General features: G+C 64.6%; 101 protein-coding genes and 1 pseudogene (1 of these 102 only partly in view). 50 read left to right on the forward strand and 52 right to left on the reverse strand.

Annotated features, from left to right (window positions below; translation table 11 throughout):
- The first annotated feature begins 529 nt into the window (after positions 1 to 529).
- Positions 530 to 1540 carry an HWE histidine kinase domain-containing protein gene (locus F3W81_RS08635; RefSeq protein WP_193083188.1) on the forward strand — a complete coding sequence of 337 codons (1011 nt, stop codon included), beginning with the start codon at positions 530 to 532 and terminating at the stop codon, positions 1538 to 1540.
- A 200-nt stretch (positions 1541 to 1740) separates the two neighbouring features.
- Here F3W81_RS08635 and F3W81_RS08640 read toward each other — a convergent pair whose 3' ends face one another.
- Positions 1741 to 3039, reverse strand: a complete 1299-nt coding sequence (locus tag F3W81_RS08640; protein ID WP_193083189.1) for an MFS transporter — start codon at positions 3037 to 3039, stop codon at positions 1741 to 1743.
- Positions 3040 to 3331: 292 nt separating this feature from the next.
- Here F3W81_RS08640 and ppk2 point away from each other — a divergent pair, with 292 nt between their 5' ends.
- The 11 genes from ppk2 (at position 3332) to F3W81_RS08695 (ending at position 14266) form a co-directional block, all read left to right on the forward strand.
- Entirely contained in the window at positions 3332 to 4249 is a 918-nt protein-coding gene (gene ppk2 / locus F3W81_RS08645) for a polyphosphate kinase 2 (RefSeq protein WP_193083190.1), read from the forward strand.
- 87 nt (positions 4250 to 4336) lie between these two features.
- Positions 4337 to 4780, forward strand: a complete 444-nt coding sequence (locus F3W81_RS08650) for a tellurite resistance TerB family protein (protein ID WP_193083191.1) — start codon at positions 4337 to 4339, stop codon at positions 4778 to 4780.
- Positions 4781 to 4784: 4 nt separating this feature from the next.
- Positions 4785 to 5579, forward strand: a complete 795-nt coding sequence (locus F3W81_RS08655) for a phosphate/phosphite/phosphonate ABC transporter substrate-binding protein (protein ID WP_193083192.1) — start codon at positions 4785 to 4787, stop codon at positions 5577 to 5579.
- A gap of 79 nt (positions 5580 to 5658) precedes the next feature.
- Positions 5659 to 6435: an ABC transporter ATP-binding protein gene (locus F3W81_RS08660; protein ID WP_319022306.1), complete on the forward strand. Its 777-nt coding sequence runs from the start codon at positions 5659 to 5661 to the stop codon at positions 6433 to 6435.
- A 77-nt stretch (positions 6436 to 6512) separates the two neighbouring features.
- Positions 6513 to 7232, forward strand: coding sequence for a transporter substrate-binding domain-containing protein (locus F3W81_RS08665; RefSeq protein ID WP_193083193.1), 720 nt, complete (start codon positions 6513 to 6515; stop codon positions 7230 to 7232).
- A gap of 221 nt (positions 7233 to 7453) precedes the next feature.
- Complete coding sequence (locus tag F3W81_RS08670) at positions 7454 to 8329, forward strand: ABC transporter permease (RefSeq protein ID WP_193083194.1); 876 nt, start codon at positions 7454 to 7456, stop codon at positions 8327 to 8329.
- Positions 8330 to 8342: 13 nt separating this feature from the next.
- Positions 8343 to 9182, forward strand: a complete 840-nt coding sequence (locus F3W81_RS08675) for an ABC transporter permease (protein ID WP_193083195.1) — start codon at positions 8343 to 8345, stop codon at positions 9180 to 9182.
- Between the two features lie 174 nt (positions 9183 to 9356).
- Positions 9357 to 10673 carry a glutamine synthetase family protein gene (locus F3W81_RS08680; RefSeq protein WP_193083196.1) on the forward strand — a complete coding sequence of 439 codons (1317 nt, stop codon included), beginning with the start codon at positions 9357 to 9359 and terminating at the stop codon, positions 10671 to 10673.
- A 126-nt stretch (positions 10674 to 10799) separates the two neighbouring features.
- Positions 10800 to 11486, forward strand: a complete 687-nt coding sequence (locus F3W81_RS08685) for a type 1 glutamine amidotransferase (protein WP_193083197.1) — start codon at positions 10800 to 10802, stop codon at positions 11484 to 11486.
- Positions 11476 to 12837: a glutamine synthetase family protein gene (locus tag F3W81_RS08690; RefSeq protein WP_193083198.1), complete on the forward strand. Its 1362-nt coding sequence runs from the start codon at positions 11476 to 11478 to the stop codon at positions 12835 to 12837. Before F3W81_RS08685 ends, F3W81_RS08690 begins: the two co-directional genes overlap by 11 nt.
- 124 nt (positions 12838 to 12961) lie before the next feature.
- Positions 12962 to 14266, forward strand: coding sequence for an NAD(P)/FAD-dependent oxidoreductase (locus F3W81_RS08695; RefSeq protein WP_193083199.1), 1305 nt, complete (start codon positions 12962 to 12964; stop codon positions 14264 to 14266).
- A 46-nt stretch (positions 14267 to 14312) separates the two neighbouring features.
- Here the strand turns inward: F3W81_RS08695 and F3W81_RS08700 are convergent, their stop codons facing one another.
- Entirely contained in the window at positions 14313 to 14801 is a 489-nt protein-coding gene (locus F3W81_RS08700; protein ID WP_193083200.1) for a GNAT family N-acetyltransferase, read from the reverse strand.
- Positions 14802 to 14996: 195 nt separating this feature from the next.
- Here F3W81_RS08700 and F3W81_RS08705 point away from each other — a divergent pair, with 195 nt between their 5' ends.
- A complete protein-coding gene (locus F3W81_RS08705; RefSeq protein WP_193083201.1) occupies positions 14997 to 16214 on the forward strand; it encodes a DegT/DnrJ/EryC1/StrS family aminotransferase in 1218 nt (405 codons plus the stop codon).
- Between the two features lie 146 nt (positions 16215 to 16360).
- Here the strand turns inward: F3W81_RS08705 and truA are convergent, their stop codons facing one another.
- Positions 16361 to 17143, reverse strand: a complete 783-nt coding sequence (gene truA / locus F3W81_RS08710) for a tRNA pseudouridine(38-40) synthase TruA (RefSeq protein ID WP_193083202.1) — start codon at positions 17141 to 17143, stop codon at positions 16361 to 16363.
- 123 nt (positions 17144 to 17266) lie between these two features.
- Here truA and F3W81_RS08715 point away from each other — a divergent pair, with 123 nt between their 5' ends.
- From F3W81_RS08715 to ileS, 4 genes are all read left to right on the forward strand, one after another.
- Entirely contained in the window at positions 17267 to 18685 is a 1419-nt protein-coding gene (locus tag F3W81_RS08715) for a YcjX family GTP-binding protein (protein WP_226941921.1), read from the forward strand.
- The gene (locus F3W81_RS08720; RefSeq protein ID WP_193083204.1) at positions 18682 to 19179 is read left to right on the forward strand and encodes a GNAT family N-acetyltransferase; all 498 of its coding nucleotides are present in this window, start codon (positions 18682 to 18684) and stop codon (positions 19177 to 19179) included. The genes F3W81_RS08715 and F3W81_RS08720 overlap by 4 nt, the downstream gene beginning before the upstream one ends.
- On the forward strand, positions 19176 to 20222 hold the full coding sequence (locus tag F3W81_RS08725; RefSeq protein WP_193083205.1) for a YcjF family protein: 1047 nt from the start codon (positions 19176 to 19178) through the stop codon (positions 20220 to 20222). Before F3W81_RS08720 ends, F3W81_RS08725 begins: the two co-directional genes overlap by 4 nt.
- Before the next feature lie 451 nt (positions 20223 to 20673).
- Positions 20674 to 23601 carry an isoleucine--tRNA ligase gene (gene ileS / locus F3W81_RS08730; protein WP_193083206.1) on the forward strand — a complete coding sequence of 976 codons (2928 nt, stop codon included), beginning with the start codon at positions 20674 to 20676 and terminating at the stop codon, positions 23599 to 23601.
- An 84-nt stretch (positions 23602 to 23685) separates the two neighbouring features.
- On the opposite strand, the gene F3W81_RS08735 is transcribed toward ileS, so the two are convergent.
- Positions 23686 to 24135, reverse strand: a complete 450-nt coding sequence (locus F3W81_RS08735; protein ID WP_193083207.1) for a hypothetical protein — start codon at positions 24133 to 24135, stop codon at positions 23686 to 23688.
- A 317-nt stretch (positions 24136 to 24452) separates the two neighbouring features.
- Here F3W81_RS08735 and F3W81_RS08740 point away from each other — a divergent pair, with 317 nt between their 5' ends.
- Positions 24453 to 24920: a methylated-DNA--[protein]-cysteine S-methyltransferase gene (locus F3W81_RS08740; protein WP_193083208.1), complete on the forward strand. Its 468-nt coding sequence runs from the start codon at positions 24453 to 24455 to the stop codon at positions 24918 to 24920.
- Positions 24921 to 24993: 73 nt separating this feature from the next.
- Here F3W81_RS08740 and phaZ read toward each other — a convergent pair whose 3' ends face one another.
- Positions 24994 to 26265: a polyhydroxyalkanoate depolymerase gene (gene phaZ, locus F3W81_RS08745; RefSeq protein ID WP_193083209.1), complete on the reverse strand. Its 1272-nt coding sequence runs from the start codon at positions 26263 to 26265 to the stop codon at positions 24994 to 24996.
- 133 nt (positions 26266 to 26398) lie between these two features.
- On the opposite strand from phaZ, the gene F3W81_RS08750 reads away from it, so the two are divergent.
- The 4 genes from F3W81_RS08750 to F3W81_RS08765 all read left to right on the forward strand — a co-directional run bounded on the left by F3W81_RS08750 (position 26399) and on the right by F3W81_RS08765 (position 30615).
- Positions 26399 to 28207, forward strand: a complete 1809-nt coding sequence (locus F3W81_RS08750; RefSeq protein WP_193083210.1) for a PHA/PHB synthase family protein — start codon at positions 26399 to 26401, stop codon at positions 28205 to 28207.
- Between the two features lie 145 nt (positions 28208 to 28352).
- Complete coding sequence (locus F3W81_RS08755; protein WP_193083211.1) at positions 28353 to 28802, forward strand: phasin, PhaP; 450 nt, start codon at positions 28353 to 28355, stop codon at positions 28800 to 28802.
- A 264-nt stretch (positions 28803 to 29066) separates the two neighbouring features.
- The gene (gene phaR / locus F3W81_RS08760; protein ID WP_193083212.1) at positions 29067 to 29633 is read left to right on the forward strand and encodes a polyhydroxyalkanoate synthesis repressor PhaR; all 567 of its coding nucleotides are present in this window, start codon (positions 29067 to 29069) and stop codon (positions 29631 to 29633) included.
- Between the two features lie 7 nt (positions 29634 to 29640).
- On the forward strand, positions 29641 to 30615 hold the full coding sequence (locus F3W81_RS08765) for a LysR family transcriptional regulator (protein WP_193083213.1): 975 nt from the start codon (positions 29641 to 29643) through the stop codon (positions 30613 to 30615).
- Positions 30616 to 30681: 66 nt separating this feature from the next.
- Here the strand turns inward: F3W81_RS08765 and F3W81_RS08770 are convergent, their stop codons facing one another.
- The 6 genes from F3W81_RS08770 to F3W81_RS08795 form a co-directional block, all read right to left on the reverse strand.
- A complete protein-coding gene (locus tag F3W81_RS08770; protein ID WP_193083214.1) occupies positions 30682 to 31686 on the reverse strand; it encodes an ABC transporter substrate-binding protein in 1005 nt (334 codons plus the stop codon).
- 27 nt (positions 31687 to 31713) lie between these two features.
- Positions 31714 to 32559, reverse strand: a complete 846-nt coding sequence (locus F3W81_RS08775; protein ID WP_193083215.1) for an ABC transporter permease — start codon at positions 32557 to 32559, stop codon at positions 31714 to 31716.
- Positions 32556 to 33470, reverse strand: coding sequence for an ABC transporter permease (locus F3W81_RS08780; RefSeq protein WP_193083216.1), 915 nt, complete (start codon positions 33468 to 33470; stop codon positions 32556 to 32558). The genes F3W81_RS08775 and F3W81_RS08780 overlap by 4 nt, the downstream gene beginning before the upstream one ends.
- 30 nt (positions 33471 to 33500) lie before the next feature.
- Positions 33501 to 34283 (reverse strand): ABC transporter ATP-binding protein, encoded by a 783-nt coding sequence (locus F3W81_RS08785; RefSeq protein ID WP_193083217.1) that lies wholly within the window; start codon positions 34281 to 34283, stop codon positions 33501 to 33503.
- A 10-nt stretch (positions 34284 to 34293) separates the two neighbouring features.
- A complete protein-coding gene (gene hydA, locus F3W81_RS08790; protein ID WP_193083218.1) occupies positions 34294 to 35754 on the reverse strand; it encodes a dihydropyrimidinase in 1461 nt (486 codons plus the stop codon).
- A 135-nt stretch (positions 35755 to 35889) separates the two neighbouring features.
- Complete coding sequence (locus tag F3W81_RS08795; protein WP_193083219.1) at positions 35890 to 37140, reverse strand: Zn-dependent hydrolase; 1251 nt, start codon at positions 37138 to 37140, stop codon at positions 35890 to 35892.
- Positions 37141 to 37387: 247 nt separating this feature from the next.
- On the opposite strand from F3W81_RS08795, the gene F3W81_RS08800 reads away from it, so the two are divergent.
- Complete coding sequence (locus F3W81_RS08800) at positions 37388 to 38032, forward strand: TetR family transcriptional regulator C-terminal domain-containing protein (protein WP_193083220.1); 645 nt, start codon at positions 37388 to 37390, stop codon at positions 38030 to 38032.
- A gap of 176 nt (positions 38033 to 38208) precedes the next feature.
- On the opposite strand, the gene F3W81_RS08805 is transcribed toward F3W81_RS08800, so the two are convergent.
- The 8 genes from F3W81_RS08805 to F3W81_RS08840 form a co-directional block, all read right to left on the reverse strand.
- Positions 38209 to 38589, reverse strand: a complete 381-nt coding sequence (locus tag F3W81_RS08805) for a YigZ family protein (protein ID WP_226941922.1) — start codon at positions 38587 to 38589, stop codon at positions 38209 to 38211.
- Positions 38590 to 38721: 132 nt separating this feature from the next.
- Positions 38722 to 40026, reverse strand: a complete 1305-nt coding sequence (gene preA, locus F3W81_RS08810; RefSeq protein ID WP_193083221.1) for an NAD-dependent dihydropyrimidine dehydrogenase subunit PreA — start codon at positions 40024 to 40026, stop codon at positions 38722 to 38724.
- A gap of 66 nt (positions 40027 to 40092) precedes the next feature.
- The gene (locus F3W81_RS08815; protein WP_193083222.1) at positions 40093 to 41427 is read right to left on the reverse strand and encodes an NAD(P)-dependent oxidoreductase; all 1335 of its coding nucleotides are present in this window, start codon (positions 41425 to 41427) and stop codon (positions 40093 to 40095) included.
- A 267-nt stretch (positions 41428 to 41694) separates the two neighbouring features.
- Positions 41695 to 42018, reverse strand: coding sequence for an H-NS histone family protein (locus tag F3W81_RS08820; RefSeq protein ID WP_193083223.1), 324 nt, complete (start codon positions 42016 to 42018; stop codon positions 41695 to 41697).
- Between the two features lie 261 nt (positions 42019 to 42279).
- A complete protein-coding gene (locus tag F3W81_RS08825; RefSeq protein WP_193083224.1) occupies positions 42280 to 44463 on the reverse strand; it encodes an anthranilate synthase in 2184 nt (727 codons plus the stop codon).
- Between the two features lie 349 nt (positions 44464 to 44812).
- On the reverse strand, positions 44813 to 45391 hold the full coding sequence (locus F3W81_RS08830) for an amino acid synthesis family protein (protein WP_193083225.1): 579 nt from the start codon (positions 45389 to 45391) through the stop codon (positions 44813 to 44815).
- Entirely contained in the window at positions 45384 to 46253 is an 870-nt protein-coding gene (locus F3W81_RS08835; protein ID WP_226941923.1) for a UPF0280 family protein, read from the reverse strand. Before F3W81_RS08835 ends, F3W81_RS08830 begins: the two co-directional genes overlap by 8 nt.
- The gene (locus tag F3W81_RS08840; RefSeq protein WP_193083226.1) at positions 46253 to 47680 is read right to left on the reverse strand and encodes a 6-hydroxynicotinate reductase; all 1428 of its coding nucleotides are present in this window, start codon (positions 47678 to 47680) and stop codon (positions 46253 to 46255) included. Before F3W81_RS08840 ends, F3W81_RS08835 begins: the two co-directional genes overlap by 1 nt.
- Before the next feature lie 171 nt (positions 47681 to 47851).
- Here F3W81_RS08840 and F3W81_RS08845 point away from each other — a divergent pair, with 171 nt between their 5' ends.
- Positions 47852 to 48289, forward strand: coding sequence for a MarR family winged helix-turn-helix transcriptional regulator (locus tag F3W81_RS08845; protein ID WP_193083227.1), 438 nt, complete (start codon positions 47852 to 47854; stop codon positions 48287 to 48289).
- Positions 48290 to 48298: 9 nt separating this feature from the next.
- Here the strand turns inward: F3W81_RS08845 and F3W81_RS08850 are convergent, their stop codons facing one another.
- The 6 genes from F3W81_RS08850 to F3W81_RS08875 form a co-directional block, all read right to left on the reverse strand.
- The gene (locus tag F3W81_RS08850; protein WP_193083228.1) at positions 48299 to 49012 is read right to left on the reverse strand and encodes an ABC transporter ATP-binding protein; all 714 of its coding nucleotides are present in this window, start codon (positions 49010 to 49012) and stop codon (positions 48299 to 48301) included.
- Positions 48999 to 49724, reverse strand: coding sequence for an ABC transporter ATP-binding protein (locus tag F3W81_RS08855; protein WP_193083229.1), 726 nt, complete (start codon positions 49722 to 49724; stop codon positions 48999 to 49001). The genes F3W81_RS08850 and F3W81_RS08855 overlap by 14 nt, the downstream gene beginning before the upstream one ends.
- Complete coding sequence (locus F3W81_RS08860) at positions 49721 to 50671, reverse strand: branched-chain amino acid ABC transporter permease (protein WP_193083230.1); 951 nt, start codon at positions 50669 to 50671, stop codon at positions 49721 to 49723. The genes F3W81_RS08855 and F3W81_RS08860 overlap by 4 nt, the downstream gene beginning before the upstream one ends.
- Positions 50668 to 51594, reverse strand: a complete 927-nt coding sequence (locus F3W81_RS08865; RefSeq protein ID WP_193083231.1) for a branched-chain amino acid ABC transporter permease — start codon at positions 51592 to 51594, stop codon at positions 50668 to 50670. Before F3W81_RS08865 ends, F3W81_RS08860 begins: the two co-directional genes overlap by 4 nt.
- Before the next feature lie 96 nt (positions 51595 to 51690).
- Entirely contained in the window at positions 51691 to 53004 is a 1314-nt protein-coding gene (locus F3W81_RS08870) for an ABC transporter substrate-binding protein (protein ID WP_193083232.1), read from the reverse strand.
- 157 nt (positions 53005 to 53161) lie between these two features.
- Entirely contained in the window at positions 53162 to 54556 is a 1395-nt protein-coding gene (locus F3W81_RS08875) for a hypothetical protein (RefSeq protein WP_226941924.1), read from the reverse strand.
- A gap of 187 nt (positions 54557 to 54743) precedes the next feature.
- On the opposite strand from F3W81_RS08875, the gene F3W81_RS08880 reads away from it, so the two are divergent.
- The 4 genes from F3W81_RS08880 to F3W81_RS08895 all read left to right on the forward strand — a co-directional run bounded on the left by F3W81_RS08880 (position 54744) and on the right by F3W81_RS08895 (position 61071).
- A complete protein-coding gene (locus tag F3W81_RS08880; protein ID WP_319022308.1) occupies positions 54744 to 56792 on the forward strand; it encodes a hydantoinase/oxoprolinase family protein in 2049 nt (682 codons plus the stop codon).
- A 109-nt stretch (positions 56793 to 56901) separates the two neighbouring features.
- Positions 56902 to 58740, forward strand: a complete 1839-nt coding sequence (locus F3W81_RS08885; protein ID WP_193083233.1) for a hydantoinase B/oxoprolinase family protein — start codon at positions 56902 to 56904, stop codon at positions 58738 to 58740.
- 92 nt (positions 58741 to 58832) lie between these two features.
- Positions 58833 to 59816, forward strand: coding sequence for an NAD(P)H-dependent flavin oxidoreductase (locus tag F3W81_RS08890; RefSeq protein ID WP_193083234.1), 984 nt, complete (start codon positions 58833 to 58835; stop codon positions 59814 to 59816).
- A gap of 625 nt (positions 59817 to 60441) precedes the next feature.
- Positions 60442 to 61071 (forward strand): TetR/AcrR family transcriptional regulator, encoded by a 630-nt coding sequence (locus tag F3W81_RS08895; RefSeq protein WP_193083235.1) that lies wholly within the window; start codon positions 60442 to 60444, stop codon positions 61069 to 61071.
- Between the two features lie 81 nt (positions 61072 to 61152).
- Here the strand turns inward: F3W81_RS08895 and F3W81_RS08900 are convergent, their stop codons facing one another.
- The 14 genes from F3W81_RS08900 to hemP all read right to left on the reverse strand — a co-directional run bounded on the left by F3W81_RS08900 (position 61153) and on the right by hemP (position 75238).
- Positions 61153 to 62223, reverse strand: a complete 1071-nt coding sequence (locus tag F3W81_RS08900) for a DUF1513 domain-containing protein (RefSeq protein ID WP_193083236.1) — start codon at positions 62221 to 62223, stop codon at positions 61153 to 61155.
- A gap of 3 nt (positions 62224 to 62226) precedes the next feature.
- Complete coding sequence (locus F3W81_RS08905; protein WP_193083237.1) at positions 62227 to 63249, reverse strand: imelysin family protein; 1023 nt, start codon at positions 63247 to 63249, stop codon at positions 62227 to 62229.
- On the reverse strand, positions 63249 to 64808 hold the full coding sequence (locus F3W81_RS08910; RefSeq protein WP_407692466.1) for a di-heme oxidoreductase family protein: 1560 nt from the start codon (positions 64806 to 64808) through the stop codon (positions 63249 to 63251). The genes F3W81_RS08905 and F3W81_RS08910 overlap by 1 nt, the downstream gene beginning before the upstream one ends.
- A 138-nt stretch (positions 64809 to 64946) precedes the next feature.
- Positions 64947 to 65432 carry a bacterioferritin gene (gene bfr / locus F3W81_RS08915; protein WP_193083238.1) on the reverse strand — a complete coding sequence of 162 codons (486 nt, stop codon included), beginning with the start codon at positions 65430 to 65432 and terminating at the stop codon, positions 64947 to 64949.
- On the reverse strand, positions 65407 to 65673 hold the full coding sequence (locus F3W81_RS08920) for a (2Fe-2S)-binding protein (protein ID WP_193083239.1): 267 nt from the start codon (positions 65671 to 65673) through the stop codon (positions 65407 to 65409). The genes bfr and F3W81_RS08920 overlap by 26 nt, the downstream gene beginning before the upstream one ends.
- A gap of 105 nt (positions 65674 to 65778) precedes the next feature.
- Positions 65779 to 67053, reverse strand: a complete 1275-nt coding sequence (locus F3W81_RS08925) for an imelysin family protein (RefSeq protein WP_193083240.1) — start codon at positions 67051 to 67053, stop codon at positions 65779 to 65781.
- Positions 67054 to 67094: 41 nt separating this feature from the next.
- Positions 67095 to 67661 (reverse strand): hypothetical protein, encoded by a 567-nt coding sequence (locus tag F3W81_RS08930; RefSeq protein ID WP_193083241.1) that lies wholly within the window; start codon positions 67659 to 67661, stop codon positions 67095 to 67097.
- Positions 67662 to 67906: 245 nt separating this feature from the next.
- Positions 67907 to 68125 carry a formate dehydrogenase subunit delta gene (locus F3W81_RS08935; protein WP_193083242.1) on the reverse strand — a complete coding sequence of 73 codons (219 nt, stop codon included), beginning with the start codon at positions 68123 to 68125 and terminating at the stop codon, positions 67907 to 67909.
- Entirely contained in the window at positions 68115 to 68933 is an 819-nt protein-coding gene (gene fdhD / locus F3W81_RS08940; protein WP_193083243.1) for a formate dehydrogenase accessory sulfurtransferase FdhD, read from the reverse strand. The genes F3W81_RS08935 and fdhD overlap by 11 nt, the downstream gene beginning before the upstream one ends.
- Positions 68933 to 71806: a formate dehydrogenase subunit alpha gene (gene fdhF / locus F3W81_RS08945; protein ID WP_193083244.1), complete on the reverse strand. Its 2874-nt coding sequence runs from the start codon at positions 71804 to 71806 to the stop codon at positions 68933 to 68935. The genes fdhD and fdhF overlap by 1 nt, the downstream gene beginning before the upstream one ends.
- Before the next feature lie 127 nt (positions 71807 to 71933).
- Positions 71934 to 73451, reverse strand: a complete 1518-nt coding sequence (locus F3W81_RS08950) for a formate dehydrogenase beta subunit (RefSeq protein WP_193083245.1) — start codon at positions 73449 to 73451, stop codon at positions 71934 to 71936.
- Entirely contained in the window at positions 73448 to 73915 is a 468-nt protein-coding gene (locus F3W81_RS08955) for a formate dehydrogenase subunit gamma (protein ID WP_193083246.1), read from the reverse strand. The genes F3W81_RS08950 and F3W81_RS08955 overlap by 4 nt, the downstream gene beginning before the upstream one ends.
- A 92-nt stretch (positions 73916 to 74007) precedes the next feature.
- Positions 74008 to 74892: a LysR family transcriptional regulator gene (locus F3W81_RS08960; protein WP_193083247.1), complete on the reverse strand. Its 885-nt coding sequence runs from the start codon at positions 74890 to 74892 to the stop codon at positions 74008 to 74010.
- A 184-nt stretch (positions 74893 to 75076) separates the two neighbouring features.
- A complete protein-coding gene (gene hemP / locus F3W81_RS08965; protein WP_193083248.1) occupies positions 75077 to 75238 on the reverse strand; it encodes a hemin uptake protein HemP in 162 nt (53 codons plus the stop codon).
- 379 nt (positions 75239 to 75617) lie between these two features.
- Between hemP and F3W81_RS08970 the strand changes: the two genes are divergently transcribed.
- The 6 genes from F3W81_RS08970 (at position 75618) to F3W81_RS08995 (ending at position 82618) form a co-directional block, all read left to right on the forward strand.
- Positions 75618 to 76859, forward strand: coding sequence for an alpha-D-ribose 1-methylphosphonate 5-triphosphate diphosphatase (locus F3W81_RS08970; protein ID WP_193083249.1), 1242 nt, complete (start codon positions 75618 to 75620; stop codon positions 76857 to 76859).
- A gap of 338 nt (positions 76860 to 77197) precedes the next feature.
- Positions 77198 to 78319 carry an extracellular solute-binding protein gene (locus F3W81_RS08975; protein WP_193083250.1) on the forward strand — a complete coding sequence of 374 codons (1122 nt, stop codon included), beginning with the start codon at positions 77198 to 77200 and terminating at the stop codon, positions 78317 to 78319.
- A 155-nt stretch (positions 78320 to 78474) separates the two neighbouring features.
- Positions 78475 to 79590 (forward strand): ABC transporter ATP-binding protein, encoded by a 1116-nt coding sequence (locus tag F3W81_RS08980; protein ID WP_407692467.1) that lies wholly within the window; start codon positions 78475 to 78477, stop codon positions 79588 to 79590.
- Positions 79587 to 80960, forward strand: a complete 1374-nt coding sequence (locus tag F3W81_RS08985; protein ID WP_193083251.1) for an ABC transporter permease — start codon at positions 79587 to 79589, stop codon at positions 80958 to 80960. Before F3W81_RS08980 ends, F3W81_RS08985 begins: the two co-directional genes overlap by 4 nt.
- Before the next feature lie 109 nt (positions 80961 to 81069).
- Entirely contained in the window at positions 81070 to 81903 is an 834-nt protein-coding gene (locus F3W81_RS08990; RefSeq protein ID WP_193083252.1) for an ABC transporter permease, read from the forward strand.
- A 7-nt stretch (positions 81904 to 81910) separates the two neighbouring features.
- Entirely contained in the window at positions 81911 to 82618 is a 708-nt protein-coding gene (locus F3W81_RS08995; RefSeq protein WP_193083253.1) for a hypothetical protein, read from the forward strand.
- 78 nt (positions 82619 to 82696) lie between these two features.
- Here F3W81_RS08995 and F3W81_RS09000 read toward each other — a convergent pair whose 3' ends face one another.
- On the reverse strand, positions 82697 to 83248 hold the full coding sequence (locus F3W81_RS09000; protein WP_193083254.1) for a tetratricopeptide repeat protein: 552 nt from the start codon (positions 83246 to 83248) through the stop codon (positions 82697 to 82699).
- A gap of 100 nt (positions 83249 to 83348) precedes the next feature.
- On the opposite strand from F3W81_RS09000, the gene F3W81_RS09005 reads away from it, so the two are divergent.
- The gene (locus tag F3W81_RS09005) at positions 83349 to 84269 is read left to right on the forward strand and encodes a PHP domain-containing protein (RefSeq protein WP_193083255.1); all 921 of its coding nucleotides are present in this window, start codon (positions 83349 to 83351) and stop codon (positions 84267 to 84269) included.
- Between the two features lie 65 nt (positions 84270 to 84334).
- Positions 84335 to 85966, forward strand: coding sequence for an acyl-CoA dehydrogenase family protein (locus tag F3W81_RS09010; RefSeq protein ID WP_193083256.1), 1632 nt, complete (start codon positions 84335 to 84337; stop codon positions 85964 to 85966).
- A gap of 190 nt (positions 85967 to 86156) precedes the next feature.
- On the opposite strand, the gene F3W81_RS09015 is transcribed toward F3W81_RS09010, so the two are convergent.
- The 7 genes from F3W81_RS09015 to F3W81_RS09045 all read right to left on the reverse strand — a co-directional run bounded on the left by F3W81_RS09015 (position 86157) and on the right by F3W81_RS09045 (position 94760).
- Complete coding sequence (locus F3W81_RS09015) at positions 86157 to 88319, reverse strand: esterase-like activity of phytase family protein (protein WP_193083257.1); 2163 nt, start codon at positions 88317 to 88319, stop codon at positions 86157 to 86159.
- Positions 88320 to 88419: 100 nt separating this feature from the next.
- Positions 88420 to 88974: a MarR family winged helix-turn-helix transcriptional regulator gene (locus F3W81_RS09020; protein WP_193083258.1), complete on the reverse strand. Its 555-nt coding sequence runs from the start codon at positions 88972 to 88974 to the stop codon at positions 88420 to 88422.
- Between the two features lie 252 nt (positions 88975 to 89226).
- Positions 89227 to 90564, reverse strand: coding sequence for an ABC transporter permease family protein (locus tag F3W81_RS09025; protein WP_226941925.1), 1338 nt, complete (start codon positions 90562 to 90564; stop codon positions 89227 to 89229).
- Complete coding sequence (locus F3W81_RS09030) at positions 90551 to 91249, reverse strand: ABC transporter ATP-binding protein (RefSeq protein WP_193083260.1); 699 nt, start codon at positions 91247 to 91249, stop codon at positions 90551 to 90553. Before F3W81_RS09030 ends, F3W81_RS09025 begins: the two co-directional genes overlap by 14 nt.
- Entirely contained in the window at positions 91242 to 91664 is a 423-nt protein-coding gene (locus F3W81_RS09035; RefSeq protein ID WP_193083261.1) for a hypothetical protein, read from the reverse strand. The genes F3W81_RS09030 and F3W81_RS09035 overlap by 8 nt, the downstream gene beginning before the upstream one ends.
- Positions 91665 to 91740: 76 nt before the next feature.
- Positions 91741 to 93231: an alkaline phosphatase gene (locus tag F3W81_RS09040; protein ID WP_193083262.1), complete on the reverse strand. Its 1491-nt coding sequence runs from the start codon at positions 93229 to 93231 to the stop codon at positions 91741 to 91743.
- Between the two features lie 287 nt (positions 93232 to 93518).
- A complete protein-coding gene (locus F3W81_RS09045; protein ID WP_193083263.1) occupies positions 93519 to 94760 on the reverse strand; it encodes a cytosine deaminase in 1242 nt (413 codons plus the stop codon).
- Between the two features lie 182 nt (positions 94761 to 94942).
- Here F3W81_RS09045 and F3W81_RS09050 point away from each other — a divergent pair, with 182 nt between their 5' ends.
- From F3W81_RS09050 to F3W81_RS09060, 3 genes are all read left to right on the forward strand, one after another.
- Positions 94943 to 96112 carry a M24 family metallopeptidase gene (locus F3W81_RS09050; RefSeq protein ID WP_193083264.1) on the forward strand — a complete coding sequence of 390 codons (1170 nt, stop codon included), beginning with the start codon at positions 94943 to 94945 and terminating at the stop codon, positions 96110 to 96112.
- On the forward strand, positions 96109 to 96903 hold the full coding sequence (locus tag F3W81_RS09055) for a maleate cis-trans isomerase family protein (RefSeq protein ID WP_193083265.1): 795 nt from the start codon (positions 96109 to 96111) through the stop codon (positions 96901 to 96903). The genes F3W81_RS09050 and F3W81_RS09055 overlap by 4 nt, the downstream gene beginning before the upstream one ends.
- Before the next feature lie 108 nt (positions 96904 to 97011).
- Positions 97012 to 97308, forward strand: coding sequence for a hypothetical protein (locus F3W81_RS09060; protein WP_193083266.1), 297 nt, complete (start codon positions 97012 to 97014; stop codon positions 97306 to 97308).
- A 78-nt stretch (positions 97309 to 97386) separates the two neighbouring features.
- Here the strand turns inward: F3W81_RS09060 and F3W81_RS09065 are convergent, their stop codons facing one another.
- A complete protein-coding gene (locus F3W81_RS09065; RefSeq protein WP_193083267.1) occupies positions 97387 to 98397 on the reverse strand; it encodes a LacI family DNA-binding transcriptional regulator in 1011 nt (336 codons plus the stop codon).
- Between the two features lie 165 nt (positions 98398 to 98562).
- Between F3W81_RS09065 and F3W81_RS09070 the strand changes: the two genes are divergently transcribed.
- The 6 genes and pseudogenes from F3W81_RS09070 to F3W81_RS09095 all read left to right on the forward strand — a co-directional run bounded on the left by F3W81_RS09070 (position 98563) and on the right by F3W81_RS09095 (position 106648).
- Positions 98563 to 99621: a sugar phosphate isomerase/epimerase family protein gene (locus tag F3W81_RS09070; RefSeq protein ID WP_193083268.1), complete on the forward strand. Its 1059-nt coding sequence runs from the start codon at positions 98563 to 98565 to the stop codon at positions 99619 to 99621.
- Positions 99618 to 100775 carry a Gfo/Idh/MocA family protein gene (locus tag F3W81_RS09075; protein WP_193083269.1) on the forward strand — a complete coding sequence of 386 codons (1158 nt, stop codon included), beginning with the start codon at positions 99618 to 99620 and terminating at the stop codon, positions 100773 to 100775. The genes F3W81_RS09070 and F3W81_RS09075 overlap by 4 nt, the downstream gene beginning before the upstream one ends.
- A pseudogene (locus F3W81_RS09080) lies at positions 100760 to 102273 on the forward strand (sugar ABC transporter ATP-binding protein). Before F3W81_RS09075 ends, F3W81_RS09080 begins: the two are co-directional and overlap by 16 nt.
- Positions 102270 to 103271 carry an ABC transporter permease gene (locus F3W81_RS09085; RefSeq protein WP_193083270.1) on the forward strand — a complete coding sequence of 334 codons (1002 nt, stop codon included), beginning with the start codon at positions 102270 to 102272 and terminating at the stop codon, positions 103269 to 103271. Before F3W81_RS09080 ends, F3W81_RS09085 begins: the two are co-directional and overlap by 4 nt.
- Positions 103272 to 103294: 23 nt before the next feature.
- Positions 103295 to 104248 carry an ABC transporter substrate-binding protein gene (locus tag F3W81_RS09090; RefSeq protein ID WP_193083271.1) on the forward strand — a complete coding sequence of 318 codons (954 nt, stop codon included), beginning with the start codon at positions 103295 to 103297 and terminating at the stop codon, positions 104246 to 104248.
- A 333-nt stretch (positions 104249 to 104581) separates the two neighbouring features.
- The gene (locus F3W81_RS09095; RefSeq protein ID WP_193083272.1) at positions 104582 to 106648 is read left to right on the forward strand and encodes a putative bifunctional diguanylate cyclase/phosphodiesterase; all 2067 of its coding nucleotides are present in this window, start codon (positions 104582 to 104584) and stop codon (positions 106646 to 106648) included.
- On the opposite strand, the gene F3W81_RS09100 is transcribed toward F3W81_RS09095, so the two are convergent.
- The gene (locus F3W81_RS09100) at positions 106546 to 107034 is read right to left on the reverse strand and encodes a LysR family transcriptional regulator (RefSeq protein ID WP_407692468.1); all 489 of its coding nucleotides are present in this window, start codon (positions 107032 to 107034) and stop codon (positions 106546 to 106548) included. The genes F3W81_RS09095 and F3W81_RS09100 overlap by 103 nt on opposite strands.
- 47 nt (positions 107035 to 107081) lie before the next feature.
- On the opposite strand from F3W81_RS09100, the gene F3W81_RS09105 reads away from it, so the two are divergent.
- The 4 genes from F3W81_RS09105 to F3W81_RS09115 all read left to right on the forward strand — a co-directional run bounded on the left by F3W81_RS09105 (position 107082) and on the right by F3W81_RS09115 (position 110257).
- Positions 107082 to 107489 carry a TAXI family TRAP transporter solute-binding subunit gene (locus F3W81_RS09105; RefSeq protein ID WP_193083273.1) on the forward strand — a complete coding sequence of 136 codons (408 nt, stop codon included), beginning with the start codon at positions 107082 to 107084 and terminating at the stop codon, positions 107487 to 107489.
- Positions 107490 to 107570: 81 nt separating this feature from the next.
- Positions 107571 to 107981: an amidohydrolase family protein gene (locus F3W81_RS20830; protein WP_226941926.1), complete on the forward strand. Its 411-nt coding sequence runs from the start codon at positions 107571 to 107573 to the stop codon at positions 107979 to 107981.
- A gap of 126 nt (positions 107982 to 108107) precedes the next feature.
- The gene (locus F3W81_RS20835; protein WP_407692469.1) at positions 108108 to 108257 is read left to right on the forward strand and encodes a hypothetical protein; all 150 of its coding nucleotides are present in this window, start codon (positions 108108 to 108110) and stop codon (positions 108255 to 108257) included.
- Between the two features lie 152 nt (positions 108258 to 108409).
- A complete protein-coding gene (locus F3W81_RS09115; RefSeq protein WP_193083274.1) occupies positions 108410 to 110257 on the forward strand; it encodes an ABC transporter ATP-binding protein in 1848 nt (615 codons plus the stop codon).
- 36 nt (positions 110258 to 110293) lie between these two features.
- On the opposite strand, the gene F3W81_RS09120 is transcribed toward F3W81_RS09115, so the two are convergent.
- Complete coding sequence (locus F3W81_RS09120) at positions 110294 to 111127, reverse strand: helix-turn-helix domain-containing protein (protein WP_226941927.1); 834 nt, start codon at positions 111125 to 111127, stop codon at positions 110294 to 110296.
- 116 nt (positions 111128 to 111243) lie between these two features.
- On the opposite strand from F3W81_RS09120, the gene F3W81_RS09125 reads away from it, so the two are divergent.
- Entirely contained in the window at positions 111244 to 112107 is an 864-nt protein-coding gene (locus F3W81_RS09125) for a DMT family transporter (protein WP_193083276.1), read from the forward strand.
- Here F3W81_RS09125 and F3W81_RS09130 read toward each other — a convergent pair.
- Together F3W81_RS09130 and F3W81_RS09135 are read right to left on the reverse strand one after the other, a co-directional pair.
- A complete protein-coding gene (locus F3W81_RS09130; protein ID WP_193083277.1) occupies positions 112104 to 112751 on the reverse strand; it encodes a class I SAM-dependent methyltransferase in 648 nt (215 codons plus the stop codon). The genes F3W81_RS09125 and F3W81_RS09130 overlap by 4 nt on opposite strands.
- A 242-nt stretch (positions 112752 to 112993) precedes the next feature.
- Positions 112994 to 115343 carry the 3' portion of a glycoside hydrolase family 99-like domain-containing protein gene (locus F3W81_RS09135; RefSeq protein ID WP_193083278.1) on the reverse strand. 908 nt of this gene lie beyond the right edge of the window, so 2350 of the gene's 3258 nt are visible here — the last part of the coding sequence; its start codon lies beyond the right edge, outside the window — the gene reads right to left on this strand; the stop codon is at positions 112994 to 112996.

A 115343-nucleotide genomic window follows, 5' to 3' on the forward strand; every position in this document is an offset into this window, starting at 1 on the left:
GTTCGCCGGTTTTGTTGTATCCGGCTCCCCGACAGGCCCCTCCGGTTGAGGACGCAGCGTCACAAACCGCCACCGCGTTGTTTTCCCTCAGACATCGTCAAAAATCAGCTTATGATTGCAGCGACAGGCGCAGCACAGTCACAGCGCGAACCGCGATCCGACCGCCCCAGCGCCAGAGTCATACTAAAACCCGCACGACACGTCCCACCCCCGGCCCCCTCAATCAGGAAAGACCGTCATGAGTTCTGCTCTCTACCTCGCCGGTCTGATCGTTATTGTTCTGGTCATCGTGAACGTCGTCACCTGATCACCCTAGCTGCAGTGCGGCTCTGTCCCTCCGCCTCCGATCCAGCGACAGCCCACGCGCATCACGCCCCGGGACGGACCACGCGCAACTGAACAGTTCATGAACTTACCGCTGCGACACCATAGAAATAGATCGCAATAGCTACGCCAAACGTTTAACAATGTTTGCGCAAATGCCCGCAGCAGCGGGCCAGACCCCCTTTTCAGGGAAAGGCGCAAAACGGTGGCTGACATTCGTCTCTCGGACGATCTGAATTACGACATGCTGTTCAAGAACCTTCCCGCGCCCTGTCTGGTGCTGGATCGCAATATGCACATCATCACGGCCACACAGAAATACCTCGAAACCGTGCAGCGCCCCCTGGCCGAGATCGTCGGACGCTATGCCTTCGACGTCTTCCCCGAAAGCGGCGAGCGGCTGAAGCTCTTCAAGGATGCCGTGAACCTCGCGCTTGCCGGCGAGGAGAACACGCTGGTCAAGGTGCCCTACGCCGTGCCCGCCACCGCCCCCGATGGCACCCAAACCATGCGCGAGATCTGGTGGACCTGTCATCACAAGCCGGTCTTTGATGCCAACGGCAAAGTGCTCTGCGTGATCCAGAACGCGCAGGACGTGACCCAGCAGGTCAAGGCGGAAAAGCTCAAGGATGCCATCGCAGCGGAACTGCAGCACCGCGTCGGCAATATCCTCGGGCTGGTCTCCGTCATCGCGCGCCGCACCGCCGGCACGTCGGAAAACCTCACCGACTTCCTCAAGAAGTTCGACGGCCGTGTGCAGGCCCTGTCGCGCACCCATTCCTATCTGACCGGCACCAACTGGGATCGCATGACCATCGAAAAGATCGTCTCGCGTCAGCTGGCCGATTACTTTGAGCTCGACGGCGAACAGATCACCCTGGTCGGCGGCGATATCGCCCTCAACCCAGCCGAGGCGCAGATCCTCACCCTCGCCATTCACGAGCTGACGACCAACTCGGTGAAATACGGCGCGCTGAAGACGCCTCAGGGGCGGCTGAACGTGGCCTGGCGCCGCGTCGGCCCCTCGGGCTATGATCTGGAATGGCGCGAGGACGGCATCGAAGCCGTGGTGCCGAAAGGCGGCCAGAAGGGCTTCGGCTCGCTGATCCTGGACGAGATCGTGCCCGCACAGCTTCAGGCCAAATCGCAGCGCGATCTTGGGGCCTCGTCGTTCCACTATCACCTCTCGGTCCCCGAACGCGCCATTCCCGCCTGAGGCCGCGCTGCGCCGTTAACGTTTGCGTCGGGCGGCTCTGACGCACCGCCCGGATACCGTTCAGATACCGACCGAATACCGACATGCCGATTTCGCCGTTTTGCCTCGTTAACCCGGCGAAATTGTCCCCGCTGAGCGAAATGCAAAAAGGGCCGCCCCCAGCAGGGGACGGCCCTTTCGCTTGGTCAGAAACGGCGGCGTCAGACCTTGTCGCGGCCCATCGCCAGCACACAGAGCAGCGTGATCACGGCGGCGATCAGCATGTAATACCCGACATAGGCCATGCCATAACTCGCCTGCAGATAGGTCGCGATATAGGGCGCCAGCGAGGCCCCGACGATACCGGCAAAGTTGAACGCCAGCGAGGATCCGGTATAGCGCACCGCCGTCGGAAAGGGCGCCGCAAGAGCCGCCCCGATGACGCCATAGGTCACGCCCATCAGCATCATGGCGATGGTGACAAAGCCATAAACGCCCGCCAGGCTGCCCGACAGCAGCGGGTCCAGCAGGAACGAGAAGACGGCAATCGCGACCGTCACCCCCACCAACACGGTATAGCGGCTGACGCGGTCGGCGACCTTGCCGGCCAGCGGGATGAAGACACCAAAGACAATCGCACCCCAAAGCTGCACATGCAGCGCCTGCGTCAGCGACATCTGAAGGACTTTTACGTTATAGCTCAACAGGTAAGCGGTGCCGATGTAGAACAGCACGAAGGTCGCCAGCGCCACGAAAGTGCCCAGGAACAGGCTGCGTTTATGGGTGCGGAACACCTCGATGAAGGGCACCGAGACGCGCTCTTCCTTGTCCATCGCCTTCTGAAACGCGGTGGTTTCGGCCAGCGACAGACGCACCCAGAGGCCGATCACGATCAGCACGATCGAGCCGAGGAACGGGATCCGCCAGCCCCAGGCCAGCAGGTCTTCGCGGCTCATGAAGGTCAGCAGCACGGTGAACAGACCCGACGACAGGAACAGCCCGATCGGCGCGCCCAGTTGCGGGAACATGCCGTACCAGCTTTTCTTGCCCTCCGGTGCGTTCTCGGTCGCGATCAGCACCGCGCCGCCCCATTCGCCGCCAAGGCCAAAGCCCTGCCCGAACCGGCACAACGCCAGCAGCGCCGGGGCGGCCACGCCGATGCTGGCATAGGTCGGCAGCATGCCGATGATGACGGTGGAAACACCCATGGTCAGCAGCGCCGCCACCAGCGTCGCCTTGCGCCCGACCCGGTCGCCAAAGTGGCCAAACACCACCGCCCCAAGAGGGCGCGCAAAGAACGCAATCGAGAAGGTCGCGAAGCTGGCCAGCAGCGCGGTCGTGGCATCCTCACCGGGGAAAAACAGGCTCGGGAACACCAGAACGGCGGCGGTCGCATAGACGTAAAAGTCAAAGAATTCAATGGTCGTGCCAATCAGACTGGCCAGCAGCACGCGGCTTGGCTTGTTCAATGGCGTCGTGTGGTCCGCCGGGCTCGCGGCGGGTCTGGTCGTCTGTGTCATGTCATTCGTCCGGTTGATTTCGGCTGCGGTCAGGGGGGCTGGCGCAAGGGTCGAAAAGGCGCTCTGGCAAGCCCGGCCGCTGGGTTTGGCGGGCCTAACGCAACAAAGATGCGCCCGAAAGGTGATTATTGAAATTTTAGGTGATCGCATGACGGGTTTGACGAAATTGCATGGCTTTTCGCCCCGCGCCCTGTCAGGCTGACCTGGCATAAAATCGTTACATCCCGATGCCATACACCGCCGGTACGCCGCCCCCGCGCGCGCTCCCTCTCCCTGCCTCCAAGGACGCCCCATGCCTGCTGACGATTACGCCCCCTCCGAAGACTGGCTTGAGGCCGAGTTGCGCGACACCCTCGACGAGGACTTCGAGATCGAGCTGGAAGACGCCATCCTGTCGATGAAGATCCGCGAAATCTACAACAAGGCGCATCCCCCCTCGCTGCCGAGCGCGGATTACTTCCGCACCCTGCTGCGGCTGCAGGCTGAGCTGATCAAGCTGCAGGACTGGGTCGTGCACCACAAGGAAAAGGTCGTCGTGATCTTCGAGGGCCGCGACAGCGCCGGCAAGGGCGGCGTCATCAAGCGGATCGCGCAGCGCTTGAACCCACGCGTCGTACGCACCGTCGCCCTGCCCGCGCCGTCGGACCGCGAAAAGACCCAGTGGTACTTCCAGCGCTACGTCCCCCACCTGCCCGCCGGTGGCGAGATCGTGCTGTTCGACCGCTCCTGGTACAACCGCGCCGGGGTCGAGCGGGTGATGGGCTTTGCCTCCGAACCCGAGGTTGAACAGTTCTTCGATGACGTCCCGGAATTTGAACGGATGCTGGTCCGCTCCGGCATCCGCGTGGTGAAATACTGGTTCTCGATCACCGACGAGGAACAGCAGATGCGCTTTCTGATGCGCATCCATGACCCGCTGAAACAGTGGAAACTTTCGCCCATGGACCTGCAAAGCCGCGTCCGCTGGGAACAATACACCAAGGCCAAGGAAGAGATGTTCGCCCGCACCAATATCGACGAGGCGCCCTGGTACATCGTGCCCGGCAACGACAAGAAGCGCGCCCGCCTGAACTGCATGGACCACCTGCTGACGCTGTTCCCCTACACCGACGTCCCGCATGAGGAGGTCGCCCTGCCCAACCGCGTCTACAAGGGCGATTACGAACGCGCAGTGCTGCCGCCCGACCTCTACGTGCCGTCGAAATACTGACCCGCCTCCGGACCGGGCGCAAATACGTGAACGGCCGGGCATCATTCTTCATTGGCGGCGCGTCCTGCGCCGCCTATATCATTTCTTATGTTTGCAGATTTCCTCAACCGCCTCATCGCGCCGCAGCCCGATCCCCTGAACGACGGGGATGCCCGGCTGGCGCTTTCTGCCCTCATGGTGCGCGTGGCGCGCTCTGACGGCGTATATGACAAGGCGGAGCGGTCGATGATCGCGCGCCTCCTGTCGCAGCGCTACGCGCTTTCCACGCAAGAGTGCGAAGCCCTGCTGCAAGATGCTGAAACGCTTGAGACTCAGGCCCCCGACACCGTGCGCTTCACCCGCGCCATCAAGGATGCGGTCCCCTACGAGAACCGTCTCTCGGTGGTCGAATCCCTGTGGAAAGTCGTCCTCGTCGATGGCGAACGCGAGGCCGAGGAAGACGCCGTCCTGCGCCTTGTCAGCAACCTGCTGGGCATCTCCGACCCCGAAAGCGCCCGCGCCCGTCAGGCCGCCCAGAGCGACGCCGGGTGAGCTGATGGGCGCGCCTGCCAGCGCAAACGGCCCCTCCATTGCGGCCTTTCCGATGTATGACCGGCCCGAAACCGCGCCGATCTATGACAGGCTCTGGCAGGCCACCCGCGACGCCCTTGGTCACGGGCCCGCCACGCTGACGCGCGGGCCGGACCTCTGGGACATCTGGCAAAGCCCTGATCTGCTGATCGCGCAGACCTGTGGCCTGCCATTCCGGTCCCGCCTCAAGGGCCACGTGACCCTGATCGGCACCCCCGATCCCGGCCTCCCCGACCTCGCCCCCGGCCAGTATCAAAGCCTAATCGTGGTGCACCGAGACGCCCCCGCCCGCCGCTTTGCCGACCTTGCCGGCCAGCGCTTTGCCTATAACGAGGCGCTGTCGCAATCCGGCTGGGCCGCTCTGGCCGCCCATGCCGCGCAGCGCAACACCCCCCTCGGCCCGCTGCTGCAGACCGGCAGCCACACCGCCTCGGCCCGCGCCGTCGCCGAAGGCCGCGCCGCAGCCGCCTCGCTCGACCGCGTCACATGGCAGCTGCTTGCCGCGTTTGAGCCCTTCGCCAGGGACTTGCGCATCCTCGAGCAGACCGAGCCGACCCCGGCTCTGCCGTTTATCACCGCCCTCGGGCGCGATCCTGCGCCACTGCGCGCGGCCCTCTCCCGCGGGCTTGCGGCGCTCTCCCCAGACGAACGCGCCCTGATCGGCTTCACCCGCCTGATCGCGACCAAAGGCGCCGATTATTTCGCCATTCCGCTACCACCCACGCCCCCACAAGGCGGACTAACGCAAAGTCAGAGCTGAAAGCGGTTGCGAAGCTGTTGATTTCCGCCCAAATCTGCGCCCTACTGACGCGAACGCAAAACCGGAAATACCCCCTCACGTGAGCCAAAACCCACCCGTCATAGAGATCCGCGACCTGCACAAAGCCTATGGTGCGCTGGAGGTCCTCAAGGGCGTGTCGATGCGCGCCGCGCGCGGTGACGTGATTTCCCTCATCGGCTCCTCCGGATCGGGTAAATCCACCCTGCTGCGCTGCGCAAACCTGCTGGAACACAGCCAGCAGGGCGATATCCTGTTCAAGGGCGAAGCGGTGCAGTGGAAAGGCCATGGCAGCCACCGCCGCCCCGGCAATCCCAAGCAGGTGCTGCGCATCCGCACGAACCTGTCGATGGTGTTTCAGCAGTTCAACCTCTGGTCCCACATGACCATCCTGCAGAACGTCATGGAGGCCCCGATCACCGTGCTCGGCCGCCCCCGCGAAGAGGTTGAGCCGAAGGCCCGCGCCTATCTCGCCAAGGTCGGCATCGCCGACAAGGCCGATGCCTGGCCCGCCCAGCTCTCGGGCGGTCAGCAACAGCGCGCCGCCATCGCCCGCGCCCTCTGCATGGAACCCGAAGCGCTGCTGTTTGACGAACCGACCTCCGCCCTCGACCCCGAGCTGGAGCAGGAGGTCGTCAAGGTCATCAAGGCCCTCGCGGCCGAGGGGCGCACCATGCTGCTGGTCACCCACGACATGCGCCTTGCCGCCGATGTCTCGGATCACGTCGTCTTCCTGCATCAGGGCAACCTGATCGAGGAAGGCCCCCCCTCCGCGATCTTCGGCAGCCCGCAAACCGAACGCCTGCAACAATTCCTCAGCGCGACCCAAACCGCCTGACAGCCTTTCGCCCCCGACACGCGGGGCCAATCCGGGCGGGACCAACCCGCTCACACTGAAAATATGGGAGATATTACATGAACAAACTCATCCTCAGCACCGCCCTTCTGGCCCTCACCGCCGGTGGCGCCTTCGCCGCCGACACCATCCGCATGGGCACCGAGGGCGCCTACCCTCCGTACAACTTCATCGACGACAACGGCGAAGTCGCAGGCTTTGAGCGTGAGCTTGGCGATGAACTCTGCACCCGCGCCGAGCTGACCTGCACCTGGGTCACCAACGACTGGGATTCGATCATCCCCAACCTAGTGTCGGGCAACTACGACACCATCATGGCCGGAATGTCGATCACCGCAGAGCGCCGTGAAGTCATCGAGTTCACCCAGGATTACTACCCCCCCACCGCCTCGATCTACCTCGCGCCCGAAGCCGGCATCGATCTGACAGGCGCCGTCGTTGCCGCCCAGACCGGCACCATTCAGGCAGGCCACGTTGCGACCACCGGCGCCACCCTGCTGGAATTCGCCACCGGGGATGAAACCATCGCCGCCGTCAAGAACGGCGAGGCTGACGCCGTCTTCGCCGATCAGGACTTCCTGCTGCCCTACACCGAAGATGGCTCGCTGGTCGTCGTTGGCGATCCGGTGCCGCTGGGCGAAGGCATCGGCATGGGCCTGCGCAAAAGCGACGCCGAGCTGAAAGCCAAATTCGACACCGCCATCACTGCGATGAAGGAAGACGGCACGCTGAACACCCTGCTCAAGAAGTACTTCGGCGACGAAACCTCGATCTATTGATGCACCTGTGCAGGGCCGCCCGGCCCTGCACGCCCCCCTCATGCTCAGCCAGACACCCCATATTCCACACGGTACCATAGCGCCCGCATCGCTCCGGCGCCCCGTTGGCGCGCGCGTGACGCCCCCGGGTCTTCTTCTTGCCGACAATATTCCGGGGGAGCGCCGTCAGGCGCGGGGGCAGCGCCCCCTCCTGCCCCTGCCGAGCACGCCGAGGCTGCCTGATGTTTGACTTCTGCGCCGATCCGGCCCTGCTCGACACCTTCCCCTGGATGGCCTGCTACCTCACGACCGGCAAACAGATGATGTTCTACGAGAGCTTTCTCGTCGTCATCGCCCTGCTCGCCGTGACCGCCCCCATTGCGCTTGCCGTCGGCTTCGGCGGCGCTCTGGCGCGGCGCTCGGCAATTGCCCCCCTGCGCTGGTTCGGCATCGGCTATACCTCGATCGTGCGCGGCGTACCCGACATCGCCTTCTTTCTCTTCGTGCCGCTCGCCCTCGATCAGGGGCTTGAGTATGTGCGCCACAAGGTCAAATGCCCGGACTGGGACATGCCGATCCGTCAGGGCAACGATTTCGTGGTCTGCGCCGCCGCCAAACTGCCGCAATCCAGCGCCCCCGCCATGGTGCACGATCTCTACGCCATCGCCCTCGCCATCGCCGCCTATGCCTTCGTCTTCGGCGCCTTCGCGGCCTTCGTGCTCTCTGGCGCGATGAATGCCGTCCCGCGGGCACAGCTTGAAACCGCCGAGGCCTATGGCCTGTCGCGCCGCCAGATCACCTGGCGCATCCTCGTACCGCAGATGTGGGTCTATGCGCTGCCCGGCCTGTCGAACCTGTGGATGGTGCTGATCAAGGCCACGCCGCTGCTGTTCCTGCTCGGCATCACCGATATCGTCTACTGGGCGCGCGAGCTCGGCGGCATGAAGACCTCCGCCTATGCCTATGCGCATGGCGACTGGCGGCTGTGGTACTTCCTGGCGCTGCTGGTGTTCTACCTCGGCATGACCAAACTGTCCGAAATCGCGTTCGAGCGTCTCAGCCAGCGCCTGTCGCGCGGTCAGGCGACACTCGCCGGCATGTCTCAGGCCAAATCATGACGGGGGTCCGGAGATGAGCTGCATCGACGTCATCCAGACCTACGGTCTGCGCTCCATCGGCCTCGGTGAACGCCTGTTGCCGCGCAGCGACTTCACGCTCTGCGATCAGTTCGTGCTGATCGGCTCGGGGATGCTGTGGAACCTCTACTTCGGCATTGCCGCGCTGTTCTTCGGCTTTTTCGCCTCGATCGCACTGGCCTGCGCGCGCAACGTGCCCAACCGCTTCATCCGCAAGCCCGCCGACTGGTTCATCTTCGTCTTCCGGGGCTCGCCGCTGTTCATCCAGTTCTTCCTGTTTTACCAGGCCTTCACCCTGCTGCCGCGCGAAGGCCTGTCGCTGAACCTCGGGATCGTCACGCTCACTGCTGACACCAGCTGGCTGACCCGCGCCTGGGCCGGGGCGCTGATCGTGCTGTTCCTCAACACCACCGCCTACGCGGGCGAGATCTTCTATGGCGCTCTGCGCTCGGTCCCCAAGGGCGATCTTGAAGCCGCTGATGCCTATGGCTTTTCCGGCTGGAAGAAATTCCGCCACATCACCTTTCCGACCATGCTGCGCCTCGGCTGGCCCGCCTACACGAACGAGGCGATCTTCCTGTTCCACGCCACCACCCTGGTCTATTTCAGCTCGTTCCCAGCGCGCCAGCAGAACGGAGACGCGCTCTATTACGCCAAGTATTTCGCCGACAAGACCTTCAACCCCTTCATCCCCTATCCGATCCTGGCGATGTATTTCATCCTGCTGACCCTGATGGTGGTGATGATCTACGGGGCAATCTATCGCCGCCTCAACCGGCATTTACCGTCAAATGCAAGACGAAGGCTGCGCCCGCGTATCGCCATGATAAGGTAGGGCATGACTCAGGCCTATCTCTCACCGGACACCACGTCCTCTGCCTATCGCCAGGCACGCCCCCCCTGGGCTGCCTGAGCGCTTCAGATGACGCCCGCGACGCTCGCTTTTTGCTGAGCCCGCGACAAGGTTTCCAGTGTGCCAGACCACCGGCATGCGCAGACAGAGTCCTAAATGCAATTTGATCAATTCCGCACGTTCCGTGTTGCCGCCGCTGACCTCAACGGCCAGATGCGGGGCAAACGTGTGCCCCAGTCCGCCTATGCCAAGCTTGATATCGAAGGCTCGCGGATGCCGCTTTCCGTCCTCAACGTCGATATCTGGGGCGCGGACATCGAAGATTCGCCGCTGGTGTTCGCCTCGGGCGACGAAGATGGCGTGCTGAAACCGACCGAGCATGGCCCGGTGCCGATGCCCTGGCTCGACAGCCCCTCCGCCCTTGTGCCGATGTGGATGTTCCACGACGATGGCCGCCCCTTCGCCGGTGATCCGCGCCACGCCCTGCGCCGGGTGCTGGACCGCTACGCCGAGCGCGGCTGGACCGTGCAGGCCGCCGTCGAGATGGAGTTCTATCTTGTCGACGACACCGGCCACCAGCTCTCTGCGCCGCAAAACCCGATCTCGGGTCGCCCGGTGTTCGGCAACGCGATCCTGTCGATCCGCCAGCTGGATGCCTTCGATGCCTTCCTGACCGACCTCTACGAGGCCTGCGACGCCATGGATATCCCGGCGGACTCGGCCTCCTCCGAAGCGGGTCTGGGGCAGTTCGAGATCAACCTCGCGCACCGCGATGCGATGGCCGCCGCAGATGACGCCTGGCTGTTCAAAAGCCTCGTCCGTGGCATGGCGCGGCGTCACGACATGGCCGCGACCTTCATGGCCAAGCCCTTCCCCAATGACGCCGGCAACGGCATGCATGTGCACTTTTCCGTGCTGGACGAAGACGGCAACAACATCTTCGACGATGGCGGCCCCAAGGGCACCGAGCTGCTGCGCAACGCCGTCGCGGGCTGTATCGCGGGGATGCCGGGCGGCACGCTGCTCTGGGCGCCGCATGGCAATTCCTACGCCCGCTTCGCGCCCGGGGCCCACGCCCCCACCAGCGCCTGCTGGGCCTATGAGAACCGCACCGCCGCGATCCGCATTCCCTCCGGCCCGCACCGCGCGCGCCGCATCGAACACCGCGTCGCTTGTGGTGACATCAACCCCTACCTGACGCTCTCAGCCATCCTCGGCTCCGCGCTGGCAGGGATCGAGGACGGCCTGCAACCCTCCGAGCCGATCACAGGCAACGCCTATGACCTCGACCTGCCCGGCATCATGCCCGACTGGGCCAGTGCCATCGACCGGTTCGAGATCGACCCCGTCATGGCGCGCATCTTCACGCCCGAGCTGATCCAGAACCTGACCATGACGAAACGGCAGGAGGTCCGCCGACTGGCCGAACTGCCCCCGGAAGAGCACTGGATGGTCTACCTGGAAACGGTCTGAGGCGGTACCGCCCTTCTGCCATGCAGCAGGGCGGGCCGCGATCCCCGGCACAGGGCCTGACACCTCCCGGCCCTTGCCGCCTGTTCTCCGCTCCTCTACCCTCAGCACGACAAACATCGGTGTTTTATGAAAATCGGCATCCTGCAGACCGGCCACGCGCCAGACGAGATCCGCGACGCGATCGGCGACTACCCGAAACTGTTCACCCAGCTGCTCGACGGCAACGGCTTCACCTTTGAAACCTTTCCCGTCGTCGACGGCGTCTTTCCCGACAGCGCCACCACCTGCGATGGCTGGCTGATCACCGGCTCGCGCCACGGCGCCTATGAAGATCACGCATGGATCCCCCCACTTGAAGATCTGATCCGCGAGATCCGCGACACCGGTCGCCCACTGGTCGGCGTCTGCTTCGGCCACCAGATCATCGCCCAGGCCCTCGGCGGCAAGGTCGAGAAATTCTCCGGTGGCTGGTCGGTAGGTGCGACCCGCTATACGGGCGACGCTGGTGACGTGACGCTGAACGCCTGGCACCAGGATCAGGTGACGCAGGTGCCCGAGGGCGCGCGCGTCGTCGCCTCCTCGCCGTTCTGCGAAAACGCAGCGCTGCTTTATGGCGACAAGATCTACACCGTGCAGGCCCATCCCGAATTCACCGCCCCCGTCGTCGCCTCGCTGCTCGCCACCCGCGCGCCCGGTGTCGTGCCCCCCGATCTGATCGATGCCGCACACAGCGCCGTCGACACCCCCACCACGGCCCAGGCCGAGGCCGATCGCATGGCCGCCCTCTTCAAAGGATCGCAAAATGACAGCTGAATGGACCAAGCAGATCCCGCAGTCGGCCCAGGAATACCTGGAAAACCGCCGTCTGGACGAGGTTGAATGCATCATCTCCGACCTGCCCGGCATCGCCCGTGGCAAGGCCGTTCCCGCCACCAAGTTCACCCGGCAGAAATACTTCCACCTGCCGAACTCGATCTTCTTCCAGACCATCACAGGCGACTGGTCCGATGCCGCCGGGGCCGAGGGCTTCACCGAACCGGACATGATCCTCAAGCCCGACTACTCCACCGCCACCGCCGCCCCCTGGACCGGCGACTGGACGCTGCAGATCATCCACGACGCCTACGACCGCAAGGATCAGCCGATCCCCTTTTCGCCGCGCAACGTGCTGAAACGGGTCTGCAAACTCTACGAAGATCAGGGCTGGAAACCGATCGTCGCGCCGGAGATGGAGTTCTACCTCGTCGCGCGCAACATCGACCCGGCCAAGCCGATCGAGCCGATGATGGGCCGCTCGGGCCGCCCCGCCGCCGCCCGTCAGGCCTATTCGATGACCGCCGTGGATGAATTCGGCCCCGTGATCGACGACATCTACGACTTCGCCGAAGCGCAAGGGTTCGAGATCGACGGCATCACCCAGGAAGGCGGCGCCGGCCAGCTTGAGATCAACCTGCGCCACGGCAGCCCTGTCAAGCTCGCGGACGAAGTGTTCTACTTCAAGCGCCTGATCCGCGAAGCCGCCCTGCGCCACGATTGTTTCGCCACCTTCATGGCCAAACCCATCGCGGGCGAGCCCGGCTCGGCCATGCACATCCACCACTCGGTGATGGATATCGAAACCGGCAAGAACATCTTCACCGGCCCCGCAGGCGGCGAAACCGACGCCTTCTTCACCTTCATCGGCGGCCTGCAGAAACACCTCCCCGAGGCGATCCCCCTGCTGGCGCCCTACGTCAATTCCTACCGCCGCTACGTCAAGGACCATGCCGCCCCGATCAACCTCGAATGGGGTCGCGACAACCGCACCACCGGCATCCGCGTGCCGATCTCCGACACCGAGGCGCGCCGGATCGAAAACCGCGTCGCCGGCATGGATTGCAACCCCTACCTCGGCATCGCCGCCTCGCTGGCCGCCGGCTACCTCGGCCTGATGAACGAGGAACGCCCCAGCAAGCAGTTCCGCGGCGACGCCTATGAGGGCGAGGGCGACTTCCCCCGCACCCTCGGCGAAGCGCTCGACGTGATGGACGGCGCCACCGCCCTGGGCGAGGTCCTCGGCCCGGAATTCCTGCGCGTCTACTCCATCGTGAAACGCACCGAGTACGAGGAATTCCTCAACGTGATCTCCCCGTGGGAACGCGAACACCTCCTCCTCAACGCCTGACGACACCAAAGCCGCGCGCCCCCTCCTTTCGCGCGCGGCTCCCCCGTCATCTTGCCCCAAATACTTTCGCCGAAGGCCCCACCCGCCCAAAAGGCACAGGAGGCCCCAAAATCCGAAAGCCCTCATGAAGCTCCTCTACGCCAACGACACCAAGGGCGCCTACCCGCCCAGCTGGTACGCCGCCACCGCCCCCCAGCTCGCCCCCTTCCCCGCGCTCGACCGTGACATCCGCGCTGATGTCGCGATCGTCGGCGGCGGCTACACCGGCCTCTCTGCGGCCCTTCACGCTGCCGAAGCGGGCCTCTCCGTGGTCCTGCTTGAGGCACAGCGCGTCGGTTTCGGTGCCTCGGGGCGCAACGGCGGCCAGCTCGGCTCCGGCCAGCGCCCCTATCAGGACGACCTGGAAAAATGGCTCGGCCCCGAGGATGCCGCCAAACTCTGGCACCTGGGCGAAGACGCCAAGAGCCTCGTCACCTCCCTGATCGCAAAACACGATATCGAGGCCGAGCTGAAACCCGGCGTCGCCTGGGTCGGCTGCTCCGCCTCGGACGCCAAACACCTGCACGACTACGCCGACCTGCTGCAAAGCCGCTACGGCTATACCCAGATGGAGCGTCTCGACGCCACGGCCTCCAACGCCCTCTGCCCCTCACCCGCCTATGACGGCGGCATCCTCGATCACGGGGCCGCGCATCTGCACCCGCTGAAATTCGCCCTCGGCCTCGCCCGCGCCGCCCGCGACGCCGGGGCGCAGATCTTTGAGACCTCCGAGGTGCTCTACCTCACCCCCGGCCAGCCCGCGACGCTGAAAACCGCCACCGGCACCGTCACCGCCGACCATGTCCTGCTGGCTGGCAACGGCTACATGACGCCTCTGCACCGCGAACCCGCGCGCCGCGTCATGCCGATCAACAACTTCATCGCCGTCACCGAGCCGCTCGGCGACGAAGCCCTGCGCGTGCTGACCCGCGATGTCGCCATCGCCGACAGCAAGTTCGTGGTGAACTACTTCCGCCTGACCCCGGACAAGCGCCTGCTCTTCGGGGGCGGCGAAAGCTATGGCTACCGCTTCCCCGAAGACATCGCCGCCAAGGTCCGCAAACCGATGACCGAGATCTTCCCGCACCTGAAGGACATCCGCATCGACTACGCCTGGGGCGGCACCCTCGGCATCACCATGAAGCGCGCGCCCTTCTTCGCCCGGCTGGCGCCGAACATCCTGACGGCCTCGGGGTACTCCGGCCACGGCCTCGGCACGGCGACCCACGCCGGTCAGCTGATGGCCCTCGCCGTTCAAGGGCAGGCGGCGGGCTTTGACACCATGTCCCGCATGCCCGCGCCCGCCTTTCCCGGCGGCCCGGCGATGCGCGCGCCGCTGCTGGTGCTGGCGATGAGCTGGTTTGCCCTGCGTGACCGCCTCGGGGTGTGACACGCGGCCCCGATCCCACCTCCCTTGGACAGGGGCCGGGGCGCCGTCACTCTGCGCCCTCCGCAATGAACGCCTGCAAACGCGCGCCCTCCAGACGGAAATAGACCTTCTCCTCCACCCGCGCGGCCCCAATCCGGTCATAAAACGCCAGCGCCCGAGGGTTGCTCGTCTCCGCCGTCCAGTCAAAACGGATGCACCCCCGTGCTGCGGCGACCCCGCCCAGATGCGCCATCAGCCGCCGCCCCAGATTGCGCGACCGCGCGTTCCCCGACACGAACAAATCCTTCATATACAGCGTCCCGCGTCCCTCTGGCCCCGGATAGACCACCGCAAAGGTGGCAAAGCCCACGGCTTCCTCCCCGACAAAGGCGACCACGGTCTCGACCGAGCGCGCCCCCGCCCCCAGCAGCGCCTGCGCGGCCTGCGCACCCCCGGCGCCTGTGCCGAAGTAATGCTGCATGCACTCCTGCATGATCATGGTCAGGGGGCCAATGTCGCCTTGGGCCGCAGCGCGAATGGTCAACTCATCAGTCATGGCAGTCTCCAGTTGTCACGCCGCGCGCATAGCTCTGAGGCCACCCCCGCCACAAGCCCAAACAGGCCCGCAACGGACAGTCCCAGCCCTAAGCCCCAAACGCCTGCTTTCCCCGCCGTTACACAGATTTCATTTTGCATTGCCCGCCATTTCGTTTAACTTTTCCGAATGACACTTTCAGGAAAGCCGAAGACAATGACACTGCCGCCGAATGTCTATGACGCCGAACCGATCCCCGAAGCCGCCCGTGCCGAGATCGAGCGGCTGCTGACCTCCGGCGACCTCTTCCGCTACACCGCCCCCGAAAACTCTCCCGTCACCCTGCTCGAAACCGAATTTGCCGAGATGATGGGCGCGCGCTTCGCCCTCGCGGTTTCCTCCTGCTCGGCCGCGCTGTTCCTGTCGCTGAAAGCGCTGAACCTGCCGCGCGGTGCCCGCGTGATGATCCCCGGCTTCACCTTCGCCGCTGTCCCCTCCTCCATCGTGCACGCCGACTGCGTGCCCGTCCTCTGCGAAGTCGGTGACAACTACCGCATCGACATCGCCGATTTCACCGCCCGCCTCGACGATGTGCAGGCGGTGATCATCTCGCACATGCGCGGCCATACCTCTGACATGGACGCGATCATGGCGCTCTGCGATGCCCGCGATATTCCGGTGATCGAAGATGCGGCCCACTCCCTCGGCACCACCTGGGCCGGTCGCAACATCGGCACCATCGGCCGCATCGGATGTTTCTCGTTCCAGAGCTACAAGATGATCAACTCCGGCGAAGGCGGCATCCTCGTCACCGACGACGCCGAGCTGGTCGCCCGCGCCATCATCATGTCCGGCGCCTATGAGCATATGTGGAAAAAGCACAAAGCCCGCCGTGGCGAAAACTCCGACGAACTGGTCCGCGCGCTCGAACGCTGGCAAAATCAGCTGCCCCTCTACAACCTGCGCCTGTCGAACATGTCCGCGACCATAGCGCGGGCCCAACTGCCCGAAGTCGCCCGCCGCATCCGCGATGGCCGCCGCAACCACGACCACACGGCAGCCCGCATCTCGACCAGCCCCTGGATCGACGTCCCCGCGAAACTCGCTCCCGAAGAGCGCGCGCCCGACAGCCTGCAGTTCAACCTGACAGGCCTCACGGACGAAGAAACACTGGCCTTCCAGGCCGCTGCTGCCCGCTACGGTATCAAGGTCCAGGTTTTCGGCATGTCCACCGACAACGCCCGCGCCTTCTGGAACTGGCAGTTCATCGAAGACCTGCCCGAGCTGCCAAAAACCCGCGCCATGCTGATGCGTGCCTGCGACTGCCGCCTGCCCGCCCGCCTCACTCTGTCCGATTGCGACATGATCGCCGACGCCCTGATCTCGGCCGCCGCCGACGTCATGACCCCGGCCGAGGCCGCTTACGGCACCTGAGCGGCCCAAACGCCTTCGTTGCGACCCGTCAATCTCCCGCACGCCTCCGGCGGAAGTATTTTCAGCAAGATGACAGGGAGCCGTGGCTCTATATCATCTTGCGAAAAGTACTTCGGGGGAGGCCGAAGGCCGGGGGCAGCGCCCCTTCAGTCGTTGCAACTGTTTGCAAAGGGATCTTCGGGGTATCCGACACTCGCCAGATAAAGCCCATGCGGCGGGCTGACCGGCCCGCAGGCCGCGCGATCGCGCGCCGCAAGCGCCTTGGCAACGTCCTCTGGCTCCCAAGCGCCGACGCCGACTTTTTCCAGCGTGCCGACGATGGAGCGGACCTGATTGTGAAGGAAGCTGCGGGCCCGCACATAGAGGCGCATTTCAGGGCCTGAGGCGCCCTCGAACTCCTCGATGCGGATTTCGTCCAGCGTCTTCATCGGGCTTTTCGCCTGGCAGATCGTGCTGCGGAATGTCGTGAAATCGTGGTGGCCGATCAGCTCTGCCGCGCCCGCGCGCATGCGCTCGATATCCAGCGGTCGTTTGACCTGCCAGACCAGCCCGGCCTCATGCGTCACCGGCGGGCGGCGCATCACGATACGGAACATGTAGCGCCGTTCCTTGGCTGAGAAGCGGGCATGCCAGTCCTCGGCCACCTGCGCCACATCCACCAGCGCCACCGGGTGCGGTTTGAGGTGGAAGTTCACGGCCTCCTGCAGGCGAAAGGGAGCCCAGTTCCGGGTGGTTTCGCAATGGGCGACCTGACCAAGCGCATGCACTCCGGCGTCTGTGCGCCCGGCGGCGACGATCTGATGCTCACCCACTTCCAGCCGATCCAGCGCGATCTCGATCGCGCGCTGTACCGAGGGCAGCTCGGCCTGCTTTTGCCAGCCGGAGAAGGGCGCGCCGTTATATTCAATTTTCAGGGCATATCTGGGCATGTCGGGCATCTACTGAATACGCGGGGCACGGGCAATCCCTTCCTGTGCCGCCACACAACCTTGGAAATGGGCCGCGTCCCGTCTATCTATTGTCCAAACCCCTTGGCGCGCAGGAAAAAGCATTTGGCATTTGGCATTACCTCGCTGACCGACGGTGTCACCCGGCAGATCGAAACTGTCAGCGACACGCTGTCCGAGGCCTTCTTCGAACCCGTCATCCGCCTCGGCGTGACCGGCATGGCGCGGGCGGGCAAGACAGTGTTCATCACCTCGCTGGTGGCCAACCTGCTGAACCGCTCGCGTATGCCGCAGCTGCTGGCCGAGGCTGACAACCGGATCCTTGCCGCCTATCTACAGCCCCAACCCGACGACACGCTGGCGCGCTTTGACTATGAGGCGCACCTCGCCGCCCTGACCGGCCCTGCGCCGCACTGGCCCGAGAGCACCCGCACCATCTCTGAGCTGCGTCTGTCGTTCCGCGTGCGCCCCGCCGGTCTGATCGCGGGTCTGTCGGGGCCGCGCACAGTGCACCTCGACATCATCGACTATCCCGGGGAATGGCTGCTCGACCTGCCGCTGATGGACAAGACCTACGCCCAGTGGTCCTCCGAAGTGCTGGGCCGCATGGACAAGCGCCCCTATGCCGACGCCTTTCGCGCCGAGGTCGGGGCAACCACAGCCACAGACGCCTGGGAGGAAACGCAGGCCCAGGCGCTGGCCCGCAGCTATACCGCTTACCTGCGCCAGGCCCGGGTTGAGGGCATGTCCGACGTCACACCGGGACGCTTCTTGCTGCCGGGTGAAATGGAGGGCTCTCCCGTTCTCACCTTCGCCCCTCTTCCCCCGCAGGACAGCGCCCCACGCAAGAGCCTCTGGCGCGAGATGGAGCGGCGCTTTGAGGCGTATAAATCCCGCGTCGTGAAGCCCTTCTTCCAGCAGCATTTCGCCCGCATCGACCGTCAGGTCGTGCTGGTCGATGCGCTGTCGGCGATCCATGCCGGGCCTGCTGCCGTGGACGACCTGAACCGGGGGCTGGAGGGGATCCTGTCGGCCTTCCGCCCGGGGCGCAACGCATGGCTGTCGCGTCTGCTGCTGGGCAAACGGGTGGAAAAGATCCTCTTCGCCGCCACCAAGGCCGACCACCTGCACCACACCCAGCACGCCCGCCTGACCGCGATCATGGAGGCGCTGGTCGCCAATGCCGTCTCTCGCGCCGATTTCGCCGGCGCCAAGACGCAGGCCATGTCCATCGCCTCGCTGCGCGCCACGGTCGAGGAAACCATCCGCCATGAGGGCAACGCCTTGCAGGCGGTGCGCGGGCGGCTGCTCTCGACCGGCAAACAGGCCGCAATGTATCCCGGAGAGCTGCCCGAAGACCCCAGCCGCATCACCCGTGGCCACCTCGCGAGTGATCGCTGGCTGGAGGAGGATTATGCCATCATGTCCTTCGCCCCGGCAGCGATTTCGCTGAAACCCGGCGAAGGCCCGCCCCATATCCGCCTTGACCGGGCGGCGCAGTTCCTGATCGGCGACCGGCTGTGATTGCGCAGACCTTTGACGCGGCCCCACCGCAGAGCGATGCCATCCGGCCCGCCCGCCTGCGCGATGTCCCCGCCCTCGCCCGGGTGCTATGGAGCTTCACGCGCGCCACTGAGTGGATGCCACAGGTGCGCCGCCCCAGCATGGACCTCGCGCTGATGGCACGCCTCGTGCTGCGCGGCTCGGTCCGCCTGATCCGCGACGACGCTGGCCCCTGCGCCTTCATCGCGCGTGAGGGAGAGCTGGTCCTCGCCCTCTATGTCCATGCCCGCGCCCGCCGCTGCGGCCATGGCCATGCCCTGCTGGCCGAGGCCAAGCGCCAGAGCGACAGCCTCGGCCTCTGGACCCCGCAGGAGAGCCACAGCGCCCGCCACTTCTACGCCGCAGAGGGGTTTTCGACCGCCGCCTACGGCGATGGCAGCAGCAACGACGAAGCCCTGCCGGACGTTTTCATGATCTGGCACACCCCACAGACCCGCAGGCAGGACCCGGCATGACCGACACCCCCGATCACCCAACGCCGCCGCGCGCCAAAGGCCCGGTGCTGATCGAATACGGCGCCGAGGATACGATCCCCGGCCCCGACGCCGCCCCTCCGGTGCCCGAAAGCGAGCCCGGCTATGGCACGCGCGGCACTGCCATGCGCACCGCCGTGATCCTCGCCGCGCGCAAACCCTCCCGGCTCGCACGCTGGTTCTGGTCGCTGCTGGTGGCGCTGATCGGCGTGGTGATCTCGACCATGGCGTGGAGCTTCGTCATCGGTCTGGTCACCACCACCCCCTGGCTCGGCTATACCGTCGCCGCCCTGATCGCCGCCTTCCTGCTGGTCGTGCTGGCCATTGTCATAAAAGAGCTGACGGCCTTCGCCCGCCTGTCGCGCATGGACCACCTTCACGCGCAGGCCACCGAGGCCGCCGCCCTCGACGACCTCGCCAAGGCACGCGAGTTCTCCAAAAACCTCACCGCTCTTTATGCCACTCGCCCTGAGCTGAAATGGCACGTCGAGCGCCTGTCCGAGCGGCGCGACGAACAATTCGACGCCAGCGCTCTGCTGTCGTTGACCGAGGCTGAACTGCTCGCCCCCCTCGACATCGCCGCGCGTCGTGAGGTCGAAGCCGCCGCGCGTCAGGTCGCCACGGTCACCGCGCTCGTCCCCCTGGCCTTCGCCGATGTCGCGGCCGCCCTCAGCTCCAACATCCGCATGATCCGCCGCATCGCCGAGGTCTACGGAGGCCGCTCCGGCACCCTTGGCAGCTGGCGCCTGCTGCGCGCGGTGATGTCCCACCTCGTCGCGACGGGCGCCGTGGCCATGGGCGATGACATGCTGCACTCGGTCCTTGGCGGCAATCTCCTCGCCCGCCTGTCGCGCCGCTTTGGCGAAGGCGTGGTCAACGGCGCCCTCACCGCCCGCGTCGGCGTCGCCGCGATGGAGGTCTGCCGCCCCATGCCCTTCGCCAAGGGCCGCCGCCCGAAGGTCACCTCGATCATCCAGACCGCGCTGGCCGGATTGTTCTCAAAGGACGAGAGCAAAGGGACATAGGCATCCAAGTCGAAGCTGGTGGAACGCCGCCAACGCCTCCGGCGGGAGTATAAAAGCAAGAAGAAGGGATTTGTTTATCATCTTCGGCGAGCATGCTGCCACGGTACAGGTGGAGACCAATGACCGTGCAAGGAGAAGGCCCCTGACAGCCCGCATTCTCGCCGGCCAGTCAGGGGCTGATGCTCCTAACTTCTTCTTGCTAATATACTCCCGCCGGAGGCATCCAACAGCGACCCCCGGTGCAACATCCGATCTTCATGCCCAGCCCTGACCTCTGGACGCTGCACCCTCCCCGGCGTATAAGCCCGCCATGATGACACGTACCTTCGCACTCATCATTCGAATTACCGGCCCGGCGCTCTCAAACTGAGCCGCCGGGACAAGGCGTATGGACAGACCGCGCCGCCCCCCTCTTCCTGACATTTCGACATGAGAGAACGGATCGCCAAAGATGTGCGCCGACACGCCAGAGACAACCGCTGACACCCCGGACTACAAGTCCACGCTGAACCTGCCGAAAACCGATTTCCCGATGCGCGCCGGCCTGCCCAAGCGCGAGCCCGAGTGGCTGACCCGCTGGGAACAGATCGGCGTCTATGATCGCCTGCGCGAAAAGACCGGCCGCACGCCCTTCACGCTGCATGACGGCCCTCCCTACGCCAACGGGCATCTGCACATCGGGCACGCGCTGAACAAGACCATCAAGGACATGATCGTGCGCTCGCACCAGATGATGGGCCATGATGCGCGCTATGTGCCGGGCTGGGATTGCCACGGTCTGCCGATCGAATGGAAGATCGAGGAACAGTATCGCGCCAAGGGCAAGAACAAGGACGAGGTGCCGGTCGTCGACTTCCGTCAGGAATGCCGCCGCTTTGCCGAAGGCTGGGTCGATATCCAGCGCGAGGAATTCAAGCGCCTCGGGATCACCGGCAACTGGGCCGATCCTTACCTGACGATGAACTTCCACGCCGAACGTGTCATCGCCGAGGAATTCATGAAGTTCCTGATGAACGGCACGCTCTATCAGGGCTCCAAGCCCGTGATGTGGTCGCCGGTCGAGAAGACCGCGCTGGCCGAGGCCGAGGTCGAATATCACGACAAGGAAAGCCCGACGATCTGGGTCAAGTTCAAGGTTGTTGGCACGGGTGACGCCACGCTCGACGACGCCTATGTCGTGATCTGGACCACCACCCCTTGGACCATGCCGTCGAACAAGGCCGTCGTTTACGGCGCCGAGATCTCCTATGGTCTCTATGAGATCACGGGCCGTCCCGAGGAATGCTGGGTCAGCATCGGCGATCGCTACCTGCTGGCCGACAATCTGGCCGCCGATGTGCTGAGCCGCGCGCGTCTAGACGACACCATGTACCGCCGTCTCTGCGATGTGACGCCGGACGATCTGGCGAAGATCTCGCTCACCCACCCGTTCCACGGCGCCGAGGGCGGCATGGGCGAATGGGACGATATCCGCGATTTCCGCGCCGCGCCCTTCGTCACCGACACCGAGGGCACAGGCTTCGTGCATTGCGCGCCGTCGCACGGGATGGAGGAGTATGAGCTCTATCGCGATCTCGGCATGCTGGAGCAGGTTATCACCTACAACGTGATGGACGACGGCTCGTTCCGCGAAAGCCTGCCGTTCTTCGGCGGCAAGATGATCCTGAAGCCGAACGGCAAGGAAGGCGACGCCAACAGCGCCGTCATCGCCAAGCTGGTCGAGGTTGGCGGCCTGCTGGCGCGCGGCAAGATCAAGCACTCCTACCCCCACTCCTGGCGCTCCAAGGCGCCGATCATCTATCGCAACACCCCGCAGTGGTTCGCCGCCATCGACAAGCCTGCGGGCGGCAACGACACCCACGGCACCACGATCCGCGAACGCGCCCTGACCTCGATCGACCAGCTGGTGAAGTTCACCCCGCAGTCGGGTCGCAACCGCCTGTATTCGATGATCGAATCCCGCCCCGACTGGGTGCTGTCGCGGCAACGCGCCTGGGGCGTGCCCCTGACCTGCTTCGTCAAGAAGGGCGCTCTGCCGACCGATCCCGACTATCTGCTGCGCGACGACGCCGTCAACGCCCGCATCACCGAGGCCTTCGAGGCCGAGGGCGCCGACGTCTGGTATGCCCCCGGCGCCAAGGAACGCTTCATCGGCACCGCGGCCGACGCGGCCGCCTATGAGCAGGTCTTCGACGTGCTCGACGTCTGGTTCGACAGCGGCTCAACCCACGCTTTCGTGCTGCGTGACCGGGCTGACGGCACCGAAGACGGCATCGCCGATGTCTATATGGAGGGCACCGACCAGCACCGTGGCTGGTTCCACTCCTCCCTGCTCGAGGCCTGCGGCACCCTTGGCCGCGCGCCCTATCGCAACGTCGTCACCCATGGCTTTACGCTGGATGCCAAGGGCAACAAGATGTCGAAATCCGTCGGCAATACCATCGTGCCGGAGAAGATCGTCCAGCAATATGGCGCAGATATCCTGCGCCTCTGGGTTGCCCAGACCGACTATACCGCCGATCAGCGCATCGGGGACGAGATCCTGAAGGGCACCGCCGACAGCTACCGCCGGCTGCGCAACACCATGCGTTTCCTGCTCGGCAGCCTAGGCGATTTCCGCGAGGAAGACCGCATCGCCCCCGCCGATATGCCCGAACTGGAACGCTGGGTGCTGCACCGCCTGTCCGAGCTCGACGAGGTCGTGCGCACCGGCTACCGCGCCTTCGACTTTCAGGCGACCTTCCAGGCGGTGTTCAACTTCGCCACGGTCGAGCTGTCGGCCTTCTACTTCGACATCCGCAAGGACGCGCTCTATTGCGACGGCGACACACTCAGGGCCAAATCGGCGCGCACCGTGCTCGACCTGCTGTTCCACCGCCTGACCAGCTGGCTGGCACCGATCCTGGTCTTCACGATGGAGGAGGTCTGGCTTGAGCGGTTCCCCGGCGACACCAGCTCGATCCACCTGACCGACTTCCCCGAGACCCCGTCCGACTGGCGCGACCCTGCGCTGGCCGCGAAATGGGCGAAGGTCCGTCAGGCCCGCCGCGTCGTCACCGCCGCGCTGGAACTGCAGCGGGTCGAAAAGGTCATCGGTGCCTCGCTTGAGGCCGCGCCGGTGGTGCATGTCGACGATGCCGAGACTCTGGCTGCGCTGAAGTCCGTCGCGTTTGAGGATGTCTGCATCACCTCAGACCTCAGCCTGACCGCCGATCCGGCCCCGGACGAGGCTTTCCGTATGCCCGATATCCCGGGCATCGGTGTGGTCTTCGAAATGGCAGAGGGCGAGAAATGCCAGCGCTGCTGGAAGATCCTGCCCGACGTGAACACCCATGCCCACGCCGGTGTCTGTGCGCGCTGCGACGACGCGCTCAGCTGACAGCACGATGCGACCATGACGAAACCCCCGGCAGTCCTTGCGACTGTCGGGGGTTTTGCGTTTTGAAGGATTGCTCTCGGCTGTTCAGGCGGGCTGGCTGACCTTCGGTTCTACCAGCGTCGCCAGTTGCTGAATAAGTGCGTAAATTTGAAAGGCGTTACCCGCCCCGCCGCCCGACCGGCTGGCCTGTGTCACAAGGCCCTGAAACAGGCTCACCGGATCGATATTGGGCGCGGCGGCTTTTTCGTCATGCCGCGATTTCGTCTCAGTGGGCTGCTTCGCGCCTTCATACTGCGCCAGGGCCTCGGCCACCCGATCGTGGCCTCCCCCCGCGTTGGGCGGGGGCTTGTCCGGTGAGCGGCCCGGCAGCGGCAAGGCCATCAGGCCAACAGCCTCCATCGAGGACAGTGACTCAACCGGGGGCACCAGCGCGTTGACGCTGCTCACCGAGGTTGCATCGGGGTCCGCCGTCGCCACATGGGCGCGCGCCTCGACCGGCGCCACGAAGCGAACAGAAGTTTGCATTTCGATCATGTCACCGGCTCCCTTCACACAGCTGATCACGTATTTTCAGTCTGCCGTTCAAAAGTGACTGAAACCTTAAGATGGAGTCTGAATCCGGGTTGCACACCGCTGCGATCTCGGGTCCATGCAACCTTCTGCTCATAAATGTCGCAGAGAAATTTACCTTTACCCCCATGCCGCAGCGCGGCGCGCGCGCAGCCTTCATCTGCGCCAATCCCGCTGCGCTCCGAAATATCGCCGACCGGATACCGACGTGATACCGACCGGATACCGACATGAAAATCTGGCCAGAATACCTCGCCTGATTCGCGTTAAGAAAGCTACTGATGCCGACTGCCTGCCTCGACACCCCGACCGGCCCGATCCGTTTGACCGAGGAGGAGGACGCCATCACCCGCCTGTCCTGGTGCGACCGAACCGCCCCGCCCGAGGCCTCGGACGAGACGCCTCTGCTGCAGGAGGCGATGCAGCAACTGCGCGACTACTTCAGCGGGGCGCGGCGCAGCTTCGACCTGCCTCTGCGCGTCTCGGGACCTGAGCTGCAGCGCGCCGTCTGCGCCAGGCTGCAGAATATTCCCTACGGCGAAACAATGACTTACGGCGACATCGGCCGCCTGCTGGAGCGACCGGCACGCGCCATCGGGCAGGCCTGTGGTGGCAACCCGATCCCGATCATTATCCCCTGTCACCGCGTCCTTGCCACCCGCGGTCTGGGCGGCTTTTCAGGACAGGGCGGCATCGAAACCAAGGTCGCCCTGCTGCGGCTTGAAGGCGCGGCCTCTCTGCTGATCTGACAGGCCGCCAAAACGAAAAATGCCCGCGCCAATGCGCAGGCATTTCCCTATCTTCTCAATGCCTTACGAAGGATCAGGTGACGGCTGCCAGCTTTGCCTTGGTGTTGGTTTTCTTGCCGGCGTTCTGATCGATGAACTCCAGCACCAGCGGCCGGATATTGTTGCGCCAGGACGAACCGGCGAAAATACCGTAGTGCCCGGCGCCCGGCTCAAGGTGGTTGGCCTTCTTGCTGTCGTCCAGACCGGTCAGCAGAGCCAATGCCGCAACGCATTGACCTGGCGCAGAAATATCGTCCTTCTCGCCCTCGACGGTCTTCACGGCCACGTCGGTGATCTTGCCGATATCGACCTGGTGGCCGTTGATGGTGAAGGTGTTGCTGGCGATCTCGGAGTTCTTGAAAATCCGCTCGACGGTCGAGAGGTAGAACTCCGCGGTCATGTCCATCACCGCAAGGTATTCATCATAAAAGCGATTGTGCTGATCCTGATCCGATGCTTCGCCGCGCGCGACCTTGAAGATCTGCTCGTTGAAGGCCTTGGCGTGACGATCCGCATTCATCGAGATGAACGAGCTCAGTTGCAGCAAGCCGGGGTAAACCTTGCGGCCGATCCCCTTGTGATTCATGCCAACCCGTTGAATCATCGAGCTTTCCAACTGGCCCATGCTGACACGGTTGCCGAAATCGGTGACTTCGGTCGGGGTCGCGTCGGGGTCGATCGGACCGCCGATCAGCGTCAGAGTGCTGGGCTGGGACTCGGGGAAAATCTCGGCGAGATAGGCCGTGGCAGCCAGCGTCAGCGGTGCCGGCTGACAGACGGCGATCACGTTGATCTCCGGCCCCAATTCCTTCATGAAATCAACCAGATAGAGGGTATAGTCCTCAATGTCGAACTTGCCTTCGCTGACCGGAATGTCGCGCGCATTGTGCCAGTCGGTGATATAGACTTCGCAATCGGGCAGCAGGGACACGACGGTCGAGCGCAACAGCGTCGCGTAATGGCCGGACATCGGGGCGACCAGAAGCACCTTGCGGGCTTTCTCGGCACGGTCCTGGACGCGGAAATGGATCAGGTCGCCGAAGGGGCGCGTGATCACAGGCTCGACGCTGACCAGATGGTCGCGGCCGTCTTCGCAGGGCACCGAATGAATGCCCCAGTCCGGTTTGACGACCATGCGCTTGAAAGCCCGCTCGGTCACTTCGCCCCAGGCCGACATCATGGTCAGCATCGGGTTCGAGACAAGGGCAAACGCTGGATACGATGCAAAGCTATGGGCCGACGCGCCCATCCATTGCTGGGTATTGCGCATGGTCTCCATAAGATCGTAGCTTGCCATAAAGCGCATAGGCGTCTCCTTTTTGCGGGGCAAAACCCGGCGGTTAGGTCACATGGGCATGGCACAAAGGCGGTAGTGAGACTCATCCAACGGCCGGGATCGCCACATGCTGCACAGCAGAAAATAGAGGGGAATCGTTAACATGACAACACAAGAGACAGTTGGCGACGTGACGAATTCGACTGAAAACCTCGAAAAACTCAACGAAAACCTCGCGAGAGTGGACGCTCTCACGCAGAGATTTCTTGCTGCACTACAGCAAAAACAACCCGCGCGGCAGGAACTGAATGGCCCGGATCCATCGCTGTTCTCCAAGGCCGCCGGCGCCTACTGGAGCGAGATGCTGCAGAATCCGGCGCGAATCTTTGAGCATCAGCTGGAATACTGGGGCAACTCGGTGAAGCATTTTCTTGAAGCCCAGCAAGCGCTTGCGGCGGGAAAACTGCAGGCTCCCGCCGATCCCGGGCCGGATGATCCGCGGTTTCGCAACCCGATGTGGAAGACGCATCCCTACTTCAACTACATCAAGCAGCAGTACCAGTTGAATGCCAGCGCCGTCGCCAAGGCCGTTGAAGACGCCGAGGGGATGGACGCGGTCGAAAAGGCCCGTCTGACCTATTTTGCCCGCCAGATTGTCGATCTGATGGCGCCGACCAATTTTCTGGCGACCAACCCCGATGCCCTAGAACGCGCCATTGCAACCGAGGGCGAAAGCCTCGTGAAGGGGCTGGAAAACCTCGTCGCGGATCTTGAGCATAACAATGGCGAACTGCTGGTCCGACTGGCCGATGACAGTGCCTTCAAGCTAGGAGAAAACGTCGCCACAGCCGAGGGCGAGGTGGTCTATCGCAACCGCATGATCGAGCTGATCCAGTATGCCCCGACCACGGAGAAGGTGCATGCGACGCCGCTGATCATCTTTCCGCCATGGATCAATAAATTCTACATTCTTGATCTGAAAGAGAAAAACTCTCTGATCCGTTGGATCACCGAACAGGGCTTCACGCTTTTTGTCGTGTCCTGGGTCAATCCTGATGCCAGCTACCGCGATGTCGGGCTGGAGGACTACATCGAGGAGGGCTACCTGGCCGCGATCGAGCAGGTCAAGCAGATCACTGCGCAAAAGCAGGTCAACACCATCGGCTACTGCATCGGCGGCACGACTTTGCATCTGGTTCTGGCGCTGCTGAAAAAGCGCAAGGACACCTCGATCAAATCTGCCACATTCTTTACCACCCTGACTGATTTCGCCGATCAGGGCGACTTCACGCCCTTCCTGCAGAATGATTTCATCGACGGGATCGAAGCGGACGTGGCCGAAGTTGGCATGCTGCGCAGTCACATCATGTCGCGGACGTTTTCCTTCCTGCGCTCCAACGACCTCGTCTATCAGCCCGCGATCCGCTCCTACATGCTTGGCGAGGCGCCGCCAGCCTTCGATCTGCTCTACTGGAACGGCGACGGCACCAACCTGCCCGCGCGCATGGCCGTTCAATATCTGCGGCGACTGTGTCAGGGGAACGAGTTTACGACCACCGGCATGGATCTGCTGGGCGAGCATCTGCATGTCAGTGACGTCAGCATTCCGATCTGCGCCATCACCTGCGAAACGGATCATATCGCCGCCTGGCGCACCGCCTATCGTGGCTTCATGCAGACAAAATCCAAGGACCGCACCTTTATCATGTCGCAATCCGGGCACATCGCCGGGATCGTCAATCCGCCGTCGAAAAAGAAGTACGGGCACTACACCAATGCCGACCTTCCCGAGACGGCGCAGGATTGGATTGACGGTGCGACCTTCACCGACGGCTCCTGGTGGCCGGTCTGGGGCGCATGGCTGGCCAAGAAATCCGGTGCCATGGTTGCGGCCAGATCGCCCGGTGATTCGACCCATCCTCCGCTTTGCCCCGCCCCCGGAACTTACGTAGCGGCACCGCTTCCCAAGTGATCCAGAGCGTATCTACCTAGGATTGTAGGATTTTTCTGCGGCGCAGAAAAAACACTTGATTTGCTGCGCTGCAGCATCCATATTCAGGGCAACGCAAAGATAGCGGGTCACACACAAAACCCGTCACCAAGAAGAGGATTTAGACATGGCTAAGACACAAGATTTCTCCGAGATCATGAAAGACTTCATGGGCGCTTTCCCCGTTGATACGTCCTCCATGGAAGACGCGTTCAAAACTCAGGCTGCCCTGGGTGAAAAGCTGTCCAGCGTCGCAATCGAAGCGGCTGGCAAGTCGACCGACCTGTCGACCAAATGGACCAAGGAAGCGCTGACCAAAATCGCTGAGCTGTCCAAAGCCAAGTCCGAGCCCGCAGATTACGCCAAGGCGATGACTGATTTCGCTTCGGCCTATGCTGAAATGTCGGCAGAAAACATGGCCGCTTTTGCCGAGATCGCCAAAAAAGTGCAGACCGACACGGTTGAGCTGATGATGGCAGCTGGCAAGGACATGACCGAGGAAGCCTCGGCAGCCATGCAGAAAGCCACCAAGGACGCATCCACCGCGGCCAAAAAAGCAACCCCGGCGGCGAAATAAGCCTTTCTCCCCCAAGGAGATTTGCGTCCCGGTTCTCCTCCCCCTTTGGCTGGGCGCGATCAAGAAGGGCGGGTCTTAGGACCCGTCCTATTTCGTTTCAGCGCGGCAGATCCGCCATACGCCTGCGTCTGTCCCTGAGCGTATTATCCACTCCCCGATTTTGCCGGTTTTGAATTGCGCAGGTGCGAGAGTCTCTGCGCTTTCTTTTTGTGGAACAGTGCTCTAGGCTTTGCTGCAGCGCTGCATTTTCGGGAGGGTACGCCAATGGCCAATAGTGGCTCCACGCTTTTGATCAAACGTTACGCCTCACGCCGTCTCTATAATACCGAGACGAGCGATTACGTGACTTTGGAAGATATCGCAGGCTTTATCCGCGAAGGTCGCGAAGTTCAGATCGTCGATCTGAAATCCGGCGATGACCTGACCCGGCAATACCTGCTGCAAATCGTGGCTGAACATGAAAGCCGGGGCGAAAACGTCCTGCCGTTGAATGTGCTGATCGATCTGGTGCGCAGCTATAGCGGTACCGCGGGATCTGTTGTGCCTCAGTTCCTCGCCGCGTCTTTCGAGATGCTGCGCGACGGGCAGTCGAAGATGATGGAAAACATGAAAACCGTCAATCCGATCATGGCCAACATGCCCGGGTTCGATGCCATGCAAGCCCAGCAACAGGCCTTCATCAAAGCCATGACCGGCAGCTTTTCCGGGACGTGGAGCGGCCCTGGCCGTGACGATGGCGACACCAAACCCGGTGCCACCAGTGACGAAGACCTGACCCTGATTAAAAAGCAGCTGGCCGATCTGCAGCAAAAACTGAACAAGATGAGCTGACCACACGATGACCGGCAGCCCCGGACGGATCACCCTCTGGGGGATCGAGGTTTTCGTGGCCACGGCTGAGGAGCGCTCGATCACTGCCGCTGCGCGCAGGTTGGGCGCCAGCCCCTCGGCCGTGTCACAGCAACTGACCAACCTTGAGGCAGCGCTGGATGCCACGCTCCTCTTCCGCTCCGCCCGCCCGGTCACCCTGACCCCCGCGGGCGAGGCGTTTCGCCGCCGCGCCCAATCCATCCTCAACGAAGCCGCGCAGGCCCGCGCAGAGCTGGCCGTGGCGGATGCCCCTGCCCTCACCCGCCTGCGCCTCGGCGTGATCGAGGACTTCGAGGCCGACGTGACCCCGCGCCTGCTGACCCGCATGTCGGATGTGCTCTCCGACTGTCGGTTTTTGCTGGAAACCGGAGCCAGCCACTTTCTCCACGATCAGCTCGACGCGGAGGCGCTCGACGTCATCGTCGCGGCTGAAATGGGCGCACCGCAACCCTGGGCCGAAGTCCACCCGATCCTCACCGAAGGGCTGGTGGTCGCCACGCAGCGCGGTTCCATCGCACCCGGCGCGGATCTTCTGGCACAGCTCAAAACGCGGCCCATGGTGCAATACACCACGCGCCACTACATGGGCCGCCTGATCGACAACCATCTGGAACAGCAGAACCTGCGCCTCGATCACCGGTTCGAGCTGGACAGCTATCATGCCATCCTCGCCTTGGTCGGGGGCGGCACGGGATGGACGATCCTGCCGCCACTCGCCCTGCTGCGGGCGCGCCGGCTGATGAGCCAGCTGGACATTTTCCCGTTGCCCTTTGCGCCCCTGTCCCGCCGGATCGTGCTGACGGCGCGCGCGGGCATCCTTGGTGACGTGCCCTCCCAGATCGCCTCGAACCTGCGCGCTCTGCTGAGCGCCATGGCCGCGGAAATCAACCACAGCGATTATCCCTGGCTCGCCGACTCCGTCAAAATAGCCCCCGACGCCTGAACAAGGCCAAACGAAAAAGGGCCGGTGCACATGGCCCGGCCCTCTCTCAGTCTCTCCCGGCGCCGCTTACTTCAGCGCTGCATCCGTGATCTCCAGCGTATAGGCGCCCTCGGGCTCCTTGGTGATCGCGGGGTTGTCGGGGGACACGGCCTTCAGCAGCGTCGCCACCGTCTGGTCGTAATCCGCCGGGTCCAGTGCCCCGTTCGAGCCTGCAGTCAGCTTGGCGACTTCAGTCATCATGTATTCCTGATGATCCAGCGTCTGGGCACCGGTCTCGTCATTTTCCAGCACGATCTCGGCCGCTTCAGCCGGGTTGGCCTCGGCGTATTTCCAGCCCTTCATCGAGGCGCGCACGAACCGCACCATCTCGTCCTTGAAGGCCGGGTCTTCCAGCTTGTCACCCAGCACGTAGAGACCATCCTCCAGCATCCCGAAGCCTTCCTTGAGGTAGTTGAACGTCACCAGTTCGTCTTCGGTGATGCCCGCCTGCAGGATCTGGCGATACTCGTTGTAGGTCATGGTCGAGATGCAGTCGGCCTGCCCCTGGATCAGCGGATCGGCACTGAAGGCCTGCTTGATCACGGTCACGCCATCTTCGCTGGCACCATCGGTCTTGATGCCGAGCGAGGCCATCCAGGCGTAGAACGGATACTCGTTGCCATAGAACCAGACACCCATGGTGTGGCCAGGGAAGTCGGCAGGCGTCTCGATGCCACTGGATTTCAGGCAGTTGACCTGCAGACCGCCGGTCTTGAAGGGCTGGGCGATGTTGACCAGATCGACACCGCGTTCGCGCGCAGCCAGCGCCGCCGCCATCCACGTGGTGATGACATCGGCACCGCCCGCGGCGATCACCTGCTCGGGCGCGATGTCCGGGCCACCGGCCTTGATGGTGACGTTCAGGTCTTCCTCGTCGTAAAAGCCCTTGTCCTTGGCCACATAGTAGCCCGCGAACTGGGCCTGCGTGACCCACTTCAACTGCAGCGTCAGGTCATCGGCGGCCGAAGCCGCACCGGCTGTCAGGCCCGTTGCGAGGCCGAGGGTCATTGCCCCTGCGATCATATTTTTCATATCTTAACTCCCTGTTCGTTTTATTTTTTACGTGCGTTGCGAGGGGTGCCAGAAGGTCACCCCCCGTTCGATCAGGGCAATCGCCCCGTAGAATACCGATCCCGACAGGGCGGCGACAAAGATCTCGGCCCAGACCATGTCCAGCGCCAGTTGTCCCACCGAGGTCGAGATGCGGAACCCCATCCCTGAGATTGGCGAGCCGAAGAACTCGGCCACGATGGCACCGATCAGCGCCAGCGTAGAGGAGATTTTCAGCCCGTTGAAGACAAACGGCATCGCCGCGGGCAGGCGCAATTTCCAAAAGCCCTGCCAATAGCTTGCCGCCCAAGTTTTCATCTGATCACGCTGCATGGCGCTGGTTTCCTGCAGGCCCGCGGTGATGTTCACCAGCATCGGAAAGAACACCATCACCACCACGACCGCCGCCTTGGACTGCCAGTCGAATCCGTACCACATCACCAGAATGGGCGCGGTGCCGACGATCGGCATGGCCGCCACGAACGACCCCACCGGCAGCAGGCCACGGCGCAGGAAACTGCTGCGATCCGCGATGACGGCGACGACAAAAGCTGCTGCGATCCCGATGACATAGCCCGACAGCGCCCCCTTGACGAAGGTCTGCACAAAGTCGGTCCACAGGATGGGCAGGCTGGTGCTGATCTTGTCGGCAATCACGCTCGGCGGCGGCAGGATGACCATCGACACGTCGAGGCCGCGCACCACCAGTTCCCATATCGCCAGCAGGGTCAGCCCGAAGATCACCGGCACCGCAAGGCGGGTCGCGGTCATGTCTCGCGCCGGTCCATTGGCCAGCCAGACGTTGCCCCACCAGGCCAGCGCCCAGACTGCAAAAGCTGCGAAAACCAGCGTCATGCCAACCCCATCCGTTTCAGTGTCACCCGCTCAACCGTGCTGATGATCGCAACAAGCCCCGCTGCCAGCACAGCCGTGGCGAACAGCGCCGCCCAGATCTGCACCGTCTGCCCGTAGTAGCTGCCCGAGAGCAGGCGGAACCCAAGGCCCTGCCCGCCGCCCGCCGGCAGCTCGGCCACGATGGTACCGACCAGAGACGAGGCGACGCCGATCTTCAGCGACGCAAAGAGGTACGGCGCGCTCGCCGGCAGACGCAGTTTCCAGAAGGTTTGGGTGCGCGTCGCGCTCCATGTGCGCATCTGGTCGAGGTCCATGGCACCGGGGCTGCGCAGCCCCTTCACCATGCCGACGACGACCGGGAAGAAACTCAGATAGGCGCTGATGATCGCCTTCGGCAGCAAGCCCTGCACCCCGAAGGAGTTCAGCACCACGATGATCATCGGCGCAATCGCGAGGATCGGAATGGTCTGGCTGGCAATCGCCCAAGGCATCACGCTCATGTCCATGGCGCGCGAATGCACGATGCCAATGGCCAGAATGATTCCAGCTCCGGCACCAATGCCAAACCCCAACAGTGTCGCCGACAGCGTCACCCAAGCGTGAAACACCAGTGAGCGCTTTGACGTCGGCGCGACCTCCGCCGTGGTGCGCCACAGCTCGGCCACCACCTGATGCGGCGCAGGCAGGCGCGGCTTGTCCTGCGCCCAAGTGTCGGGCCACACGACCGGATTGCGGATCGCCAGCAGCACCGCCGACATGTCACGGCGCGCCTGCATCCCCTCGGGGCTGACGGCGACGCCCTGACGCTCGGCCGTCATCATGGCGAACTTCACGTTCATCGGCACGCAGGCGAGGTACCAGAAGACGATGATTGCGGCCACGACGGTCAGAACGGGCAAAAACCATCTCATCGCTGCCCCTCCCCATGGACCCGGGCCAGCTCAGTCATAGGCATGCCCTGCCCGCAGCCCTTCGCGCACGCGGTGCGCAATCTCCAGAAACTCGGGCGAGTCGCGGATATCCAGCGGGCGCTCCTTCGGCAGAGGGCTCTCGATGACATCCGTGATGCGGCCCGGTCGCGGGCTCATCACCACGATCTTGGTCGACAGATACACCGCCTCGGGGATCGAGTGCGTCACGAAGCCGATGGTCTTGCCGGTCCGCGCCCAGAGCTTCAGCAGCTCCTCGTTCAGGTGATCGCGCACTATTTCGTCCAGCGCGCCAAAAGGTTCGTCCATCAGCAGGATATCAGCGTCAAAGGCCAACGCCCGCGCGATGCTGGCACGTTGCTGCATCCCCCCCGACAGTTGCCAGGGGAACTTCTTGCCGAAGGTGCCGAGGTCGACCAGCTCGAGCACCTTGTCGACGCGCTTCTTCTGCTCGGCCTTGGTGAACCCCATGATCTCCAGCGGCAGCCGGATATTGCCGGCAATCGTGCGCCAGGGGTACAGTCCCGCCGCCTGAAACACATAGCCATAGGCGCGGGCTTTTCGCGCCTCCTCCGGCGTCATGCCATTGACGGTGATTTCGCCCCCCGTCGGCGTCTCCAGCGCCGCAATGGTGCGCAGGAAGGTGGTCTTGCCACAGCCCGACGGGCCAATGAAACTGACGAAATCCCCCTTCTCGATCTCAAGGTTCACATCGCGCAGCGCCTGGACCGGACCATCGTTGGTCTCAAAGGTCAGGTCCAGGTGGCTTGCCGTGATCACTGGCTTGCTTGTCACGCCGCGCCCCTCAGATACCGGCCGGAATATTCATCGGATCGCGCTGAACCGAACGCGGCGAGTTCAGCTCTTTCCACTTGCTGAGCGCGGTATTGGCCGAGGGAAATGCCGGACGCGGCACGAAGCGCCCGCGCCCCGGCTGGGGTTGCGAGTTCTGCCCCCAGGCCCAGATCACCTCGCCCCGGCTCAGGGTATAGCGCGCCTGCGCCGTGACCTCGTAGCCCTCGAAGACGTTGTAATCGATGATGGAGTGGTGGTTCGCCGCACTGATCGTCTTGGAGATCTTCGGATCCCACACTACCACATCCGCATCGGCCCCGGGCACCAAGGCGCCCTTCTTGGGATAGATGTTCAGGATCTTGGCAATATTGGTCGAGGTGACAGCGACAAATTCCTCAGGCGTCAAACGCCCGGTCTCGACGCCTTGCGTCCAGAGCACCGCCAGCCGCTCCTCCACCCCGTTTGAGCCGTTCGGGATCTTGGTGAAATCCTTCACCCCCATACGCTTCTGCTCGGTGGTAAAGGCGCAGTGATCCGTCGCCACAACCTGCAGAGAGCCTGACTGCAACCCGGCCCAAAGCCCGTCCTGATGCTCTTTCCCACGGAACGGCGGCGACATGACACGCCGCGCTGCATGATCCCAGTCGGGGTTGAGATAGTCGCTCTCATCCAGTGTCAGGAACTGCGCCAGCGGCTCACCATACACCCGCATCCCCTTCTGACGGGCACGGCGGATCGCCTCATGCGCCTGCTCGCAACTGACATGCACGATATACAAGGGCACCCCGGCGGCATCCGCAATGGTGATCGCCCGGTTCGCCGCCTCGCCCTCGAACTCCGGCGGACGCGAGCGGGCATGCCACTCCGGCCCGGTCTTGCCCTCGGCAAGGAACTTCTTCTGCATGATGTCGACCAGATCGCCGTTTTCGGCATGCACCATCGGGATCGCGCCCAGCTCACGGCAGCGGCTGAAGCTGGCGAACATCTCGTCATCCTCCACCATCAGCGCGCCCTTGTAAGCCATGAAGTGCTTGAACGAGTTCACACCATTGTCGACGGCATATTTCATCTCGTCAAAGATCAGCTCGTTCCAGCCGGTGATCGCCATGTGATAGCCGATATCGGAACAGATCTGCGGCGCCGACTTGCGATGCCATTCGTTGATCGCGTTCTTGATCGACCCATCCGCACCCGGCAGACAGAAATCGACCAGCATGGTCGTCCCCCCCGTCGCCGCAGCCCAGGTGCCGCTCTCAAAGGTCTCGGCCGCCGTGGTCCCCATGAAGGGCATTTCAAGGTGGGTATGCGGATCAATCCCGCCGGGGATCACATAGGCCCCCTCGGCATCGATATATTCATCCCCCTTCAGATCCGGCCCGATCTCCTTGATGGTCTCGCCCTCGATCAGCACATCGGCCTTCCACTGCCGGTCCGCCGTGACAACCGTCCCGCCCTTGATCACCTTGCTCATCACACTCTCCCTGTCGTTTTTATCTCTCCCCCCGAGATCGTTTCCCTGTCGGAAATATCCCGGGGGAGGCGCGCCTCCAGCGCGTCGGGGGCAGCGCCCCCTCTTCTCATCTCAACCCGCGCAATGCGCAGGCGCTCACTCTACGATCACAGCCGTCTCGACCACGGCATGCAGCAACACATCTGCCCCCGCAGCCGCCCAGTCCTTGGTGATCTCTTCCGCCTCGTTATGACTCAACCCGTCGACGCAGGGGCACATCACCATCGCCGTCGGCGCCACCCGGTTCATCCAGCACGCGTCATGCCCAGCCCCCGAAACGATATCGCGATGCGAATAGCCCAGCCGCTCCGCCGCATCCCGCAGCGCCCCGACACAGCCCTCATCAAAAGTCACCGGATCGAAATGCCCCACCGGCTCGATGGAGATCCCCAAGCCTAAATCCTCAGCAATCTTCGGCGCCTCCGCCTCCAGCCGCGCGCGCATGCCGTCCAGCTTCTCAAGATCGGGAGAGCGGAAATCGATGGTGAACACCGCCTTGCCAGGGATCACGTTGCGCGAGTTCGGATAGACATTCGCCTGACCGATCGCCCCCACGGCATCCGGCTGCGCCTCCATGGCAATCGCGTGCACCAGCTCGGTGATCCGCGCCATGCCCAGACCGGCATTGACCCGCATGTTCATAGGGGTCGAGCCGGTATGCGCATCCTTCCCGGTCAAAGTCACCTCCAGCCACCACAAGCCCTGCCCATGTGTGACGATCCCGATATCCTTGCCCTCGGCCTCCAGGATCGGCCCCTGTTCGATATGAAGCTCGAAAAACGCATGCATCTTGCGCGCACCCACCGGCTCATCACCTTCCCAGCCGATCCGCTTCAGCTCATCGCCAAAACGCTTGCCCTCGGCATCCACACGGTCCTTCGCCCAGGCCTCGTCGTGCAGCCCGGCAAAGACACCGCTCGCCAGCATCGCGGGTGCATAGCGCGTGCCCTCTTCGTTGGTCCAGTTGGTCACCACGATGGGATGCTTCGTCTTCACATCCAGATCGTTCAGCGTCCGCACCAGTTCCAGCCCGCCCAGAACCCCCAGCACACCGTCATATTTGCCGCCCGTCGGCTGCGTATCCAGATGCGAGCCGACATAGACCGGCAGCGCCTCAGCGTCCGTGCCGGGCCGGGTCGCGAACATATTGCCCATGGAATCGAGCCCCATCGAACAGCCCGCCGCCTCGCACCAGCGCTGAAACAGCGCCCGCCCCTCGGCGTCCTCGTCCGTCAGCGTCTGGCGATTGTTGCCACCGGCGATACCGGGTCCGATCTTGGCCATCTCCATCAGACTGTCCCACAGCCGTTCCCCATTGATCTTGAAGTTTTCTCCGGGTGCAGACATGACGCGTCTCCTTGACTGGCGTAAATTCCTTTTGACCTTTTGGTCAAACCCACGCTAGCAGAGCGCATTGGTCAGTCAAGAAATTCGCCATTCCGCAGCCCGCACAATGCGCCGGACAGCAAGATTGATCAGATTTCAATCACTCGGTGCACCGCCCACAGCTTCCATCCGCAACAACCCAGCCCAAATCGCAGAAAAGCTTTTAGAGACAGAAACTTCCCGTAGATTCGAAGGACCTCTTCACAGGATGACACCACCCGTGGCCCGCACCCGAATTCAACGCAAGAATATCGCCCTGATCTCAGAGGCCGCCCTGAACATCTTCTCTGCGCATGGCTTTCGCGGCGCCACGGTCGACCAGATCGCCCGCGAGGCCAGCCTGTCCAAACCCAACCTGCTGTATTATTTCCCCTCGAAAGAGGCGATCCACACGCATCTTCTCTCGACCCTGATGGACACCTGGCTTGATCCTTTGCGTGAACTTCAGGGCACCGGCGACCCGCTGGATGAGATCCTCACCTACGTCCGCCGCAAACTGCAGATGAGCCGCGACCACCCCCGCGAAAGTCGCCTCTTTGCCAATGAAATTGTCCAGGGCGCGCCCCATATCCTCGACCTGCTCAGCACTGACCTCAAGACTCTGGTCGATGAAAAGGCCACCATCATCGAGGGCTGGATGGCCGCAGGCCGCCTCGCCCCGGCCGATCCCTACCACCTGATCTTCTCGATCTGGTCCCTCACCCAGCACTACGCGGATTTCGACGTTCAGGTGCATGCCGTGCTAGGCCCCGACCGCCCCGACCCTTTTCCGCAGGCCGAAGCCTACCTCACAACGCTCTTCACCCGCATGCTCGCCCCGTCACCGCAGACCCCACCGACAAAAGCCTCTTAAACCGTTTCCCTGTTCGAAATATCCCGGGGGAGCGCCGCAAGGCGCGGGGGCAGAGCCCCCACTTTTAGCACCCTGCGGCAGAGCCCCCACTTTTATCCCCCTGCGGCAGAGCCCCCACTTTTAGCACCCTGCGGCAGAGCCCCATCGTCTCCCCTGCCCTTAGCGACGCCTCCTCCTCAGCTCCCGTCACCCGGATCGATGCCCACCTCCGCGAAATAGGCCCGCACTGCGCTCTGCACATGGCGGAACCGATCTCCGCCCAGATGGGTGCCGCCAAACCAGCGCGTCACGATGACAAGATGCCCCTCCAACCCGGCGCGTTCCAGCATCCTCAAGATCACCATGCCCGCACCCGCCTCGCCGTCGTCCGCCTTGATCGGCTCACCGGGCAGCAAAAGCGCCCAGCTGTTGTGCGTCGCCTTGGCAAACTTCTTGCGTCGCTTGAGATCCTTGATCAGAGCCTCCGCCTCCCCCCGGGTCTGAGCCAGCCCTCCCGCGACCGCATATTTCGAGCCGCGATCGCTCAATACGTTCTCCAGAATGATCAGCTCTGCCATCTTTGCCTCCCCCTGCGCCTGAGCACTGCGATACCCTGAAATGCACCCCTCGAAAACAGACAGGGCCGCCCCTTTCAGGACGGCCCTTTGATATTCTGCAAGATCGCGGCGCCAGATACGCCCGTTTTGCGCTTATTCCACGGCTTTCACCGCGCCCGGATTGTTCGGATGCGTGGTCCAGTTGGCATAGGGCTTTACAGTTTCCCCCGTGCGCTCATCCAGAGCGCCCATTTCCAGCTCGACCATTTCGATGCAGCCCTCGACCGGGCAGACATTGACGCAGAGATTGCAGGCGACGCATTCCTCGTCCTTCACCGTGAACACGCGATCAATGGACATGTCGATCGCCTGATGGCTGGTATCCTCGCAGGCGGCATAGCAGCGGCCACAGGAAATGCACGCATCCTGATCAATCTTCGCCTTGGTCACATAGTTCAGGTTCAGATATTGCCAGTCAGTGACATTGGGTACGGCCAGACCGATGAAATCGGAGGTGCTTTGATAACCCTTCTCGTCCATCCATTGGCTCAGCCCCGAAATCATCTCCTGCACGATCTTGAACCCATAGGTCATTGCCGCAGTGCATACCTGTACATTGCCTGCGCCGAGCGCCATGAATTCCGCCGCATCACGCCAGGTTGTAATCCCGCCAATGGCGCTGATCGGCTTGCCATAGGTTTCGGGATCCCGGGCAATTTCGGCACACATGTTCATCGCGATCGGCTTTACAGCCGGGCCGCAATAGCCCCCATGCGTACCTTTGCCGTCAATCATCGGCTCGGGGCTCATCGCATCAAGGTTCACAGATGTGATCGAGTTGATCGTATTGATCAGACTGACTGCATCGGCATTGCCTTTGAAAGCCGCGCGGGCTGGCTGGCGAATATCGGTGATATTCGGGGTCAGCTTCACAATAACCGGCTTGGAGTAATACTTCTTGCACCACTCGGCCACCATGGTGATGTATTCCGGCACCTGCCCCACGGCAGAGCCCATACCACGTTCCGCCATGCCATGCGGGCAGCCAAAGTTCAGCTCGATCCCGTCGGCGCCTGTCGCTTCGACCAACGGCAGGATCGCCTTCCACGCCTCTTCCTCACAGGGCACCATGATCGACACGATCACCGCGCGATCCGGGTAATCCTTCTTCACCCGCGTGATTTCGTCGAGGTTGCGATGCAGATCCCGGTCGGTGATCAGCTCGATGTTGTTCAACCCCAGCAGCCGCCGGTCGGCCCCGTAGATCGCGCCGTAGCGCGGGCCGTTGACGTTCACCACCGGCGGCCCTTCAGAGCCGAGGGTTTTCCAGACCACACCGCCCCAGCCGGCCTCGAAGGCCCGGCGGACGTTGTATTCCTTGTCGGTGGGCGGCGCCGAGGCCAGCCAGAAGGGGTTCGGGCTGGTAATGCCCAGAAAAGTCGTCGTCAGATCAGCCATGTCATGTCTCCCTGCGTAGGGTGGCCGGGCGCGCCCGGAACCACCTTTGCGTGGGGGGCGAACGCCCTACCCCATCAATGCCTTGTGAATGTCCTCGGCCGCATCGCGCCCTTCGGCCACCGCCGTCACCGTCAGATCCTCGCCACCCAAGGCACAATCGCCCCCGGCCCAGACCCCGGGCAGCGCCGTGCGCCCGTCGCCTGTCACGACGATCTTGCCACGGGTGATCTCCAGCCCCTCTGGCGCGCCCTGCAGGGTCTGCCCGATGGCCTTGAAGACCTGATCCGCCGCCAGACGGAACGTCTCGCCCGTTCCGACAAGCCGGCCGTCTTCATCGCGGGTGTACTCCAGCTCGACCTCTGCCACCGCGCCATTGCCGTGCACCGCAACCGGCATCACGTTGGTCATGATCCGCACGCCCTTGGAGGCCGCCAGATCCTGCTCGAACTGCGACGCCCCCATGCGATCAAGGCCGCGACGATACGCCAAAGTGACGCTCTCCGCCCCCAGCAGGCGCGACTGGACCGCGGCATCAATCGCCGTCATCCCGCCACCGATCACCACGACATTGCGGCCCACGGGCAGCTTTGTCAGGTCATCCGCCTGCCGCAGATCTGCGATGAAGGACACGGCATCAACCACACCGCCCTTGTCCTCGCCCGCGACCGACAGGGCATTGACCCCTGCCAGACCGATGCCGAGGAACACCGCATCAAAGTCGCTCTGCAGCTGTTCAAGGCTCAACCCGGAGCCGAGCGCCTTGCCCGTCTCGACCGTGATGCCACCGATACCCAGCAGCCAGGCGACTTCGCGCGCGGCAAAATCCTCGGTCGACTTGTAGGCCGCGATGCCGAATTCGTTCAGCCCCCCGGCCTTGGGGCGCGCGTCGTACATCACGACGTCATGCCCCTTCATTGCCAGACGGTGCGCACAGGCCAGACCCGCAGGCCCCGCCCCAACGACCGCGACGCGCTTGCCGGTCTCCGCCGCCCGCACGAAAGGATGCGAGTTGCGCGCCATCAGCTTGTCCGTGGCATAGCGCTGAAGGCGGCCAATCTCGACCGGCTGGCCTTCTGCAGTTTCCCGCACGCAGACCTCTTCGCAGAGCGTCTCCGTCGGGCAAACCCGGGCGCACATGCCCCCCAGAATGTTCTGCTCTAGGATCGTCTTCGCCGCCGCTTCGGGCGTACCCGTCATGATCTGGCGAATGAACAACGGAATGTCGATCGAAGTCGGACAGGCCGTCATGCAAGGGGCGTCGTGGCAGAAATAGCAGCGATCTGCCGCGACATGGGCCTCATGCGCCATCAGGGGCGCATGGAGGTCCTGAAAGTTCTGTTCCAGGTGGTCGCCCGGCAGGCGCTCCGGCTGGATACCCGGTGTCAGTGTCGTGTTGCTCATCCTGGGGCCTCCCGTTGAGATCCTTGGTGATCTCAGCGTGGCACAGGTTCATTTTTTATCAAACGGTAAATTTTCTGCGGCGACAGATTTTTACGAATTTTCGTCCATCTGCGCAAATTTCGATCACAGGCAAGGCTGCGAAGCGCACATCATCCGCTTCAGGCACAAAAAAAGAGGCCATTTGCCCCTTCAGACCCGATCCGGGGCCTCGGCCGCGGTGCAGGTCGGGCGCCATTTAATGAATGGCCGCCCCACCTTACCGGACGATTACTTGTTGATCAGGAACTGATCCAGCGACTCGTCACGTGCAAGCGCATCCTTGATCCAAGCCGGCTGACGGCCACGGCCGCTCCAGGTCTGGGTCAGGTCTTCGGTATTGCGATATTTCGGCGGGTTCACCTTTGCCTTGCGGCCGGTTTGCGCGCCGGTCAGGTCGGACAGGGTAAAGCCCATTTCCGCGGCCTTGGCTTCAAGCTCGGCAATCGCGGCTTTGCGGTGGCGATCCTCATAAGTCTTGATCGCAGTGTTCACCTGCGTTTGCAGCTTCTTCAGATCGCCAAGTGGCATGGCATCCAAATCAAAATCCAACATAGTCAGTTCCTTTCAAGTCCAGAGACGGAGTGGCCATTTCTGATTAATGATCCCTACGACGATTTATTCAAGACAGGCAATAGACCATTATTAATCTACATTCAGTTAATACCGATCAGATTTTAGATTGGGCGACTTTCCGCCGCTCAGAAATACACTAACAACGCTCGAACCCGCTCGCCCAGCACAGCCATAAGGCGAATAAAAAAAGCCGGCCACCATTTCGGGGCCGGCTTTTCAAATCATTCTCAATACGTGAGGCTATATTTTCTCGACAGCCCTCGGTTTGGCATTGGCATTGACGCCAAGCCGTTCCACCACGTTTTCAATCATGCGCATTCCGGCATCCTGCCCCAGTGACATGATCGACTCCGGGTGAAACTGAACAGCGGCAATCGGCAGATCCCGATGCTCGATCCCCATGACAATTCCGTCCGACGTCGTTGCCGTCACGGTGATATCCTCTGGCAGGCTATCAACGGACACATGCAAGGAATGATATCGGCCAATCGTGATCTGTTCATCGAGGCCTGCAAATACCTCACCCGGGTGGGTGATTGAAATGCGCGACGGCTTGCCATGCACCGGATCGTCCAATTGCTGCAATTGGCCGCCGAAGTATTCAGAGATCGCCTGCAAGCCCAGACAGACCCCAAACAGGGCCACGCCGCGATCCAGCGCTTTACGGATCGTACTGGCGCAATCGAAATCAGACGGGTTGCCAGGTCCCGGAGATAAAATCACCAGATCAGGGTTGAACTGGTCAAAAACCGCATCCGCGACAGGGCTGCGGGTTGTCAGAACCTCAGCGCCCGTCTGGCGAAAATAATTCGCCAATGTATGCACAAATGAATCCTCGTGATCCACCAGAAGCAAACGCCGCCCTTTGCCACGTGGCAGCCGGGTGCCATCCCCCGCCCCGGTGTTGGAGCCCATGTCGCCGCGAATGGCCGCACGCATGGCGCTGGCCTTCAGTTCGGTCTCGGCCTCTTCCTCGTCGGGATCACTGTCGTTCAGCAGCGTCGCCCCGGCACGTACCTCGGCCACACCGTTCTTGATGCGGATCGTGCGCAGCGTCAGACCGGTGTTCATGCCGCCGTCGAACTGGATTGCGCCAACCGCACCACCATACCAGAACCGCGTGCTCTTCTCGTGCTTCTCGATAAAGCGCATCGCCCAAAGCTTCGGCGCACCGGTGACCGTCACCGCCCAGGCGTGGGACAGGAAGGCGTCGAAAGCATCCATCCCCTCGCGCAGCCGCCCCTCGATATGATCGACCGTGTGGATCAGGCGCGAATACATCTCGATCTGACGCCGCCCGATGACACGCACCGACCCCGGCTCGCACACCCGGCTCTTGTCGTTGCGATCCACGTCCGAGCACATCGTCAGCTCTGATTCGTCCTTCTTGGACTGCAGCAGCTTCAGGATCTGCTCACTGTCCTCGATGGCGTCGCGGCCCCGCTTGATGGTGCCGGAGATCGGGCAGGTTTCGACCCGCCGCCCCGTCACACGCACGAACATCTCCGGGCTCGCGCCCACCAGATACTCCTGCTCGCCGAGGTTCATGATGAAGCCAAACGGCGCCGGGTTGATCTTCTTCAGCCGCTCGAAAATGGCCGAGGGGGTATCTTTGCAGGCCTCGTAGAACACCTGCCCCGGCACGACCTCGAACAGATCGCCCCGCCGGAAACTCTCCTTCGCCTTGGTGACCAGCTGCGCGTATTCGCCCGGATTGTGATCACCGCGCGGCAGATCCTCGCGCCCCTTGCGGAACGGCTCGGCGACAGAGCCTCCCGTCACGCCCTCTGTGCTCAGCCCATCCTTGGAGAACTCATAGCGATAGCGCATGGCCGAGGTCGAATAGTGGTCGCCCACCAGAATATCATCTGCCAGAAACAGCACCAGATCGCGCTGATCTTCGGGGCGCGGCAGGGTGAATTCAATCGGCTCGAACTGAAATGCGAGGTCATAGCCGAAGGCGCCGTAAAGCCCCAGATGCCCGTCCTCGTCCGAGAAGAACAGCGCCACGATCGCCCGCAGCACCGAAAAGACCGACGGCGCACGCGAACGCTCTTCTTCGTTATAAACCCGGTCCGGCTCGACGATCTGCAGCGTGATCACGGCGTCGCCAAGATCAGCCTTTTCGACCGCATCCAGCCCGCCCACGACCGGAGCGATCATCTTCAACAGCACCTCGCCGCGCGCATTCAGCGCCGTCAGCTTCATGGTGCGGCCCCGGCTTTCGATCATCACCGGCGGCTCGGCAAAGCCGAAATCCCAACGGGTGTAGCGCCCGGGATATTCGTAGTTCGAGGTCAGCAGCACCCCACGGTGCGAATCCAGCCTGACCGCCAAAGCATCGGTGTCGGTCATGTAGGTTGCAGGCAATTCGCGGCGGGTGACGGTCACACCCCCCTTGGTCTGGAAAGTGAGGTCGGTCATCGGGAATACGTCTCTGTACAGGGGCGGCGCGCAGACATTGCAGTCACGCCACTTGGGTATCGGAATGGGGTCAGTGCGGCGATGGCCTCACCATCGCCAGGACAACGGCCAGCTTTGCCATCGTTTCCCGATCATTCCGCGTCCTTCATTTGTCCTGCCGGCCCGATCCTGTCGGGCACCCTGACTTAGCAACACAATTCAGCGCTGTAAATCCGTCCTCGCGCACATGCTGTCAAGTCGTCTTGCCGCGCCAATGGCGAGGGGCGCAGTCCTGCCTTGCGCACGTCCGCGACGCGGCATCGACCGGACCCGCGTCGCGGACCCGGCCTGAGCGTCAGCGCAAGACCCCTCAGCGCAGCCCGTCGCCCTTGCTGATCTGATCCACCGTCAGCCCGCCGACGCGCGCATGGATACGTGGCCCGCGCGACATTGCCAGCGCGAACAGCAGCTCGCCAGCGCGCGGACCGTCCGGCAGGCCAACCTCCATCGCATCGAAATGGCTGCGGACATAGGCGGCGTTCATATGACCCAGCGGTACGTCAATCCGGGTACCCGGCCCGCCCTGCTTCATGGCTGAGGGCACGATGGCCAGCGCCTCGCCCAGCCGTTCGCGCATCGCGTAGCCGCCCGCCACATGCCAGAGCGCGGTATGCTCCAACTCTCCCGCCTCGCCGCACATCGCCGCCTTGCCGTAGCCGTCGATCCCCTCGATGCCGCCCATGGCCGCGATCAGCTTGTCCGCCATGGCAAGGCCGAGCGGTTTCAGATCGTCCATCGCGCTGGCGATATCCTCGGTATAGCCGCCCGCAAAGGGGTTGCTGACCAGTGCGACGACCGCGCCGCGCTGGCGCATGGGGCCTGCCGGGCCGCCATCATGAGCGATCTCCTCAAGGAAAATCATCGTTTTGCGCAGGGTGAATTCAGCCATGTGGCGCCTCCAGTTTCATCATTGTATCGCTTGTATCCGTTATCAAATCGCTCATGCCAACCTGCCGCGACTGCCCCTGCAAGGCCAGATGCACCGGCCCGATCAGCCCGCGCGCCTGCAAGCCAGCCGCATAAGCGGCACCGCGCGCCAGTGCAGTTTCGACCTCCGCCGGGCTCAGCACGTCCAGCCCCACCGTCACCAGCCGCGCGCCGAGGTCACTATCGGGCGAGAGTTCCTCAGCCGGACGGCGATGCACGCCTGAGTGTCCCGGCAGATCGACCCGGTTGGCAATCATCGTCGCTGCCGCATCCGCCACCGCCGCACTGCGCGCCAGCACCGTCACCGCGTCGGCAATGCCCAGCGAATGGCTGCGCCCGCCCCGACCGGAGGTCGCGCAGCCTCGCCATGTCGCGCACGCCGGAACCGCGATGGACCCGCCAGCCATGGCCAGCCGCATCTCTCCGCTTGTCACCTGCCAGGCAATATCCCCACCGTTGTTCACCCACAGCTTCGCCCCCGGTGCGACACCTGCCATGGCGGCCAGCACCTCCTCGGCCACGGCACCGGCAACAGCGGCCATCGGCGTGATGAACTCCGGCGCAAAGGGCGCCACGGCGCGCGCCATCCGCTGCGCGACAACGCCCCGCGGCTGGCCGCCCTCACGTCGCAATTCGCCAAGTTCAGCCGCCAGAGCCTCGAGCAGACCATCGAACCTCAGAGCAGCCTCCGCGTATGCCGCGCTGCGCACGTCCGGTTCCGCCCAGAGGATCAGATCGATCGGCCCTGCCTGCAGATGCAATCGCGCGCCGTCGGCCAGCAGTGCCGCCCGCGCCACCCCAGACTGCATCAGCGGCAGGCCCATCACCGCCCGAGGGCGCGGAAGGTGTCACCGTATTCGCCGCCTTCTTCCAGCACCTGCGCAAGAGGCCGGATCGCGTCGCCATAGCCGCCGAGGCCAAGGTACAGCTCCCTCGGCATGGTGAATTCCAGTGGTGCCACCAGTGCGGGCGTCGGCACATAGCCAAAGCTGCCCGCCGGCATGTCCAGCACGTTGACCATCAGGGTGATCCCGCCACCCGGCCACAAAAACGCCTCGGCCCCGCCAAGCGTGACTTTCGCCGCGCCCGACTGTACCGCACGGGTCAGCCGCACCGGATTGCGCGTCACGCCCGAGCGCAGAGACCCGCCCGCCCCCGCACAGAACATCACCGTGCACAGCGCCGGTTCGCAGTTTTCCTCGATCAGCGCGACGGAAGGAAGCAGGCCCTCCGGCATTGACTGCAACACCGGATTCAGATCTTCGTCCAGCACGTAATAGGCCGCGTGTTCGCCCGTGGTCGACACCATCAGCAGCGTCAACCCGGCCCGTGCGCCCTTCTTGGCCTGCCAGTCGCCAAGGATGGTCAGCGGATCGCTGATGTCCGTGCCGCCCCAGCCCAGCCCCGGCTCGGCCACCTGAAAATACCGCCCCGGAGTCGACCGCCGCCCCTTGATCTTGATCCCGGACTCTTGCCAACCGATCACCTTGCCCGCCTGATGCTCGCTGACGACGCCGGTGATATGGTCATCGACGACGACAACCTCGTCCACCAGCCCCTGCCACTGTCCCGCGAACATGCCGATGGTGGCCGACCCGCAACCGACCCGCATCCGTTCCTCACGCAGCCCGTCCACAACCGGCGCCTGCCCCGCCTGCACCAGCACGGTTGAGCCGCCCTCGATCTCAAGCTCCACTGCCTCGCCGTTGCACAGGGCCATCAGGCTGTCACAGGTCGCGCGCCCCTCGGCCTTGGAACCGCCGGTCAGGTGATCCACCCCGCCCAACGACAGCATCTGAGAGCCGTATTCGGCCGTCATCACCATGCCGATCGGCTCGCCCTTGGCGCGCACGATCGCGCGCTCGTCCCCGATGTGGCGATCGGTGTCGATCTTCACCTTGACGCCGCAATAGGAATAGATCGCCTCGGTCACCACGGTGACGGTATCGACGCCCTCAATCTCGCGGCTGACGATGAAGGGGGCGGGCTTGAAATCCGGATAGGTCGTGCCCGCGCCGAGGCCCGAGACGAACAGATCCCCGCCCGCCAGCGCTTCGCCATCCCAGTCGGCCTGAGCGAAGGGCCGGATCTCTCCGCCCGCCGCAAGACGACGGTCCAGCACCGTCACCGGATCACAGCGCACAATTCTGCCGCCTTCATTTGCATATCGGTCACAGGCGCCTGTGCGCCCTTCGGCGACGTAGCACATCACCGGGCAGGCATCGCACCGGATCTTGTCAACTGGCGCCATATCGCGTCACTCCTGCAAACAAGGGGGCTGGCGCCTCCCTCGCGGGGTCATCGCCCCCGGTCCACGTCGTAAAGTTCGTTCGTATGCAAATGGATTTTGCATGTGCGCCAACGACCCTGTCAATCTCTTTCCACCTTGCCAATCCCAACACCGCCAGAGATACATTTTTGCATGCAGTATGAGTTCAAGGATAAGGCAGCAAATGCCTACAAGCTGGAGGAGCAGGTTGGCTTCCTCCTGCGCCGTGCCTCGCAGCGTCACCTGTCGATTTTTACCCAGATGCTGCCGGATCTTACCTCGACCCAGTTCGCCACCCTCGCCAAGCTGTGCGAGATGGGACCGACCTCGCAGAACGCGCTTGGGCGGGCCGTGGCGATGGATGCCGCCACCATCAAGGGCGTCGCGGATCGTCTGCGCGCCCGCGGTCTGGTCGAGGCAACGCCCGACGAAGAGGACCGCCGCCGCCACTACCTCTCCGCCACCGAAGACGGCCGCGCGGTCTATGAACGCACTGCCCAGGCCGCCCTCGCCATCACCGGCGAGACCCTCGCCCCGCTTGACGCGGACGAGATCGCGACCTTCCTGAGCCTGCTGCGCAAACTCTGCTGACGCGCCGCCTCAGACCCCCAGATGCCCGCGCAATCGGCGGGCATTTTCGGGCTCCGTCAACTCGGCGCGGCTGAAGTTTTCGGCATTGCGTCCCATCTCGATCACACTGACCCGGTCGGCCAGCCCCAGCACCGCATCAATGCGCTGTTCGACCAGCAGCACTGCCAGCCCCTTGTCGCGCATCGCCACCATGACCTGCCGGATCGCCTCGATCATCGAGGGCTGAAGCCCCTCTGTCGGCTCGTCGAGCAACAACAGCTTGGGCCGCACACACAGCGCCCGCGCCGTCGCCAGCATCTGCTGCTCGCCACCCGACAGCGTCCCTGCCCGCTGGCCCATGCGTTCCTGCAGGCGCGGAAACAGCTCCAGCACCTCGGCGCGCACGGCACGGCGGCTGGCGGCGTCTTTCGGCCCCGCGCCGAGCCCCACTTCGATGTTCTGCGCGACGCTCAGGTCCGCGAACAGACGCCGCCCCTGCGGCACGTAGCCGACGCCCTGACGCGGCACCATATGCGGCGGCAACTGCGCCAGATCGGCGCCATCCAGATCAATGTCGCCAGCCTCGGCGCGCACCAGCCCCATGATGGCCTTCATCAGCGTCGTCTTGCCCGCGCCGTTGCGACCCATCAGCACGGTGATCTCCCCGGCCTCGGCGCGCAGGTTCACGCCGCGCAACACCGGCGCCGCGCCATAGCCCGCGCTCAGCCCCTCAATCTTCAGCATCATCGCCTCCGGTGCCAAGGTACGCCGATTGCACGGCGCTTGAGTGGTGGATTTCCTCGGGCGAGCCCTGCGCCAGCACCTCGCCAAAGTTCAGCACGGTGATGCGGTCGGCCAGCTCCATCACGACGGACATGTTGTGCTCGATCAGCAGGATCGTCGTCTCCGCCGCCAGCGCACGGATCAGCGCCTTGAAACCCGCGATCTCGCTCTCCGCCAGCCCCTGCGTCGGCTCGTCCAGGATCAGCAGGGCCGGACGCTGCGCCAACCCCATCGCGATCTCCAGCAGCCGCTGGTGGCCATAGGACAGATCGCCCGCGATCTCCTCGGCCCGCCCCCCCAGCCCGACGCGCTCCAGGGCCGAGGCAACCTCGGCTTCTACATCCCCGCCAAGCCGCCGCGCGGCAAGGGCGACGTTCTCATGGCAGCTCAGCTTGGCAAAGACGGAGGTGATCTGAAAGGTATAGGCCATCCCCGCCTTGACCCGCGCCGCCGCCCCAAGGCCCGTGACATCGCGCCCCTCGAACGTCATCACGCCAGAGGTCGGCCGCAGCCGCCCGATCAGCATCGATACGAAGGTTGTCTTGCCCGCGCCGTTCGGTCCGATCAGCGCGTGCACCTCATGCCGGTACAGCTCAAAGTCAATGTCGTGGTTGGCGCGAAGGCCGTCAAAGCTCTTGCTCAGTCCCTTGGTCGACAGGATCACATCGCTCATGGCAGATCCCTCCACAGGCGTCTTCGCACCTCACCGACGATGCCCTGCGGTGCGAACAGCGTCAGCCCCACCAGCACCACGCCCGCGATCAGCATGTAGGCGTCGGTGACTTCGGTCGCGAGGTCGATCAGGTAGAACATGAACAGCGTGCCCACGAACGGCCCCAGCACCGTGCCCGCGCCGCCCAGCAACACCCAGAGCAGCGCAAAGATCGAATACTGCACGCCCGCGAAACTGGCCCCGACATAGCCGAACAGCAGCCCATAGGCCGCCCCCGACGCAGCCGAGATCGTGCCCGAAATCACCAGCGCCCCCAGCTTGCGCGCGCCGGTGTCATAGCCGAGCAGACGCGCGCGCTCCTCATTCTCGCGGATCGCCACCAGCACCCGGCCAAAGGGCGCGCGCACCAGCCAGAGGCTGAACAGCAGCGCGGCCGAGAACAGCGCCCAGCCGACGAGGTAGCGCGGATGCTGCTGGCTCAGGTCAATCCCCGCCAGCGTGCGGCTGACGCTCGGCACGACAAAGCCGTCGTCGCCATGGGTGATGTCACCGAAATAGAGGATGGTGAGGTAAACCGCCTGCGCGAACATCAGCGTCACGATCATGAAGGACACGCCCGCCGTGCGCAGCGCCAGCGCGCCGACCACCAGCGCCAACAGCGCGCCCGCCCCCGTGCCAAACGCCCAGGCCGGCACAGCCGCCATGCCAAAGTGCAGCCCCATCAGCCCCGCGCCATACAGCCCGGCGGCAAAGAACATCGCATGGCCAAGGCTCAGCAGCCCGGTATAGCCGAAGGCGATGTTATAGCCGATCGCATAGACCGCCAGCACCATGACCCGCGCCAGCACACCCTGATGATAGACTGGCAGGACAAAGTTCAGCGCGAACAGCACCGCCACCAGCCCCAGATGCAGCGCGACGACCGCGCCCCAGCTCTTGCCCCTCATCTTTCGCGCACCCCGAACAGGCCCTGCGGGCGGAACACCAGCACCAGCGCCACCAGCAGCGTGGCGATGATCTTGGCCAGCGTCGGCGTGAAGAAGACCGAGATGATGCCATCGCTCATCCCGATCAGCACCGCCGCGACCACGGTGCCCGCCAGCGAGCCAAGCCCGCCGATGATCACCACGATAAAGCTCAGCAACAGCGCGTCGCCGCCCATCAGGTAATGCGCCTGCTGGATCGGCACGATCAGCACACCCGCCAGTGCGGCCAGCGCAGCACCCGCTCCAAAGACCAGCGCATAGACCCGCTCGACCGGGATGCCGAAGGCCGTCGCCATCTCTCCATCCAGTTGGGTTGCGCGCATGATCAGCCCGGCGCGGCTGCGCGTCATGAACAGGCGCAGCGCGGCCAGCAACACCACGGCGGCGGCGATCACGAACAGCTTGTAACTGGTCGTCGACAGACCCCAAGGGAAATAGAGGCTGATCCCGCCCTCCCCCCACTCGACCCACGGCAGGGCAATGCGGGTGTTGAACGGCGGCTCCACGGGCCGGGCCTCAGGACCATAGCCCATCAGCGCCAGTTGCTGGATGATATAGAGCAACCCGATGGTCGCCACGATGGTGCGCTCGGGGTCATAGTTCAGCCGCTTCAGGATCGTCACATCCGCCAGCACCGCCAGCGCGCCGACGATCAGCGGCGCCAAAATCAGTGCGGCAACGAAGTTGATCACCGCCCCGCCGCCCAGCACGCTTGTCACCACCCAGGCCATCACCGCGCCCAGCATGTAGAACTCGCCATGCGCCACGTTGACCACGCGCATGACGCCGAAGACGAGGCTGAGGCCCGAGGCCATCAGCGCCAGCACAGCCGCCAGCACCGCGCCTTCAAGACAGGCGAGCAAAAGATAAGGTCCGAATTCCATGAATATTCTCCGGGGGCCACGGGGGCCGCGCGCCGAGGGGTCCGAGGGGCCTGCCCTGCCCGGCACGAAACCGGACAGGGACGCGTCAGAAAGCCCTCAGAAGCTCATCGTCGTATAGTCGACCTCGTCTGGATACAGCGTATCCTCGTAGCCGACCGTCTCGGCCACGACCAGTTTGCCGTCCGTGACCTTGGAGATGTACTGCGGTCCGAACACCTGGTGCGTCTTGCCGTTGAAGCGTTTCGCGCCCTGCGGATGATCCGGCCCGGCGGGCATGTCGGTCATCGCCTCGACCGCCTCGATCAGCGCCTGACGGTCATCGGTGGACTTGTAGTCCGCCGCTTCCATGCCGGCCTTGATGATGTGCAGTGTCTCCCAGCAGCCGAACATATGCGCCGCTGTCGACACATCCGCCCCGTCGCTGGTGCTGGCGCCATTCTCGTCGATCCCCACCGCGTCGCGGTAGGCTTTGACGTAGTCGGGCGCATCGGCCTGCAGATAGCGCGGCATGCCTTCCCAGAAATACGTCCCCTCCAGAAACTCCAACCCGGGCGAGGTCATGTCGACCGCCTCCAGCGAGTCGATGAAGCCGAAGATCTCGGGGCGCGACGGCCCGAAGAACTCGCCCATCTCCTTGACGAATGTCAGCACGGCAGGCCCGACCATGACGTGATAGATCACTTCGGTGTCGCGCGGGATCTTGGGGAAGTACTTGGTGAAGGAGGTCTCGGTCGGCGGAATGGCGATCTGCGCCACCACTTCGCCGCCTGCCGCGGTGATCGCCGGGGTCAGGTTGTCGCGGTGATCGTAGCCGAAACCGTAGTCCGGGTAGATCATCGTCACCTTCTTGCCCAGCGTATTGGTCAGGAAGGGGGCCATCGCCGTCACCTGGCTTTTGACGTCCGTGATGCCGGGCTGCAACGTCCAGCGGTTCAACATGCCGCTGGCGACGTGGTGCCCTTCGGAGACGACGAAATACGGCAGCTTCAGCTCAGCCGCGCGCGGCGCCGCGCCGATCACGACGTGGCTGAACAGCGTGCCAAAGGCGATGTCGCACTTGGACTGGCTGGCGAACTTCTCCAGCACCTCGGCGGCGCGTTTCGGATCGGTGCCGTCATCCTCGGTCACCAGCTCGACGGGGCGGCCATTGATGCCGCCCTCGGCGTTGATCTTGGCCAAGGCCGCGACCGAGGTGCGTTCGTACCAGCGCCCGTAAGCGGCGCCGATTCCGGTGGCATGCTTGCCGAACCCGATGCGGATCGGCTCGGCACTCTGGGCACCGGCATAGCGCGACCACAGCGGCATGGTCACCGCCGCCCCTGCGCCCGCGGCGAGGGTCTTGAGCGCCTGACGGCGCGTCGGCAGGGCGGAACTGGCCCCGGAGAGTAATTTGCTGGGTGTATCGGTCATGATCGGAACATCCCTGTTGGATATGATTGACGAGGTCTTATTAGGCTGACCCTGTGTCGCAGTCTGTAGGCGCGCAAATGACCTGTCCAATGGTTTATGAAGCGCCAAACTTGTTTGTGTGCGTTCTTTTGTGCGGCGCTCAAACTTCGGGCGCAGCTCAGGCCCCCCTTGGCGAGGCCAGAAGCCACAGCCCGAACAGCGTATAAAGGATCATGAACACCGCCAGCGGTGCCTGCGACATCGCCGCCCTGCGGTGACTGCCGGTCAGGCGCAACGCGGCGGCATGGCTCATCAGAATGGCAAGGACATGTCCCAGCACCACCGCCCCCGCCTGCACCAGAAAGATCGCATGCACCGAGGCGCGCTGGTTGAGGAACCCCGTCGTCACCTCCACCTCCGGTCCGCCGAGGTGATCGCTGACCATATCCGCAAGGTACTGCCCGTTGACCAGCGCCGCCGTCAGGTAGTGGGCGATGTGATAGCCAAAGGCGATCGGCAGGATCGCCGGGGCCAGCATCCGAAAGCCAAGGCCAAAGCGCCGCTCGCCCACCAGCCACAGCCCCGCCCGCACCGCGATGCCATAGGCCGCAACCAGCGCGGCCACAGCCACGCCCAACCCCACCGCGTTCTGCACGACGACGGAGGAGCGCCCGCTGAACTCCAGCGGATTGACCCCGATCCAGGCCAGCCAGGCGAAGGTCTCATTCAGCCCGTCGAAGCTGCCACAGGCCAGCGTGATCAGCATGAAGACCGCCAGAGATGCTCCCGGCACCGGTGCGCTGACCCAGCCCCAGCCCGACAGCCCGACGCGCAGTGCGCCGCCCCGCCGCGCAACCGGCGCCAACCGCGCATAGGCCCGCATCAGGATCGTCAGCGCCTCGGCGCGCGCCAGCCAGACCGGACCGAAGACGACGCACCCCACAATAGTCACACCCCAGTAGCTCAGCACCATCCATGCCAGCCGGTCCGGGTCCGCCGGGGCAATGTCCACCAGCAGCACCGCCGCGAAGGCGAGAAAGCTCAGCACCCCGGGCCAGTGCCCCCAGCCCCGCCGCCAGCGCAGCAAAGGCCGCACCCCGAGCGCCCGCAGCACCGCATAAGGCGCCCGAAACGGGCTGACCCAGCGCCACAGATCCCCCACGATCCCCTGCGCCGTCACCACGAACAGCCACATCGCCGTCCAGACCAGCAGCGGCAGCGCGTTGTGCGTCGGGTCCTGCCCGCCGCGCAGCCCCTCGACCACCGCGCCCATGAGCAGCAGCGCCGACACCCCCGAGGTCAGCAGCGACCACCGCCCCGCCCCCAGCGCGCAGAGCCGCCGCGTCGCGAACATGCCCCGCGCCGCCCGCTCCGGCAGCAGCGCAATCAGCAGCACCGTCGCCGCCACGCTGGCCGCACCGCCCCAGACATAATACCCCGTCGGCAGCAAAAGCACGAAGCCGCCCTCCGACGTATGCGCCAGCAGCAGTCCCGGCAGACCGGCCAGAAACACCGCACCACTTACCGCCCGGATACCGACGCGATACCGACACCCCAAATCCAGCCGTTTCATCCTTCACCCCCATGTACCTGTCCCGCCCCCGAGCATGCCCACGGCCTGAAAGCTAAGCAAACGACAACTTGACGAAGGCCCCCTCGCACGCAACCGATTGACTTATGGCTGCACATTGGAAAATCATTTGCACACAAACATACCAACCTCAGGGACGGGCAGCGACATGGCGGCAGACGCGGATATGATGACAGGCCAGATTATCGGCGTCGACGTGGGCGGCACCTTCACCGACCTGATCCTGATGGACCCGGCCACCGGCGCGGTGCGTCTGGCCAAGGTGCCCTCAACCCTCGACGACCAGTCGCGCGGCGTGATGATGGCGGTTGAGGAAGCCGAAGCGGATCTTCCCGCCACCGCCCTGATCGTGCACGGCACCACCACGACGACCAACGCTGTCCTCGAACGCAAGCTCGCCCGCACCGGCATGATCACCACAAAAGGCTTCCGCGACGTGCTGGAGCTTGGCCGCCGCACCCGCCCCCAAGCCTATGGGATGAAAGGCGAATTCATCCCCCTGATCCCGCGCGACCTGCGCCTTGAAGTCCCCGAGCGCATGGACGCCGAAGGCCGCGTCATCACGCCCTTGGACGAAGACGCGCTGGCCGAGGCCGCCCGCAAACTGCTCGACATGGGCTGCACCTCCGTCGTCGTCCACTTCCTGCATTCCTACCGCAACCCGGGCCATGAACAACGCGCGGGCGAAGTCCTGCGCGCCCTCTGGCCGAACAGCTACATCACCCTCGGCCACGCCCTGCTGTCGGAAAGCCGCGAATACGAACGCGGTGTCACGGCCGCCGTCAACGCCTCCGTCCAGCCGATCCTCGACCGCTACGTGCAGAACCTCGCCGGATCGCTGGCTGAGGGCGGCTACGCGGGCGAGCTGCTGGTGATGAACGGTAACGGCGGCATGGTCTCGGCCTCCCGCGTCGCAGAAGAGGCCGCGCGCACCGTCATGTCCGGCCCCGCCTCCGGCGTCATGGCCGCCGCCTTCACCGGCCGCGCGGCGGGCATCACCGAACTGCTGACCTACGACATGGGCGGCACCTCCACCGACGTCGCCCTGATCCGGGGCGCCCAACCCGCCGTCTCGAACGAGATCGAGATCGAGTATGCCATGCCGATCCACGTCCCCATGGTCGACGTGCGCACCGTCGGCGCCGGGGGCGGGTCCATCGCCCGCGTCAACGCCGCCGGGTTGCTGGAAGTCGGCCCCGAATCCGCCGGCGCCACCCCCGGCCCGATCTGCTATGGGCGCGGCGGCACCGAACCGACGATCTCCGACGCCAACCTCCTGCTCGGCCGCCTCGACCCCTCGCGCCTGAAATCGGTCGAAGGCGGCATCACGCTGGAACAGGTCCGGGAAATCTTCGCCGAAAAACTCGGGCATCCCCTCGGCCTCACCCCCGAAGAAGCCGCCGAGGCCGTCATCCGCCTCGCCAACGTCAAGATGGCGGGGGCGATCCGCATGGTCTCCGTCTCCCTCGGCGCCGACCCGCGCGACTTCGCGCTCTTCGCCTTTGGCGGCGCAGGCCCGCTGCATGCGGCGGCGCTGGCGCGCGAACTCGGCGTGCCCCGCGTGCTGGTCCCGGCCCGCCCCGGCATCACCAACGCGCTCGGCTGCCTCGTCGCCGACCTGCGCCACGACTTTACGCAAACCCTCGCCACGCCGCTCGACGTGCTGGACATGGACCGCCTCGCCGCGACCCTGACGGCGCAGGCGAGCGAAGGCCGCCGCCTGATCGCCCGCGAAAAGGTCGCCGTGACCGAGACGCGCACCCTGCACTCCGTCGACATGCAGTTCATCGGCCAGACCCACCTTCTGCGCGTCACCCTTGATGCCCCCGAAATCACCCGCGAGGCCCTCCAAAAAGCCTTCGAAGCCGTCTACTGGACCCGCTTCCGCGTCCGCCTCGACACGATCCGCGCCGCCGTCGTCAACGCCAACACCTCGGTGATCGGCACCCGCGCCTCGCTGGATCCGGCCACCCTGATCCCCGCCGCAGGCCGCCTGCCCACGCTCGCCGCTGCCTGCCGCGGCACCCGCCCCGTCCTCTTCGAGGGCACCGCCTGGGACACCCCGCTCTACCAGCGCGACCAGCTGCCCGCAGACGCGGCCTTCGACGGCCCCGCCATCCTCGAACAGATGGATACCACCACCCTCGTCCCTCCGGGCGACCGCGTCACCACCGACGCCATCGGCAATATCCTGATCGAAATCGGAGGTGCCGCATGATCCACCGCCCACTTGTTTCCCTGTTCCAATCATCCCCGCCGGAGGCATCGCCGCACGCGGCGATCCCCCGCTCTCCCCTATCCCGCCCCAGACCCGAGAAGGTGACCCAATGACCCTCGACCCCATCACCCTCTCCGTCATCCAGGCCGGTCTGCAACAGGTCTGCGACGAGATGGACCTGAGCTTTTCCCGCGCCGCCTTCTCGCCGGTGATCGCCGAGGCGAACGATCGCTCCGACGGCATCTACTCCGCCACCGACGGCGCCCTGATTGCGCAAGGCTCACAAGGCCTGCCCGTCTTCGTCGGCACCATGCAATATTCCACCCGCGTGCTGATCGAGCGTATCCGCGACGGCATCACCCCGGCACCCCTGCCCGGCGACATCTACATCGTCAACGACCCCTACCTCGGCGGCACCCACCTGATGGACGTCCGCTTCGCCCGGCCCTACTACCGCAACGGCGAAATCTTCTGCTGGCTCTCCAACACCGGCCACTGGCCGGACACCGGCGGCACAGTGCCAGGCGGCTTCTCGGCCTCCGCCACCTCGGTCGAACAGGAAGGCCTGCGCCTGCCCCCCGTGCGCCTGTTCAAGCAAGGCGTGCTCGACAGCGAAATCTACCAGATCATCTGCTCCAACATCCGCGTCGCCGACCAGCGCATCGGCGACGTCCAGGCCCAGGCCGCCGCCCTGATGGTGGGCGAGGTCCGCCTGAACGAGCTGCTCGACCGCTACGGCGACGCCACCGTTGCCGAGGCCATCACCGAGCTTCACCACCGCGCCGCCACCCAGATGCGCAGCTACCTCACCGAAATCCCCGAAGGCAGCCACACCGCCTCGGCGTGGATCGACAGCGACGGCGTGGTCAACACCCCCCTCGAAATCCGCCTCTCCGTCACCCGCGACGCGGAGCAGACCACCTTCGACTTCACCGGCTCCTCCGCCCCCTGCGCCGGCCCGATGAACTCCGTGCTCGCGACGACGCTGTCGTCGGTCTACCTCGCCATGCGCCACATCTTCCCCGAGGTCCCCATTTCCGCCGGCGCGTTCGAGCCGCTCCACATCACCGGTTATCAGGACACCTTCCTCGACGCGAAATACCCCCGCCCGGTCTCCGGCTGCGCGGCAGAAGTCAGCCAGCGCATTGCCGAAGCCGTCTTCGCCGCCCTCGCCCCCGCCCTGCCGTCCCGCGTCACCGCCGCTCCGGCAGGCACCTCCGGCAACTTCGCCCTCGGCGGCCACGACCCTGAAAAGCAGCGCGATTTCGTCATGTACCAGCTCTCGGGTGGCGGCTACGGCGGCAATGCTGACCATGACGGCCTCTCCAACGGTTGCTCCACCATCGGCATTTCCAAGGCCCCCCCGGTCGAGATCATGGAGGCGCAGTTCCCCGTCCTCTACCATCACTACGCCCTGCACGAAGGCTCCGGTGGCGCCGGCCTGCACCGGGGCGGCTTCGGCCTCGACTACGCGCTGGAACTGCGCCGCGGTACCGCCACCGCCAGCTTCGTCATGGACCACGGCCGCAGCGGCCCCCTCGGCGCGCTTCAGGGCAGCGACGGCGCGGTGAACGAGGTCCGCGTGATCCGGAACGGCATCTCGCACACCCCCGAACACCTCTCCAAGGAGCAGGACATCCCCCTCGCCCCCGGCGATATCGTGCACGTGCGCACGCCAGGTGGCGGCGGCTACGGCAACCCCATGGAGCGCGCCCCTCAGGCGGTCGCCGAAGACGTCCGCCTCGGCCGCTATACCGCCACTCAGGCCCGAACCCTGTTCGGCGTCGCCCTCACCCCGAAGGCACGCCGGACCTCTCCGAAACCCACCTCCTGCGCGCCCCCTGACCTGTTTCCCTGTTCAAAAATATCCTTGGGGGGAGGCCGCCTCTGGCGGACGGGGGGCAAACAGCCCCCCCCCCCTTTCCCTCCAGCGCGCACCGGTTTCTGACGCAGCGACACAGATGACACCTGTGCCCCGCCATGGCACACCTCTGAGCAACACCACACGCCGCCCCCGCGGCCGGATTTGGGAGGATCCACATGGCTCTACCGCATCAGTTGCAAAACCTGCGCCTGCCGCTTATCGGCAGCCCGCTCTTCATCATCTCGACCCCCGACCTGGTCATCGCCCAGTGCAAGGCCGGCATCGTGGGCAGCTTTCCCGCCCTCAATGCCCGTGAAAAAGACGGCGACCCGATCGAGCTTGACCGCTGGCTGACCCGCATCCGCGAAGAGCTGGACCGCCACAACCAGGCCAACCCCGATCACCCTGCCGCGCCCTATGCCGTGAACCAGATTGTCCACCGCTCCAACCCCCGGATCGAGCGCGACATCGAGATCTGCGCCCGCCATGAGGTGCCGATCTGGATCACCTCGCTGGGCGCACGGACGGATGTGAACGAGGCAGCCCATGCCTCGGGCGGGATCGTGCTGCACGACGTCATCAACAACCGCTTTGCCCATAAGGCCATCGAAAAGGGTGCCGACGGTCTGATCGCCGTGGCGGCTGGGGCCGGCGGCCATGCCGGAGCGCTGTCCCCCCTTGCCCTCATCCAGGAAATCCGCAGCTGGTTCGACGGACCGCTGTATCTGTCAGGCGCCATCGCGCGCGGCGACTCGATCCTGGCCGCGCTCGCCATGGGCGCGGACGGCGGCTATGCGGGCTCCGCCTTCATCGCGACCGAGGAAGCCAATGCGCAGGAGGCCTACAAACGCATGATCGTCGAGAGTGATGCCTCCGACATCGTCTATTCCGACCTCTTCACCGGTGTCTGGGGCAATTACCTCAAACCCTCGATCGCCGCTGCGGGTATGGACCCGGATGCGCTTGAGCGCTCGGACCCCTCCAAAATGGATTTCGGCGGCGCCAAGCCAAAGAGCTGGAAAGAGATCTGGGGCTCGGGACAGGGTATCGGTGCCGTTCAGCAGGTGCTGTCGACGGCAGCGCTGGTCGATCGGCTGGAAGCCGAGTTCCGCGCCGCGCAAACCCGTCTGGCCACCCAACTGCAGTGGCAGAAGAGCTGAACTGGAGCGGTCCGCCTGCGGCAGGTGGGGGAAGGGGCGCTGCCCCTCTGCCGCCTGCGGCGGCATTCACCCCGGGATATTTTTCGACAGGGAAACGGTGCAGAGGCGTGCGCTTGGGGATCGTAGCGGCCTATTCTGGTGAGGCGCTTTGCGAGAGGTCGGTTTGCGACACAATGAGAGAGAATTGCCCCAGTTTGAGAGTGGGCTTTTTGGGGGCCATTCCTCTTTGACTCGCAGGTCGGGTTGCTTGACCGACAGGCCTGTTTTCGGTCCTTGCGGTGCGGTTGGCACGCCTTTCAAGTCGTAGATGCGGCGGTGTGAGAGGCTGGATTTTGCGGCTATTTTCAGCCAGAAGATCGGCGGGAAACCGACGATTTTCGCTGCCTGTGACGTCATAAAAATCATTATTTTCAAACGGCTATAGAGATATCTTATTATTTAGGCAGAGGCGTCCCTCTGTGCTGTCACGGCCGGCGTGACGGCCCGCCCTGCCTCGTATGTCGGGGAACAAAACAACTCAAGTGGCGGTTTATTCTCCAACGCGAAACAGGTCCGGCCTCTTTCACAAACGCCCGGACCGGCCGCCAGCAGGCGGTTCTGCACACGAGAAATGGTTGAGGATAAAATGGCGAATTGGAATGGCGAAGTCGCCTCGAGGGAACAGATCCGTGAACAAAAGAGGCGCGCGGCCTTGCGCGTCGCGTCACGTCTGTTCAACGAGAAAGGCTACCACGCGACGTCTCTGGACCAGATCGCCGATCAGATCGGCGTGACCAAGACCGCGCTGTATTACTACTTCCGCAACAAGGAAGAGCTGCTCTATGATTGCCTGCAGGTGAGCTTTGCCTGTGGCGAACAGGCGCGCGCTGAGGCTGAGGCGATGGACGGCACCGATTACGAACGGTTCTGCCACTATTATCGCAGGTTCACCCAGCTGGCGATCGAACAGTCGGGGGCCTTTACGACGACGGCGAATATCCGTGCCCTGCCACAGAACATGCAGGATGCCCTATTGGCCCGGCGCGATGCCCTGCATGATTATATGCAGGGTCTGCTGGACGGGGCGATGGATGCGGGCAATCTGCGACGCCTCAATCCGCGCGCGGCCACCGGCTACTTCTTCGGCTCGATCAACTGGATGCTGTCCTGGCATCTTGAGGGGCGTGGCCGTGAGGCAGGCGAATATGACGATGCCGAGGATTTCTCGGATCTGGTGCTTGATCAGGCGCTGCATGGTCTGGCCAACCGCATCTAGGCTGCAGCTACGCGGTCAAGACGACGAAAGGCGCGGAGCAGTCCGCGCCTTTCTGTATTTCCGGGGCTGGTCGACAGGGCGCTACAGCGCCACGACGTGGTTGTCCCAGTTGCGCGGCGCGCGGTGCACCGGCGTGAAATCCTGCAGATCCGCCTGCCAGACCCCGCCCTGCCCGTCGGTCGCCATGAAGCCCTTTGCACTTTCGGCCAATCCGCAGATATCGGCGCGTCTGTGCACCGCTGCCAGCATGCCTGCCTCGGTGAAGAGATGCAGCCGCCCTCCGACCGGAGAGGTGATGCCGACATGCGCGCCGCCGCCCGCAAAGGCGATGCTGCCCGCATAGCCCTGCATCGCCAGCTGCTCGCCCAGGTCGGCCTGCGCAAGGGTCACGGTGCCACCGAGGCGATGCAGTCCCAGTAGCGGCACGGCATCGCGCTGTTCGCCCTGCCATTGCATCGCGAAGCCGACCAGACCGTCGGCGCGCGCCGCGAGGTGGCGGATCGAGTTCCTGTGCAGCTCAGGCGCCAGCTCGACCTTGTCCTTCAGGGTGCCATCGGGGGTCACATAGGTCAGGCTTGGCTGCATCGTGGGGATGTTCAGCTTGTCGCGGCCATGATCCGGGTGGGTCTCGATCCCGCCATTGGCAATCACCAGGATATCATCGGCCAGCCGCAGAATCTCGTGCGGGCCAAGCCCGTGCGAGGGGATTTCACCAATGCGGCGATACCCCTCGGAGCGCGACCAGAGCCCGATGACGCCAGCGGTGTTGTCATAGTCATTCTCGGTGGTGCAGAGGATATCTCCGTCCGCGACGAAGGTGCCATGGCCGTAGAAGTGCCGCCCCGCCGGGCTGTTCAGCTGCTGGATCACCTTGCCGCTGACGCAATCGATAACCAGCGCAAAGGTGCCGGGGCGGCGGGCAAAGGCCACCGCCTCGGGCGCATGGGGGTGGGCGACACCGGCGTGGCCGCGCGCCGGCAGGGCGACGCGAAACAGATCAGCGCCCGCGCCGTCCAGCCCGAACAGCGCATAGCCTCCGTCCGCCTCACGCGCGGCGGCAAGGAAGCTCGGGTTGCCCGCATCCGCCCAGCTCAGCGACGGGACGACAGCACTGGCCATCATCGCCGCAAGAAATCCGCGTCGTGTCGTCATGCCTCAGTCTCCGTCCGCCGAGTTGAACCCCGCCGTCACACCAAGGGCGGCGCCGATCTCGCCCTCGACCGCGCGGCGCGCGGCCTGGATGCGTTGTTGCAGGATCTCGATCTTAAGGCGGCCTGTCGGATCATCGACCCCGGCAAAGACCGGATCATTCAGCCCTTCGGCCTGCTCCAGCGCGGTATCGAAGGCGGCTTCGGTGACAGGGATCTGCACGTCTGCCAGCGCCTCGCTGAAATCACGCAACGCCTGCAGCGACAGCACGACATTGCGCAGGGATCGCCCGCTGCGCCGCGCTTCGGCCCGGGTCGCACGGGGGCGGTCGAACGTGCCGAGAGGGCGGCCTACGCGCTGATCCTCGGTGAACTCCAGCCCCGCCAGCAGCGCGGTATAGAGCGCCTGCGTCACCTCGTCATCGGAGAGGTAAGTGGTGTTGCCGGGCTGGCCCGCACTGCGCATCGCCGGCGCCTGTTCATCGCGCCAGTCGGCATCAATCCCGTCGGCCATTCGCGCCAGATCAAAGCTGACGGCCTGCACGAGGTGGCAGGTATAGCTGTCGGCGGCATAGCCTGAATATTGCGGATCATAGAGCAGCATTTCCAGCGCAAACAGGCCCCGCGCGGCAACCGAGACGCTGCTGAAGTCCTGAGGATGCTGCACGATCGGGTCTTCCTCCGCGATCAACCCGCCCAGACTGCGCCCGATGAAGCCCTTGGCATCGGGCCAGAAGGCGATGGCGTTGATCCGGCCGTCCTTTTCCAGCGGGCCAAAGCGCAGATGTGAAATCTCCATCCAGGCGTCAAAGGCCGCGTTGTAGGGCCCCTGCACGGCCGCAGGCTGACAATCCGCAGCGGCTGCATCCGACAGCGCCCGCGTGGCCGCCGCGAAATCTTCGGTGCCCTGCAGGATGTGCAGCTCGATCACCTGGTTCAGACCGGCGCTGGCAGGCAGAGCGGCGCAGGTCACCCCCACACTCAGGGCGGCGGCGGTCAGGGTTCGGGGGCTGAGGAAGGACAGGCGCATCAGAGGCTCTCCAGATAGCGGGTCAGGGCGGCACGGTCATCGGGCGACAGGGCGACGACACGGTCACGCGCCGCCTGTGCCTCTCCTCCATGCCACAGAACGGCCTCCAGAAGCGAGCGGGCGCGTCCGTCGTGCAGGAAGCTGGCGTTCGGGCTGACCTGCTGCACCATGCCGATGCCCCAGAGCGGCGCGGTGCGCCATTCCTGCCCGTTCGCGCGCCCTTCGGGGCGGTTGTCGGCCAGACCTTCGCCCATGTCGTGCAGCAGCAGGTCGGTATAGGGCCAGATCAGCTGAAAGCTCTGCTCAGGCTGATCCTTGAGGCGAGAGGTGACGAATTTCGGCACATGGCAGGCGGTGCACTCAGCCTCGTAGAACACCTGCTTGCCACGCAGCACCTGCGCGCCGCCGACGTCGCGGCGTTCGGGCACGGCCAGGTTGCGGCTGTAGAAGGTCACAAGGTCCAGCCCCTCGGCGTCGATCTCGGTGCCGCGGGCGTCGCCGTCGCCATGGGGGGCGGCGCGACAGTCGGCTTCGGCCTCGGTGCAGTCGCCCCAGGGGTTGGTGAAGATCGGGGTCGAAATGCCAATGTCGCCATTGAAGGCCGCCGCCGATTGTTCGCGTACCGTCGGCGCCCCGGCCTTGTAGCCAAAGCGGCCCAACAGAGGGCGGTCATGCTCGAACGACCAGACGATCTGCGGCTTGCCGGAAATCCCGTCACCGTCCGCATCCTCGGGGTCGGCATGGGCAAGGATATCCTCAGCCGGGATCGCCTCCAGCAGGCCCAGGCCGATCATCTGCGGCGCGACACGCGGGCTCAGCATCGCCCCCGGTGCCAGCGGACCATGCCCCAGATCATCGGCGCGCCACGTCGGCTTGCGCAGCGTGACCGTCTCGCCCCCGGCCAGCGCCACCGGAACGTCTTCCCAATCGACACCCAGCTTGTATTCCGCCACCTGCCCGGCAACGCCAAAGTCCTGCAACTGCCCGCCATAGACCGGATCGGGCCGGGTCTGGCGGCCCTCGTCCCCGACCGACAGCAGAAACGCCTCGATCTTGCTCATCGGCTCAGTATCACTGCCCGGTACCGAGATCCTCAGGAACATCGACACGGCATCGTCACCCGGCCCCTCCGGCACATGGCCGCGCCCGTCCTTGAGGTGGCAGCGCTGGCAAGAGCGCGCGTTATACAGCGGCCCCAGCCCATCCGACGCCAGTGTCGATGAGGGCGAGGACACCCAGAGCTTCTTGAACAGCCCGTTGCCAACCTTGAAATCCAGCTCCCGCTCGAACGAGATATTGGCCGAGCTTTGCGAAAAGGCATCGGCATCCGTGCGCGCACGGGTCGTGGCTGCCCCACCGGGGTTGGTCTCGAACCGCTCGGGGGCGGTGAAATCTGTGGTGGGCTGCACGGCCCCCTCGATCCGGCCCAGCTCCTTGGCCGTGCGCGGCGCGGCGTTCAGAAAGGGGTCCGTCAGCTCCTGGGCCATCAGCGGCGCGGCGCCGAGGCAGGCCACAAGGGCAAGAGCAGCAAAATGAGGGGTGGGTCGTTTGAATATCATGGCAAATCTCCGGTCGATCCCGAGTGCCATTTATACCCGATCAATTCAATCAGAAATATGAACTGTCAGGGAAATGCCCGCACCCGAGGGCGGGCCGTCAGGCCACCAGAGCGGCCCGACAGTCAGCGTGTGATCTGCTTATTCAGCCTGATCCGCCGAAGTGGCGTTCAGCAGGCCGTACTTCTCGGCGCCGATCGTGTCGAACAGCTCAAGCTGGGTTTCGAGGTAGTCGATGTGACCCTCTTCATCCGCCATCAGCGTCTCGAACAGGTTCTTGGTGACGTAATCGCCGACCTTTTCGCAATGCTCACGGGCTTCCTTATAGAGGCTGCGCGCTTCATGCTCAGCCGCCAGATCCGCCTCAAGCGTTTCGCGCAGGTTCTGACCGATGCGCAGGCTGTCGAGCTTCTGCAGGTTCGGGTGGCCTTCGAGGAAAATGATTCGCACGACCAGCTTGTCGGCGTGGTGCATCTCTTCGATGCTTTCCGCCCGCGACTTGGCCGCGATCTTGCCGTAGCCCCAGTCTTCCTGCAGCCGGTAATGCAGCCAGTATTGGTTGACTGCGGTCAGCTCGCTGCGCAGTGCGGCGTTGAGGTACTCAATGACCTTTGCGTCGCCTTTCATCCGATGTCTCCTTTGCCGTGACGCGGCGGAGGCCGCGTAAAATCTCCGGGACCTCGAAACTATCGCATTGGCGCATGGTGTCCATGAAAACCGGCAGACAGCCGCCGCATTCGGCCTTCTTGCCGAGGGCCCGGTAAATCTTGCCCGGCGTGATGATGGTATCGGGATCCGCGGCGCGCATCCAGTCCACAGCAGCGCGAATATCGCGGTCGCTGATCGCCATGCAGTGACAAACCATCATCCTGTCGTCCTCTCCGTCATGTCCCGGCCTGTGGGGGTTTCCCGTTCAGGCCGCTGTGTTCAGGAACCGGGCCGCGACACCGCGCCGCCGCCCGGATCGTTTGGCTTATTGGAAAACCGCGTCGGGGTTATCCAGGCTGTCCGAGCCTTCAAAGCCGATGTCATCGAGGCTCAGCGCCGAAACCGCCCGCTCGATCCCACGGGTCTGGGTCACCAGCGCGTCGACTGCGCCCATGATCAGCGCCTCGCCCTCTTTGTTGCCGCGCGCCAGCATCATGTCGTAGCTGAAGCCGCCCTCTGCCGCGACCTTGATGGCCAGCAGCTTGAACATCGTCGCGTCCAGATCGGCCTTCAGCGTGGCATCGACCTCCGGGTCCGCCGCCGCCACCAGATCCGACACCGACGCGCCCCAGATCACCCGACCATCCACGCCAACATATTGACCGTTATAGACATTGTGCATGCCCAGCCCGTCGTAGAAGTGGCTGTTGTAGGTGTTGTCAGAGAAGCAGTCGTGCTCTTCTTCCGGATCATTCAGCAAGACGCCCAGCTTCATCCGCTCGCCCGCCTGCTCGCCGTAGGACAGGCTGCCCATGCCGGTCAGGATCGCCGCAACCCCGGCGTCCTGATCCTCAAGCAGAGTCTGACGCGCCGCGCCGGTATCGCCCCATTGCGCGGCCATATACTCCAGATCGCTGACCAGCAGATCCGTCGCCGCCTTCAGATAGGCGCCCCGGCGGTCACAGTTGGCATTGGTGCAGTCATCGCCTTTGGCATAATCCGTCCAGGGCCGTTCGCCCGCGCCCTTGTCGGTGCCGTGCAGATCCTGCCCCCAGAGCATGAATTCGATGGCGTGGTAGCCGGTGGCGACATTGGATTCGACGCCGTCCGCCTCTTGCAGGGTGTTCTCCAGCAGGTCCGGCGTGATCTCGCTGGCATCGACCTCTTCCCCCGACAGGGTGAAGGTCGGATTGGCGATGACGTTCAGCACCGCGTACTGGTTTTCATCCGTGCTGCCCCCGTAGGAGGCGTCGACGTAATCGATCAGCCCCTCGTCCAGCGGCCAGGCGTTCACCTTGCCCTCCCAGTCATCGACGATGGGATTGCCGAACCGGAACACCTCGGATTGCTGATAGGGCACGCGCGCCGATTTCCACGCCGCCTTCGCCGCCTCCAGCGCCTCGGGCGAGGGCGCGGCGATCAACCGCCCGACGGCCACCTGAAGCGCCTGCGCCGTGCTCAGCGAGTCGCCATAGGCCGCAGCCGCGATATCCGCATAGGTTCCCAACACGTCCGCCTTGTCGACCGCGCCCTCGGCGGCAAAGGCAGGTGTCGTCGCAATAGCGATCGCTGTCGCGGCGGCGTAAATCTTGCGTGTCATGGAAAATCCTTCCGGGTCAGTTTTCAAATAGGTCTGTGCCATCAGTGCACTGTCTCTGACGGCATCGAGGGAAAAGCGCGGCCAGGCTGACTGCGGTGCAACTCCAGCCCCAGTGTCTGCGCAAGAGAGACGACAATCGGCGCCACATCGGCACGCACCAGCAGGCAGGCCATCAGCATCGCATCCTCGCGGTCGCCACTGGTCGAGAGGCTGACCAGATGCGCCAGCACCGCTTCATCCGCGCCCACACAGGAACACTTCAGCCCATGACGCATCACCGGGCGGCGGACATGGCGCAGGGTCAGACCTAGGAACTCGTCCAGCCGGTCCAGGATCCGCGCCGCACTGCTCGCGCCATAGAGATCGCCCAGCTCAGCAGCAAAGACCGCCATCTCGTCCGGCCCGTCACAGCGCGCGCGCAACGCCCCGACCAGCAGCGCTTCGTGAAACGGTAGGGCCGCGATGGTCGCCACCGGTTCGGCGCCACGCTCCGGCTTCACGACACCCACCCCAGCAACGCAGCACAAACGCAGCACGTCCCGCTCGGGACGGCGTCGCTCAGAAACGAAGGGTTGGTCAGGCAGGGCATGGGTCTCTCCCGTAGTCATCTCATTTCTGACTAAAAGGATCAGCTAAGTCAATCCCGAGTATTTTGGTAACCCATTAATCCGCCCGCGCGCCATACCGCCACCGCTCATTTTCAAAGGTAAAAGCCCCAGATGCCGCGCCCGTGCTCCGTTGCCCCGCCTCCGCAAAACCAAAACGCCGACCCTCAAAAGAGCCGGCGCCAAGACTTCTTCTTGCTCTCAGACTCCGGGGGTCCGGGGGCTGGCCTCCGGCGCCCACAGCCCGCTCAACCAGCCGGCACACGCACAAAGCCCGCCGCCCGCACCACCAGCGGATCGCACCCTGTGCCCCCCGCCGCCACATGCTCCAGAAACTGCGCCCGCATCCGCGGCGCCCAGAAATCATTCAGATGATCCGCGATCCGCTCCGGCTGATCGCGGCCGGGCTGGCTTTTGAAAAATGTGGCGATCTGGTTCGCCATCATGACCATTTTCTCAGGCGACATCACTGGCTCCGTGCAAAATCCGTGCCCCATGGGCGTAAACGTCAAAGCCCGCCCCGCGCGCAAAAGCGACCAGCGTGATCCCCGCGCCTTCGGCCAGCCGCACCGCATGGGCCGTTGGCGCCGACACCGCGATGATCACCGGGCAGCCGACCATCGCCGCCTTCTGCACCAGCTCCACCGACAGCCGGCTGGTCATCACGAAGGCCCCCGAGGCCGGATCGATCCCCGCCCTGCTCAGCGCCCCGATCAGCTTGTCGAGCGCATTGTGCCGCCCGACATCCTCGCGCACCATCACCAGCCCCGCGCCCGGTCGCGCAAAACCTGCGGCATGCACCGCGTGGGTCAGGTCGTGCAGCGGCTGATGGCCCCGCAGATCGCCCACCGCCGCCAGCACATCGGCGTGGGAAAACACCGGCCCGCCCGGTGCCACCGAGGGCAGCTCCCGCACCGCCTCCTGCAGCGAATCAATCCCGCAGAGGCCGCATCCCACCGGCCCGGCCATCGCCCGGCGCCGCTTCGCCACGGCCCCGGCGCGCTCCGGCACCAGCCAGAACCGAGCTTCACTTCCGGTCTCGTGCTCGACCAGCTCGAAATCGACGATATCGGCCGCGCTCCCGACAAACCCTTCGGTCAGCGAAAACCCCAAGGCGAAATCCGAGAGGTCCTGAGGCGAGCACATCATCACCGCCTGGGTCGATCCGTCATAGACCAGCGCCACCGGCCATTCCTCGGGCAAGGCCCGCGACACCCCGCGCGCCCCCTCCGCCCCGACCGACACCCCGGCCACACTGATCACCGGCTGCACCATCACTCCGCCGCCGGCAGAATGCGCCGCGCCAGCCCGGCATGGGCGTTGTAATCCTCCTGCCAGGCAGAGGGCCCGTTCGACAGGTTCACCTGCACCGCCGTCACCTTGAACTCGGGGCAATTCGTCGCCCAGTCGCTGAAATCGGTGGTGATCACATTGGCCTGCGTATCGGGATGGTGAAAGGTCGTATAGACCACCCCCGGGCTGACCCGATCGGTGATCTTCGCCCGCAGGCTGGTCTCCCCGGCGCGCGAGGCAAGGCGCACCCAATCCCGATCCTTCACACCCCGCACCTCGGCGTCATGGGGATGGATCTCCAGCACATCCTCATCATGCCAGGCGACATTCGCCGTCCGCCGCGTCTGCGCGCCGACGTTGTACTGGCTCAAGGTCCGCCCCGTCGTCAGCAGCAGCGGGAACCGAGGCCCGGTCTTTTCATCCGTCGCGACATATTCCGTGACGATGAACCGCCCCTTGCCGCGCACGAACCCGTCGACATGCATCAAGGGCGTGCCATCGGGGTGCGCCTCGTTGCAGGGCCACTGAACCGACCCCTTCTCCTCCAGCACCTCATAGGTGACACCGGCAAAACTCGGCGTCGTCATCGCGATTTCCGCCATGATCTGCGACGGATGGGTATAGTGCCACCCCGCCCCCATGGCATTGGCCAGAAGCTGCGTGACTTCCCAGTCCTCATAACCATTCTTCGGCGCCATCACCCGGCGCACCCGGTTGATCCGCCGCTCGGCATTGGTGAAGGTCCCGTCCTTCTCCAGAAACGACGAGCCCGGCAGGAACACATGGGCGTAATTCGCCGTCTCGTTCAGGAACAGGTCATGAACGATGACACACTCCATCGCCGCCAGCCCCGCCGCGACATGCTTGGTGTCGGGGTCCGATTGCAGAATATCCTCGCCCTGACAGTAGAGGCCCTTGAACGTCCCCTCCACCGCCGCATCCAGCATGTTCGGGATGCGCAAGCCCGGCTCGGGGTCAATCTCCACCCCCCAGGCCTTCTCGAAGATCGCGCGCACCTCCGCGCCCTTCACATGGCGATACCCCGGCAGCTCATGCGGGAAAGACCCCATGTCGCAGGAGCCCTGAACATTGTTCTGCCCGCGCAGCGGGTTCACCCCGACGCCCTTGCGCCCGACATTCCCGGTCAACATCGCCAGATTGGCAATCCCCATCACGGTGGTCGAGCCTTGGGAATGCTCCGTCACCCCCAGCCCATAATAGATCGCGCCATTGCCCCCGGTCGCAAAGGCCCGCGCCGCAGCCCGCAGCTCTGCCGCAGGCACCCCGGTCAGCAGCTCCGTCGCCTCGGGGCTATGGCGCGCATCACCGATGAAGTCGCTATAGGCGAGGTATTCCTCCCAGTCACAGCGCTCCCGGATATAGCTCTCCGCCGCCAGCCCTTCCGTCACGATCACATGCGCCATCGCCGACACAACGGCCACGTTGGTGCCGGGCCGCAACGCCAGATGATGCGCCGCGCTGACATGGGCCGAACGCACCAGGTCAATCCGCCGAGGATCAATGACGATCAGCTTCGCCCCAGCCCGCAGCCGCTTTTTCAGCCGGCTGGCAAACACCGGATGCCCATCCGTCGGATTGGCCCCGATAACCACCACCACATCCGTATGCTCGACGCTGTCGAAATCCTGCGTCCCCGCAGAGGTGCCAAAGGTCTGCCCGAGGCCATACCCGGTCGGCGAATGACACACCCGCGCACAAGTATCGGTGTTGTTGTTGCCAAACACCGCCCGCGTCAGCTTCTGCACGAGGTACGTCTCTTCGTTGGTACAGCGGCTCGACGTGATCACCCCGATCGCATTCTTGCCATACTGATCCTGCAACCCCCGCATCCGCCCGGCGGCAAAGCTCATCGCCTCGTCCCAGCTCACCTCCCGCCAGGGATCGGTGATCTTGTCCCGGATCATCGGGTTCAATATCCGGTCCTGATGCGTCGCATAGCCATAGGCAAAGCGCCCCTTGACGCAGGAATGCCCCCGGTTCGCCTTGCCATGTTTCCAGGGCACCATCCGCACCAGCTGATCACCGTTCAGCTCCGCCTTGAAGGAACAGCCCACCCCGCAATAGGCGCAGGTGGTGATCACCGACCGCTCCGGCGTCCCGATCTCGATGACGCTCTTCTCCTGCAAGGTTGCCGTCGGACAGGCCTGCACACAGGCGCCGCAGCTCACGCAATCGCTCTCCAGAAAATTCGGCGCGCCCACGGAAACCCGGCTGTCGAACCCCCGCCCCTCGATGGTCAGCGCGAATGTCCCCTGCACCTCCTCGCAGGCCCGCACACAGCGATTGCATACGATGCATTTCGCCGGATCATAGGTGAAATACGGGTTGCTGTCGTCCTTCGGGATATACTGCGCATTCGCTGCCGCCCCGGCGCGCACCTCAAAGTGGTTCTCCCCCGCCTCGTAGCGCACCTCGCGCAGCCCCACGGCCCCGGCCATGTCCTGCAACTCGCAATCGCCATTCGCCGAACAGGTCAGACAATCCAGCGGGTGATCCGAGATATAAAGCTCCATCACCCCCCGCCGGATCTTCTGCACCTTCTCGCTGCGGGTCTTCACCACCATCCCCGCCACCACAGGCGTCGTACAGGACGCCGGAGTCCCCCGCCGCCCCTCGATCTCGACCACGCACAACCGGCACGACCCGAACGCCTCCAGCGAGTCGGTCGCACACAACTTCGGCACCTGGATCCCGGCGTCCGACGCCGCCCGCATGACCGAAGTCCCCTCCGGCACCGTCACCTCGATCCCGTCGACACTCAGCGTCACCGGCGCCCCGACCCTCAAAGGCGTCCCCTTGTCCGTCTCATCCCAGGGAATGATCAAGTCCTTCATGCCAACGCCCTCCGCACCGGGGCCAGACACCCCATGTTTCCCTGTTGATAAATATCCCGGGGGAGTCGCAGCCCCGCTGCGACGGGGGCAGCGCCCCCTGCGACCCGTGCCCCAAACAGCGCACCGCTCATTCCGCCGCCTCCCGCACGCTCGCGAAGTCCTCCGGAAACCCCCGGAGCGCCGACATCACAGGATAAGGCGTGAACCCACCCAACGCGCAGAGCGAGCCCTCCTTCATCACCTCGCACAGGTCCGTCAGCACCTCGACCGCCGCCGCATCTCCGCGCGCGATCCGGTCGATCGTCTCCACCCCGCGCACCGCGCCGATGCGGCAGGGCGTGCACTTGCCACAGCTCTCCACCGCGCAGAACTCCATGGCAAAACGCGCCATCTTCAACATGTCCGCGCTGTCATCAAAGACCACCATCCCGGCGTGGCCGATCAACCCGCCCTGCCCGTCGAAATCCTCATAACCAAAGGGCGTGTCAAACTTCTCGCGCCCGAAATACGCCCCCAGCGGTCCGCCGATCTGCACCGCCTTCACGGGCCGCCCACTGGCCGTGCCCCCGGCCACCTCATCGACAAGCTCTCCCAAAGGCATCCCGAAGGCCGTCTCGAACAGCCCGCCACGCGCCACATTGCCCGCGATCTGCACCGGGATGGTCCCCTTGGACCGCCCCAGCCCGAAGTCCGCGTAAAACGCCGCGCCGCGCTCAAAGATCACCGGCACCGTCGCCAGCGAAATCACGTTGTTCACCACCGTCGGGCGCCCCAGAAATCCCTCCAGCGCCGGCAGCGGCGGCTTGGCCCGCACCACGCCGCGCTTGCCCTCCAGCGAGTTCAGCAGGCTGGTCTCCTCGCCACAGACATAGGCCCCGGCGCCACTGCGGATCTCCATATCAAAGCTGCGCCCCGAACCGAGCACATCCGCCCCCAGCAGTCCGGCGCCGCGCGCCAGCACAACCGCCTCCCGCATCACCGCAATCGCGTCCGGGTACTCAGAACGCAGATAGACATAGCCCCTGTCCGCCCCGACCCCGAGGCCCGCAATCACCATCCCCTCGATCAGCGTGAAGGGATCGCCCTCCATGATCATCCGGTCGGCAAAGGTCCCGCTGTCGCCCTCATCGGCATTGCAGACGATATACTTCTGCGGCCCCGGCGCCTGACGCACGGTGTTCCACTTGATGCCCGTCGGAAAGCCCGCGCCGCCGCGCCCGCGCAATCCCGAAGCCGTCACTTCCGCGACAATCTCCTCGGCTGACATCGCCAGCGCCCGGCGCAAACCAACCAGCCCGCCATGCGCCTCGTAATCGCTCAAACTCAGCGGGTCGGTCACGCCACAGCGGGCAAAAGTCAGCCGCGTCTGACGGGCAAAGAACGGGATCTCCTCCGTCAGCCCCAGACTTGCCACCGACCCCTCCAGCAGCCCCGCCACATCCGCCGGCGTCACCGGCCCATAGGCCATGCGCCCCTGCCCTCGATCGATCTCGACCAGAGGCTCCAGCCAGACCATGCCGCGCGATCCGGTGCGGATGATCTCCGCCTCGATCCCGGCCTCGGCCAGCCCGGCCCGCAAGGCCGCCACGACACGCTCCGCCCCGACCGCCTTGGCAGCACTGTCCCGCGAGACATAAATCTTCATACCCCGGCCTCCTCCAGAATGGCGACGACACCGGCGTCATCGACCCGGCCATGCACCACCCCGTCCAGCATCAGCGCCGGGGCGCAGGCACATAGCCCGAGGCAATACACCGGCTCCACCGTCAGCTTGCCATCCGCCGTGGTGCCGTGCCACTCCAGCCCCAGATTTGCCAGAACGCGCTGCGCCAGCCCCTCTGAGCCGACAGACTGACAGGCCTCGGCCCGGCACAGCTTCAGCACATGCTGGCCCGCCGGTGCTTTCCGGAAATCATGGTAAAAACTGATCACGCCGACCACCTCGGCAACACTCAGGTTCAGCGCCTCAGCAATCACGCCGCGCGCCGCATCGGGGATAAAGCCGAAACGCGCCTGAAGGTCATGCAGGATCGGCAGCAAGGGCCCCTCAAGATGCAGATGCGCCTCGATGACAGGCCGGATCTCCTGATCGGATGGCTGCGGGTGCATGGTATCCTCCCCTCGCTGGCTAGACCTGCGGTGTGACCCAAGCTCCATCTGCAATCAATATCAAATATCCGTCAGTCGATAGCCAAAACCTATCAAACCTCAGCCACCCTGCCCGCCTCGGCCAGCAGCGCTTCGATCACCGGCGTATGCGGCTCCTGCCAGGGCGCGATCAGCCCGACCGCAGGCCCCGGCGTCGCCATCTCGACCGGCACCATCACCAACTCCCGCCCCGCCACCAGAAACGCCGCCAGATGATCCGGCAGCACCGTCACCAGCCCCGCCTGCTCCACCTGCGTCGCCAGCACCACGGTTGAGTTCGACTCGAGCCGCGCAACAGGCACCACCCCGGCCTCCATGAAGGCCCGATTGATGATCCGGCGGTTCTGCATGTCCGGCGTCAGCAGACACAGCGCCACCCCCTCCAGATCGCCCCAACCCAGCGGCCCCCGCCCCGCCAGCGGATGATCCGGACGGCAGATCACGGCGTAATTCTCGCGATAGAGAAAGGCACTCGACACATGCCCCAGCGGTTCATTGTCGAGATAGGAAATCCCCGCATCAATGTCGAAGTTCTCCAGCATCGTCAGGATGTCGGCAGAGGTGCGGCTCAGCACGGTGAAATTGACGTTCGGATGCGCCGCCCCGAACCCCGAGGTCAGCCGCGACGCCCATGTCAGCGCCGTCGGGATCACCGCGATGCGCACATGCCCCGACAACCCCTCGCGCGAAAACCGCATCTCCTCGCGCAGCCGCCGCGCGTCGCCGACGATCTGGCGCGCCCAGACCAGCGCGCGCTGCCCCTCCGGGGTCAGCCCACCAAAGCGCGACCCCCGCAGCACCAGCTTGACGCCCAGCTGCGCCTCCAGCTGCTTGATGCCGGTCGACAGGGACGGCTGGGTCACGCCAATGCTCTCGGCGGCACGGCCAAAGTGCTGCTCTCGGGCAAGGGCGATCAGCATTTCCAACTTCTGGATCATGCCCCATCTCTGCCACGCGCGCCCGGCCTTGCCCAGCACCGGCTTCTTCTTGCTGCAATATTCCGGGGGCGCCGCAGGCGCGGGGCAGAGCCCCTACCCCATAGACAATAAAAGACCGCCAGCGATGTGGCGGTCTGGATCTCTCAACGGCTCAGACGGGACAAGACGACCGAAAGACCTGCGCTTATTTGGTCAGGATCAGCTTGCCCGCACGGGTGATGCGAAGCGTATAGACCTGATCGTTCAGCACGATCTGCGCCGTGGTCCCGCCACCGGTCAGCTCGTTGGCATCGTGTTGCGGAATCGTCGGCAGGGCCACCCGGCCGTCAGTTTTCTCGGACATCATCGCATCGTTTCCTTCTCGTCCCCCGGCGCGCATCACCGCGCGCTGCGCAACCTGCTGTCCGTCACAGCCCGGCACCTCCCCGCCTGCGCTACGGCAGGGACAGATCGATTCGCCCGGCATGGCAGGAAACACCGCGTGTTTCGGAGGCATCCTTGTTGCATTCAAAATCAGAACCACCCCCTGAGTGTGAGGCGCGGTGGTGTTACCCGATAAAAGTTGACTTATACGATCAGGATTGTCAATCCGACTAAATTAGTCAGTTACTCTTTCCAAGCGAAAACAGCGCACAACCTCACGTCCAGCCCTGCACCCGACCCGCCGTCTTGCCCCGGCATCCCTGCGCGCCTATCGTGGCGGCGACCTGACCGGATGACGCCCCATGCACAGCCAGACCGACCGCCCCGCCCCCGCCCTGCTGATCGAGGGGGCGCAGGTCATCCTGCCCGACCGGATGCAGCACTGTTCGGTGCGCCTTGAGGACGGCGTCATCACCGGCCTCGACGTCCCGCGCGACGGAGCACAGCTGATCGACGCCCGTGGCCTGATCCTCGCCCCCGCCATGATCGACATCCACGGAGATGCGTTCGAGCGGCAGCTGATGCCCCGGCCCGACGTCTTCTTCCCCCTCGATCTCGCGCTGCTGGAAAGCGATCGCCAGCTCGCGGGCAACGGCATCGCCACCGCCTATCACGCCCTCACCCTGTCATGGGAGCCGGGCCTGCGCTCGGTCGAACGTGGCGAACAGGTGCTAGACCAACTCACCGCCCTCGCCCCGCGCCTGCGCATCGACAACCGCCTGCAATTGCGGTGGGAGACGTTCTGCTTTGAGGCCCGGCCCCTGATCGCGCGTGCCCTCACCAGCGCCCAGGTGCCCGCGCTGGCCTTCAACGATCATACCTCCATGGCCGTGCTGCACCCCGACACCCCGCTGCAGAGCCGCCCCTTCGACCACGATCCGGGCTTTCCGGTGACCGATATGACCAGCGCCGCCTTTGCGCAAAAGATGAGTGCGCGCGCCCTGCGCTCGGGTCTGTCGCGCGAAGACTATGTGCAGCTGATCACCCGGATCTGGCAGCGCCGCCCCGAGGTCCCCGCCGCGATTGACACCATGGCGCAGCTTGGCCGCGCCGCCGGGGCCCCGATGCTGTCGCATGACGACACGCAGCTGAAGACGCGACAGTTCTACCGAGACCGAGGTGCCCGGATCAGCGAATTCCCGATGCGGGTCGAGGTGGCGCAGGCCGCGCGCGACGCCGGAGATTTCATCGTCTTCGGCGCCCCCAACGTGGTGCGCGGCACCAGCCATATCGGCTCTCCCTCGGCAGCGGCGATGGTGCAGCAGGGCCTCTGCGATATCCTCGCCTCGGATTATTTCTATCCCGCGATGCTGGCCGCTGTGGCCCGGTTGCGCGCCGATGCCGTTGCCCCCCTGCCCGCGCTCTGGCAGCTGGTCTCGCAGTCCCCCGCCCGTGCCCTCGGCCTGCAGGATCGTGGCCGGATCGAGGCCGGAGCCCGCGCCGATATCGTGCTTCTCGACTGGCCCGAAGGCGCCAGCCCCGCGCCGCTTCTGACGCTGTCTGCGGGCCGGATCGCCCACGCCGGGCGCAGCTTCGGGGTCTGACGACCCCGCGCCCAGACAGGCCAGCGACGCCCTGACGCAAAACAACCCGAACGGTAGCCGCACCCCCCTTGGCCAGCCGCTGCTTTCGGGCACTTTACCTGTCCGCGCATGGCGTTCAGCAAAAAAACACTTGGCGCTCTGGTTGAATGACGCAAGTATCACTCCTGCCGACACAGGCCCAATGCGCGATCCCAGATCGTCCGCAAACGGCACTTTCACAGGGCTGATATCGAAACGTCATCAAAAGGAGTCACTGCGCCTTTATGCGATCACGGTCCACTGCGGGCCGCAGGATCTGGCTGCGAAAGCGCAGGGCTTCATAAAACAGGGGGATCAAAATGACTTTCACTCGCCGCTCCGCACTCAAGATGACCGCAGGGGCCGTCGCGGCACCTGTTATTTTGCGCGCCCATGACGCGCTGGCCTCCTCCGGCAGCATCAAGGTGCTGGCCTGGCAGGATTACATCCAGCCCAATATCGCCGAGAAATTCGAAGCCGAGACCGGCATCAAGCTTGAGCTGACCACCTTCGGCTCCAACGACGAGGCCGAGTCGACCGTGCGCGCCAATGGCGGCAAGGGCTTCGACGTGGTCTTCCCCTCGATCACCAACGTCGCCGGTTACTATGATGACGCGGGCGAGTGCTATTTCGCGCCGATCCCCGACGCGGTGAACGTCGATGCCGTGATCCCCGCCTTCGTGCGCGACAGCGCCGGGCTGGGCGGCGTGCAGAACGGCGAACAGGTGGTGCTGCCCTTCGACTGGGGCACCGAAGGCATCACACTGAACCGTGCCGCGCTGGATATCTCGGACGCCGACCTGTCCTATGGCGATCTGTTCGGCCCGACCACCGTGGGCAAGGCCGCCTTCCGGCAGAAATCGGCGCTGATCGGTGTCGGCCTCTATCTGAACGCCACGGGCGAGGTCGAGTCCAACCGCATGCTCGACGTCTATAAATCCGAAGAAGACGCCCGCCGCGTCTTTGGCGAGATCGTCAAGTGGATGATCGCCCGGAAAGATCATTTCGGTGCCTTCTGGAACAATGCGACTGAGGCGACCGCCGCCTTCAAGGACGCGGGCTGCGTCATCGGCCAGACCTGGGATACCACGGGGCTGCTGCTGAACCGCGAAAACCCCGACTATGTCTACCGCGCGCCCAAAGAGGGCATCATCACCTGGCTCGACAGCTTCGGCATCCTGCGTGGCGCGGCGAACCCCGAACAGGCCGTCGCCTTCATGAACTTCATGCTGACCCCCGAGGTTGGCGGCATGTTCGCCAACAACACCGGCTACAACTCGGCGGTGCAGGGCGCGGCGGAATTTGCCTCGGAGGAGTTCAAGACCCAGTTCAACGAGGTCTATACCGCCGAGGTGCTGAGCAACATGTGGTGGTGGCAGTCCGACACCCCCTTCTATGCGCCCGTCGTCAACGAGATGGTCGAGATCGTCACCAACGCCTGAGGGCGGTTTTTGGGCGCGCCTCTTGTCGGGGCGCGCCTTTTTGCGAGGGGTGCGCGGTCTTCGGGCTGCGGATGCCTCCGGCGGGAATATTTTAGCAAGAAGAAGGCCTGAGGGCGCACGCGATGTGGCCGGCGGGGTCTGGACCGGTGAGGGTGATGAGCGATCTGGAGATGCGCGGACAGGATGTGCGGCTTGAGGGCATGTCGATCACCTATCCCAACGGGTTTACCGCCGTGCAGCCGACCGATCTGCATGTGCGCGCGGGGGAGTTCTTCTCCATCCTCGGGCCCTCGGGCTGTGGCAAGACGACCATCCTGCGCGCCGTGTCGGGCTTTGTCGAGCCGAGTGCGGGGCGGGTGCTGATCGGCGGCGTCGATCAGAGCGGGATCGGCCCGAACATCCGCCCCACGGCGCTGATCTTTCAGAACCTGGCATTGTTTCCGCTGATGCCGGTCTGGGAGAACGTGGCCTTCGGGCTGGAAGCGCGCGGCATGAGCAAACGCAAGCGGCGCGAGCGGGCGCAGCAGTTGCTGGATCTGGTGGCGCTTGGCGATCAGTGCGACAAGCTGCCCTCGGAGCTGTCGGGCGGGCAGCGTCAGCGGGTCGCCATCGCCAGGGCGCTGGCGGTGGAGCCTGCGGTGCTGTTGCTGGATGAGCCGCTCTCGGCGCTGGATTTGAAGCTGCGCCAGCACATGCGCGCCGAGCTGCGCGAGATCCAGAAGAAGACCGGCGTCACCTTCATCTATATCACCCATGATCAGGGCGAGGCGCTGACCATGTCGGACCGCATTGCCGTGATGAACGCGGGCGTGGTCGAGCAGATCGGCACCGGGGACGAGATCTATTCGCGTCCCGTTTCGGCTTTTGCTGCGTCCTTCGTGGGCGAGGTCAATGCCTTTCATGGGCGCATCGCGGCGGTTGAGGCGGGGATGGCGCGCATCGACACGGCTGCCGGCTCTCTGCTCGGGCGCAATCCCGGTGGGCTGGGCGTCGGCGCGCCTGCGATCCTGTTCGTGCGGCCTGAGTTGATGGCCTTTGGCGACCATGCGAATGCCTTCAGCGCGGCCCTTGTGCGGCGCGATCTGGAGGGGGCGTTCATCAACTACGCTTTTCGGACGGCGGATGGTCAGTCGTTGACGCTGCACCAGACCAACCACGGCAGCCCGGCCCCGGTCAGCGACACGGCCCGCATCGGCTTTGCCCCCGAGGCGGGTATCATTCTGCCCGAGGGGCCGATGGCGCGCACCGGGCAAGAGCTGGCGGTGCAATGAAAAGCCTGCTGCGCGGATATGGCGTTGGCCTGACGGCGCTGTTCTTTGCCTCGGCTCTGGTCTGGGGGCTGGTGCTGATCATCCTGCCGCAGCTGACGATGCTGGAAAGCGCCGTCACCCCGCCGAAACGCGCGCTCGATTCCTCGATCGCGACGCAGATGTCACGGGATGCGCGCAGCTGCGCCTCTCTTCTGGCGATCGAGGGGGCCAGAACGGCTGACACGGCCGACGGCGGCATGGCGGTGCCGAGCATCGGGAGCATGGCCCTGCCTGCGATCGGCACCGCGCCCAGCGCCGCTGCGCCTGTGCGCCGCTATATCCTGCAATGTGATCGCTCCAACACCCACTGGCGGCTGCTGCGCGACAGCGACGCCGAGGCCGCCTATCTCGACACGACCTACGGGATCGAGACGCTCAGCGTCGACGAGAGCGCCCCACTGCCCGATCAGATCGCCATGGCCGAACGGATCAGCGCCCGGACCCAGCGCCTCGGCGCTGAGCTGATCGCGCAGGAGGCCCAGGCCTTTCCCTATACCCTGGACAACTTCCGCACCCTCGCCGCGCCGCGCCTGATCCCGGCGACACCCGAGCAACAGAGCCTTGAGGATGCCCGCCTGTCGAACCGCCTGCTGGGCGTGATCGGCCTGCGATTTCAGCGCGATGGCCATACCTATGAACGCCTCGGCCTCGTGACGCTGGCCCGCACGCTGAGCTTCGCACTGATGGCCACGGCGCTGGCGCTGCTGCTGTGTTATCCCATCGCCTACAAGGTCGCGCTGGCCACCGCGCCGGATCGCGCGGTCTGGCTGTTCCTCGGCCTCGTCATCCCTTACGCGATTGTCGAGCTGATGCGGATCTACGCCTGGACCACGATCATCGACAATCAGGGGCTGATCAACGGGCTGCTGACCTGGGCGCATGTGATCTCCGAGCCGATCCAGTTCAATCGCTTTCCCGGGACGGTCTTCGTGGTGATCGTCTATACCTATGTGCTGTTCATGGTCTTCCCGATCTACAACGTCATGACGACGCTCGACCGCAACCAGATCGAGGCGGCGCGCGATCTTGGTGCTGCGAGCTGGCGGGTGCACTGGCGGGTGATCATGCCGCACGCCAAGCCCGGCATCGCCGTCGGCTGCATCGCCACCTTCATGCTGAGCGCGGGGGCGTTTTCTGTGCCCCGGATCATTTCGCGCGGGCTGCAGGCAGAATGGTTCAGCCAGACGATCTACAACAAGTTCTTCGAGAGCGCGAATTCCAACGTCGGCGCCGCCTATTCCTTTGGCTACACGCTGATCTGCTTCGGGCTGGTGGCACTGTTCATGTGGTTGATGCGCACCCGCCTGAAAGACTTCGCGAGGGTGCAATGAGAGCCTCAGCCCAAGCCGCGTGCGCCTCGACCCGCAAGGGGCGCTCGGCCCCCGCCACATCCCGCGCTGCGGTCTGTGCACCGCGCCTTGCACCCGGTGGAGCAAACCGATGACGTCTCACCGCCTGCTCTCCACCTATACTTGGGCCTTCCTGATCTTCATGTTCGCGCCGCTCGTGCTGATGGTGCTGTCGTCGTTCAACGACGCCTCGCCGCCCACCGTCACCGAATGGCACGGGCTGACCGGCAAATGGTACGCCTTCTTCTGGATGTCGGACGACGCCCTGCGCGCCGATCCGGTGCTGCGCGCGCTGGATCGGGGCCGCCTTGTCGCCTGCATGGGCAACTCGCTGCGCGTCGCAGCTGTCGTGGTGCCGCTGTCGCTGCTGCTCGGCCTCGCCGGCGCGGTCCTGCTGACCCGCTGGCGCACCCGCGCCAATGGCGTCCTGTGGTGGGTGCTGCTGTCGCCCATGCTGGCGCCGGGCGTGGTGCTCGGCCTCTCGGCGCTGGTCTTCTGGGGCCGCCTCGGCGTCAATGCAGGCCTTGTCACCATCATCATGGCGCAGGTCACCTTCATCGCCGGCTACCCGATGCTGATCCTGATGGCCCGCCTGCAACGCCAGCCCATCGAGCTTGAGGAAGCCGCCCTCGACCTCGGCGCGACGCCGTTGCATGTCTTTCGCCGCCTGACCCTGCCCTACCTCGCACCAGCGCTGATCTCCGCTGGGGTCATCGCCCTGATGGCCAGCCTCGAGAATTACAACACCACCATGTTCGCCAAGGGCGGCGCCTGTACGCTGGCAACCGAAATCGGCGCCATGGGGCGCAACCCCAACGGCCACCCGCCAGTGATCAACGCCATCGGGACGGTGATCATCGCGGTGACGGTGCTGGCCGCCCTTGCCCATACCTTTCTGTTGTCGCGCGAAAAGAAAGCGTCATAAAGACCCCATGACGCACCCCCAGATCATCGCCCGCTGCCATCCCGCGCTTGAGGCGCTGCTGCCCAAACCGACAGCCGCCCGCGCCGCCCTGCCCGACTGGCTGCGCGCCATGCCGTCCGAGGCTCCGGCCGAAACACTAAACGGCGACCCGGTGCGCACCCTGAAACACTGCCCGCCCTTCCTCGACGCGCTCTCGCTCGGCATACTGATCCCACTCGCCACCGACCTGCACTTCGACAAGGGCGCCGTCAGCTGGGACTGGGATCCACCCGCCCTGCCCGACACGCTGATCTCACGCTCGCCCATCGCCCTGCATCTCCCCGAACAGGCCACAGGTGCGCCCTACCCGCTCGCCGTCAACTCGATCCTGAAGTTCCTCAACTTCTGGACGCTGGAGGCGCCCTCCGGCACGTCTCTGCTCTTCACCCACCCCCTGAACCGCGAGGAACTCCCCTTCCGCACCCTCTCAGGCGTCGTCGACTGCGACCTGTTCCGCGATGGCTACGTCCACTTCCCTGCGCTCTGGCTCGACCGCGACTTCACCGGGACCCTGCCCGCCGGGACCCCCATCGCCCAGGTCATCCCCCTGCCCCGCAGTGCCCCCCCCGAGCTCACCGTTACCACGATGACCGAAGCCCAGATCACCGCCAACCGCGCCCTGCAAACCGACCTCGCCACCACCCCCGGCACCTACCGCAAACGCTTCCGCCACTAGCCGCACCCGGGCTCTCTCATCTTGCCCTAAATACTTCGGGGGAGGCGCCCGCGCCGGGGGCAGAGCCCCCTGCCGACCTCACAAATCCAACGACAACCGCCCCTTGGACGCCCGCGTCACAGCCCTCAGCGCCTCGGCCCGCTCAGGCCATCGCCACAGCGCCACCTGCAGCGCCGCCGCCTCAGGCAGTCGCAACTCCGCCGCCGCCCGGTAGAGCATGCCATCCACTTCGACGTCCCGCCCTTCTAGCGGCTGCAACACCTCGCGCACCTGCCCGAAGGCGCCAAGGCGCAATGCGATCCGGCCAAGATTGACCCGCGCATCGGCGTCCCCAGGCACCAACGCCACCGCCCGCGCAAAGGCCGCCCCGGCACCCGGCAAATCGCTTAGCTCAAGCGCCACACGCCCCAGCTCGAACCAGGCCTTCGCATGGGACGCATCGCGCACCAGCGCCCGCCGCAGCCAGAGCCGCGCCGGCACCCACTTGCCCTGCTCCATCATGACGCGCCCCAGATTATACAGCACAGGCGCCTCTGCCTTGCCGCCCTTCGCGGCACGCATCAGCACCCGCTCTGCCAGCGGCCAGTCACCACGCGCCAGCGCGTCGCTCAGCGGATCGGTCTTTCCCATGGCAAAGTCTTGCTCTGCCCCCTTGCGAAGTTCAAGCCTGTCATGAAACCATCACCAAACGCGCCTACCCCGCAAAGACACCCCCCTGATCGGAGACCCCATGCGCCTTTCCGCCTTCGCCCAACCCGGCCAGTTCTACCGTGGCAACCTGCACACCCACTCCACCCTCTCGGACGGGGTGCTTGAGCCTGCCGAGGTCTGCCGCCGCTACCGGGCCGAAGGCTATGACTTCCTCGCCCTCACCGATCACTTCGTCGGCCAGTTTGGCTATCCCATCGCCGATACCCTGCCCTTCCGCACCGAGGGCTTCACCACACTCCTCGGCGCCGAGCTGCACTCGGGTGCCCTGGCGAACGGAGAGCTCTGGCATATCCTCGCCGTCGGCCTGCCCAGTGATTTCACGCCCTCCAACTCCCCTGGCTTCCAGCCGGTCGCGGATCAGGAAACCGGCCCCGAAATCGCCGCCCGCGCCCGCGCCGCCGGGGCCTTCGTCGCCGTCGCGCACCCGCAATGGTCCGGCCTGACCCTGGCCGATGCCCGCAGCATCGAGGCCGCCCATGCGGTCGAGATCTACAACAACGGCTGCGCCATGGGCTGCGACCGGGGCGACGGCTTCTCCATCGCCGACCTGCTGCTCTCGGAGGGGCGCGACCTCTCCGTCATCGCCACCGATGACGCGCATTTCTACGAACCCGACCACTTCGGCGGCTGGGTCATGGTCAAGGCCGAAGCCAACGCGCCCGACGCCCTGCTCAGCGCCCTCAAAGCGGGCGATTTCTATTCCTCCCAAGGCCCCGAAATCCGCGACATCACCCTCACCGACACCGACGTCACCGTCGAGAGTTCCGCCGCGCATATCGTCATGGTGCAGGGCCATGGCTCGGCCTGCGTCACGGTGGTCGGCGCCTCGATGACGCGCACCACGGTGCCGCTCGCGCGGCTCGCCAAATCGCCCTGGCTCCGCGTCACCGTGATGGACCATGCGGGCAAGAAAGCCTGGTCGAACCCGCATCGCCGCTGACCCCACCCCGCCTCTTTCCCCGACTCCGCAGGCCCACTAGGCTGACCGGGGAAGGAGGCCCGACCATGAGCCAAGCGCAAAGCCACCTCGCCACGCACGAGGTCACCAACCAGCCCAGCCCCCGCGGCGACATCGACCTCTGGCAGAGCGACCTGCCGCTGCGCGAGGCGATCAGGCACAACCACGGCGACCCGACGGCCCTCGCGCCCTACGGCGCAGAGCTGGGCACGGCGCACACGCGTGAAGACGGCGCCCTTGCCAACCGACACACTCCGGACCTGCACCTCTTTGATCGGGCCGGACGGCGGTTGGATGAGGTGCACTTTCACCCCAGCTACCACGCGATGATGCACAGGAGCACCGCCGCTGGCTACAGCGCCATCCCCTGGGTGCCGGGCACCACCGGCGGCCATGTCACCCACGCCGCCATGGTCTACCTCGCCTCGCAGGTCGAGCCGGGCCACTGCTGCCCCCTGACGATGAGCTATGCCGCCACTCCCGCGCTTGCCGCCAACCCCGACCTCGCCGCGCTCTGGCAGCCCAAATTGCACGCCCGCGTCTACGACCCCTCGATCCGCCCCGTGGCAAAGAAGGACGGCGCCACCCTCGGCATGGCGATGACCGAGAAACAGGGCGGCTCGGACGTGCGCGCCAATGCAACCACCGCCACCCGCGACGGCGAGACCTACCGCCTGACCGGGCACAAGTGGTTCTGCTCTGCCCCGATGTCCGACGGCTTTCTGACGCTGGCGCAGGCACCTGAGGGGCTGACCTGCTTCCTCGTGCCCCGCTGGTTGGAGGGGGCGCGCAACACCCTCCGCATCCAGCGCCTGAAGGACAAGCTCGGCAATCGCTCCAATGCCTCGGCCGAGATCGAGTTCGACCAGACCTTCGCCCAGCGGCTCGGGGACGAGGGGCGCGGCGTGCAGACCATCATCCAGATGGTGCACCACACCCGCCTCGACACGGCGATGGCCCCCGCCGGCCTGATGCGCGCGGCGTTGGCCGAGGCGCACCACTGGGCGAGTCACCGCAGCGCCTTCCAGAAACGCCTGATCGACCAGCCGCTGATGCGCGCCGTCCTCGCCGACCTCGCGCTAGATGTCGAAGCCGCCCTCGCCCTCGGCCTGCGCACCGCCCGCGCCTTTGATGGCACGACCGAGGCGGACCGCGCCTTCGCCCGCATTGCCGTGGCGCTGGCGAAATTCCACAATAACAAGCGCGCGCCTGTGGTCACCTACGAGGCGATGGAAGCCCTCGGCGGCATGGGATATGTCGAGGACACGCCGATGCCCCTGCTCTACCGTGAAGCCCCGCTGAACGGCATATGGGAGGGCTCGGGCAACGTCATCTGCCTCGACATCCTGCGCACCCTTGCGCGGGATCCACTTGCCGCCGAAACCCTGCGCGCTGAACTCACCGCAGCCCTCGGCACCGATCCCCGCTATGACGCCGCGCTCAAGGCCCACAGCGCCCGCTGGCCCGGCCTGCCCCCCGAGGCCGAGGCCCGCTGGTTCGCCGAGCGCACGGCGCTGCTGCTGCAAGCCGCGCTGCTGATCCGCCACGCGCCGCCCGCCGTGTCGGATGCCTTCACGGCGACCCGCCTTGCGGGCGAAGCCGGTCGCATAACCGGCGCCATGGCAGGCAGCGACGTGACCGCGATCCTCGCCCGCATCGCGCCCGACGCGGCGGGCTGACCCGCGGCGAGCGGCCCCGTTGCGGCCCCGGTCATCGGCCTGCAGGCCGAAAATGACACCGTTCAGATACCGTTCAAATACCGACGGGATACCGACATCGAAATCTGACCCCTTCCGGCCCCGTCCCGCCCAGAAACGAAAACGCGCCCGGCACTGCCGGACGCGTCCTCAAAGCGCTCAGTGATCGGTGTCAGATCTTGCCGATCGAGAAGAACATCGTCTCGCCCGAGTGGTCATCCACCCCGTCATTGTCGGTCGAGACATAGGCCGTCCCATCCTCCATGATCGCCAGACCCTCAACCTTATCAAGCACATAGCCACCAGTCGACAGCAGGTCGGGGATCAGGTCGCGCACCTCTTCCTTCGAGACGACAGGCAGATCGTCGCCCAAGGGTGCCGGCACCATCTCCGAGGCGGGGATACGGTAGATCTTCTTGATCTGCGCCGCTTCGCCGATCTGGTTATCGCGTTCAATCACATAGACATTTTCGCCATGCGCCACGATCTCAGACAGACCCGTCCAGCCTTTTTCCGGCTCGGCCTTCTCGTAAAGAACCGCGCCCCAGATTTTTTTCTCAGGGTTGTAAGCCATCAGTTTCACATGGTTTTTCGCGTCATCGCCCCATTCGCGCTGCACCGCCATCCACAGCGTATCGCCAATGCGCGTCACGCCTTCAAAGCCAAAGCGCGTCTGATTGGCCAGCAGCGCCTCAGGCAGCATGACCTCCTCGACAATCGCGCCAGTCGCATCCGTATGGTAGAGCGCATGCGCCACACCCTTCTCGGCATTGCCCTCAGACGCCAGCCAGAAGCCGCCCTGACCGTCCAGCGTTATGCCTTCCAGATCAAGACCTTCCGCCGGTTTGCCATCACGGCTGACACGAATGACCTGATCGATTTTCGCAGGTTTTTCAGCTGGGTTGATCCGCACAATCGTCGGCTGCGCGCTGTAAAAACTGTCGCTGACCGCCCAGATATGCGCCCCATCCGCCACCATGCCGGAGTTCGCACCCCAGCCCACCGGCTTGCCATCTTCCAGCAGACCGGCAGAGGTCAGCATCGGATAGCTCGCAGGACCCTCGGTATATTCAAAGATCATGACATGCGCGCGCACACCACCGTCCTCGACCAGATCGGCTTCGTTGGCCGAAACCAACAGGTTACGCGACGGGATGGCAATGTAGCCCTCCGGTGCAATCCCCGACGGCAGCAGCTGTTTCAGCACCGGCGCAGTGGGATCGGTCACGTCATAGACCCCCACAACCGAGGCGCGCTCGGCCCCGACGAAGACCATCGGCGTGCCGCCAAAAGTGCCGACTTCGATGGATTCAGGCTCAACGCCCTTCTTGCCTGAGCGTTTGTCCGGATAGTGCCCGATCTCTGCAATCGCGTACTCGAAGGAGGTGCCGCTGTCATAGACCAGCTCGCCGGTCTTGGAGAAAATCGACCAGCCGCGCGTGCCACCGTCCATGTCCCCCTCGTTGGCCATGGCGAAGTGCTCGTCATCGATCCAGCCAATCGCATCCGGCTCGCGCGGAACATCGGTGATGCTGCCGGTGAAAGTGATCGCGCCGTCCTTCTCGGTATCGACACCGTCCAGCGACACCCGTCCAGCCGAGAAGTTCGACAGGATCTCGCCGTCCTTCGACACCACGACGATGTGGTTATTTTCCTGAAGCGTGACAACGGTTTCGCCGAGAGAGTTGATGTCGACGAACTCGGGCTCAGGATCTTCGGGCGCGATCTCGGTCAGGCCGGTCAGAGCGACGTGCTTGATGCTGGCACAATCGGCCATCGCATCGGCGACACCCAAGATCACCAGATCACCGGCGGGCATCTGCCCGACACGACCATCGCCGAGCTCCTCGTCCCGCTCGTTCTCGATGGCGACCGAGATGAAGCTGCCGTCCTTGGCCACGGCGACACTGTCAGGCTGACCGCCTAGATCGCAGGTGGAAGTGATGGTCTTGGAGGCGATGTCGACCGTCACCAGCTTGCCCGAGGGCTTGGTGTAGCTCTCCGACGTGTTGACGCCGACATAGGCCGTCTGGCCGATGATACCGACGCTGGTCGGCTCGCCACCCATGTCGATATTGCCCAAGGGCTTGGGCGCGCGCGGATCGGTGATGTCGACCAACCCGACAACGCCCAGCGGGCTGTCGGTATAGACCAGAGTCATACCGTCTTCGGTGGCATAAATGATCTCAGCCGAAGTGGGGCGGCTGGTGTCTTCGCCTTCCGCCATGTTCAGCGGCGTGGCAAAGCTGGCGATGCGATTGAAATTCATCTCGGCGCTCGCCATGCCAGCCTGCAGGGCCAGAAGCGATGTCAGCGCGGTGGCGCGAATAATCATGGTTTTCCCCATTTGGATCTATGGGGGACAGGTGCCGCACTCCTGCAACTCTAATGTGACGAAGAGGGCACAGTTTTACGACAAGCGCCAGCGCAAGGCCTCAGATGGCCTCCTGCGTTGCGGCCTCGCCCAGCAGCGTGCCCTCAGCGTTCAGATCCGCCATGACGCCCATCAGTTTGGACAAAGTGCGATAGAGCGTGCGGCGCTCCGTGGCGGAGAGTTTCTCAAGCAGGAATTTCTGCCGCGCACGCCCCACGCGGATCACATCGCGGCCCACGTTCTGGCCTTCCTCGGTCAGCTCGAAAATCGCGCGACGGGCATCTTTGGGGTCATCGCCCTTGCAGATATAGCCCCGTTCGGCCAGCGCGGCGGCGGCCCGGCTGATCTGCGCCCCATCCAGCAACAGCGTCTCGCAGATCTCGCCGTAGGATTGCGGACCACTGTTGACAAGACGCGCCAGCACCCGCCCTTCGGCCAGGGTCAGCCCGAAATGCCGAGAGAAATACTTGGAAATGTTGCGATTGAATTCGCCCGAAAGCATCCCGATCCGGTAGGTCAGATAGTCCTCGTGCGGCATGTCCTCGTAGGTGGAATCAGCCGCAGTATCGTCGAGGAAGGCAGGCATCTGCCAGTAGGGTTGGCTCTTGGGCGGCATCTGGGTCTTTTCCTTTGAACGGAACTGCCCAAGGCTATGGCGAAGTCATTGACATGTCAAACAATCTTGACAATCCCTGACCCCGCCCCGCTGTCATTGCCCGCAGGGCGGGCAATCTCGCTTCGGCCGAGGGAGGGCCGTTGGCATCTGGGTGCTTTAAGCCTCTATTTGGCCTACTCTTCATCCGGTTTCAAGCGGGATGACCCAATGTCGCAACCCTCGGCAAAGCGGCGTCGGTTTGCCTGCTTTGCCTCACGCCCGCAGCCGCGCCAGAACCGGCAGGCGCAGCGCCGCCACGGCCGGCAGTAGCGCCAACACCATGGCGACCAGAACAAAGCCTGCGACCAGATTCAGCTCGGCCCAGCCAAAGGTCGCGGGCACGGCAATGCCGGTGCGCGCCGAGAGGATCCGGCTCAGCCCCCATGTCGCCAGTACGCCTCCGCCAAGGCCCAGCACCGCCCCGGCCCCCAGCAAGACGCCCGAGAACGCCCAGACCACCGCCATCAGATAACGCCCCGGCGCCCCGAGCGCGCGCAGCAGGGCCAGATGGCGCGCGAACAGCCGGGTCAGGATGAACAGGCCAACCAGCACGCTGGCCGCCACCAGCGCTTGCGAGACCAGCGCCATCAGCGACATCGCCGCGCGCAGATCCCCCATGATGCCGTAGAGCTGCGACAGAACCGCGCCGGGAAAGAATGCCATCGTCTCGCGGTCGCGGGTGAACTGCGACCGCAGGGCATAGCTGGCAGCAAGGCTGTCGGCCTTGATCACAATGGCCGGCGTGCCGGGAAAATGCGCCGGATCGAACGGCGGGCCGAGCTTTTCAGGCCCGTGTTCGTGTTCGGCCTCATGCGCATGATCGTGGTCTGCGTCATGGCCATCCGCCAGACCATGCACGCCCCAGACCGCCTCGATCGGGACGACAACGGCGTTGTCCCAGGGCGTTCCAGTCAGCGGCATGCGACCGACCACAACGAAGTCCACATCATGGGCGTCGTGGTCCGCGCCATCGCCAACCCCATGCGCTGGCTCAAAAGTTTCACCAATGGCAAGTGGCACCAAGGCGCCGACCACGGCCTCATGCTCGGCCTCAAACATGTGCCCCTCTGGCGGACCTTTCGCAAGGTGCGTCACCAGATCCGCCGTCGTGCCCACCACAGGAGAGGCGCCGACAGAATCACCAAAGGCCAGCGGGGCCGCCAGCGCGACATGCGCGGCCCCCGCGACCGCAGCGTAGGTGGTGCCGTCCAGCAAGGGCGCGTCCGTCGGCTGCAGATAGACCGAGGCGAGCATCATCGTCACCTCGCTGCCCGGTGCCGTCACCACGATGTCAAAGCCGTCCGCCGCGCGGGCCGTGCCGATGCGCAGGCCACGTTCCTGCGCGATCAGCCCGACCCCCATGGCGACCGAGACGGCAACCACAACGACAAAGATCGCGGCCGTCCAGCGAAACCGCCCCAGCATCGCGCCAACCAGCGACCAAGGTGCATAGCCGCGCAGCAGCACAGCGCCCAGCACGCCGATCGGCAAAAGCAGCGCGACGAAGATCAGCGCGTCCTGCGTGTTCGGTGTCAGATCAGCCCAGCTCACGCGAAGTCCCCTTGAAATCATTGACCAAAGCGCCGTGCGCCATGGTGAGAACGCGGTCCATTCGGGCCAGCAGGTTCGGGTCATGACTGACCACGATCAGCGTGCGCCCGGCATCGCGCGCCTCGGCCAGCAGCAGATCGGTCAGCCGCTCGGCATTGGCGCTGTCGAGGCTCGCCGTCGGCTCATCCGCCAGCAGGATCGACGGGCGATGTGCCAGAGCACGGGCGACGGCGACGCGCTGACGCTCGCCTCCGGAGAAGTGGGACACGTCGCGGGCAGCCTCGGGCAGCGAGAGCGCAGAGAGACGGCGCGCCGCCTCAAGGCGCAGGGCGCGGCGTACCGCACGCGGGCGGAACCCGGCGACCACGGTGGCATTGGCCAGAGCGCCCAACTCTTCAAACAACAGATGATCCTGAAAAATCAGACCGATATGGCGGGCACGAAAGGCTGCACGCGCGGTGGCTGAAAGGCTCCCCAGATCGGTATCGCCCCACAGGACCGACCCACGCATCTGCGGTGCCAGCCCGGCCAACGCGAACAGCAGAGAGGATTTGCCCGCGCCGCTCGGTCCGCTGAGGCCAATCGCTTCGCCGGGGGCGACGTCCAGCCGGGGCACGGCGGCCAGAACGGAACCGCTCTCGGACAGCACGGTGAGGTCGCGCAGCTTCAGGGCGCGCTTATCCATAGGTGGCATCCACCACCCGCACCATGCTGAGAAAACCTGTCTCGGGATCAACGAAACGGCCCAGTTCAAGACGGCCCGTGGCCTCGATCCTGACGTTGAAGGGGTGCACGTCCAATCGACGCCGGATGTAGACTGCCAGAATGTCATCGGGCCACTCTGCCTCGCTCTCGCAGAACGGACAGACAGCCATAGGGCGTTGAGTCATCACGAAAAAAGCGGCGTCGGCTTTCAGCGGTGGGGCCATGAAACCCTCGAACCGCACCCGCTGACCATCGAGCGCGCGGGCCCGTTCAGTAAAGGCGCCGCCCTTTTCATAGAGGTCGCGCGGCTTCATCGCCTCGGCCCGTTCGGCCATCACGCGGCTTGCCAGCGGCACCGCCAGCGCGGCCAGAACCAGATTTCGACGTGTCAGCATGACCGTTCTCCTGCCCAGTAGAACAGGCGAAGGGCCCCGGTGTCCGAGGCCCCTGCCCTTGGTTTTTCGCGGTGCCTTATTCGGCAGTGACGGCGTAATCCATCACGTGGAAGATGACGTTCTGCTCGATCGTGCCGTCGAACAGATGCGCCCAGGGGCCCTTGGCATAGAGCGCGACATCGACGCCCGAGTGGGTTTCCGAGGATTTGGGGATCAGAGATTGCTGAACGTAGTCAATGTCCTGCGCCTCTTCCTGGGTGATTTCCGGGCGCCCTTCGGGGGCAGTGAACTTGCCGTCCGCCTGTTCGACCATGACCGAGCCGACACCGTTCAGGTAGCCAACGACGGTGTAGGGTTTGCCGTCATCGCCCAGCACCAGATCGTCGGAGTGCATGATGCCGGTTTGCGCAACGTCATAGCACAGACCGTCGATCGGGGTGCCACGACCGCAGTAGCCGTTCATGGCAATCGCGTGCTCGTGGTCGGCAGTGACGATGATCAGCGTATCGGCATCATCAGTCAGCTCATCGGCCAGGGCGACGGCGTCCGAGAAGGCCTTGCCGTCGATCATGGCGCGCTTGGCGTTGGTGTCATGGTTGGCGTGATCGACCCGGCCCGCTTCGATCTCAAGGTAGAAACCGTTTTCATTTTGACCAAGGTAATCAATGGCTTTGCGTGTCATGTCGGCCAGCGAAGGCTCGGTCTCGGGGCGGTCGGCTTCGTAGGAGGCATGGCTGTCGGTCCACATGCCGAGGATCGGTTTGTCGTTGGTCGTGGCGTCGAGACCGGCCTTGTCGGAGACGTACTGGATGCCGTTCGACTGGGCCATTTCGACTAGGTTCACGCCGTCGGGGCGATGACCTTCGCCGCCGTTCGGGGTCGCGGTGCCTTTGGGCACGAAGTAACGCGCGCCGCCGCCGAGGGCGATGTCGACGACGCCAGTTTCAAGCGCATTGACCAGCTGGCTGGCGATGTCGGTCTGGGCCGAGCAATCGGCGGGCACTTCGTCTTCCCAGTTGCGGTTGGCGGTCTTGGCGTAGACGGCGGCGGGCGTGGCGTGTGTCAGACGGGCGGTGGTGATCGCGCCGACGGACTTGCCCGCATCGCTCATCATCTCGGAGAACAGCGTCAACTCGTTGCCGGCGACGGTCGAGCAATCGTCGTGGATCGCGTTTTCGCCGAGGTTGATCAGGTTGAAGCGCTGCTTCACGCCGGTGTTCATCGCGCCGGCAGTCGGGGCGGAGTCGGGCGTTTGTGCGTTGATATTATAGGTTTTTACCAGCGCGAGGTTGGGGAAAGCCTCTTGCGGCTGAACGTAGTCGTCGCCCATGCCACCCTCTTGCTGACCGGCCCAGAGGCGGTTCATGTAGTTCGAGGCGACGCCGTTGCCGTCGGCGATGAACAGGATGACGTTCTTGGCGCGACCGGTGTTGGGCTGGCGGTTCAGCTTTTCCTGAAGCGCGGCCTGACCATCGGTGAACCACTGGCTGGAGGCCTGCGGAAGGTCTTGCGCGAAGGCGGCGGTGGCGCTGGCAAGCGCCAGAACGGATGCGGTGAGCAGTTTCATGGGAATCCCCGGAGTTGTATTTGCCTGTTGCGGATAGCCGGGCCGAAAAACGTATTCGTGACAGAGATGTGAAGCTATTGTGACAGCCACTGATCCGGGGAAAGGGCGGCCTGCCAAGAGGCGCTAAAACCGCGAAATCGGGATGTCGGTATCCCGTCGGTATTTGAACGGTATCTGAACGGTGCGAAATCGCGGCGCGGCGGTAGGCGCTTCCGGCGCGCTGGTGGCCCTGTGACGCCGCTCAGCGCATGTTTGCAAAGTTGCGGGTGTCTGTTTGCAAAGCCGCGCTACCAGTCGGTGGCGAGGGTCCCCTGCACCGGCGTGTTGCGCGCCACGACGCGGCCTTTGGACACCACGGCGAGGCGTGGGGGCCGGGTGCGGATCGCCTCGATCGGATCGGCAGCATCGACGACGATAAGGCTCGCGACGCGGCCCTTTTCCAGACCGTAGTCGAGGCCCATGATCGCGGCGCTGCTGGTCGTGACCATCTCGTAACAGCTGCGCATCTGGTCGGGGCTGGAGAGCTGGGCGACGTGCAGCCCCATGAAGGCCACGTCGAGCATGTCTCCGGTGCCCAGCGGGTACCACGGGTCGCGCATCGAATCCTGACCGAAGCCGACGGGGATGCCATGGGCCAGCATCTCGGGGACGCGGGTCATGCCGCGGCGCTTGGGATAGGTCTCCATCCGGCCCTGCAGCATGATATTGGCCAGTGGGTTGGGAATGGCGGCCACCCCGGCCTCGGCAATCAGCGGCAGCAGCTTCGAGACGTAGTAATTGTCCATAGAGTGCATGGAGGTCAGGTGAGAGCCGGCGACGCGCCCCTGCAGACCGCAGCGCAGGGTCTCGGCGGCCAGCGTCTCGATATGGCGCGACATCGGGTCGTCGGTCTCGTCACAGTGCAGATCGACCATCAGGCCGCGATCGGCCGCCAGCTCGCAGGCGGCGCGCACCGAGTCCGCCCCGGCCTGCATGGTGCGTTCAAAATGCGGGATACCGCCCACCACATCGACGCCCATGTCGAGGGCGCGGATCAGGTTCGCCTCGGCCCCCGCACTGCGATACCAGCCGTCCTGCGGGAAGGCGACAAGCTGCAGGTCGATGACGTCTTTGACGCGCTCGCGCACCTCCAGCAGGCCCTGCACCCCGACAAGGCCCGCATGGGTGACATCGACATGAGAGCGGATCGCCAGCAGCCCCTTGGAGACGGCGAGCGAGCAGTATTGCAGCGCGCGCTCAACCACGGCATCGACCGTCAGCATCTCGCGCAGCTCGCCCCAGAGGGCGATGCCCTCCAACAAGGTGCCGGAGGCGTTGATGCGGGGGATGCCATAGCTGAGGGTCGCGTCCATGTGAAAATGCGGATCGACGAAGGGGGTGGAGACGAGCTTGCCCGTGGCGTCGATCACCTCGCCCGCGTCGGCGGTGATATGGGGGGCGATGTCGGCGATGGTCTGGCCGGTGATGGCGATGTCGGTGACGCGGCCGTCGGGCAGCGTGCCGCCGCGGATGATCAGATCAAAGCTCATGCGTGGTCTCCCTTGGATGTGTTCATCCTTGCGCGGGGCGGCGGGGAAAGCCACGTTTTTGTGCAGCGTTGTTTGGCACGCAGACCGGGGTATCCCGGAAACAGCGACAGAAAATGCGACGCGAAAGGGCGTCAGATGCTGGCATGGCTTGACGTGGCTTCGCTTCGGTGGTGGCTGGAGGGATGAGCGAACATACGCCACCGCCGCCGCCGCGCGGTTTTCCCGAAGCTGAGTATCATGGCCGCCTGATGCGGGCGCAGGCGCTGATGGCGCGCGCCGGGCTGGCCGCGCTGCTGCTGAGCACCGAGGCCGAGGTGCGCTATTTCACCGGCTATCTGACGCGGTTTTGGGAAAGCCCGACGCGGGCGTGGTATCTGGTGTTGCCGGTGGACGGTGATCCGGTGGCCGTGATCCCCGAGATCGGCGCCCATCTGATGCGCCAGAGCTGGCTGAGCGACATTCGCACCTTTGCAGCCCCCGCCCCCGGCGCGCCCGGGCTGGATCTGCTGGCCGAGACCCTGGAAGAGCTGACCCCAAAGGGCAGCCGCATCGGCGTGCCCTCGGGGCCCGAGACGCAGCTGCGGATGCCGCTGGCGGACTGGGCGACGCTGCGCGGGCGGGTCGCACGGGCGTTTCGCGATGACGCCAATATCGTGGCGGTGCTGCGCCGGGTGAAATCCGCGCCCGAGATCGCCAAGATCGCTCAGGCCTGCGCCATTGCCGGGCGCGCGTTCGACCGGGTGCCCGAGATGGCCCGCGCCGGTGTCCCGCTGGAGGAGGTGTTCCGCCGCTTTCAGATGCTGTGTCTTGAGGCGGGCGCGGACTGCGTGCCCTACATTGCGGGGGCGGCAGGTGCGGCAGGCTATGGCGATGTCATCTCGCCCGCGACGGGGCTGCCGCTGGCGCGGGGTGATGTGCTGATGCTGGACACGGGGGCGGTTTTCGACGGCTATTTCTGTGATTTCGACCGCAATTTCAGTGTCGGGCCGCCGGAGGCTGCGGTTGCCAGCGCCCATGCCCGGCTGATCGAGGCGACGCAGGTGGGCTTTGCCGCCGCCCGCCCCGGTGCCACGCACGCCGATCTGTACCGCGCCATGGCGGGCGTGCTGGGTCAGCGACCTGCGGGGCGGCTGGGGCATGGCCTGGGGATGCAGCTGACCGAAGGCCCCTCCGTCGTGCCTTGGGAAGATGCGCCGCTGGTGCCCGGCATGGTGCTGACGCTTGAGCCTTGCCTCGACCTCGGCTCCGGGCGCATCATGGTGCATGAGGAAGACATCGCTCTCACCGAGACGGGGGCGGTCTGGCTGAGCCAGGCCAGCCCCGCCGAGATCCGCGTATTGGAGCCTGCATGACCCGCCTGCCCTATGATCTGACCATCGAGAAGCCGCGCAAGATCGGCCTGATCGTGCTGCAGGCGGATGAAACCATCGAGCTGGAGTTCCGCCGCATCTTTCCGCCCGAGGCCGAGCTGTTCGTCAGCCGCATCCCCTCTGGCGCGGATCTGACGCAGGAGAGCATTGGCGAGATGGCCCATGACCTCAGCGATGCGGCGCGGCTGCTGCCGCAACCGGCGACGATGCGGGGCGTGTACTTTGGCCTCGACGCGATTGGCTATGGCTGCACCTCGGCCTCGGCGGTGCTGGGCACGGCGAACATCGGGCGGCTGATCCTGGACGGGGCGCTGACGCAATATGTCACCGAACCGGTGTCGGCACTGATCACGGCCTGCCGGCGGATGGACGTGCAGCGCATGGGCATCCTGTCGCCCTATACCGCCGGAATCTCGGCCCGGTTGCGCAGTGTGCTGAGCGCCGCCGGGATCGAGACCCCGGCCTTTGGCTCGTTTGAGGAAACGAGCGAGGCGCGGGTGGCGCGGATCTCGGCCCAGTCGGTGTATGAGGGGGCGCTGGCGGTTGCGGCGCAGGCCCCGCAGGATGCGCCGCTGCAGGGGCTGTTCCTGTCCTGCACCAATCTGCGCACGCTGGATGTGATCCCGGCGCTGGAAGATCGCCTTGGTATTCCGGTGTTTTCGTCCAATCAGGTGCTGGCCTGGGATCTGCTGTGGCATACGCAGCGCAGTGGCGAACCGGCCACTTTCTCGATCCCCGGGCGTCTGGGCGAGACCTCGGCAACGCGCCCCTGATCGCAGCAGCGGAAGCTGGCCGACGGGGGCCGCACGCGGGGCACGCCCCGGAACATCTGCCTGTTGCGGTTCGTTGGTCTTGAGGTTTCCGCAATGGAGGATGCGACAATGACCCGGACGGACGATGACAAGACCATTATCCCCACCGACGTGCAGCGGCGCGATGGCGGGACGATCAACCAGTCGGCGCAGCAGATCGACCCCGCAGGACGCCACCGCCAGGACGTCAACGCCAATGTGCAGGGCGAGCACAACACCAAGCAGCCCGGCAACCTTGGAGAGGACGACAAGAAGGTCCGCGACGCCGGACCGAAAGAGATGAGGAACCCACCCGGCAAGTGGGACAAGACCGACGAGGAAGGCGACGAATCCTTTCCCGCCAGTGATCCACCGGCGAACTACTGACCTGCGTGCAGCAGAGGGGGCTTCGGCCTCCTCTTTCGTTTCGGAGCTTTAGGTGCAAGAGCGACCGCACTCACGCCGTCAGGGGCTGCGCGGCGGGGCGACACTGGCGCGTTTGATCAGCTCGACCTCGATCACCTCGGAGGGGCCGGAGAGGCTGTTGGCGGCGATCATGTCGATCAGCAGTTCCGCTGAGCGCAGGCCGATGATGGTGCGCGGCTGGCGGATCGTGGTCAGGCCCGGTGTCAGGTGCTGCGCCACCTCGATATTGTCGAAGCCGACGATCGAGACATCGCCGGGCACCGACAGCCCGGCGCGGTGCACGGCCCCCATGAAACCGATGGCCATCTCGTCCGAGGCGCAGAACAGCGCCGTGGGGCGATCTGGCAGCGCCATCCAGCGGCGGGCGGCGGCGGCCCCGGAGTCCATGGAAAAGTCGCCCTCCAGGATCCAGTCGGGCCGCGCGACAAGGCCGAGGTCGGCCAGCGCCGTGGTAAAGCCCGCCAGCCGTTCGCTGGTCAGCACGTTTTCGGGCGGCCCGGAGAGAAAGCCGATGGCGCGGTGTCCGGCCTGCGCCAGATGCCCCACGGCGAGGGCCGCGCCGTGGCGGTTGTCGACGGTGACGCTGGGCAGATCGTCCTCCATCCACTCCGAGACCAGCAGCACAGGCGGGCGGCCCGGCACGTTCAGGCGGTCGCGTGAAAAGGTGCCGTCAAACAGGATCAGCCCGTCGGCATTGCCCGAGGTGAGGTGATAGCTGAGGCGCTCTTCGGGGTCGCTGCCGGTTTGCGTGTCGGCCACCAGCAGGCCCAGCCCCGCCTCGGTCAGCACCGCCGACATGCCCGCGAAGATCTGCGAGAAGAACGGGTTGGCAAGGTTCGGCACCAGCGCAATCACGCTGCCGGTGCGCTGACGGCGCAGATTCGCGGCCTGCGTGTTGATCCGGTATCCGGTGTCGGCCACGGCCTGCAAAACCGCGTCCCGCGTCGCGGGCGCAACCACTGAGGGTTTCGACAAGGTGCGGCTTACGGTTGCGGTTGAGACCCCTGCGATGCGCGCAACATCTTGGATTGTCGCTATTTTTCGATCCATTCAGGAGTCCCTTTTTGGCCGCACATTGCCCCGTGAGCTAACTGTTGTAAACGATTGCACCTTGTGTAGACTGCGACGTAATCGATTACACGGCGGATTTATGGGCAAGGCAAGCGCAGATCCATCCGCCGTTGCGTAGACTTGACGACGCATGGGGGGGAAATCATGCAGACTTTGAAGGGCCCAGCCCTGTTCCTGGCGCAATTCGCCGGGGACGCCGCTCCGTTTGACACCTGGGAGGGCATTTGCCGCTGGGCCGCCGATTGCGGCTATGCCGGTGTGCAGGTCCCGAGCTGGGAAGGACGGCTGTTCGATCTGGAGCGCGCGGCCTCCAGCAAGGGCTATTGCGACGACTGGAAAGGTCAGGCGGCGGATTTGGGCATCGAGGTGACCGAGCTCGCCTGCCATTTGCAGGGTCAGCTGGTCGCGGTGCACCCGGCCTATGACGCGGCGTTCGACGGTTTCGCGGCGCCTGAGGTGCGCGGCAACCCGGCGGCGCGGCAGGCCTGGGCGGTGGATCAGGTGGAAAAGACCATCCGCGCCTCCGCCAACCTCGGCCTGACGGCGGTGGGGACGTTTTCGGGCGCCCTCGCCTGGCCCTATATCTATCCTTGGCCGCAGCGCCCCGCCGGTCTGGTGGAAGCGGCGTTTGACGAGTTGGCGAAACGCTGGCGTCCGCTGCTGGATCTGGCCGACGAGAACGGCATCGACCTCTGCTATGAGATCCACCCCGGCGAGGATCTGCACGACGGCATCAGCTTCGAGATGTTCCTCGATCGCGTCGACCAGCACGCCCGCGCCAAGATGCTCTATGACCCGAGCCATTATGTGCTGCAGTGCCTCGATTACCTCGACAACCTCGACATCTATGCCGAGCGGATCGGGATGTTCCACGTCAAGGATGCCGAGTTCAATCCGACAGGGCGTCAGGGGGTCTATGGCGGCTTCCAGTCCTGGGTCAATCGCGCCGGTCGGTTCCGCAGCCTTGGCGATGGTCAGGTGGATTTCGGGGCCGTCTTCTCCAAGCTGACGGCGATGGATTTCGGCGGTTGGGCCGTGGTCGAGTGGGAATGCGCGCTCAAGCACCCCGAGGATGGGGCACGCGAAGGGGCGGCCTTCGTGCGCGATCACATCATCCGCGTGACGCCGCATGCCTTTGACGATTTCGCCGATGGGGGCACCGATGAGGCCGCCATTCGCAAGATGCTGGGGTTGGGGCAATGAGCCGGTTTGACGGGCGCAGCGGCCCCATACGCCTTGGTATGGTTGGCGGTGGTCAGGGCGCGATGATCGGGTCGGTGCACCGCATCGCCGCGCGGTTGGATGGCGACTATACGCTGGTGGCGGGGGCGCTGTCGTCGACCCCCGAACGGGCGCAGGCCTCGGGGCGGGAACTGGGCTTGGCGGAGGATCGGATCTATGACGATTTCACCGCCATGGCGATCCGCGAGGCGCGGCTGAAGGACGGGATCGAAGCCGTCGCGATTGTCACGCCGAACCACATGCACCTGCCCGCGGCGCGTGAATTCCTGAAACGCGGCATCCATGTGATCTGCGACAAGCCGATGACCAGCACGCTGGCGGATGCCAAGAAACTGCAGGCAGCGGCCGAGAAATCCGACGCGCTGTTCGTGTTGACGCATACCTATTCCGGCTATCCGATGGTGCGCGAGGCGCAGGCCCGCATCAAGGCCGGAGAGCTGGGCGAGATCCGTCTGGTGCAGGTGGAGTATGCGCAGGACTGGCTGGCCGAGGCCCCTGCCCCCGACAACAAGCAGGCCGCTTGGCGCACTGATCCGGCGCGCAGCGGCGTCGGCGGCGCGACGGCGGATATCGGCACCCATGCCTGGCATCTGGCGCGCTTCATGACCGGGCTGGTGCCGGAGAAAATCTCGGCCGATCTGCAGAGCTTTGTGCCGGGGCGTGCCCTGGACGACAACGCCCATGTGATGATGCGGTTCGAGGGCGGCGCGCGTGGCACGCTCTGGTGCAGTCAGGTCGCGGCGGGGCAGGAGAATTCCCTGCGTATCCGTGTCTACGGCACCAAGGCCGGGCTGGAGTGGGAACAGGAGCATCCCAACCATCTTGCGATCACGCCGCTGGGCGGGGCGCGCACGATCCTAAGCCGGGGGCTGGCGCAGAACGGTGCGGCGGCGTCGCGGATGACGCGGGTGCCACCGGGCCATCCGGAGGGGTACTTCGAGGCCTTCGCCAACCTCTACCGTGAGGCGGCGACGGCGATCCGGGCGCATCGCACCGGGGCCGAGGTGCCGGGCGACGTGATCTTCCCCTCCATCGCCGACGGGGTCGAGGGGGTCGCCTTTGTCGAGGCCTGCGTGCGCTCGTCCTCGCGGGATGGAAAATGGGTGAGCTTGTGAGCCCAGTTCTGGAAGGCCGTGGCATCATTCGCCGGTTCGGCCCGATTCAGGTGCTGCATGGCGTCGATTTTGCCCTGAATGCGGGCGAAGTTCATGCTCTGATCGGCGAGAATGGCGCGGGCAAATCGACGATGATGAAAATCCTCGGCGGCTACCTCGCGCCGTCGGAGGGCGAGTTGTTGCTGGACGGCACGCCGGTGCGCTTTGCCGATCAGCGGCAGGCCGAGGCGGCAGGCATCCTGATGATCCATCAGGAGTTCAATCTGGCGCTGCAGCTGAGCGTCGAGGAGAATATCTTTCTGGGGCGGGAGCTGCGGCGTGGCCCCTTCCTCGACAAGGCGGCGATGCAGGATGCGGCGCGCGATCTGCTGGCGCGGCTGGATTGCCATGTCGATCCGCGCACCCGCATCCGCGATCTGTCGGTGCCGAACCGGCAGATGGTGGAGATCGCCCGTGCGCTTGGTCGTCAGGCCCGCGTGCTGATCATGGACGAGCCGACGGCGGTGCTGACCAACCGCGAGACGGACACCCTGCTGACCCAGATCGACCGGCTGCGCGAGAGCGGCACGGCGATCCTTTATACCTCGCACAAACTGGACGAGATCCGCCGCATTGCCGACCGGGTGACGGTGCTGCGCGATGGCACGCAGGTGCTGAGCCGGGAGGCCGAGGGCTTTAGCGAGGACCAGATGGCCGAGGCGATGGTGGGGCGCGAGCTGAGCGATCTGTTCCCCGCCAAGGCGATCCCTCAGGACGAGGTCGTGCTGGAGGTCGAGGGGCTGAGCGTGCCGGGACGGGTGCGCGATGCGTCCTTCACCCTGCGGCGCGGCGAGGTTCTGGGCTTTGCCGGGCTGGTCGGCGCGGGACGCACCGAGCTGATGGAGGGCATCGTCGGCCTGCGTGCCGCAACTGGTCAGGTGCGGGTGATGGGCAAGCCGCTCAAGCCCGGCTCGGTTCTGGCGGCGCGTGAGGCCGGGTTGGTGTACCTGACCGAGGATCGCAAGGAAAAGGGTCTGCTGCTGGGCAAGGACCTGACGCAGAACCTGACGCTGCTGGCGCTCGACAGGTTCGGGCGGCTGCGGATCGACAAGGCGGGAGAGGACCGCGCGCTGAGCACGGCGATCAAGGAGTTCGACATTCGCGTCAATGACCGTGCGATGCTGGCGGGCAGCCTGTCGGGGGCAACCAGCAAAAGCTACTGCTGGCCAAGACCATGCTGGCGGAGCCCGAGATCGTCATCATCGACGAGCCGACGCGCGGCATCGACATCGGCACCAAACAACAGATTTACGAGTTCATCGCCGCCCTCGCCGCCGCTGGCAAGAGCGTGATCGTCGTGTCGTCCGAACTGCCCGAGGTCATCGGGCTGGCGTCACGGGTCATCGTCATGGGGCGCGGCCATATCGCCGGGGAACTCTCCGGCGCCGAGATCACCGAAGATGCAATCCTGCGGCGCGCCATGGGCGTCGCCGACGACAGGAAGGAAATATCCGCATGAGCGACACTATACAGACCAAGGCCCCTGCCCCGCGCCGCCGGTTGAACCTGCATGTGCTGGGGCCGGTGCTGGCGCTGATCGCGCTGATCGCGCTCGGGGCGTCGCTGAACTCCAACTTCCTCAGCTATGGCAACGTGACCAACGTTCTGGCGCGGTCGTCCTTCATCGGGATCATCGCCGTGGGCATGACCTTTGTCATCACTGCCGGGGGGATTGACCTGTCGGTCGGCTCGATGGCGGCCTTTGTCGCCGGGGTGATGATCATGTCGATGAATGCGCTGGTGCCGGTGCTGGGCATCGGCGTGGCGCTGGTGCTGGCGGGCATGGGGGTGGCGCTGATTGCCGGCCTCGCCGCGGGGCTGCTGAACGGGGTGCTGATCGCCAAGGTCCGGATCGAGGCGTTTATCGTCACGCTGGGGGCCATGGGTGTCTATCGCAGCCTTGTCACCTGGCTGGCGGATGGCGGCACGCTGTCGCTGAACTTCGATGCGCGCAGCTTTTATCGCCCCGTGTATTACGACGGCATTCTGGGGGTCACATGGCCGATCATCGTCTTTGCCGTGGTCGCTATCCTCGGCGAGCTGGTGATGCGGCACACCCCGTTCGGGCGCCATTGCGCGGCACTTGGCGCCAATGAGCAGGTCGCGCGCTATTCCGCCATCAAGGTCGACCGGCTGCGCATGGCGACTTACGTGGTGCTCGGCGTCCTCGTCGGGCTTGCGACGATCATGTATGTGCCGCGCCTCGGTTCGGCGTCGGGGTCGACCGGCGTGCTGTGGGAGCTGGAGGCGATTGCGGCCGTGATCATCGGCGGCACCGTCCTGAAAGGCGGCTATGGCCGGGTCTGGGGCACCGTCGTGGGTGTGCTGATCCTGAGCCTCATCGACAATATTCTCAACCTCGCCTCGATCGTCTCGCCGTATCTGAACGGCGCGATCCAGGGCGTGATTGTGGTTCTTGCTGTCGTCTTGCAGCGAGAGGGAAAGTCCACCGACTAGGTGGCAATAGGGAGGAAGACCAAATGAAACGCAGAGATATCTTCAAGGGTGCGGCTGTTGTGGTGGCGCTGGCGGCCACTCCGGCGCTGGCGCAGGACGAAAGCTATACCATCGGGGTCGCGATCCCCTCGGCCACCCACGGCTTCATGGGCGGGCTGAACTATCACGCGCAGGCCGCGATCGAGCGGCTGGAGGCGACCTATCCGCAGCTCGACTTCGTTCTGGCGACGGCGGGCGACGCGGGCAAGATGGTCAACGACATCGAGGATATGGTGGCGACGCGCGACATCGACGCGCTGGTCGTGCTGCCGTTTGAATCCGAGCCGCTGACTGCCCCGGTGCAGGCCGTCAAGGAAGCCGGGATTTGGGTGACGGTCGTCGACCGTGGCCTGTCGGTGCCGGGGATCGAGGATCTCTATGTCTCGGGCGACAACACCGGCTTTGGCAAGGTTGCGGGCGAATACTTTGCCAGCCACCTGAACGAGGGCGACAATATCGTCGTGCTGCGCGGCATTCCGACAACGCTGGACAACGAGCGCGTGGATGCCTTCAACGCCGCCATTGAGGGCTCGGGCATCAACGTGCTGGACATGCAGCACGGCAACTGGAACCGCGACGACGCCTTCAACGTGATGCAGGATTTCCTGTCCAAGTATGACGATATCGACGCCGTCTGGTCCGCCGATGACGACATGTCCATCGGCGTGCTGGAAGCGATTGCGCAGGCCGGTCGTGAGGACGAGATGTGGGTGGTCGGCGGTGCCGGCATGAAGGAGATCATCAAGCGCATCATGGACGGTGATCCGCAGCTTCCCGTCGATGTCACCTACCCGCCGGCACAGATCGCCAGCGCCATCGAGATGACGGCCCTCGGCCTCGTGTCGCAAACCCCGGTGTCGGGCCGCTTCATCATCGGCAGCCAGATGGTGACCCCGGAAAACGCCGCGCAGTTCTACTTCCCCGACAGCCCGTTCTGAGGCCGTCGCAGGTGACTGCACCGCTATGAAGACCCCCGGCCCGCGGCACTGTCCGCGGGCCGGACGCATTTTGCGGCAGGCACGGGCGGGGTTTTGCGCGATCTGCCCCTTTTCTGGCCGCTGCGCCACGCCAGAGACGTCACGGGGCAAGTGATTCCGCTGACGTAGCGTTACCCATGCAACCGAGAGTAAAAACGCCGTACAGGGCGATGATAATTTTACCTCACCGATTGCTATTCGTGCACAGTCTGCAAAGATCATGTGGCGGTGTGTACAGGCGAGCTGTTGTTCCTTCGCCACTGGTCCCCGCTGTTGGCGTGATACGGAGTTTACATGTTTTCCCTCCTGTCCTTTGTCGCTCATGCGCATAACGTCTGGCTGGTGCTGACGGCGGCTCTGATCTGCCTGTCGGGGTCCTGGGTCACGGCGCAGCTGTTTCAGCGCGCGGGGCGGACCTCTGGCGCGCTGCGGATCGGCTGGCAGTTTCTGACCGCACTGGCCGCAGGGGCCGCCATCTGGTGTACCCATTTCGTTGCCATGCTGGGTTTTGAGGCCGGGGTGCCGGTGGGCTTTGATCCGACGCTGACGATCCTGTCGCTGCTGACGGCAGTGCTGGGCAGCACCATCGGTTTCGCCATCGCCGAGAGCCGCCTGTCGCGCTTTGCCCCCGTCGTGGGTGGCGCGGTCGTCGGCCTGTCGATCGGGGCGATGCATTATATCGGGATGTCGGGCTACCGGGTGCAGGGCACGATTTTCTGGAATCAGGGCTTTCTGATCGCCTCTCTGGTGATCGGCGTCGTGCTGTCGGCGCTTGCGCTGCATATCGGCACCCGCAAGCGGGCGCATTCGGGCGACTGGATGGCGGCCGCGCTGGCCAGTGCCATCATCGGCATGCATTTCACCGGCATGGCGGCCTTTGGCGTCGCGCCGGCCGATATCGACGGGTCGTTCTCCGATCCCGATGCGCTGCAGGCGCTGGCACTGGCGGTGTCGTGCATTGCGGCGCTGATCCTTGCCGCGGGTCTGGCCAGCCATCTGATCGACGACAGGATGAGCACCAACAACCTTGAAATGATGCAGCGCATCGCCACCACAGACGCCTTGACGGGACTGCCGAACCGCGCCGGATTCGACGCGCGGCTGGAGCTTGAGCTGTCGCGTGCCGAAACAAGGCAGACCCGGATGGCGCTGATCGGCATCGACCTGGACCGCTTCAAGGAGATCAACGATCTGCGTGGGCACAAGGTCGGCGATGGCGTGCTGCGCGTGCTGGGCCAGCGCATCAACGAGCTGCTGAAACCCGACGGCGGAGAGTTCGTGGCCCGCATCGGTGGCGATGAATTCGCAGCGCTTTTCCGCATCGGCGAGCAAAACGATCTCACCGCGTTTCTGGAGCGTCTGGAAAGCGCCCTGACCAAGCCGATCCGGCTGGAGGGCAATGACATCCTGCCCAAGGCCAGTCTGGGCGTCTCGGTCTATCCCGATGATGCGGCGGATCGTGAAGACCTGATCTCCAATGCCAATCTGGCGATGTACCGGGCCAAGACCGATATCACCCGCTCGATCTGCTTTTACGAAAAGGACATGGATGCGCGGGTCAAGGCCCGGCGCGCGATGTCTGCGGATCTGCGCGACGCCATCGCCCATGGCCAGCTGTCGGTCGCCTATCAGGTGCAGACGCTGGTTTCGACGGGCGAGCGGCTGGGCTATGAGGCGCTGCTGCGCTGGGATCATCCGCGCCACGGCTTCATCCCGCCGGATCAGTTCATACCGCTGGCCGAGGAAACCGGCCTGATCCTGGACATTGGCGAATGGGTGCTGCGCACCGCCTGCGAGGATGCCGCGACCTGGAGCCAGCCGCTGACCGTGGCTGTGAACCTGTCGGCGGTGCAGTTCATCCACTCCGATCTGCCGAAACTGGTGCGCGACGTGCTGGCGGAAACCGGGCTCAACCCGCGCCGGCTGGAGCTGGAGCTGACCGAGACGGCGGTGTTTTCGGATGCCGAACGCGCCCGCCATCTGCTGCAGGAGATCAAGGCGACCGGGGTCAAGGTGGCGCTGGATGACTTCGGCACCGGTTATTCCTCGCTCGATACCTTGCTGAGCTTTCCCTTCGACAAGATCAAGATCGACAAGTCCTTCATCCAGGAAGCCCACGTCAACCCGCAGACCATCGCCATCATCCGCGCCGTGGTCGCCCTTGGGCGCAGTCTGGGGCTGTCGGTGCTGGCCGAGGGCATCGAATCCGCTGAGCAGCTGCATATGCTGGACATGGAGGGCTGCAACGAGGGGCAAGGCTATCTGCTCGGCCGCCCTGCTCCGCTCAAGCAGCTGGTGGCGGATGGAGCGATCACCCTGAACCCGCAGGCTCCGGCGCATGGGCCGATGGCGACGGTCTGAGGCCGCTCAGGCGAGCTCGGCCAGCAGCATCTCGACAAATCTGCGGCCGGGGGCGACATGCTGCGGCCGCGCCGCGTGATGATCGAAAAGAACTGATCCAAGACGCAGTCGTTCATCACGATGGTGATATTGGGATATGCGCCCTTGTAGCGGCGCACCACGTTGGGCAGCAGCGCGATGCCGGTGGCAGGGGTGGCACCGATGCGCACCGTGCCACGCTCCAGCACTTTCAGCTCGCTGACGGCCGTATCCAGTGCGTCGACGTCGGCCAGGATCTGCTCGACAATGCCGATCATCTGCTCGACCGCCTGCGTCGGCGAGAGGGCACGGGTCGTGCGATCAAACAGGCGCGTGTCCATCGCCGCTTCGGCCTGCCCCAGCAGCACGCTGACGGCGGACTGGCTGACGTTGAGGCGAATACGACACCCCGCCGATGACCAATATGCGTGTGCTGGCCCGTCTCTGGCCGCTGCGTCATGCCTTTGCGGTGCGCGCCGACAGCGGCATGACCGAGGTCAGTGACCTTGCAGGCAAACGGGTGGTGACGGCGCTGTCGTCGCAGGCGGCGACGGGCCGGGGCAACGAGGCGATGCTGACCGCCGGAGGGCTGGCGACAGACGCGGTGCAGGGGGTCACGGTGTCGGGGCTGTCGCAGGGTATGGACGGGCTGACCGAAGGCACGCTGGACGCCAATGGCATTACCGTCGGCATTCCGCTGCCCCAGCAGGCCAATGCCACCATCCCCGGCGGCATCCGCTATCTGTCGATCACCGGAGCGGCGGCGACGGATGCGGCCATCACCTCCTACACCGCAGCGAGCATTGCGCAGTCGGACATTTGAGCGACCGGGCTGATCAGCATCAAGCTGGCGCTGACCGCATATCTTCTGGCCTTCGTCTTTGCGATGAACCCGGCGCAGCTGATGGACGGGACATGGCCCGAGATCGCGGTGTCCTGCCTGACCATCCTCGTCTCGGGCTATCTGCTGGCCGAAGTGCTGGTCTATGGCGGTGGCGTGATGCGGATCGTGGCGCGGATCGCCCTGTTCATCGGCGCCAGCACCGTCTTTCTGCCCCCTGCGTCAGCGCCCGGTATTGCGGTGGCGCTGTCCTCGCCCGGGGTGCAGATTTTTGAGGCGCAACAGGCCAGTGCGCTGGCCCGCAGCGCCAATGACCAGCTGGCCGAGGGCATTGCCGCCAACCCCGATCGCACCGTCGGCCTTGCCGCTTTCACCCCGCTCGACATCGGCGGCGCCGAGCAGGAGCTGGAGCGCGGCGTCACCAAGCTGGGTCTGCGCGGTGGCATCCTGAATTCGCACACCCTTGGCACCTAACTGGATGACGGGCGCTATCCGGATGTCAGACCACTGCAGCGGCGGACCTGGGATTACCTGATCGACAACTTCTACTACACCTCCAGCGGCGTCGGCTGGGCCCCGCCCATCGCATACGTCCGCAAGGTGATCAGCCCGGAGCGGATGCTTTATGCGATGGATTACCCCTGGCAGTTCGTGCCCGAAGAGGTCGGCGCGCTGGACGCCATGGGGATCGGTGAGAAAGGCCTGAAGCAGGTCTTCGAGGGCAATGCCCGGCGGTTGTTCAAGATCTGACCAAAACGACAGGGGCCTACGCGTGCCGGCCCCTGTCGCACCGCGCCAGTCTTGAGCGGGCGGGCGCACAAAAATCAGTCGCAAGCTTGACTTCCACGGGGCCTCGGGCCAGCACCGGGCAGAGTTTTACGTCCCCGTAAGAAGGCCGCCCCATGTTCGCCTGGTTTGAGCGTCGCATAGATCCCTATCCCGATCAGCCCCCCGCGATGCCGCCGCGCTCGCTGGTGCGTTTCGTGCTGCACTACAGCCGGGGCGTGCTGCCGTGGCTGGTGCTTCTGGCCATCGGCTCGGGCCTGATCGCGCTGATCGAGGTCGCCCTGTTCGGCTGGCTGGGGCAGCTGATCGACCGCCTGTCCGATACCCCGAAAGAGGTGTTCTGGGCACAGGAGGGCGGGCGCATAGCCCTGATGGCCGTGGTGCTGGTGATCGTGATGCCACTGCTGAACACCGTCACCTCGCTGGTGCTGCACCAGTCGCTGATGGGCAACTTCCCGCAACGTATCCGCTGGCAGGCACACCGCTATCTGTTGCGCCAGTCAGTGGGCTATTTCCAGGACGAATTCGCCGGGCGCATCGCGCAGCGGCTGATGCAGACCGCGCTGGCCGTGCGCGAAGTGGCGATGAAGGTGATGGACGTGGGCAGCTATGTGCTGATCTACTTTATCGGGGCGATGGTGCTGGCGGCCAGTCAGGACTGGCGGCTGGCGATTCCCTTCGTGCTCTGGGCGGTGGCTTACGGCGCGATGCTCTGGCACATCGTGCCGCGTCTGGGGCGCGTGGCGCAGGAACAGGCCGACGCGCGCAGTGGTATGACGGGGCGCATCGTCGACAGCTACACCAATATCGCAACGGTCAAACTGTTCTCGCACTCCGACCGCGAGGAGCGCTGGATGCGCGATGGCATGGACCGCTTTCTGGGCACCGTGCATGCGCAGATGCGCCTGTCGAGCCTGCAGGACATCGTGCTGAACCTGATCAACGTCTGGCTGGTCGTCTCGGTCGCCGGGCTGGGGTTGTGGCTGTGGTCGGTGGGCGAGGTTGCCGTGGGCTCTGTCGCCGTTGCCGTGCCGCTGGCGCTGCGTCTGAACAATATGGCGCATTGGATCATGTGGGAATTCGCGGCGCTGTTTGAAAACATCGGCACCGTGCGCGACGGCATCACCAGCCTCGCCCTGCCGCGCGAGGTGCGCGATGCTCCGACCGCAACGCCGCTGATCAAGGGGCCGGGCGAGGTACGCTTTGACCACGTCACATTCCGCTACGCCGGGATGGAAGGCGCGCGCCCGATGGCGGTGCTGGAGGATCTGTCGCTGCACCTGCGCCCGGGTGAGCGGGTCGGCCTTGTCGGCCGATCCGGTGCAGGAAAATCGACGCTGATCAACCTGCTGCTGCGCTTTCACGATATCGAGGAAGGCGCGATCACCATCGACGGCCAGCGCATCGACGGCGTGACGCAGGACAGCCTGCGCGCGGCGATCGGTGTGGTGACGCAGGACAGCTCCCTCCTGCACCGCTCGGTGCGCGAAAACATCGCCTATGGTCGGCCTGATGCGTCAGAGGCGCAAATCATCGACGCACTGCGCATGGCCGAGGCCGACGGCTTTGTCCCCGACCTGTCCGACAGCGTGGGCCGGAGGGGTCTGGACGCCCATGTCGGCGAGCGCGGCGTCAAGCTGTCCGGGGGTCAGCGCCAGCGGATCGCGATTGCGCGGGTTGCCCTGAAGGACGCGCCGATCCTGATCCTGGACGAGGCGACAAGTGCGCTCGACAGCGAAGTCGAGGCCGCGATCCAGTCGCGTCTTGAGGTGCTGATGCAAGGCAAGACCGTCATCGCCATTGCGCACCGCCTGTCGACCATCGCCGCGATGGACCGGCTGATCGTCATGGACAAGGGCCGCATCATCGAACAGGGCAGCCACGGCGAGCTGCTGTCGCAGGGCGGGCTTTATGCGCGGCTCTGGCAGCGCCAGTCGGGCGGGTTTCTGGCCGCAGACGAATAGCGGCAGTCCACAGCAAAAACCGGCTATCTTGAGGGGTTATTGCGTCAGTGCCCTGCGATAGCCGGTCGGCGTCATGCCGGTCTGAGCTCTGAAGGCGCGGGTGAAATGGCTCTGGCTGGAAAAGCCGGTGGCGACGGCAATCTCGATCAGCGGGCAGGCAGTGCGCAGCATGGCTGTGGCACGCCCGATCCTTTTGCGCAGGATCCAGGCGTGGGGCGCCATGCCTCTGGAGGCGCGGAACATCCTGTGCAGATGAAACGGCGACAGATCCGCAACGGCCGCCAGATCCGCCAGACTGAGGTTCGCATCCAGATGGCTGTCGATCCAGTCATCAATGCGGCGCAGGACACGCGGGGAAAGCCCGCCGCTGAGAGGCACCGGACGCAGGCCAAGATGCGCAACGAGGTCGGCAACGGCGGCCTCAGCCTTAAGAACATCCTCTGCGCAGGCGGCCTGCGCCAGCGCCGTCAGGGGCGCAGCCAGCAAGGGTCTCTCGGCGAAGGTCGCGGGGCTCAGATCCAGCAGCCGGGAATCGCGATCATGAATGTCGGCAAAAGCCGCCCGCAGTGGTGCGTCGGGGATATAGAGGTGCACAAAGCGGAAGGGCGTGGTGATTTCCCAGTCCGACCCCTGCCCCTCTGGCAGGATGCAGACCGTGCCGGGGCGTCCCGTTTCCGGCCCCGCATCAAGGCGGCGCGTGCCGGTGCCGCCTTTCAGATACAGGCTGAAGGCGTGCCCCTCGGGGGCATCGTAGCGGATGCGGTCATGCGCGTTCTCCCAGATCGTGACCGAGCGGCCTGCGCCAAGGTCGAGACCGGCGACAGCACGAGCGGAGGGCGAGCCCTCAAGGAAATCACGAACAGAGGTCATGGAGCCCTTTAATCCTGCCCCGCGCCGCATGGGAATGCCTCTGAACACGATAACCGCAAGATTATGCAAGGGCGGCGGCGTGCAATGCGGTATGCGCAGCGTCAAAGGAGCCGTCCATGAGCACACCCATCCTGTTTATCGCTACCGTCTTCATCTGGGGCACGACCTGGATCGCGATCACCGCCCAGATCGGCGCAGTGCCGATCGCCGTTTCGGTTTTCTACCGCTTCGCGCTGGCGGGGATTTTGCTGCTGGCGGGCCTCGCCCTGACAGGCAGGCTGCGCCGCCCGCCGGTCTGGCGATTTGTCGTGCTGCAGGCGCTGTGCCTGTTCTGCTTCAACTTCCTCTGCCTTTATACGGCGGCCACCTCGATCCCCTCGGGGCTGGTGTCGGTGATCTTCTCGCTGGCCTCCATCCTGAACGCGATCAACGCGCGGATTTTCTTTGGCGAGCGCATGAGCCGTCAGGCCCTTTTCGCCGGTATTCTCGGGGTGTCGGGCCTCGTGCTGATGTTCTGGCACGATCTGGCGGTCGAGATTGATCCGGCGGCACTGCGCGGGATCGGCTGGGCGGTGCTTGGCACGACCTTCTTTTCCTGGGGCAACATGGCGTCGCGTCGCAACAGCGCGCTCGGCATCGCGCCGTTGACGGCGAATGCCTGGGGGATGGGGATTGGCGCGCTGGCGCTTCTGACCCTGCTGGGAGTGACGGGTCAGCCGCTGGTGCTGCCACAGGGCGCGGCCTACTGGACGGCTCTGCTCTATCTGTCGGTCATCGGCTCGATCATCGGGTTCACGACATACCTCATGCTGGTGGCGCGTCTGGGGTCGGCCGCGGCGGGCTATGCGACAGTGCTGTTTCCCATCGTCGCGCTGACCGCATCGACCCTGTTCGAGAACTATCAATGGAGCGTGACGGCCATTTTGGGCGTCGTGCTGGCGGCCTTGGGCAATGTCGTCATGTTTCGCCGTCGCAGCTAACGAAACCGGACCATCCACTGATTGCGCGGATGAGCGATGTCGCTGATCTGCGCAACCTGCCAGCCGGTGTCGCGGGCCATGTCGGCGATCTGCTGGCGGGAATAGTGATAGGGGTCGCGAAAATGCCAGCTCGCGATGCCGTCCTTTTGCAGCTGCGGCTGTGAGACATCCGTGTTCTCGCTCAGGAAAACCGTGGCGCAGAGCGGGCCGTTCAGTTTGTGCCGCAGGTTGCTCAGGCAGAGGCGGATCTTGTTCTGCGTCAGATGCGTGAACAGCGAAAAGGCGATGGCAAAGTCGAAGGCGGGCCCGTCGAAATTGAAATCGAAGGTATCGCTGACGCGAAAGCTGTCTGGCCCGAGCCTGTCGCGCTGCGCCGCGGTCAGCTCGCGCTCGCGCCCCGCCTCGATCAGGGCGGCGTTGATGTCGGTCCCGAAATAGTGGAACGGATCGAGATAGTCGATGAAGCGCACCCCGCCGCGCAGGGACCCGCAACCGATATCCAGCAGGCGATGGGACGGGCGCAGCCCCTGTCCCACCAGATCGTCGAATTGCAGGGCGCCAAGATCCTCCCACATGCCGCCGACATAGCTGCGGTGGCTGGCGTCGGCAAAATCAGAGCGTTTGGCTTCGTAGTGGCTGTCCATGGCGGGCGTCCTCTCGCGTGACGCTGCAAGGTTTGGCGCGGCATGGTTTCTGTTTGGTTAAGATCGCCGGGACTGTGCAGAGGGCTGAGGCCATCCCGCAGGATACGACACTCCGCGATGACAGATGGGGGCTTCTTGAAGGAAAACGGCGCTGCGATTGTCGCAGCGCCGCTCTGTGCAGTGTCTGTCTGGGTCAGCAGATGCGGCGGTCGCCTTGCCGCGTGGTGCCTGCCCCCCGTGTCCTAGAGGGTCTGGACCGAGAACCCGCGCGCCTCGGTCACCGTGGCGAAAAGGCGTTCAATTGCATGTGCCCTCGTGCCGTCGGCAAGCCCCCGTTCAACGTCAAAGCTGCGAATGTTCAACGCGGTGAGAGGCGCGATGGCTTGCGGAGAGGCCCAGAACATAGTCCCCGCCGGAAAGCGCCCCATCCGGAACGGAATCCCGATTTCCGCTGAGATCGCATCGACCAGAGCCTGATCGAAATTCATGTTCTGCGCGTTATGAGCAATCATGGAAGATTCCGCCGCCACCAGCCCAAGACCGTGGTCCTGTTCGAACATCTCGATCACCGAAGGTTTGAGAAGGGTGCTGGTTAGCTGCTGACGCAACGTGTCGCCATCGGTGCGATAGGCCGACTTTTTCCCATGAACCTTGCAAACGGCTTTGTAGTTCAGATGCGCCAGCCGCTGCATTGTCATCAGAAAGGGGCGGACGTCGCGGCCACGGTTATCGACGATCTCGACAATCGCGCGAGGCATGTTGTCCGCGATGAACTGCGCCGTCTCCAGCGTGGTCGTTGTGACATAGACGTCGACCCCGGGCAGCGACTCGATCGCGGCCTGCAGTTCAAGCCATGTCTGCGCATAATGCACATGGGCAATCACGGCGTAGCGGGCCTCGGTCGTTTCCGGGATGGCGGGGCGCTGGAACGGACCGGCTGCACCGTCATAATTCGCCAGAACCTTGCGGGTTGCATCGAGGTAGCCATAGCCATGCGCGGAGTCGGGCTCCAGATGCGTGCCCTCGGCCCATTCGTTCCAGGCGTTGATAAAGACGATGCGTTCATCGGCTGATCGCGTCTCGTCCTTTGCCGCAGTTTCGAGATTGGCGGCCAGCCATTGGCCATAGCGGGTGAGGCTGAAATCCGTGAAGACATGAGATTTTTTCCCGCGTCTGGCCGTATTGTCCCAGGACAGAAACGAGGTGCGGAAGAGCCGATAATCCGGGTCCGGCTTTATCACCTCATTCCCGACGAGAGCGCTATAGTCATAAATTTGGCCAGAGAAATCCTCAGCCAGACCAGGAACCTTGTCAGTGACTTCGGTCGCGTTGATATTGTGGGGCGGGAATTCCATCACCGCATCGAGCCCACTTCCCTCGGAGGGATGAAAGCCGAAGGTCTGTGCGGAAACCACATAGAGCCCATCAAACCCCTTCTGGCGCGCTTCTTTCTGCCAGAGCGCCACCGTTTCCTCGAAATCCGGAATGAGGATCGAATGATAAATGATGAGCAGCGGTTTGCCGTCGATCCGAATGTAGCGAGGATCCATCATGAATTTGAACAGGTACTCGATCATTGCGCGGGAATCATCGAACGAGTGATCCTGAGCGATGAGCACTTCGTGGTCAGCGCCATCCCAGCGTCGCGTCCAGTTCTCGTTTGCCCAGATCATGCAGAACGGAATATCGACCTCAGGATCTTCGAGCATTTTCTCCAATGGAGATTGCATCAGAAGTTTTCCGGCAAACCAATAGAAATAGTATGCGAAACCGGAGATGCCGTAATTTCGCGCTAGCCGTGCCTGTTCGCGCATGATCTCGGCAACACGCAGATCATAATAGCCCAAATGGATCGGGCAGTGCGGCTGGTGATGCCCGGGAAAGAGGGGCTTCGCCTTGCCGACATTTGTCCACTCGGTAAATCCTTTTCCCCACCAGGCATCATTTTCCGCAAAGGGATGAAACTGAGGCAAATAGAATGCAATGGCACGGACATCCGGATTTAGAAAAGGCTCATGTGCTGTGTAGGGAACAAAGCCTTCGTCGATATCCGAATAGGGCACGATCGGAACATCTGGAACATCGACAACACTGCGGCCGAACGGAGCCGGGACCCCTGAGAGGGGCGTGTAAGTGAGCCATTCCTCCTGATGCCGTTCGGGGGTATGCGATTCCACAAGCTGTTGTGGTGTCTCGTCGTGATGAAAGACTGGTTCTTGTGGGCGTGGCAAGGCCGACGGGCGCTCGGTCACAGCGCTGAGTTGAGGCATCTCGACACGGGTCGGCCAGTATTTTTTGGGCTGTCCCCGCCGCTTTCGCAAACTGTTGGTCCAGCGACGAAAGACACGGGACCGACGCCACCATTTACTTGTAAGGACCGAGTTGGTGATGCCAACAACGGTGTTCAGGTGGCCCTCGGCCTCAGCGGCGCGGGCCTGGTATTGCGCACCCCAAATCTCAAGCGCCTCTGACTGTCTGGCCCAAAGTTCAACCTCGGCACGATGCGCTGCCAGGTGCTGCTCAAGCTCGACATGACGCGATGCAAGTTGCTGTTCCAACTCGACATGATGCGCTGCCAGGTGCTGCTCCAAC

Source organism: Pseudooceanicola spongiae (assembly GCF_014899185.1).
GTDB classification, from domain to species: Bacteria; Pseudomonadota; Alphaproteobacteria; order Rhodobacterales; family Rhodobacteraceae; genus Pseudooceanicola; species Pseudooceanicola spongiae.

Coding starts and splice junctions, on each gene's coding strand:
- F3W81_RS08780 (WP_193083216.1), bottom strand. CDS start 33,470: ATGAGATGGTTTTTGCCCGTTCTGACCGTCGTGGCCGCAATCATCGTC.
- F3W81_RS08650 (WP_193083191.1), top strand. CDS start 4,337: ATGTTTGCAGATTTCCTCAACCGCCTCATCGCGCCGCAGCCCGATCCC.
- F3W81_RS08805 (WP_226941922.1), bottom strand. CDS start 38,589: ATGGCAGAGCTGATCATTCTGGAGAACGTATTGAGCGATCGCGGCTCG.
- F3W81_RS09065 (WP_193083267.1), bottom strand. CDS start 98,397: ATGGATCGAAAAATAGCGACAATCCAAGATGTTGCGCGCATCGCAGGG.
- F3W81_RS09005 (WP_193083255.1), top strand. CDS start 83,349: ATGCGCCTTTCCGCCTTCGCCCAACCCGGCCAGTTCTACCGTGGCAAC.
- F3W81_RS09115 (WP_193083274.1), top strand. CDS start 108,410: ATGTTCGCCTGGTTTGAGCGTCGCATAGATCCCTATCCCGATCAGCCC.
- F3W81_RS08685 (WP_193083197.1), top strand. CDS start 10,800: ATGAAAATCGGCATCCTGCAGACCGGCCACGCGCCAGACGAGATCCGC.
- F3W81_RS09035 (WP_193083261.1), bottom strand. CDS start 91,664: ATGCTGACACGTCGAAATCTGGTTCTGGCCGCGCTGGCGGTGCCGCTG.
- truA (WP_193083202.1), bottom strand. CDS start 17,143: ATGCCCAGATATGCCCTGAAAATTGAATATAACGGCGCGCCCTTCTCC.
- F3W81_RS09045 (WP_193083263.1), bottom strand. CDS start 94,760: ATGAGCTTTGATCTGATCATCCGCGGCGGCACGCTGCCCGACGGCCGC.
- F3W81_RS09010 (WP_193083256.1), top strand. CDS start 84,335: ATGAGCCAAGCGCAAAGCCACCTCGCCACGCACGAGGTCACCAACCAG.
- F3W81_RS08950 (WP_193083245.1), bottom strand. CDS start 73,451: ATGAAGATTTATGTCTCGCGGGACAGTGCTGCCAAGGCGGTCGGGGCG.
- F3W81_RS08830 (WP_193083225.1), bottom strand. CDS start 45,391: ATGGCTGAATTCACCCTGCGCAAAACGATGATTTTCCTTGAGGAGATC.
- F3W81_RS08755 (WP_193083211.1), top strand. CDS start 28,353: ATGGCTAAGACACAAGATTTCTCCGAGATCATGAAAGACTTCATGGGC.
- F3W81_RS08875 (WP_226941924.1), bottom strand. CDS start 54,556: ATGAAACGGCTGGATTTGGGGTGTCGGTATCGCGTCGGTATCCGGGCG.
- F3W81_RS08680 (WP_193083196.1), top strand. CDS start 9,357: ATGCAATTTGATCAATTCCGCACGTTCCGTGTTGCCGCCGCTGACCTC.
- fdhD (WP_193083243.1), bottom strand. CDS start 68,933: ATGGTGCAGCCGGTGATCAGTGTGGCCGGGGTGTCGGTCGGGGCGGAG.
- bfr (WP_193083238.1), bottom strand. CDS start 65,432: ATGAAAGGCGACGCAAAGGTCATTGAGTACCTCAACGCCGCACTGCGC.
- F3W81_RS08920 (WP_193083239.1), bottom strand. CDS start 65,673: ATGATGGTTTGTCACTGCATGGCGATCAGCGACCGCGATATTCGCGCT.
- F3W81_RS09120 (WP_226941927.1), bottom strand. CDS start 111,127: ATGACCTCTGTTCGTGATTTCCTTGAGGGCTCGCCCTCCGCTCGTGCT.
- F3W81_RS08930 (WP_193083241.1), bottom strand. CDS start 67,661: ATGACTACGGGAGAGACCCATGCCCTGCCTGACCAACCCTTCGTTTCT.
- F3W81_RS08895 (WP_193083235.1), top strand. CDS start 60,442: ATGGCGAATTGGAATGGCGAAGTCGCCTCGAGGGAACAGATCCGTGAA.
- F3W81_RS08845 (WP_193083227.1), top strand. CDS start 47,852: ATGCAGTATGAGTTCAAGGATAAGGCAGCAAATGCCTACAAGCTGGAG.
- F3W81_RS09050 (WP_193083264.1), top strand. CDS start 94,943: ATGAGCGAACATACGCCACCGCCGCCGCCGCGCGGTTTTCCCGAAGCT.
- F3W81_RS08825 (WP_193083224.1), bottom strand. CDS start 44,463: ATGACCGACCTCACTTTCCAGACCAAGGGGGGTGTGACCGTCACCCGC.
- F3W81_RS08690 (WP_193083198.1), top strand. CDS start 11,476: ATGACAGCTGAATGGACCAAGCAGATCCCGCAGTCGGCCCAGGAATAC.
- F3W81_RS08955 (WP_193083246.1), bottom strand. CDS start 73,915: ATGCACCCGCAGCCATCCGATCAGGAGATCCGGCCTGTCATCGAGGCG.
- F3W81_RS08750 (WP_193083210.1), top strand. CDS start 26,399: ATGACAACACAAGAGACAGTTGGCGACGTGACGAATTCGACTGAAAAC.
- F3W81_RS08640 (WP_193083189.1), bottom strand. CDS start 3,039: ATGACACAGACGACCAGACCCGCCGCGAGCCCGGCGGACCACACGACG.
- F3W81_RS08995 (WP_193083253.1), top strand. CDS start 81,911: ATGACGCACCCCCAGATCATCGCCCGCTGCCATCCCGCGCTTGAGGCG.
- F3W81_RS08970 (WP_193083249.1), top strand. CDS start 75,618: ATGCACAGCCAGACCGACCGCCCCGCCCCCGCCCTGCTGATCGAGGGG.
- F3W81_RS09015 (WP_193083257.1), bottom strand. CDS start 88,319: ATGATTATTCGCGCCACCGCGCTGACATCGCTTCTGGCCCTGCAGGCT.
- F3W81_RS08935 (WP_193083242.1), bottom strand. CDS start 68,125: ATGTCGCCTGAGAAAATGGTCATGATGGCGAACCAGATCGCCACATTT.
- F3W81_RS08865 (WP_193083231.1), bottom strand. CDS start 51,594: ATGGAATTCGGACCTTATCTTTTGCTCGCCTGTCTTGAAGGCGCGGTG.
- F3W81_RS09000 (WP_193083254.1), bottom strand. CDS start 83,248: ATGGGAAAGACCGATCCGCTGAGCGACGCGCTGGCGCGTGGTGACTGG.
- F3W81_RS08665 (WP_193083193.1), top strand. CDS start 6,513: ATGAACAAACTCATCCTCAGCACCGCCCTTCTGGCCCTCACCGCCGGT.
- F3W81_RS08725 (WP_193083205.1), top strand. CDS start 19,176: ATGACCGACACCCCCGATCACCCAACGCCGCCGCGCGCCAAAGGCCCG.
- preA (WP_193083221.1), bottom strand. CDS start 40,026: ATGGCTGATCTGACGACGACTTTTCTGGGCATTACCAGCCCGAACCCC.
- F3W81_RS08800 (WP_193083220.1), top strand. CDS start 37,388: ATGACACCACCCGTGGCCCGCACCCGAATTCAACGCAAGAATATCGCC.
- F3W81_RS08820 (WP_193083223.1), bottom strand. CDS start 42,018: ATGTTGGATTTTGATTTGGATGCCATGCCACTTGGCGATCTGAAGAAG.
- F3W81_RS08870 (WP_193083232.1), bottom strand. CDS start 53,004: ATGACCGATACACCCAGCAAATTACTCTCCGGGGCCAGTTCCGCCCTG.
- F3W81_RS08905 (WP_193083237.1), bottom strand. CDS start 63,249: ATGCGCCTGTCCTTCCTCAGCCCCCGAACCCTGACCGCCGCCGCCCTG.
- F3W81_RS09095 (WP_193083272.1), top strand. CDS start 104,582: ATGTTTTCCCTCCTGTCCTTTGTCGCTCATGCGCATAACGTCTGGCTG.
- F3W81_RS09060 (WP_193083266.1), top strand. CDS start 97,012: ATGACCCGGACGGACGATGACAAGACCATTATCCCCACCGACGTGCAG.
- F3W81_RS08990 (WP_193083252.1), top strand. CDS start 81,070: ATGACGTCTCACCGCCTGCTCTCCACCTATACTTGGGCCTTCCTGATC.
- F3W81_RS08695 (WP_193083199.1), top strand. CDS start 12,962: ATGAAGCTCCTCTACGCCAACGACACCAAGGGCGCCTACCCGCCCAGC.
- F3W81_RS08795 (WP_193083219.1), bottom strand. CDS start 37,140: ATGTCTGCACCCGGAGAAAACTTCAAGATCAATGGGGAACGGCTGTGG.
- F3W81_RS08775 (WP_193083215.1), bottom strand. CDS start 32,559: ATGACGCTGGTTTTCGCAGCTTTTGCAGTCTGGGCGCTGGCCTGGTGG.
- fdhF (WP_193083244.1), bottom strand. CDS start 71,806: ATGAAGGACTTGATCATTCCCTGGGATGAGACGGACAAGGGGACGCCT.
- F3W81_RS09070 (WP_193083268.1), top strand. CDS start 98,563: ATGCAGACTTTGAAGGGCCCAGCCCTGTTCCTGGCGCAATTCGCCGGG.
- F3W81_RS08900 (WP_193083236.1), bottom strand. CDS start 62,223: ATGACGACACGACGCGGATTTCTTGCGGCGATGATGGCCAGTGCTGTC.
- F3W81_RS09020 (WP_193083258.1), bottom strand. CDS start 88,974: ATGCCGCCCAAGAGCCAACCCTACTGGCAGATGCCTGCCTTCCTCGAC.
- F3W81_RS08985 (WP_193083251.1), top strand. CDS start 79,587: ATGAAAAGCCTGCTGCGCGGATATGGCGTTGGCCTGACGGCGCTGTTC.
- F3W81_RS20830 (WP_226941926.1), top strand. CDS start 107,571: ATGGACGGGACATGGCCCGAGATCGCGGTGTCCTGCCTGACCATCCTC.
- F3W81_RS08960 (WP_193083247.1), bottom strand. CDS start 74,892: ATGATCCAGAAGTTGGAAATGCTGATCGCCCTTGCCCGAGAGCAGCAC.
- F3W81_RS08975 (WP_193083250.1), top strand. CDS start 77,198: ATGACTTTCACTCGCCGCTCCGCACTCAAGATGACCGCAGGGGCCGTC.
- F3W81_RS09125 (WP_193083276.1), top strand. CDS start 111,244: ATGAGCACACCCATCCTGTTTATCGCTACCGTCTTCATCTGGGGCACG.
- F3W81_RS09130 (WP_193083277.1), bottom strand. CDS start 112,751: ATGGACAGCCACTACGAAGCCAAACGCTCTGATTTTGCCGACGCCAGC.
- F3W81_RS08980 (WP_407692467.1), top strand. CDS start 78,475: ATGAGCGATCTGGAGATGCGCGGACAGGATGTGCGGCTTGAGGGCATG.
- hydA (WP_193083218.1), bottom strand. CDS start 35,754: ATGAGCAAGGTGATCAAGGGCGGGACGGTTGTCACGGCGGACCGGCAG.
- F3W81_RS08740 (WP_193083208.1), top strand. CDS start 24,453: ATGCCGACTGCCTGCCTCGACACCCCGACCGGCCCGATCCGTTTGACC.
- F3W81_RS08765 (WP_193083213.1), top strand. CDS start 29,641: ATGACCGGCAGCCCCGGACGGATCACCCTCTGGGGGATCGAGGTTTTC.
- hemP (WP_193083248.1), bottom strand. CDS start 75,238: ATGATGTCCGAGAAAACTGACGGCCGGGTGGCCCTGCCGACGATTCCG.
- F3W81_RS09085 (WP_193083270.1), top strand. CDS start 102,270: ATGAGCGACACTATACAGACCAAGGCCCCTGCCCCGCGCCGCCGGTTG.
- F3W81_RS09030 (WP_193083260.1), bottom strand. CDS start 91,249: ATGGATAAGCGCGCCCTGAAGCTGCGCGACCTCACCGTGCTGTCCGAG.
- F3W81_RS09055 (WP_193083265.1), top strand. CDS start 96,109: ATGACCCGCCTGCCCTATGATCTGACCATCGAGAAGCCGCGCAAGATC.
- F3W81_RS09090 (WP_193083271.1), top strand. CDS start 103,295: ATGAAACGCAGAGATATCTTCAAGGGTGCGGCTGTTGTGGTGGCGCTG.
- F3W81_RS08675 (WP_193083195.1), top strand. CDS start 8,343: ATGAGCTGCATCGACGTCATCCAGACCTACGGTCTGCGCTCCATCGGC.
- phaZ (WP_193083209.1), bottom strand. CDS start 26,265: ATGCGCTTTATGGCAAGCTACGATCTTATGGAGACCATGCGCAATACC.
- ppk2 (WP_193083190.1), top strand. CDS start 3,332: ATGCCTGCTGACGATTACGCCCCCTCCGAAGACTGGCTTGAGGCCGAG.
- F3W81_RS08670 (WP_193083194.1), top strand. CDS start 7,454: ATGTTTGACTTCTGCGCCGATCCGGCCCTGCTCGACACCTTCCCCTGG.
- F3W81_RS08885 (WP_193083233.1), top strand. CDS start 56,902: ATGACCCTCGACCCCATCACCCTCTCCGTCATCCAGGCCGGTCTGCAA.
- F3W81_RS08880 (WP_319022308.1), top strand. CDS start 54,744: ATGACAGGCCAGATTATCGGCGTCGACGTGGGCGGCACCTTCACCGAC.
- F3W81_RS08840 (WP_193083226.1), bottom strand. CDS start 47,680: ATGGCGCCAGTTGACAAGATCCGGTGCGATGCCTGCCCGGTGATGTGC.
- F3W81_RS08910 (WP_407692466.1), bottom strand. CDS start 64,808: ATGATATTCAAACGACCCACCCCTCATTTTGCTGCTCTTGCCCTTGTG.
- F3W81_RS08700 (WP_193083200.1), bottom strand. CDS start 14,801: ATGACTGATGAGTTGACCATTCGCGCTGCGGCCCAAGGCGACATTGGC.
- F3W81_RS08890 (WP_193083234.1), top strand. CDS start 58,833: ATGGCTCTACCGCATCAGTTGCAAAACCTGCGCCTGCCGCTTATCGGC.
- F3W81_RS08860 (WP_193083230.1), bottom strand. CDS start 50,671: ATGAGGGGCAAGAGCTGGGGCGCGGTCGTCGCGCTGCATCTGGGGCTG.
- F3W81_RS08925 (WP_193083240.1), bottom strand. CDS start 67,053: ATGACACGCAAGATTTACGCCGCCGCGACAGCGATCGCTATTGCGACG.
- F3W81_RS08735 (WP_193083207.1), bottom strand. CDS start 24,135: ATGATCGAAATGCAAACTTCTGTTCGCTTCGTGGCGCCGGTCGAGGCG.
- F3W81_RS08705 (WP_193083201.1), top strand. CDS start 14,997: ATGACACTGCCGCCGAATGTCTATGACGCCGAACCGATCCCCGAAGCC.
- phaR (WP_193083212.1), top strand. CDS start 29,067: ATGGCCAATAGTGGCTCCACGCTTTTGATCAAACGTTACGCCTCACGC.
- F3W81_RS08835 (WP_226941923.1), bottom strand. CDS start 46,253: ATGGGCCTGCCGCTGATGCAGTCTGGGGTGGCGCGGGCGGCACTGCTG.
- F3W81_RS08850 (WP_193083228.1), bottom strand. CDS start 49,012: ATGCTGAAGATTGAGGGGCTGAGCGCGGGCTATGGCGCGGCGCCGGTG.
- F3W81_RS08770 (WP_193083214.1), bottom strand. CDS start 31,686: ATGAAAAATATGATCGCAGGGGCAATGACCCTCGGCCTCGCAACGGGC.
- F3W81_RS09040 (WP_193083262.1), bottom strand. CDS start 93,231: ATGAAACTGCTCACCGCATCCGTTCTGGCGCTTGCCAGCGCCACCGCC.
- F3W81_RS09105 (WP_193083273.1), top strand. CDS start 107,082: ATGACCAATATGCGTGTGCTGGCCCGTCTCTGGCCGCTGCGTCATGCC.
- F3W81_RS09075 (WP_193083269.1), top strand. CDS start 99,618: ATGAGCCGGTTTGACGGGCGCAGCGGCCCCATACGCCTTGGTATGGTT.
- ileS (WP_193083206.1), top strand. CDS start 20,674: ATGTGCGCCGACACGCCAGAGACAACCGCTGACACCCCGGACTACAAG.
- F3W81_RS08655 (WP_193083192.1), top strand. CDS start 4,785: ATGGGCGCGCCTGCCAGCGCAAACGGCCCCTCCATTGCGGCCTTTCCG.
- F3W81_RS08815 (WP_193083222.1), bottom strand. CDS start 41,427: ATGAGCAACACGACACTGACACCGGGTATCCAGCCGGAGCGCCTGCCG.
- F3W81_RS08855 (WP_193083229.1), bottom strand. CDS start 49,724: ATGAGCGATGTGATCCTGTCGACCAAGGGACTGAGCAAGAGCTTTGAC.